This is a genomic window from Maribacter stanieri (assembly GCF_900112245.1).
GTDB lineage: Bacteria > Bacteroidota > Bacteroidia > Flavobacteriales > Flavobacteriaceae > Maribacter > Maribacter stanieri.
Genome location: NZ_FOYX01000004.1, coordinates 115344 through 214883 on the forward strand (window position 1 = coordinate 115344; position 99540 = coordinate 214883).

General features: G+C 35.3%; 97 protein-coding genes and 1 tRNA gene (1 of these 98 cut by a window edge). 44 read left to right on the plus strand and 54 right to left on the minus strand.

Features of this window, described 5'->3' with window-relative positions; genetic code table 11:
* The 9 genes from BM296_RS17460 to BM296_RS17500 all read left to right on the plus strand — a co-directional run.
* Window positions 1-1236 carry the 3' portion of a DUF3858 domain-containing protein gene (locus tag BM296_RS17460; protein ID WP_091905111.1) on the plus strand. The gene continues 741 nt to the left of window position 1, outside the view, so the window shows 1236 of its 1977 coding nt (coding positions 742-1977); its start codon lies beyond the left edge, outside the window; its stop codon occupies window positions 1234-1236.
* An 8-nt stretch (window positions 1237-1244) separates the two neighbouring features.
* The gene (locus BM296_RS17465) at window positions 1245-1571 is read left to right on the plus strand and encodes a nucleotide pyrophosphohydrolase (protein WP_027068033.1); all 327 of its coding nucleotides are present in this window, start codon (window positions 1245-1247) and stop codon (window positions 1569-1571) included.
* A 37-nt stretch (window positions 1572-1608) separates the two neighbouring features.
* Entirely contained in the window at window positions 1609-2838 is a 1230-nt protein-coding gene (locus tag BM296_RS17470; protein WP_091905114.1) for a 3-phosphoshikimate 1-carboxyvinyltransferase, read from the plus strand.
* A 79-nt stretch (window positions 2839-2917) separates the two neighbouring features.
* The gene (gene queA, locus BM296_RS17475; protein WP_027068031.1) at window positions 2918-3967 is read left to right on the plus strand and encodes a tRNA preQ1(34) S-adenosylmethionine ribosyltransferase-isomerase QueA; all 1050 of its coding nucleotides are present in this window, start codon (window positions 2918-2920) and stop codon (window positions 3965-3967) included.
* A gap of 104 nt (window positions 3968-4071) precedes the next feature.
* Window positions 4072-5115, plus strand: a complete 1044-nt coding sequence (gene rlmN, locus BM296_RS17480; RefSeq protein ID WP_091905118.1) for a dual-specificity RNA methyltransferase RlmN — start codon at window positions 4072-4074, stop codon at window positions 5113-5115.
* A 420-nt stretch (window positions 5116-5535) separates the two neighbouring features.
* Window positions 5536-6513 (plus strand): polyprenyl synthetase family protein, encoded by a 978-nt coding sequence (locus BM296_RS17485; protein WP_091905121.1) that lies wholly within the window; start codon window positions 5536-5538, stop codon window positions 6511-6513.
* A gap of 133 nt (window positions 6514-6646) precedes the next feature.
* Entirely contained in the window at window positions 6647-7207 is a 561-nt protein-coding gene (locus BM296_RS17490; RefSeq protein ID WP_091905124.1) for an RNA polymerase sigma factor, read from the plus strand.
* Window positions 7197-7949 (plus strand): hypothetical protein, encoded by a 753-nt coding sequence (locus tag BM296_RS17495; protein ID WP_091905127.1) that lies wholly within the window; start codon window positions 7197-7199, stop codon window positions 7947-7949. Before BM296_RS17490 ends, BM296_RS17495 begins: the two co-directional genes overlap by 11 nt.
* Window positions 7950-8039: 90 nt before the next feature.
* A complete protein-coding gene (locus BM296_RS17500) occupies window positions 8040-9122 on the plus strand; it encodes a hypothetical protein (protein WP_091905130.1) in 1083 nt (360 codons plus the stop codon).
* Between the two features lie 61 nt (window positions 9123-9183).
* Here the strand turns inward: BM296_RS17500 and BM296_RS17505 are convergent, their stop codons facing one another.
* Window positions 9184-9435 carry a zinc-ribbon domain-containing protein gene (locus BM296_RS17505; RefSeq protein WP_091905133.1) on the minus strand — a complete coding sequence of 84 codons (252 nt, stop codon included), beginning with the start codon at window positions 9433-9435 and terminating at the stop codon, window positions 9184-9186.
* A 70-nt stretch (window positions 9436-9505) separates the two neighbouring features.
* Here BM296_RS17505 and dnaG point away from each other — a divergent pair, with 70 nt between their 5' ends.
* Complete coding sequence (gene dnaG, locus BM296_RS17510) at window positions 9506-11497, plus strand: DNA primase (protein WP_091905136.1); 1992 nt, start codon at window positions 9506-9508, stop codon at window positions 11495-11497.
* Between the two features lie 75 nt (window positions 11498-11572).
* Here dnaG and BM296_RS17515 read toward each other — a convergent pair whose 3' ends face one another.
* Together BM296_RS17515 and nadE are read right to left on the minus strand one after the other, a co-directional pair.
* A complete protein-coding gene (locus BM296_RS17515; protein WP_027068024.1) occupies window positions 11573-12202 on the minus strand; it encodes a response regulator in 630 nt (209 codons plus the stop codon).
* A 164-nt stretch (window positions 12203-12366) separates the two neighbouring features.
* Window positions 12367-13155, minus strand: a complete 789-nt coding sequence (nadE, locus tag BM296_RS17520; RefSeq protein WP_027068023.1) for an NAD(+) synthase — start codon at window positions 13153-13155, stop codon at window positions 12367-12369.
* A 70-nt stretch (window positions 13156-13225) separates the two neighbouring features.
* Between nadE and gldB the strand changes: the two genes are divergently transcribed.
* Window positions 13226-14203: a gliding motility lipoprotein GldB gene (gene gldB, locus BM296_RS17525; RefSeq protein WP_091905138.1), complete on the plus strand. Its 978-nt coding sequence runs from the start codon at window positions 13226-13228 to the stop codon at window positions 14201-14203.
* Window position 14204: 1 nt separating this feature from the next.
* Window positions 14205-14540: a gliding motility protein GldC gene (gene gldC, locus BM296_RS17530; RefSeq protein ID WP_027068021.1), complete on the plus strand. Its 336-nt coding sequence runs from the start codon at window positions 14205-14207 to the stop codon at window positions 14538-14540.
* Window position 14541: 1 nt separating this feature from the next.
* Here the strand turns inward: gldC and BM296_RS17535 are convergent, their stop codons facing one another.
* From BM296_RS17535 to BM296_RS17625, 19 genes are all read right to left on the minus strand, one after another.
* Window positions 14542-15201, minus strand: a complete 660-nt coding sequence (locus BM296_RS17535) for a hypothetical protein (protein WP_091905141.1) — start codon at window positions 15199-15201, stop codon at window positions 14542-14544.
* A gap of 282 nt (window positions 15202-15483) precedes the next feature.
* Window positions 15484-16068 carry a hypothetical protein gene (locus BM296_RS17540; RefSeq protein ID WP_091905144.1) on the minus strand — a complete coding sequence of 195 codons (585 nt, stop codon included), beginning with the start codon at window positions 16066-16068 and terminating at the stop codon, window positions 15484-15486.
* Window positions 16069-16155: 87 nt separating this feature from the next.
* Window positions 16156-16791, minus strand: coding sequence for a transglutaminase-like domain-containing protein (locus BM296_RS17545; RefSeq protein ID WP_091905146.1), 636 nt, complete (start codon window positions 16789-16791; stop codon window positions 16156-16158).
* Between the two features lie 231 nt (window positions 16792-17022).
* Window positions 17023-17427: a group III truncated hemoglobin gene (locus BM296_RS17550; RefSeq protein ID WP_027068017.1), complete on the minus strand. Its 405-nt coding sequence runs from the start codon at window positions 17425-17427 to the stop codon at window positions 17023-17025.
* A 3-nt stretch (window positions 17428-17430) separates the two neighbouring features.
* On the minus strand, window positions 17431-17781 hold the full coding sequence (locus tag BM296_RS17555) for a cupin domain-containing protein (protein WP_091905148.1): 351 nt from the start codon (window positions 17779-17781) through the stop codon (window positions 17431-17433).
* 100 nt (window positions 17782-17881) lie between these two features.
* Entirely contained in the window at window positions 17882-18265 is a 384-nt protein-coding gene (locus BM296_RS17560) for a DoxX family protein (protein ID WP_091905151.1), read from the minus strand.
* 99 nt (window positions 18266-18364) lie between these two features.
* Window positions 18365-18868, minus strand: a complete 504-nt coding sequence (locus BM296_RS17565) for a YegJ family protein (RefSeq protein WP_091905154.1) — start codon at window positions 18866-18868, stop codon at window positions 18365-18367.
* A 164-nt stretch (window positions 18869-19032) separates the two neighbouring features.
* On the minus strand, window positions 19033-19761 hold the full coding sequence (locus BM296_RS17570; protein WP_091905156.1) for a zinc-dependent peptidase: 729 nt from the start codon (window positions 19759-19761) through the stop codon (window positions 19033-19035).
* Between the two features lie 58 nt (window positions 19762-19819).
* The gene (locus BM296_RS17575; protein WP_091905158.1) at window positions 19820-20308 is read right to left on the minus strand and encodes a P-loop nucleotide/nucleoside kinase family protein; all 489 of its coding nucleotides are present in this window, start codon (window positions 20306-20308) and stop codon (window positions 19820-19822) included.
* A gap of 8 nt (window positions 20309-20316) precedes the next feature.
* Complete coding sequence (locus BM296_RS17580; RefSeq protein ID WP_091905160.1) at window positions 20317-20622, minus strand: hypothetical protein; 306 nt, start codon at window positions 20620-20622, stop codon at window positions 20317-20319.
* Window positions 20604-20828 (minus strand): hypothetical protein, encoded by a 225-nt coding sequence (locus BM296_RS17585; RefSeq protein WP_091905162.1) that lies wholly within the window; start codon window positions 20826-20828, stop codon window positions 20604-20606. The genes BM296_RS17580 and BM296_RS17585 overlap by 19 nt, the downstream gene beginning before the upstream one ends.
* A gap of 20 nt (window positions 20829-20848) precedes the next feature.
* The gene (locus tag BM296_RS17590) at window positions 20849-22033 is read right to left on the minus strand and encodes an SGBP N-terminal domain-containing protein (protein WP_143099100.1); all 1185 of its coding nucleotides are present in this window, start codon (window positions 22031-22033) and stop codon (window positions 20849-20851) included.
* A gap of 97 nt (window positions 22034-22130) precedes the next feature.
* Window positions 22131-22985 (minus strand): DUF5694 domain-containing protein, encoded by an 855-nt coding sequence (locus tag BM296_RS17595; protein WP_091905166.1) that lies wholly within the window; start codon window positions 22983-22985, stop codon window positions 22131-22133.
* A 52-nt stretch (window positions 22986-23037) separates the two neighbouring features.
* Complete coding sequence (locus BM296_RS17600; RefSeq protein WP_091905168.1) at window positions 23038-23790, minus strand: CPBP family intramembrane glutamic endopeptidase; 753 nt, start codon at window positions 23788-23790, stop codon at window positions 23038-23040.
* Window positions 23791-23860: 70 nt separating this feature from the next.
* Window positions 23861-24451, minus strand: coding sequence for a hypothetical protein (locus tag BM296_RS17605; protein ID WP_091905170.1), 591 nt, complete (start codon window positions 24449-24451; stop codon window positions 23861-23863).
* 41 nt (window positions 24452-24492) lie between these two features.
* Complete coding sequence (locus BM296_RS17610) at window positions 24493-24951, minus strand: DUF2750 domain-containing protein (RefSeq protein WP_091905172.1); 459 nt, start codon at window positions 24949-24951, stop codon at window positions 24493-24495.
* Window positions 24952-25031: 80 nt separating this feature from the next.
* Window positions 25032-25325: a hypothetical protein gene (locus tag BM296_RS17615; RefSeq protein WP_091905175.1), complete on the minus strand. Its 294-nt coding sequence runs from the start codon at window positions 25323-25325 to the stop codon at window positions 25032-25034.
* A gap of 280 nt (window positions 25326-25605) precedes the next feature.
* On the minus strand, window positions 25606-26772 hold the full coding sequence (locus BM296_RS17620) for a UvrD-helicase domain-containing protein (protein ID WP_091905178.1): 1167 nt from the start codon (window positions 26770-26772) through the stop codon (window positions 25606-25608).
* A complete protein-coding gene (locus BM296_RS17625) occupies window positions 26762-28420 on the minus strand; it encodes an ATP-dependent nuclease (RefSeq protein ID WP_091905303.1) in 1659 nt (552 codons plus the stop codon). Before BM296_RS17625 ends, BM296_RS17620 begins: the two co-directional genes overlap by 11 nt.
* Before the next feature lie 262 nt (window positions 28421-28682).
* On the opposite strand from BM296_RS17625, the gene BM296_RS17630 reads away from it, so the two are divergent.
* Window positions 28683-29054, plus strand: coding sequence for a GTPase (locus tag BM296_RS17630; RefSeq protein WP_091905181.1), 372 nt, complete (start codon window positions 28683-28685; stop codon window positions 29052-29054).
* A gap of 1582 nt (window positions 29055-30636) precedes the next feature.
* Here the strand turns inward: BM296_RS17630 and yihA are convergent.
* Together yihA and BM296_RS17640 are read right to left on the minus strand one after the other, a co-directional pair.
* A complete protein-coding gene (gene yihA / locus BM296_RS17635) occupies window positions 30637-31254 on the minus strand; it encodes a ribosome biogenesis GTP-binding protein YihA/YsxC (RefSeq protein ID WP_091905184.1) in 618 nt (205 codons plus the stop codon).
* Between the two features lie 11 nt (window positions 31255-31265).
* Window positions 31266-32030 (minus strand): alpha/beta fold hydrolase, encoded by a 765-nt coding sequence (locus BM296_RS17640; RefSeq protein ID WP_027068003.1) that lies wholly within the window; start codon window positions 32028-32030, stop codon window positions 31266-31268.
* Between the two features lie 203 nt (window positions 32031-32233).
* On the opposite strand from BM296_RS17640, the gene BM296_RS17645 reads away from it, so the two are divergent.
* The 15 genes from BM296_RS17645 (at window position 32234) to BM296_RS17715 (ending at window position 48325) form a co-directional block, all read left to right on the plus strand.
* Window positions 32234-32767, plus strand: a complete 534-nt coding sequence (locus BM296_RS17645) for a division/cell wall cluster transcriptional repressor MraZ (protein ID WP_262493295.1) — start codon at window positions 32234-32236, stop codon at window positions 32765-32767.
* The gene (gene rsmH, locus BM296_RS17650) at window positions 32757-33659 is read left to right on the plus strand and encodes a 16S rRNA (cytosine(1402)-N(4))-methyltransferase RsmH (RefSeq protein WP_091905187.1); all 903 of its coding nucleotides are present in this window, start codon (window positions 32757-32759) and stop codon (window positions 33657-33659) included. Before BM296_RS17645 ends, rsmH begins: the two co-directional genes overlap by 11 nt.
* On the plus strand, window positions 33646-33987 hold the full coding sequence (locus BM296_RS17655) for an FtsL-like putative cell division protein (protein ID WP_394365313.1): 342 nt from the start codon (window positions 33646-33648) through the stop codon (window positions 33985-33987). Before rsmH ends, BM296_RS17655 begins: the two co-directional genes overlap by 14 nt.
* Window positions 33987-35993: a PASTA domain-containing penicillin-binding protein gene (locus BM296_RS17660; protein WP_091905190.1), complete on the plus strand. Its 2007-nt coding sequence runs from the start codon at window positions 33987-33989 to the stop codon at window positions 35991-35993. Before BM296_RS17655 ends, BM296_RS17660 begins: the two co-directional genes overlap by 1 nt.
* A complete protein-coding gene (locus tag BM296_RS17665; protein WP_091905193.1) occupies window positions 35990-37453 on the plus strand; it encodes a UDP-N-acetylmuramoyl-L-alanyl-D-glutamate--2,6-diaminopimelate ligase in 1464 nt (487 codons plus the stop codon). The genes BM296_RS17660 and BM296_RS17665 overlap by 4 nt, the downstream gene beginning before the upstream one ends.
* Window positions 37454-37483: 30 nt before the next feature.
* Complete coding sequence (mraY, locus tag BM296_RS17670) at window positions 37484-38704, plus strand: phospho-N-acetylmuramoyl-pentapeptide-transferase (RefSeq protein WP_027067997.1); 1221 nt, start codon at window positions 37484-37486, stop codon at window positions 38702-38704.
* A complete protein-coding gene (murD, locus tag BM296_RS17675) occupies window positions 38704-40038 on the plus strand; it encodes a UDP-N-acetylmuramoyl-L-alanine--D-glutamate ligase (RefSeq protein WP_027067996.1) in 1335 nt (444 codons plus the stop codon). The genes mraY and murD overlap by 1 nt, the downstream gene beginning before the upstream one ends.
* A gap of 1 nt (window position 40039) precedes the next feature.
* On the plus strand, window positions 40040-41242 hold the full coding sequence (locus BM296_RS17680; RefSeq protein WP_091905197.1) for an FtsW/RodA/SpoVE family cell cycle protein: 1203 nt from the start codon (window positions 40040-40042) through the stop codon (window positions 41240-41242).
* A complete protein-coding gene (gene murG / locus BM296_RS17685) occupies window positions 41229-42317 on the plus strand; it encodes an undecaprenyldiphospho-muramoylpentapeptide beta-N-acetylglucosaminyltransferase (protein WP_091905200.1) in 1089 nt (362 codons plus the stop codon). Before BM296_RS17680 ends, murG begins: the two co-directional genes overlap by 14 nt.
* A 1-nt stretch (window position 42318) precedes the next feature.
* Window positions 42319-43674 (plus strand): UDP-N-acetylmuramate--L-alanine ligase, encoded by a 1356-nt coding sequence (gene murC / locus BM296_RS17690; protein WP_091905203.1) that lies wholly within the window; start codon window positions 42319-42321, stop codon window positions 43672-43674.
* The gene (locus tag BM296_RS17695; RefSeq protein WP_091905206.1) at window positions 43664-44383 is read left to right on the plus strand and encodes a cell division protein FtsQ/DivIB; all 720 of its coding nucleotides are present in this window, start codon (window positions 43664-43666) and stop codon (window positions 44381-44383) included. The genes murC and BM296_RS17695 overlap by 11 nt, the downstream gene beginning before the upstream one ends.
* A 6-nt stretch (window positions 44384-44389) precedes the next feature.
* Window positions 44390-45727: a cell division protein FtsA gene (ftsA, locus tag BM296_RS17700; RefSeq protein WP_027067991.1), complete on the plus strand. Its 1338-nt coding sequence runs from the start codon at window positions 44390-44392 to the stop codon at window positions 45725-45727.
* Between the two features lie 41 nt (window positions 45728-45768).
* A complete protein-coding gene (gene ftsZ / locus BM296_RS17705; protein WP_027067990.1) occupies window positions 45769-47676 on the plus strand; it encodes a cell division protein FtsZ in 1908 nt (635 codons plus the stop codon).
* An 88-nt stretch (window positions 47677-47764) separates the two neighbouring features.
* Window positions 47765-48208, plus strand: a complete 444-nt coding sequence (locus BM296_RS17710; protein WP_027067989.1) for a GatB/YqeY domain-containing protein — start codon at window positions 47765-47767, stop codon at window positions 48206-48208.
* Window positions 48209-48251: 43 nt separating this feature from the next.
* Window positions 48252-48325, plus strand: a tRNA-Arg gene (locus BM296_RS17715).
* Window positions 48326-48547: 222 nt separating this feature from the next.
* Here the strand turns inward: BM296_RS17715 and BM296_RS17720 are convergent.
* The 8 genes from BM296_RS17720 to BM296_RS17755 all read right to left on the minus strand — a co-directional run bounded on the left by BM296_RS17720 (window position 48548) and on the right by BM296_RS17755 (window position 60091).
* Window positions 48548-49525, minus strand: coding sequence for a YpdA family putative bacillithiol disulfide reductase (locus BM296_RS17720; RefSeq protein ID WP_027067988.1), 978 nt, complete (start codon window positions 49523-49525; stop codon window positions 48548-48550).
* On the minus strand, window positions 49522-50172 hold the full coding sequence (rpe, locus tag BM296_RS17725) for a ribulose-phosphate 3-epimerase (protein ID WP_091905209.1): 651 nt from the start codon (window positions 50170-50172) through the stop codon (window positions 49522-49524). The genes BM296_RS17720 and rpe overlap by 4 nt, the downstream gene beginning before the upstream one ends.
* Before the next feature lie 83 nt (window positions 50173-50255).
* On the minus strand, window positions 50256-53372 hold the full coding sequence (locus BM296_RS17730; protein ID WP_091905212.1) for a WD40/YVTN/BNR-like repeat-containing protein: 3117 nt from the start codon (window positions 53370-53372) through the stop codon (window positions 50256-50258).
* 222 nt (window positions 53373-53594) lie between these two features.
* Window positions 53595-56228 (minus strand): c-type cytochrome, encoded by a 2634-nt coding sequence (locus BM296_RS17735; RefSeq protein ID WP_091905215.1) that lies wholly within the window; start codon window positions 56226-56228, stop codon window positions 53595-53597.
* Between the two features lie 50 nt (window positions 56229-56278).
* The gene (locus BM296_RS17740) at window positions 56279-56731 is read right to left on the minus strand and encodes a tRNA (cytidine(34)-2'-O)-methyltransferase (protein WP_091905218.1); all 453 of its coding nucleotides are present in this window, start codon (window positions 56729-56731) and stop codon (window positions 56279-56281) included.
* Entirely contained in the window at window positions 56731-56955 is a 225-nt protein-coding gene (locus BM296_RS17745) for a VF530 family protein (RefSeq protein ID WP_091905222.1), read from the minus strand. The genes BM296_RS17740 and BM296_RS17745 overlap by 1 nt, the downstream gene beginning before the upstream one ends.
* 30 nt (window positions 56956-56985) lie before the next feature.
* Window positions 56986-58968, minus strand: coding sequence for a type I pullulanase (gene pulA, locus BM296_RS17750; RefSeq protein WP_091905224.1), 1983 nt, complete (start codon window positions 58966-58968; stop codon window positions 56986-56988).
* Between the two features lie 259 nt (window positions 58969-59227).
* Window positions 59228-60091 carry a sigma-70 family RNA polymerase sigma factor gene (locus BM296_RS17755; protein ID WP_027067982.1) on the minus strand — a complete coding sequence of 288 codons (864 nt, stop codon included), beginning with the start codon at window positions 60089-60091 and terminating at the stop codon, window positions 59228-59230.
* Between the two features lie 371 nt (window positions 60092-60462).
* Between BM296_RS17755 and BM296_RS19485 the strand changes: the two genes are divergently transcribed.
* Entirely contained in the window at window positions 60463-60627 is a 165-nt protein-coding gene (locus BM296_RS19485; protein WP_177214975.1) for a hypothetical protein, read from the plus strand.
* Window positions 60587-60901: a hypothetical protein gene (locus BM296_RS17760; protein ID WP_091905227.1), complete on the plus strand. Its 315-nt coding sequence runs from the start codon at window positions 60587-60589 to the stop codon at window positions 60899-60901. The genes BM296_RS19485 and BM296_RS17760 overlap by 41 nt, the downstream gene beginning before the upstream one ends.
* 76 nt (window positions 60902-60977) lie before the next feature.
* On the opposite strand, the gene BM296_RS17765 is transcribed toward BM296_RS17760, so the two are convergent.
* The 5 genes from BM296_RS17765 to tamL form a co-directional block, all read right to left on the minus strand.
* The gene (locus BM296_RS17765) at window positions 60978-63188 is read right to left on the minus strand and encodes a polyribonucleotide nucleotidyltransferase (RefSeq protein WP_091905230.1); all 2211 of its coding nucleotides are present in this window, start codon (window positions 63186-63188) and stop codon (window positions 60978-60980) included.
* 220 nt (window positions 63189-63408) lie between these two features.
* Window positions 63409-63678: a 30S ribosomal protein S15 gene (rpsO, locus tag BM296_RS17770; RefSeq protein ID WP_027067979.1), complete on the minus strand. Its 270-nt coding sequence runs from the start codon at window positions 63676-63678 to the stop codon at window positions 63409-63411.
* Between the two features lie 107 nt (window positions 63679-63785).
* Entirely contained in the window at window positions 63786-64655 is an 870-nt protein-coding gene (gene accD / locus BM296_RS17775; protein ID WP_036147529.1) for an acetyl-CoA carboxylase, carboxyltransferase subunit beta, read from the minus strand.
* A 31-nt stretch (window positions 64656-64686) separates the two neighbouring features.
* On the minus strand, window positions 64687-65754 hold the full coding sequence (fbaA, locus tag BM296_RS17780; RefSeq protein WP_027067977.1) for a class II fructose-bisphosphate aldolase: 1068 nt from the start codon (window positions 65752-65754) through the stop codon (window positions 64687-64689).
* Window positions 65755-65816: 62 nt separating this feature from the next.
* The gene (gene tamL, locus BM296_RS17785; RefSeq protein ID WP_245787049.1) at window positions 65817-68381 is read right to left on the minus strand and encodes a translocation and assembly module lipoprotein TamL; all 2565 of its coding nucleotides are present in this window, start codon (window positions 68379-68381) and stop codon (window positions 65817-65819) included.
* Window positions 68382-68435: 54 nt separating this feature from the next.
* Here tamL and BM296_RS17790 point away from each other — a divergent pair, with 54 nt between their 5' ends.
* Window positions 68436-69155, plus strand: a complete 720-nt coding sequence (locus BM296_RS17790) for a TrmH family RNA methyltransferase (RefSeq protein ID WP_091905238.1) — start codon at window positions 68436-68438, stop codon at window positions 69153-69155.
* Window positions 69156-69258: 103 nt separating this feature from the next.
* On the opposite strand, the gene porT is transcribed toward BM296_RS17790, so the two are convergent.
* Window positions 69259-69951: a type IX secretion/gliding motility protein PorT/SprT gene (porT, locus tag BM296_RS17795; RefSeq protein ID WP_027067974.1), complete on the minus strand. Its 693-nt coding sequence runs from the start codon at window positions 69949-69951 to the stop codon at window positions 69259-69261.
* A 54-nt stretch (window positions 69952-70005) separates the two neighbouring features.
* Complete coding sequence (ubiE, locus tag BM296_RS17800) at window positions 70006-70743, minus strand: bifunctional demethylmenaquinone methyltransferase/2-methoxy-6-polyprenyl-1,4-benzoquinol methylase UbiE (RefSeq protein ID WP_091905241.1); 738 nt, start codon at window positions 70741-70743, stop codon at window positions 70006-70008.
* A 230-nt stretch (window positions 70744-70973) separates the two neighbouring features.
* Between ubiE and trkA the strand changes: the two genes are divergently transcribed.
* Both trkA and BM296_RS17810 read left to right on the plus strand, forming a co-directional pair.
* Complete coding sequence (gene trkA, locus BM296_RS17805) at window positions 70974-72323, plus strand: Trk system potassium transporter TrkA (RefSeq protein ID WP_027067972.1); 1350 nt, start codon at window positions 70974-70976, stop codon at window positions 72321-72323.
* A 1-nt stretch (window position 72324) separates the two neighbouring features.
* Entirely contained in the window at window positions 72325-73818 is a 1494-nt protein-coding gene (locus BM296_RS17810) for a TrkH family potassium uptake protein (RefSeq protein ID WP_027067971.1), read from the plus strand.
* An 81-nt stretch (window positions 73819-73899) separates the two neighbouring features.
* Here the strand turns inward: BM296_RS17810 and BM296_RS17815 are convergent, their stop codons facing one another.
* Both BM296_RS17815 and BM296_RS17820 read right to left on the minus strand, forming a co-directional pair.
* Window positions 73900-75090, minus strand: coding sequence for a pyridoxal phosphate-dependent aminotransferase (locus BM296_RS17815; RefSeq protein ID WP_091905244.1), 1191 nt, complete (start codon window positions 75088-75090; stop codon window positions 73900-73902).
* A gap of 15 nt (window positions 75091-75105) precedes the next feature.
* Window positions 75106-76206 (minus strand): fatty acid desaturase family protein, encoded by a 1101-nt coding sequence (locus BM296_RS17820; RefSeq protein ID WP_027067969.1) that lies wholly within the window; start codon window positions 76204-76206, stop codon window positions 75106-75108.
* A gap of 121 nt (window positions 76207-76327) precedes the next feature.
* Between BM296_RS17820 and rsmG the strand changes: the two genes are divergently transcribed.
* The gene (rsmG, locus tag BM296_RS17825; protein WP_091905247.1) at window positions 76328-76963 is read left to right on the plus strand and encodes a 16S rRNA (guanine(527)-N(7))-methyltransferase RsmG; all 636 of its coding nucleotides are present in this window, start codon (window positions 76328-76330) and stop codon (window positions 76961-76963) included.
* A gap of 316 nt (window positions 76964-77279) precedes the next feature.
* Here rsmG and BM296_RS17830 read toward each other — a convergent pair whose 3' ends face one another.
* The 5 genes from BM296_RS17830 to BM296_RS17850 form a co-directional block, all read right to left on the minus strand.
* Window positions 77280-77792: a DinB family protein gene (locus BM296_RS17830; protein ID WP_027067967.1), complete on the minus strand. Its 513-nt coding sequence runs from the start codon at window positions 77790-77792 to the stop codon at window positions 77280-77282.
* A gap of 111 nt (window positions 77793-77903) precedes the next feature.
* Window positions 77904-79532 carry an L-glutamate gamma-semialdehyde dehydrogenase gene (pruA, locus tag BM296_RS17835; protein ID WP_091905250.1) on the minus strand — a complete coding sequence of 543 codons (1629 nt, stop codon included), beginning with the start codon at window positions 79530-79532 and terminating at the stop codon, window positions 77904-77906.
* Between the two features lie 81 nt (window positions 79533-79613).
* Entirely contained in the window at window positions 79614-80000 is a 387-nt protein-coding gene (apaG, locus tag BM296_RS17840; protein ID WP_027067965.1) for a Co2+/Mg2+ efflux facilitator ApaG/CorD, read from the minus strand.
* A gap of 5 nt (window positions 80001-80005) precedes the next feature.
* Entirely contained in the window at window positions 80006-81130 is a 1125-nt protein-coding gene (locus BM296_RS17845) for a DUF3667 domain-containing protein (protein WP_091905253.1), read from the minus strand.
* A gap of 27 nt (window positions 81131-81157) precedes the next feature.
* Entirely contained in the window at window positions 81158-82399 is a 1242-nt protein-coding gene (locus BM296_RS17850) for a type IX secretion system plug protein (protein WP_091905255.1), read from the minus strand.
* A 153-nt stretch (window positions 82400-82552) separates the two neighbouring features.
* Between BM296_RS17850 and BM296_RS17855 the strand changes: the two genes are divergently transcribed.
* The 8 genes from BM296_RS17855 (at window position 82553) to BM296_RS17890 (ending at window position 90134) form a co-directional block, all read left to right on the plus strand.
* Window positions 82553-83902, plus strand: a complete 1350-nt coding sequence (locus tag BM296_RS17855; RefSeq protein ID WP_091905259.1) for a Na(+)-translocating NADH-quinone reductase subunit A — start codon at window positions 82553-82555, stop codon at window positions 83900-83902.
* 3 nt (window positions 83903-83905) lie between these two features.
* Window positions 83906-85186 (plus strand): NADH:ubiquinone reductase (Na(+)-transporting) subunit B, encoded by a 1281-nt coding sequence (locus tag BM296_RS17860; RefSeq protein ID WP_091905262.1) that lies wholly within the window; start codon window positions 83906-83908, stop codon window positions 85184-85186.
* A gap of 2 nt (window positions 85187-85188) precedes the next feature.
* The gene (locus BM296_RS17865) at window positions 85189-85941 is read left to right on the plus strand and encodes a Na(+)-translocating NADH-quinone reductase subunit C (protein ID WP_091905264.1); all 753 of its coding nucleotides are present in this window, start codon (window positions 85189-85191) and stop codon (window positions 85939-85941) included.
* A gap of 1 nt (window position 85942) precedes the next feature.
* Complete coding sequence (locus tag BM296_RS17870) at window positions 85943-86590, plus strand: NADH:ubiquinone reductase (Na(+)-transporting) subunit D (RefSeq protein ID WP_091905267.1); 648 nt, start codon at window positions 85943-85945, stop codon at window positions 86588-86590.
* Window positions 86591-86611: 21 nt separating this feature from the next.
* The gene (nqrE, locus tag BM296_RS17875) at window positions 86612-87376 is read left to right on the plus strand and encodes an NADH:ubiquinone reductase (Na(+)-transporting) subunit E (RefSeq protein WP_091905270.1); all 765 of its coding nucleotides are present in this window, start codon (window positions 86612-86614) and stop codon (window positions 87374-87376) included.
* A 2-nt stretch (window positions 87377-87378) separates the two neighbouring features.
* Window positions 87379-88686 (plus strand): NADH:ubiquinone reductase (Na(+)-transporting) subunit F, encoded by a 1308-nt coding sequence (gene nqrF / locus BM296_RS17880; protein WP_091905271.1) that lies wholly within the window; start codon window positions 87379-87381, stop codon window positions 88684-88686.
* 75 nt (window positions 88687-88761) lie between these two features.
* Window positions 88762-89124, plus strand: a complete 363-nt coding sequence (locus BM296_RS17885; RefSeq protein ID WP_091905274.1) for a DUF8840 domain-containing protein — start codon at window positions 88762-88764, stop codon at window positions 89122-89124.
* Window positions 89121-90134 carry an FAD:protein FMN transferase gene (locus tag BM296_RS17890; RefSeq protein ID WP_091905277.1) on the plus strand — a complete coding sequence of 338 codons (1014 nt, stop codon included), beginning with the start codon at window positions 89121-89123 and terminating at the stop codon, window positions 90132-90134. The genes BM296_RS17885 and BM296_RS17890 overlap by 4 nt, the downstream gene beginning before the upstream one ends.
* Here the strand turns inward: BM296_RS17890 and BM296_RS17895 are convergent, their stop codons facing one another.
* From BM296_RS17895 to gpmI, 3 genes are read right to left on the minus strand one after another with little or no spacing between them, the layout of a single operon-like run.
* Entirely contained in the window at window positions 90135-90899 is a 765-nt protein-coding gene (locus BM296_RS17895) for a class I SAM-dependent methyltransferase (RefSeq protein ID WP_091905279.1), read from the minus strand.
* 9 nt (window positions 90900-90908) lie between these two features.
* A complete protein-coding gene (gene map, locus BM296_RS17900; RefSeq protein ID WP_027067953.1) occupies window positions 90909-91727 on the minus strand; it encodes a type I methionyl aminopeptidase in 819 nt (272 codons plus the stop codon).
* 28 nt (window positions 91728-91755) lie between these two features.
* Window positions 91756-93273 carry a 2,3-bisphosphoglycerate-independent phosphoglycerate mutase gene (gene gpmI, locus BM296_RS17905; RefSeq protein ID WP_027067952.1) on the minus strand — a complete coding sequence of 506 codons (1518 nt, stop codon included), beginning with the start codon at window positions 93271-93273 and terminating at the stop codon, window positions 91756-91758.
* 224 nt (window positions 93274-93497) lie between these two features.
* Here gpmI and BM296_RS17910 point away from each other — a divergent pair, with 224 nt between their 5' ends.
* Both BM296_RS17910 and BM296_RS17915 read left to right on the plus strand, forming a co-directional pair.
* Window positions 93498-93890, plus strand: a complete 393-nt coding sequence (locus BM296_RS17910; RefSeq protein WP_091905282.1) for an ankyrin repeat domain-containing protein — start codon at window positions 93498-93500, stop codon at window positions 93888-93890.
* A 198-nt stretch (window positions 93891-94088) separates the two neighbouring features.
* The gene (locus tag BM296_RS17915) at window positions 94089-94475 is read left to right on the plus strand and encodes an ankyrin repeat domain-containing protein (RefSeq protein ID WP_027067950.1); all 387 of its coding nucleotides are present in this window, start codon (window positions 94089-94091) and stop codon (window positions 94473-94475) included.
* Between the two features lie 108 nt (window positions 94476-94583).
* On the opposite strand, the gene BM296_RS19490 is transcribed toward BM296_RS17915, so the two are convergent.
* From BM296_RS19490 to BM296_RS19495, 5 genes are all read right to left on the minus strand, one after another.
* Entirely contained in the window at window positions 94584-94751 is a 168-nt protein-coding gene (locus tag BM296_RS19490) for a DUF6747 family protein (protein WP_177214976.1), read from the minus strand.
* 136 nt (window positions 94752-94887) lie between these two features.
* Window positions 94888-95658: a M48 family metalloprotease gene (locus BM296_RS17920; protein ID WP_027067949.1), complete on the minus strand. Its 771-nt coding sequence runs from the start codon at window positions 95656-95658 to the stop codon at window positions 94888-94890.
* A 39-nt stretch (window positions 95659-95697) separates the two neighbouring features.
* Complete coding sequence (locus tag BM296_RS17925; protein WP_027067948.1) at window positions 95698-96432, minus strand: M15 family metallopeptidase; 735 nt, start codon at window positions 96430-96432, stop codon at window positions 95698-95700.
* 124 nt (window positions 96433-96556) lie between these two features.
* Window positions 96557-97738: a T9SS type B sorting domain-containing protein gene (locus BM296_RS17930; protein ID WP_091905285.1), complete on the minus strand. Its 1182-nt coding sequence runs from the start codon at window positions 97736-97738 to the stop codon at window positions 96557-96559.
* 14 nt (window positions 97739-97752) lie between these two features.
* On the minus strand, window positions 97753-99540 hold a 1788-nt coding region (locus tag BM296_RS19495), incomplete at its 5' end, for a hypothetical protein (protein WP_218157900.1).

Consider the following 99540-nt stretch of genomic DNA (forward strand, 5'->3'; position numbering starts at 1 on the left):
AATTACAGATCTAGAATTGAGTTTGAACTTTCTGAGTATAAAAGTTTTTATGGAGGCACAGATAAATATACGAAAACATGGAAAGCAGTAGATAGGGAATTTAAAACAGATGGAGATTTAGGTGTTCAGCTTAAAAAGAAAAATTTTTTTTCAAAAAGTGTTGATCCGGGTCTTTTGACTCAAGGTGATGATTTGACCAAGGCAAAGAATATTTATGAGTTTGTCAAAAATCATTTTATATGGAATGAAGAGTATGGGGTATGGAATGACAATAAAGTGAAAAATGCTTTTGATCAGAAAAAAGGTAGTGCCGCTGAAATTAATATCTCATTGATCAATTTACTAAATGCTGCGGGTTTAAATGTTAATATGATGTTATTGGCAACAAGAAACAAGGGTCTACCTAAGAAAACTCATCCGGTAATGAGTGATTTCAATTATCTAATAGCAAAAGTAGATATTGGTGAAAAAGCCTACTTATTAGACGCAACTAATAAATATATGCCTTTTGGAATGTTACCTTATCATAGCTTAAATTATTATGGTCGTGTAATGGATTTTGATAATGATAGTTATTGGTTTGATATTGTACCAGAAAAGTCAAATGCCATCATGTTGCGTGCTCAAATGACAATCGATGCAAGCGAAAAAAAATTAACTGGAGTATTTGACCTTATAAATACAGGATATAAAAAAGTTGCTCAAGATGAAGTGTTGTCAACAACAAAAGAAGATAGTTATATTGAAAGATTAGAAGAAGAAATTTCAGATGATTTTCATATTATGTCTCATGAAAAAAAACTCAAATATTCTGATGAAAAGAAGTTGACAGAAAGATTCAATTTTGAAATGGAAAATTTGTTTCAAGAGGATAATATTTACTTAAATCCATTTGTGCTTAAATTTTTTGATAACAATCCGTTTACAGCTTCAGAAAGAACTTATCCGATTGATTTTGGTTATCCAATGAGATATCAGTACGTTTTAAATGTTAAAATACCGGATGGGTATAATGTAAAGTCGATACCTGAAAATAAGAACTTTTCCTTACCAGATAATGGTGGCGTATTAAAACTAAATGTATCTGATAATAACAGTGGTGCCCTTAATTTATTTTTTACTTTTGATTTGAATTCTGCACATTATAATAATGGTTATTATGAGGGGTTGAAACAACTTTTTAGTGAAGCTGTAAAAAGTCAGAGTCAATCTTTAATTGTTTTTGAAAAAATTTAAAGTACAATATGAACATTGAAAACGCACAACTAGAAGTAGATAATTGGATTAAGAAACATGGTGTTCGCTATTTTAATGAGCTGACCAATATGGCGCAGCTAACAGAAGAGGTAGGAGAGGTAGCGAGAATTATAGCCAGACGTTACGGTGAGCAGAGTGAAAAAGAGTCAGATAAGAATAAAGATTTAGGCGAGGAGTTGGCAGATGTAATGTTCGTTGTACTATGTTTGGCAAATCAGACGGGTATCGATTTGCAACAAGCTTTTGATAAAAAGTTAGATTTGAAAACAAAGCGTGATCATGATCGTCATCACAACAATAAAAAGTTGAAATAGGCGTATATTTGTCGCTTGATTTTTAAAACGACACGCATTGAAACTTCACCTAACCGGCCCAGCAAACAATCAGCTAAACAATACAATTACTATAACAGGTTCTAAAAGTGAATCTAACCGTAGTCTGTTATTGGCTGCATTATTTCCAGATATTAAAATTGAGAATATTTCAAACTCTGACGATGCCCAGGTTATGGCAAAAGGGTTGAAGATTTCAGATGGTACGGTAGACATTCACCATGCAGGTACGGCTATGCGTTTCTTAACAGGGTACTTTTCTTCACAAGAAGGAAAAGAAGTAATTTTAACCGGGTCTAAAAGAATGACCGAAAGACCTATTAAAATTCTTGTTGATGCTTTAAAATCACTAGGAGCAGAAATCTCTTATGTACAAGAAGATGGTTATCCTCCAATAAAAATAAAAGGACAAAAAATAGTTAAAGATAAAGTGAGCTTGCCTGCAAATGTGAGTAGTCAGTACATTTCTTCACTACTGTTAATTGCCCCAAGTTTAGAAAACGGACTAGAATTAGAGTTGGTCGGTAAGATTACTTCGGTACCTTATATTAAAATGACGCTAGCGTTATTGGAAGAAATTGGTGTAGAAACTTCTTTTGAAGGAAATATAATTAAAGTTTCTGCTAAGGATAAAGTTGCGCCTACAACCTTGGTAGTAGAATCTGATTGGAGTTCGGCATCTTACTTTTATGGTATTTGTGCACTTGCCGCTCCTGGAACAGAAATTACCTTATCTGCGTATAAGCAGAAGAGTCTTCAGGGAGATAGTGTCTTGGCAGATATTTATACTTCATTTGGAGTAGAAACTACTTTTGGTGAGAATAAGATTACTTTGAGAAAGACCGATAAGAAAGTATTGGCAGAAAATGAATTTGATTTGGCGAATGCTCCGGACATAGCACAAACAATAGCGGTAACTTGCTTTGGGTTAGGTGTGGGTTGTCATTTAATTGGGTTGCATACGTTGAAAATTAAAGAAACTGATCGTCTAGAAGCGTTACACACAGAACTTTCTAAACTGGGAGCTGATATTTCTGTAACGGATAAAACACTTACCATAATTCCTTCTAAAACCATTATTCCAGAGGTAGCTATTGATACATATAATGATCACAGAATGGCTATGGCTTTTGCTCCTTTAGCAATGAAAACGACCATGTTTGTAAACGATGCAGAAGTGGTTTCTAAGTCGTATCCAGATTTCTGGAATGATCTAAAACAATTAGATTTCAGTTTAAAAGAATTATAATTAGGGATTTACTTGACAAGGCCTATCTGCAGATTGTATATTTGCAGCCGCAATTTGCTACATTAAATATAACAGCTACATGAAATTATCAAATTTTAATTTTGAGCTTCCAAAAGAATTATTGGCGGAGCATCCTTCTGAAAATAGAGATGAGTCTAAGTTAATGGTCATCCACAGAGATACCGGAAAGATTGAGCACAAGATGTTCAAAGACATGATTGACTATTTTGATGAAGGTGATGTTATGGTTCTTAACAATACCAAAGTTTTCCCTGCTCGTTTATACGGTAACAAGGAAAAAACTGGTGCGCGTATTGAAGTTTTTCTTTTGCGTGAATTGAATGAAGAACAACGTCTTTGGGATGTTCTTGTAGATCCAGCACGTAAAATACGTATTGGTAACAAGCTATATTTTGGTGATGATGAAACATTGGTTGCAGAAGTTATTGATAATACAACCTCTAGAGGTAGAACATTACGTTTCTTGTATGATGGAGCTTATTTAGATTTCAGAAGAAAACTAAGAGAATTAGGAGAGACTCCATTGCCTAAGTATATTAAGAGAGAAGTTGAGCCAGAAGATGAAGGGCGTTACCAAACTATTTATGCAAAGCATGAAGGTGCGGTTGCTGCTCCAACAGCAGGTCTTCACTTTTCTAAGCACTTATTAAAGCGTTTAGAAATTAAAGGTGTTGATTTTGCAGAATTAACTTTGCACGTTGGGTTAGGTACTTTTAATCCTGTAGAAGTTGAAGATTTATCTAAGCATAAAATGGATAGCGAAGAGCTATTTATTGATGAAAAAGCAACTGATATCGTAAACAACGCTAAGTTAGAAAAGCGTCGTATATGTGCGGTTGGTACTACTGCAATGAGAGGATTGGAAAGTGCAGTTTCATCTAAGCATACATTAAATACATATGAAGGTTGGACAAACAAGTTCATTTTCCCTCCTTATGATTTTAGTATCGCTAATGCAATGATCACTAATTTCCACTTACCTAAATCTACATTATTGATGATGGTATCTGCATTTATGGGTCATGATTTAATGAACAAAGCATATAAAGAAGCAATATTGGAAAACTATAAGTTCTATTCTTATGGTGATGCCATGTTGATTATATAAGTTAAGAATACCTCCTTTTTTTAAAAGGAAAAATTGAAAATCCCGCTTTATCTGCAAATTGAGAAAGCGGGATTTTTATAATTAGTAATACCTACCTTTAAGTAATGGAAGAAATAAAGAAAAAAGATATCCGGGCATTAACGCGTGAGCAGCTTAGGGACTTTTTTGTTTCTAATGGAGACAAAGCTTTTAGAGGTAATCAAGTGTATGAATGGTTGTGGCAGAAAGCTACCTATTCTTTTGATGTGATGACCAATCTGTCTAAAGAAACTAGGGAAATGCTAGAAGCTAATTTCGTTATCAACCATATTAAGGTAGATCTAATGCAACGCAGTAGTGACGGTACCATTAAGAATGCCGTACGCTTGCATGACGATTTAATTGTAGAGTCGGTATTGATACCTACAAAGTCAAGAACAACAGCTTGTGTATCTAGTCAGGTTGGGTGTAGCTTAGACTGTAGGTTCTGTGCAACCTCTCGTTTAAAGCGCATGCGTAATTTGAATCCCGATGAAATTTATGATCAAGTAGTTGCTATAGACAATGAAAGCCGATTGTATTTTGAAAGACCATTGAGCAATATTGTTTTTATGGGTATGGGAGAGCCTTTGATGAACTATAACAATGTTCTAAAGGCAATTGATAAGATTACTTCTCCAGACGGTTTAGGGATGTCTCCAAAGCGAATTACCGTATCTACTTCAGGTGTACCTAAGTTGATTAAAAAAATGGCAGATGATGAAGTCAAGTTTAAGTTGGCGGTTTCATTACATTCTGCAATAGATGAGATACGTACGTCCATTATGCCTTTTAATGCAAAGTTTACTTTGAGCGATTTAAGAGAGTCGCTAGTGTATTGGTATGAAAAAACAAAAAGTAGAATTACCTACGAATATGTAGTGTGGGACGGTATAAACGATAGTCAAAAAGATGTAGACGCCTTGGTAGAATTCTGCCGCTTTGCACCATCTAAAGTAAATCTAATAGAATATAATCCTATTGATGATGGCGAGTTTAAACAAGCATCTAATGCAGCTATTGATCGTTACGTAAATACTTTGGAGAAAAATAATATTGTTGTAACCGTTCGTCGTTCTAGAGGAAAGGATATTGATGCCGCTTGTGGTCAGTTAGCGAATAAAAGTTAGAAGTACAAAGTAGTAAGTACGAGATACAAAGTGAAAAGTACTAAGTATTGAGTACAAAGTATTGAGTACGAAGTCTAAAGTTAGAAGAGAGAAAATAGAGTATAGAAAATAGACTTGTTAGAAGATAAATTATTTAGCAAAGCTAAGCTTTAGAAATGGAAGGTATTAAGTAATACGAATTACTAGAGCAATTGCTAATATAATATCTTATTACTTAATACGAAAAACTCGAAGCGTTATAGCCAAAAGCCAAAAGCCAAAAGCATTCTTGAATTTGAGCTTGATTTTTGAGTTTGAACTTAAATTTCATTTTTACAGCAACTATCAGCCATCAACCATCAACCAAGTAATCAATATCTCCTCTCCGAGTACTGTTAACTGCTAGCTTTTACCTAATTTTAGCGTTCTAATTAAGAGCAACTGAAAATAGTAGCGCAAATAAAGGAACCTGTCTATCAGGAAATGGAGAAGTTTGAATCTAAGTTTAGAGATTCAATGACTTCTAAGGTTGCACTACTCAACAGAATAACCCATTACATCGTTAATCGCAAAGGGAAGCAGATGCGTCCTATGTTTGTGTTTCTTACTGCAAAATTGCTGAATAATGGTGAGGTAAATGAGCGTACATATCGTGGTGCCTCGGTAATAGAGCTTATACATACCGCAACCTTGGTTCATGACGATGTGGTCGATGAAAGTAATAAACGTAGAGGATTCTTCTCTATTAATGCCCTTTGGAAAAATAAGATAGCTGTTTTAGTGGGCGATTATTTGCTCTCTAAAGGACTATTGTTATCTATTGATAATGGCGATTTCGATTTGCTTAAAATAATCTCTGTAGCCGTTCGTGAAATGAGCGAGGGAGAATTATTGCAAATAGAAAAAGCAAGGCGTTTAGATATTACCGAAGAGGTGTACTACGAAATTATAAGACAGAAAACTGCAACTCTTATAGCAGCATGCTGTTCATTAGGTGCATGTTCGGTAAAACCAGATAGTACAGATGTAGAAACATTCAGGAAGTTTGGTGAACTCTGTGGTATGGCATTTCAAATAAAAGATGACCTTTTTGATTACGGTGGTCAAAAAATAGGAAAGCCAACAGGTATAGATATTAAGGAGCAGAAAATGACGTTGCCGTTAATATACGCTTTAAACCACTGTGCCAAGAAAGAGAAAAGTTGGGCTATCAATTCTATTAAAAACCACAACAAAGATAAAAAACGCGTAAAACAAGTTATTGCCTTTGTAAAAGAAAAGGGCGGACTCGATTATGCAGTTGGTCAAATGCTTCAATATAGGGATGAGGCTTTAGAACTACTAAGTACCTATCCAGAATCTGACTATAAAGCTGCTCTGGAATTGATGGTAAATTACGTGGTAGATCGTAAAAAATAATTTAATCTAAAAATATTTAATTTTAAAGTACTGTAAAACAGTTATATATAGATAAATTTTAAAATTTATTTATTTTCAGGCAACTATTATTAAAAGATCTGCGTCTAGTATAATAGAAGACCAAACCAATATTTTGAAAATTATACCTTTTTATAAAAACGAAAACCAGCTCATTAAAAGAGCAATATCGGGAAGCCGAGATGCGCAAGAGCGTTTATATAAAAAGCATGCTCCAAAAATGCTAAGTGTCTGTAGACAATATATAAAAGACATTCATTTTGCCGAGGATGTAATGGTGCAAGGATTTCTGAAAATGTTCAATAAACTGGACACTTTTAAATTTGAAGGTAGTTTTGAAGGTTGGTTAAGAAGAATAATGATTAGGGAAAGTATCTCTTATCTAAGAAAGCAACAATTTGTTGTTTATGATGATGAGGTGTACGAAAAAAATCAGTCTGAAGAAATTTCGCAGAGTACAGATTTAGACACCGAACATATTCAGCTGTTAATAGATGCTTTACCGCAAGGATATAAAATGGTCTTTGTACTGTATACTGTAGAAGGGTACAAGCATAAAGAAATAGCAGAAATGCTTTCTATTACCGAGAGCACTTCAAAAACACAATTATTAAAAGCCCGAAAATTGCTACAAAATCAATTAAGGCAACAAAATATTATAGGGTATGGGAACTGATAAATTTGAGAAACATATAAAAGCCCAGTTCAAGGAAAGAGAAATTCAACCTTCAGAAAATGCTTGGGAAAAATTATCATCAGAATTAAATACTGATGACAGAAAAAAGAAACCTGTGTACTTATGGATGGGTATAGCTGCTAGTGTTATTGTTTTAATAGGAGTTACAATGTTCTTTTTTAACAGTGGAGATAAGGTTAACGGAACACAGTTTAAAGTTGTTGAAACCGATAGTAAAGAAGTATTGAAAGAGAATATACATACGGAAGAAGTACCGTTTGTAGAGAAAGAACAAGAAACTTTAGCTACAACTAGTGATTTAGAGAAAATTAATAACGTAGTAGAAAAGAAGCAAGAACCAATAAAAGAAATAGAGGTCGTCAATACTACAAATGAAATTGAAATTGCATCTGTAGAACATATTGAGTCTGAAAAAATAGAGGATAAATTAGAAATTTCAGATGATATTATAAATACAAAAGTGGCAGGCATAGTTGCACAATTAAATGAGTTAGAACAGTATAGTGCTGTAACCGATGCGGAGGTAGACTCGTTATTGAAACGTGCACAAGATGAAATTTTAAGAGAGAAGATATTTAATACAGATAAATCTGTCGATGCAATGGCTTTGTTGACAGAGGTTGAGGGCGAGCTTGATCAATCCTTCCGAGACCAAATATTTAATTCATTAAAAGCCAGTTTTATCAAGGTGCGTACTGCCGTTGCAGACCGCAATAATTAATCAAACACAAATCGTTTTATTCTTTATCTCTATAAAATCACATAGGGACAGGGAGCGGAGTTTTATTCATCAACAAAAATCAAAATCGAAATGAGAACAATTACAATGTATTTAGTAGGGCTGGTTACACTTTTTATGGTGCAAAATATGACTGCTCAAGAAGACTTGGAAAAGAAAATAGGAATATTAAAGGAGCAGAAATTAAATGTGACTTCTCAAGAAAAGGAAGCATTAAAATTTGAAATAGAAGAAATAGCCAAACAATTAAAGAATGGTGAAATTTCAGAGGATGAAGCCAATTCATTGAAAATGAAAGCTGCCGAGAAAAGAGCGTTGAATATTGAAGAAAGATTAGCTATAATCAATAATAAAATTTCTTTATTGGAAAGGAATAATGGAGAGGTAAAAGAATTGGATACCTTGAATTATAAGTTTGCTTTTCAAATAGGGTTTGGTGATGATGACGGGGAGGATTCAAAACTTTTTGGAATTAGAATTAATGATAATCCAAAAAGAATAGAGCCAAAATATGATAGAAGAACATATTCAGATTTTATAATGGCCGTTGGGTTGAACAATGTAATTACCGAAGGGCAATCTTTAAACGATTCTCCATATAAAATTGGTGGGAGTAGATTTTTTGAAATGGGATGGCAATGGCGTACTAGAGTTTTTAAGAACTCAAATTTTTTACGATTCAATTATGGGTTCTCTTTTCAATTTAACGGATTAAAGGCAAAGGATAATCAATACTTGGTTTCCCTTGAGAACGGACAATCAGAGCTTCAAGAATTTGATTATGAGTTAGATAAATCAAAATTTAGAATGGATAACCTGGTGTTTCCTATGCATTTCGAATTTGGTCCGTCTAAATTGAAGACAACCGATAAAACCATGCGTTATTCTTTAAAAAATCAATTTAGAGTTGGACTAGGTGGTTACGGAGGTTTTAATATAGGTACGCGTCAGAAGTTGAAATATGAAATTGACGGTGATAATGTTAAAGACAAATTAAAGCGTAGCTACAACACCAACGATCTAATATATGGGTTGAGTGCGTATGCAGGTGTTGATGGTGTTCTATTATATGTGAAGTACGATTTAAACCCGATATTTAAGAACGCTGCGGTGGATCAAAGAAATGTATCCCTAGGTCTTCGTTTCGATTTATAGTATAAAAATATTCATCAATCAATTTAGCTGTGGTGCCGTGTGTAAAAACCGGTTACTACAGCTATTTTTTGGTTTTAGACAATTCAAGTTTCATTTCATCGGTAAACTCATTTTCATAGTATCCGCGTTTGCAATGGCTGCATTCAACTGTAGTGTTGCTTGAAATTTTAAATAATTTAATCCAAAATATATGGAAATAATTTTTCTGTGTAACTGCTGTTAGTGTTCCTCTTTGTTGGCAATAAGTGCAAGTAGAATTAAAAAGGGTTATGGTTTCTGGTTTACCCGGTCTGGTGCCAAAGAATAGAATCATAATTAGTACTTTTGATGTTCTAAATTACGTAAAATTGTTTCTTTTTTAGAGGAACTACTCCTAGTCAATTATGATTTCAAAAATTACCATAGATAAAGTTTATGAAACTGCTCGTTTAGAGGAGGTTATTGGTGATTTTGTACAATTAAAGAAATCGGGTACAAACTTTAAAGGGCTTAGTCCGTTTACAGATGAACGCTCGCCTAGTTTTATGGTTTCCCCTGTAAAACAAATATGGAAAGATTTTAGTAGTGGAAAAGGTGGTAACGTAGTTGCTTTCTTAATGGAGCATGAGCATTTTACCTATCCTGAGGCTATTAAGTATTTGGCTAAGAAATACAATATTGAAATTGAAGAGACTGAGCAATCTAACGAGCAGAAAGAGCAAGCTAGTGAGCGAGAGAGCATGTACTTGGTTTCAGAGTTCGCCCAAACCCATTTTAAAGAAATGCTATGGGAATCTGAGTTGGGTAAAGCAATTGGACTCAGTTATTTCAAGGAACGTGGTTTTACAGATGAGACTATAAAGAAATTTGAGCTAGGGTACTGTTTGGATCAGTGGGACGGTTTTACTACCGCAGCTCTAGATAAAGGTTATAAATTAGAATACCTTCAAAAAACAGGATTGACCATAGTTAAGGAGGATCCTAACAACCCAAATGGGTCAAGAAAATTTGACCGATTTAAAGGTAGGGTCATGTTTCCAATACATTCCTTAAGTGGACGTGTATTAGGTTTTGGTGGCCGTATTTTAACAAATGATAAAAAAGCGGCGAAGTATTTAAATTCGCCCGAGAGTGATATTTACCATAAAAGTAAGGTGCTGTATGGTATTTACCATGCTAAACAATCTATCGCTAAAGAAGATAATTGTTATTTGGTAGAAGGGTATACAGATGTCATACAGTTTGCACAACGTGGTATAGATAACGTAGTATCTTCTAGTGGTACTGCTTTGACACCAGAGCAGATTAGGTTAATTAATAGGCTTACTAAAAATATTACGGTATTATTTGATGGAGATGCGGCAGGTCTGCGTGCATCGCTTCGTGGTATCGATTTAATCTTGGAACAAGGTATGAACGTTCGTATCTGTACTTTTCCGGAAGGTGAAGATCCAGATAGCTTTTCCAAGAACAATGAACTAGAAGAGGTGTTGTCTTATTTAGGGGATAATTCAAAAGATTTTATCCAGTTCAAGGCATCACTTTTAGTAAAAGAAGCAGACAACGATCCTATAAAAAGGGCAGATACGGTTAGGGATATTGTTAATAGTATATCTAAGATTCCCGATCGTATAAAGAAAGAAATCTACATTCAAGAATGCGCCCAGATCATGAATATATCTGAAGCGGTATTGTTTAATACCCTGGCGCAGATAGAGAAGAAAGAAGAGAAGGACGTAAAGAGCCAACCTAAAGAAGAGCAGAAAGCTTTTGATGTAGTTCGTGGTAAAGATGTAGATGAGCAAAAGCAAGAGAAAGTTGATGTACAATATGTTTTAGAGCGAAAGATTATAGAATCGCTTATGTTGTATGGCAACCACAAAGAAGAATTTGAAGATTTGGTCTTGAAGGAGAATGAGTCTGGCGACCTAGTCTTAGAGCCAGAGTCCTCTGAGATTAAGGTATATGAGAAAATATTTTTGGACCTTCAAGAAGATGAAATAGAATTGGCCAATGAAGATTTTCGTAAAATGTACGCCAAGTTAATTGAAGCTTTAAATGAGACGGAAGAGTTTTCAATTACCACATTTGTAAATGGATTGGAGCAGGAAATGGCAAATCAGATTTCGTCCATTTTAATGGAAGAAGAGCGCTATGCTTTACATAACTGGGAGCGTAAAGAAATTTTTCCAAAGAAAAAAGAATTGGGAGTGGCTCAGTTGGTCAGCGAAACAATTTTAACCTTGCGTTGTTTCTTAATTAAGAAGAGAATGTCAACATTGCAAAGTACTACAGAAGGAACGGAAAAAGATAATAGGGAGGCGCTAGAGGAAATTATGAACTACATTCAGTTGAACAAATTACTAAATCAGAAATTGAATAGAGTATTGTCTTAGTATCTAAAAATACTGTAAATAAAAAAAGACCCGCTAAAAGCAGGTCTTTTTTTATTCTATTCCAGTTGTAGGAATTTAGTACAATTCTAAGGCTTTTGCCTGTTGTAATAAATCTACCATATTGTCTACATTTAATTTTTTCATTAAACGAGCTTTGTAGGTACTAACTGTTTTTTCGTTTAGGTTTAATCCTAAAGCAACTTCTTTATTTCGTTTACCACTAGCTAAAAGTTTCAACACTTCTATTTCTCTAGTAGATAGTTTTCTAAAGAACCTTCTTGGTTTTTTAGTTCCTTCATCAAAAGCAAGACGTTGTGCAAGTTCGTTTGTAATGAACATGCTACCTTCACTTACTTTGGTAACTGCTGCAGTAATATATTCTACACCAGATGATTTTGATAAATACCCAAAAGCACCAGCTCTAATGGCGCTAAGAGCGTAAACATCTTCAGATTGACCGCTGTACATAAGGACTTTTACGTCCGCGTAATCTTTTTTGATTTTACGTAATGCTGCTATTCCATTAATATCTGGAATATCCATTTCTAGCATGACTACATCGGGGGTTGTGTCTTTAAGTTTTTCAAAAAGTTCTTCGGTAGTAGCTACCTCATCGATCAATTCAAATCCCTCAGCGGCTTCTAGAACCTTTCGTACTCCCATTCTTATGATAGGGTGGTTATCCGCTATTAAAACTTTGATCATTAATATTTTTTTATATAGATTTTAGAACCTATTTTGTCTGAAAAGACTACATGCAATGTAAGGCTTAAAATTCTAAATTAGAAGTCAAAGTTGCATTTTTTTATTAGTAACGTATAATTTCGAACTTTATTTTCGTTTTAATACCCTGATTCTTAGTTGAGTTGTTATTTTAACTCTTTTGGTATCTCACAAACAGGTATAGGCATCATTTTATGTTGGTTCATTGTATTTAATCGTGTAAATATAGTAAATACTTCCTTTTTTCTTCCCTCAAAATCATCCGTTGATTTGCCTTCGTCTTTCATCGTCATCGCCCATTCTAGCTCAGGATAAGAAGCGCCAATTTGGTCCTCGTCAGTTCTGTCATCACCCCAAAGTCCGTCTGTAGGTGCTGCACCGATAATCTCTTCGTTAATGCCTAAAACCTTTGCAATGGCGTAAACTTCGGTTTTCATTAAATCTGCTATCGGGCTTAAGTCTACTCCGCCATCACCATATTTAGTATAGAAACCAACACCAAAATCTTCCACTTTGTTACCGGTACCTGCTACAAGATAGCGCTCAAGTGCTGCAAAATAGTAAAGACTCGTCATACGTAACCTAGCTCTAGTATTTGCCAAAGACATAAATCTATCTTCCTCATTCTCAACAGGAGGTAGTGTTGCTACCAAACTATCAAATACGGGAGTAAGGTTTACTGGTTGTCTTTTTACAGTAGAAAAATTCTTTTGTAACCAATCAATATGTCTAGATGCTCTGTCAGATTGGTTTTCGGCTTGGTGAATAGGCATTTCCAAACAAAGTAGGTCTAAACCTGTCTTTGCACATAGGGTAGAAGTAACCGCAGAGTCAATTCCTCCAGATACACCAATAACAAAACCCTTCTGTTTTGCATTAGTAGCATAATCCTTTAACCAATTAACAATGTGCTCAATTACCTTTTCCGTTTGCATACCACTCTAATTATTTAGTAAAATCAATTAACTTTGCCCTAAAAATAAGTTGAACACCGTGAATAATAAAATGTATTGTAAAATACTTGCTAAGGTCAAACCTATTTTTATACTATTATCAGTTTTTTTCATTCTTTCTAGCTGTAATGATAGTGATAAGGTAGCTGAAGAGATAGCCGCTATACCTATGGACCTGAAAATTTCTCGATTTGATCGTGAATTTGCAACTTCGGGTGAAGAAGGTCTGCCGGCATTGCGTAAAATGTATCCGTATTTATTTCCTGCGCCAGATAGTGTTTGGATAGCGAAGATGGAAGATTCTCTACAAATAGAATTGTTTCAAGAAGTTGGTAACTCCTTTCGCAGTTTTGAAGACGAAGAAGAAGGTCTGGTACAATTATTTAAGCATATAAAATATTACTTTCCTGAGTATGCTGTGCCAAAGGTAATTACGGTAACCAATGATGTAGATTATAATAACAGGATTATAATGACCGATAGTCTTTTGTTTATTAGCCTAGATAATTATTTGGGTTCTGAGCATAAGTATTATGGAGGTTTTCAGCGCTACATAGCCGAATCTTTAGATCGTAATTATTTAGTTAGTGATGTAGCTAGCTCGTTTGCTAAGCAAGTGGTACCAAGACCAAGAGATCGTACATTTTTAGCCCGTATGATTTATTTTGGTAAAGAATTATACCTGAAGGATAAACTGATGCCACAGGCAGAAGATCGTAAGAAAATAGGATACTCTCAAGAGGATATTGATTGGGCTATTGCCAATGAAGAGCCAATGTGGAGAAATTTTATTGAGAATGAATATTTATACGATACCGATAATAAATTGAATCAGCGATTTTTAGATCCTGCACCATTTTCTAAATTTGGGTTGGAGTTGGATAATGAATCTCCTGGTAGATTGGGTCGTTATATAGGCTGGCAAATAGTGCGTGCTTTTATGGAGAATAATGATGTAAGCATGAAACAGTTAATGACGATGCCTGCAGATGATATTTTTAAGAAATCAAATTACAAACCAAGAATTTAAAATGGCAGATTTACATACTTCAGAAATTACGTTGCGCGTAGGATTAGATGAAAATAGAATTCCTGAAACATTAAACTGGTCTGCTCAAGACGGCGGAATTGAAAACGAGGAAGCTAAGGCAATGTTATTATCTGTTTGGGATAGCAAGAATCAAGAATCTTTAAAGATCGACTTGTGGACAAAAGATATGCCTGTAGATGAGATGAAAACATTTTTTCATCAAACATTGGTTTCTTTGTCAGAGACTTTTTTAAAGGCGACACAAGACGAGAAAATGACCGCTACCATGAAAGATTTCTGTGACTACTTTGCAGAGAACTTGAACCTAAAAGAATAGGTTAAGCAGTTTTTAGTTTCTTTTTACCTTTTACTTTTTTAATCCAGTAGATGATATAGACGGTACCAATAACCGACGGAATCATCCATGCCCAAAGGGTATCGTACTTCATTCCGGCAACTATAAATGCTGTAACGGATGCTATGAGTGCGCCTAACATTCTGCTAAGGTGGTTAATAAGCCAAAGCTTTCTGTTTTTTAGGGTATTCTTAAATAATTTGTAATCCCCATACGGTAGAAAAAGACCTATTAAGCCGAAGAAAAGAAAAAGTATAGCGTGCGAATAACCGTTTAGTAATCCGGTGATGCCGAAGCCTATCATTAGCAGTGCACTTATTACCATTGTACCAGAGACAAGTTTATCTATTAAATTGGCTTCTGTTTTTTTGACTGATTTAAATGTTAACGCTCTGTTACCTGCTAAGATCATGTAAATGGTAAATATGCCCACGAGAAATAAAAAGGTGTTCCTGTGGTTTGGTAAACGTGCTATTACCAAGGAAATGGCAGAGCTAATGATCATAGACCACGTAAACCATTTGCCTAAACGTTTATGATTTAATTTTCCTTTTCTAACGATGATACTTCCAATACCGGTAATAAGCCCTATGCCACCAAAAAAGGCATGTATGTAAATGAAGATTTCAATTATGTTTTCCATGGTTGGTTGGTTTTTTGTTACTCAAAGATGAGGTAAATGCCAACAACAAGGTAACTATAGTAACTCAATTGTAAGTTTAGTGTGCTGAGTTGAGAGGTTTTAAGAACAATGTATTAACTAATGAGTATTAAGAAAAAAGTATTAGGTTTCAGATACAAAGTTAGAAGTGTGACAAAAAGGTTATTTCGAGGAGTGTTTTTCTGCCAGCAAATCTAGTAGTTAGTGATATAATATTATTGTAAATGACATTCCGTTTTTTAACTTTTGCTAAAAGCTAACGTACTACCGGTTTTTCTTTGGCTTGCAGGACTGACAGAAATCTAAAAGGTTGTTTATTTCTAGAATAACTCTGTCGTGTTCTTTTTGTAACATTTCGGCATCTTTTCCAAAATCGGTCGCTTTAAATACCTGTGCGCTAACCGTATTCATTTCTTCTTGTAGCTCGTTAAAAATGGGCTGAAATAAACTGGAATCGCTAAAAGCTCCCTTTTCCTCATATATTTTCTTGCGTATTTTTCTAGCATAAAGCTCCACCAAATCAAAATCGTACCTGCCAAATTGAAGTAACTGATTTGCAGTAACAGAATCTGGAGCGATCAATACCGCTAAATTCTTTTGAAAAATAGCTTTAACCTTGCTATTGAAGTTTTTGGTGAACATAAACGAGACCGAGTTCATATTAAAACTGAAATCGATTTTTGAGCCTGAATATATAGAGTAGGAGGTAAGTGCAGCATTAATCTCTGACTCTGGAGATTGGTAGTCGCTTAATTGCAGCTCATAGTCTGGGTTCCATTCTATCGGTTCTTGAGCAACTACAAATGTGGATGATAATGCTACTACTAAAATTAAAAGATAGTTTTTCACGTAAATCAGATTTTGGACCGAATGTACTATAAAAAGTAATTCGCTAATTGCCGAAAAACGGGTTAAGGTATTAAAGTTTGTTAAAATCTATAATAGAAACTCCGTTTGCTTAGAATCTGCATTAAATATATTTGGGTAGTGTTCACGGGCATTTTTAACCATAAAAGCTATGGGTAAGTCTTCAAAATGACCATAGTCTTCCAAGTACTCCATAAACTGGGTACCTTCTTCATTAAAAGGTTGTAGTACAGCATCATTTTCTCCATCAAAATCTAAAGGAGCAACGTTAAGCATAGCGCATAAAGATGCATTAAACGTTGGAGAAATTTTAAGCCATTTATCGTTTAGAAAAACATCTACCATGCCATGAGGTGTAAGTTCGTTAGAACCGAATTTTTCTATTAATCGTTCTACGCCAATGTGGTTTTTAACTTTCGCCAAATGAATTCTAGCAGGTATGTCTAAGGCACGAAGGCTGGCAATTAACACAATAGATTTGTCTATACAATGCCCATTAGTACGTTTGGCAATTTCGCTGGCACGGTATTTTTCTTTGTTAAGGCTTAGGTTATATGGGTTGTATCTCCAGGTGTCCCTTACTTTTAAATATAGCTGTTTGGCTATTTCCTTCTTAGAAAGCGTGGTATTTCTGAACTCAGAAATAAAAACTTCGATTTCGTCACTTTCATAATCGTAAAAATAGGTAGGTGATAGATAATCCATTAGGTAGAGTATATGGGGATTTACTGTAATCTGTTCAATTAAATACGTTAGACTAAGGTAGTAAAATTTTGTGCGCTGAGCGAAAAGCGCAGCACGCCAAACACTAAATACATAGTACTATTTTATGGAATACTAATTCTGCCAACTGAACACTGAATACTGATACTGAACACTGATACTGTCTACTGATACTGAATACTGGTACTGAATACTGGTACCGCCTACTGAAAACTACTCACCTTTAAATTCCTCCGGTCTATTCTGCCAAATATGAATATACTGTCCGGTAGACATTCTACGAGCCATGTCTTTTGCATTATTGGCTAATTCGCCCTCAAAAAGCTCATCAATAGTTTCAAACCAAAGCTGTAGCCATTGTGCAAAATGGTTTTGAGAAATGGTATGCTTTAGGTTTTTATCAACGTTTACGTGTGCCTTAGACGGACTCCCTCTAAACGTACGAACACCAAAGAGGTTAGACTCCCAAAAGTCGGTAAGCTTGCTTAAATGCGCAGGCCACTGTTCGTCAGTAATGTGTCCGTTGAAAATAGGGCCTAACATTTCATTCTTCCTTATTTTATCGTAAAAGGTATGCACCAATACGCTAACATCTTCTCTATTTGTAATTTGGGTCATGGTCTATTTTTCAGAATCAGCAACTACTTTTTCTACCCGTTCAGCAGCATCTTGTTTAGAAAGGGTAAGACGCACAATACTATCGGATAGTGCTAAAAGGTCATGCGGTACATTGGCATCTAAAGTAATGATATCTCCTTGTTTTAGTTTGTGCAAAGTACCTTGAACTCCAAAATCTATAGTCCCTTGAACTATATGGACTATGATAGGGAAAGGAGCTCTGTGCTCTTTCATTTGTTGTCCTTCCTTTAATAAAATACGAATCTCTTTAGAGAACGATGTTTCTAAAAGAACCTTAGTGACAATTTTGTGGTCGTTAAATTCTAGATTTTCAGTGAAAGATATTTTTTGCATTGTAGTTTTTTACAAAAATAGTAATGAATACAGGCTAGAAATATGACACTTCTCATACTACACCGACAAAGGTGGTTGTCCAATCAAAAAGGCATTAATTTTATAGCAACGCACGTAGCTTTTTATTTCTGATTAAAACACTTACCCAAACAAGAATTCCGAAAATAACTGGAAAAATCGTTAAGGTCATATGGTCTTTATGAATTACATGAGTTGCTACTGCGCCACCTAACCATGCGGTTACAAGCAAAGCGCCAATAAACATGGTTTTGGGCATGGCATACAGTACCGTAGATACCAATAAAATTATGCCCAAGTACATGACATAATCTGAAGGATATCCCATTTCTACAGCTCCTTTAACTGCCGTTTCAGTCTGTAAAACATTATTTACAGCACCCATTAAAAGCATGATAATAACAAAGCCTTGTAGAATATAAGAGGTCCACAAGAGACTTTTTGGTGTTTTTTTTACAGTTTCCATATCATATAGGTTGATTTGATTATCAACTATAATATACGTCTTATTTCGTTAAAATACAGCTATTTATACTGTCGTGAATTGTAAAAAAATTATAAGTGGCTATTTAAAAATCAATCCGTTTTCAGCATCAAACGCAGCTTGTTCTTCAGGAGATAATGCATCACGAATGGCACGTATGGTATAACCGCCAACAACTTTACCCTCGTCATAATACATCCAATCACTAATACTGGCTCGGTTTATTTTAATAGTGTCTCCTAATTGAACTTTATCGGTATACACAGGTTCATTGGCAATAATGCCCATAAAATCTGAATCTACTAATTGAATATCTCGTACCCAAATATGTTCTGCGCCATCGTTTGCAGCAAATTTTTGTTTGATGGTGAAAAACTCGTAACTAGTATTCTTACTGGTAAGTGCAATTTTAAACTCTTCAATAGAATTTTTGGCATCTACCATCGCCTGGTTCATTTTAGCATTGTCATCTTCAACATTATAAACATCTGGCTCACCAGAGCGTTCCGTTTTATTGGTTGAGGTTTCTTTACAAGAAATTAATATGATTAGGAAAGAAGCGATGAAAATGAATGACTTTTTCATAAGGTAGCTGTTGGTTTTATTTAGGTGAATCAAGTACTACGAAACACAACGCATTATTTCTTCTATTGTTTTACACAATAATCGAGATTTTAATACTCCTAGGATCCCAAAGAAATTATTCGATTGTTCTCTTTCGTTTGAGTTGTGGACTTGCCAGAAGTAGTTTACTTCGGATTTTTACCATTTCGAGGATCTTGTTTTAGCACTTTGGCGGTTGTACGGTAAAATGTAGGTGCGTACGAATAAAACTCGTGAGGTTGCTCAAAAAAGGTTTCTAGCGTAGTGGCAAATAGCTCCATTAAGTTGGTGCCGCCATAATTCCTGAATATTTTATACTTGCCCTCTCTAATAAGCGGCAGTTTTTTAGTCGCTATATCTTTCCATTGGTTAAGGTCGTTCTGGTTGATGTTTTTAGAAAGTCGCGATCTTTTGGTATTCTCTATAATTAAGCAATGCGCAAACTCATGAATGGCAATATTTAAACCGTCATTGGTAATAATAAAACCCTTTTCTACGGCAGGCCACGAAAGATTGACCCTTTTAGTAACCGTATTTACATCACCATTAAAAAAAACATCTCTGCTGGCATATTTGTAAGAAGTAGGCGTAACAAAGATGGTATTGAAAATACGCAGTACATCTTGTTTTAGACCAAATGTAATTTGAACAAAAGCACTAGAAATTACCAATTTCATTTCTAAGGTCAGTTCAAAACCTTCTTTAGAATCAAAATCTGTAGTGTTCAGGAAAAGTAATGTTCTAACGACAAAAGTTTTTTTGTGCTTTTCAGATAAAGCTTCGTAGTACGTATTCCATCTACTTAATACAATATGGCATTCTTGTTTGCTACTTCTCTTAAGAAAAAGGTTGACAAAAGTGTGTTTTGCGTTCAAATGGTTGGTTTGGTTGTGCTTATGTTATTATCGTGTAATAAGAACGGCAAAGCTAGTATTATTCGGTGATAGTAACACTACCAATAAGTTCATTTTCGCTAGGTATTTCAAACCAATTTTCCATAAAGTCGAAATTTTCTTGAGATACATCAAACTCATAAGTAGCTCCTTTTTTGGTATTGCGCTGTTGTACTCTTTGCCAACGCGTTTCTTTAGGGATATTCAAAAAATGAAGCTGTATTTTGTAACCGTGTGTGGTGGCAAATTGCCTGAATTTTTCTCGGTGCTCATATTTTGATAATCCAAGGTCTAGAATAGCATCGGTGTTAGATTGTTCTAGTTGTGCTACGATGTTAAGGATCATGGTTTCGGCTCTTTCTATACGCTCTAAAAACCATGCTAAACCATCAGTCTCTTTCTTATCTGGCATGAACAAGGTATTGTTCCAAGTATCAATAGAAAAAAGCACTCCATTAGTCTTGCTTTTTAATTGGTTTGCATAGGTAGTTTTACCTGATCCTGTGTTGCCGACTATGAGGTGTAGCATTGGTTTTTTTAATTTATTCTAAAATTCTCTTCAATCAAATCAAAATCCGGTTTGTTGACTAAGTTATCTTCTATTACCTGTTGTTTTAAAAGGGCAAAGGTTTTATCGCCTTTATGAAAGAAATGAATAACACCTTCATGTTCAAGTCTTAAAATGCTAGCGGTAAACTGTATAGAGGTCGTGTCAATATCGTTATAGTGATCTTTGCCAGAATCGGTAAAATCTAAATTAGAATTTTTATATATAATATTATTGACCAATTCATCTTGATAAATCAATATCCATTCATTCAAATCTATTTCACCGTTAGCCATGTCATTGTTATAAAACCACTAGAATCAAAACCGTCTTTTTCAATAGATAAATAGCCTTGATCATCCTTATTTTCTTGTTCGGTTATTTCCCATTCTTTTGGAGTAGTAAATGAGATGCCGTCTCTTTCAAAATTTAGGATTTTACTTTCTCCGCAAGCGTATAACAATAGAAATAGCGATGATTTAAAAAATAATGATGTTTTCATAGTTTAAAGCAAGAGTTTTACTATTGATTATAAATTTGACTTACATAAATAGCCGCATCTTCCGCAGACTCAAAAAGTCTTACTTCTAAATCTCTGAATTTACAAGTAGTGCCATCATAAGGATCTCCATTTCTAAGACCTTGTGCAATTTTAAAATACGTGCCGGTTACATTAGGTAGTAATTTATGTGCGCCAGATACTACTTCCCATTCATTTGCCCCGACACTATGTATCATACCTTGCATATAAATCCAATCATCTGGAGAAAAATCACCAATTTGATTTGCCCATAAATAGGAGTGTCTAGTAATAGAATCTTCAATTACTTTTTCTGTAGTTAAATTTCCAATAAATAAAACATATTTATCACTATAATCTCTAGGGAAATTGATGGTCTGATTAATATGAGGTGAAAAATCACCATCGTTGGCAGTTACATAGAAAATATTTCCATATTCAGAATTCGTTTCAACTCCTGTATTTGGGGAGAAAGTCCATCCAGATCCATTATTATCTCCATTCGGGTTGGTCAAAAGATTTTCGGTATATGCACTTACAGTATATTCCAAAACATCTCCATTTTCTGCAGTAATGCTAAAGGTTGTTGTACTGCTCAAATCTATCACGCTATCAGATTCAGGTTCGGAAATTGCCATGTCAGGTACGGTAAAAGAAACTTTTACCGCCGATAAATCTAATGTGTTGGGTACTTCAAACAAAATTGATTTAGATTCTTCATCTATAAAACCTCTAATAGATTGCGAGAGTTCATTTTCTATGGTTAAATCTATAATGTTATTCTCGTCGCTGGGTGCTATGATGGTAACTTCATATTCCTTAGTGCTGCCATCTTCTGCTGTAATAGTAAAAATAACACCTTCTTCATAATTCTGAACCGAAGAAGGGTTTGGAGAAATAGTAGCATTTTCAGGAACAATTACGTTAGGTAAAATACTAGTTAAATCTGTGCCAAACGGTAAGATTAGAAGTATGCTATTGTTTAGAGTGTCAATTTCAGCTTTGTATTCTACATCATTTAATACTACCAAAAAAGACATAATAGAATTTTCTGTATTTAAAATAACTTCAGGTTCGCTGGGTGCTTTTTCCTCTTCTACGGTATCTTCTAATTCACATGACATAAAGCCTAGAAATAGGGAAGTACATAATGTTATAAGGTAAATATTTTTGAGGGTCAATTTCATATTGGTAGTTTTGTAAATTGGTATTTATTTACAACGTATTTGAAAAGTGTTTGTTGTATGCATAAAGCATTGAAAAGGCTATTAGTATTAGTTAATATTACTTCAAATACTCAAACGTATCTACCATGTCATACTTAGCATCTCTGCGCATAAATTCTCTAAGAAAAGCGGTGTGGCTTCCGCCGGAAATAATAAAAACTCTCTCTGTAGAATCTAGTTTAAGTCTATTTAGGTTAGAGTAGATTCTCAGATTTCTCTGATAATACTTTGCGGCTTCATCAGCACCTTCAAAACCATTTTCAGTACCAACATAAGTGAGCATATCAGCATTTGCAGTGATAAGTAAATCCAGTATTTTAGGATGATTCATTCGAGCTAATTTCTCGTATAATGATATACCTTCCTCAAAAATATTTTGACCAGGAACGGACTCAAACGGATTCTTCATAAATGCGTTGTAGGTAACAGAATCAATTGCATTTGTAATTTCTGAACCAATGGCATAGTTATATTCCATTTTATGATCAACACCATAAATACGTTTTACACCCGCTAATCTTCCCAATTCAAAAGCAAGAAGTTCAACTTCATTTGGTTCTTCAAAATTAGTCTCTGGCGCCTCTAAATAAGTAGCGTAGTTCTTTTGTAAAGTCTCGTTGTATTCAGGTACGGTTTCTACGATAATGACAGTAGGTTTAAACGCAGATAGCATTTTAGCTATTTGGTGGATAGAGTCTTTATTTTTCTCATTGTTTTCATCAAAATCCATGGTGTGGGCATCGCTGGTATACCCCATGTGGAACGTAGCAAAGTTCAATACTTTTATGCTAGAACTTTCTGGTGTTATTGGCGTGGCTTCGGTGCTTGTTTCTTCTGCTTCTTTAGGAGTCTCTGCGCAAGAAATAAAGAATGATACGATTAGTAGGCCTGCTATAATTTTTAAGTTTTTCATTTTTGGTTGTTTAAGTTGGTGGTCGGTGGTTTGTAATTGCTTAATATCTATTTCAATTACCGGATAATGGGTAGAAGATACAATAAGTCATTCCTAAATTGAAAGCGGCATGGCATATTATTGCTCCTAGAATAGAGCCAGAACATTTTCTGCATACGTAAAATAGAATACTTACGGCAAACATACTCAATACCCATATTAGCGATGGTAGAAGTAGAAACTCCCATTGTTGGTTATGGAAAACAAGTCCGAAATGTGAAATATGAACTAGGGCAAATGCAGCACTATCAATTATAGAAGCTTTGGTGTTACCTACGGAATTGGCAAAACTAGAATGTACAATACCTCTAAAAAATAGCTCCTCTCCAATAGGGCTAAATGACATACTAATGAAAGCGGAAATACCAAACATAATGAGTTTGCTCTGCTCATTCATTTCTTGTGGAATGTTATAAGACTTGGCAATGTATTGATACCAATTCTGGTAGGTATTGCCATAAAGTGTATCTCCTAAGAAGTACAATAAAATACTAAAAGCGATACCGATACCCAAAGCAAAAAATAGCCAGCGATAATTGGTTGGTTTTTGTATTCCTATTTTTCTTCTGCCGTATTTACTTAAGAATAGAAATGGTAAAATAGCCATGACAAGCATTAGTATGCCTACAAATTGCATATTGGCAATTTCATTGCCATGTAAGACTAAAATAAAACGTGGAATACAGATAAGAAGAATTAAAAAGAGTCCAAATTTCCAATCGAAATTGAAAATTTTACTCCATAAAGGTTTTAATTCTTTCTCCATTACTTATGTTTAATATCAGTACTATAGAGGAGTTTATGATAAAAGTTTAATTTTTTACAATTCCTCTTTTTTAAATTTCATCTCTATGCTTTTCAGCATATTTACGATATAAATCTGGCATTGGTCCGTCTGGATAATTTATGAATAAACTATTTAATGTCATCATAAATCGATCAGAGTTTTCTGTGGGATTATCGAAAAAAGAACTACCATCTTTTGGAAGTATTGTAACTACAAGTTTTATGCTTTCTGCAGATTTAACTGCACCTATTTCAGTTAATGATATAATTACTTGTTCTCTCTGGTCAGGGAACCATTCTTCTAAAAAAGTCAGTATAGTTTCTGATTGACCTGCATTTTCTAAATGCATACACAAAAATAAATTCCATTGAATTTGATTCAGCGAATCTGGATTCTTTTCATGTCTATTTACAAGGATTTGATGCAATGCTATGGAAAAATCTGAATTGTCTTTTAATAAGAATAGGCTTTCGATATCCTCTTCACTTACAATTCCATTTAGATTTTTATGTTCAGAAATAACATCTTTTTCGCTATCGGCTTTAGGGTTGTCCTTGCAACTTTGTAATGTGAATACAGATATAGCCGTGATAATAGATAAAATTACGAACCCGTCTTTTTTCCAATTTTTGAATTTCATAGAATTTATCTATTGCAATTTATAAAGTATGATTTATTATACTACCCATTTGCAACTTTCGCCTGTTCTTCTAAGTCCGCTATACCGTCAAATTTTTGAAGAGATATACTCTTTTTGGTCGTTTTAATTTCAGTTACTAAATCAAGAATTAAATCTAACGGTTTTGCCTCATAGCCGAACATATTTTGGTCAAACTCGATACCAGCTAGTATACCGTCATTTTCCATGCCTACGCCCCAATTTTCTATAAAGTCTGTTAATGATATTTCAGTAAGTTGGTAGTTTGCCCAATGATTTATGGAGCAAGATTTCGCCCTGCCACTTTCTGCCCAAAAACAAAGTACACCAACAGGTCTGTCATTTTCATCATCATACTGCACAGAGGCTGAGGTTGCAAAACCTTCATGGTTTTGAAGCGCATAAACAATGTCTGTTTCGCAAACTGTTTTTATAAATTTTTGGTATCGATTTGTAATGATATCGGAGCCTTGTTGTTCCATGTTTTGTGATTATATAAATATCAATATTTGGTGAACCTTATTTAAGTTATAGGCTACGGATAAAATAATATAAGTAGAATTTATTGTTCCTCTGTTAACCCGTTGCATATTTTTTGGAGCTCTTCTTGTAAATCGCCTGTGTCAAATAAAACAAAAGCATCATACTCTAAGGTAACTTCAGCACTTTTTTTATTATATTTAATGGACAAATTTTTAGGCATATCTTCACCGCTAATAGTAATAATTGTACCAGACTTTTTTAGTTTGATAATTTCTTTATCTTTTTCGGTAATCTGAAAACCGTATTCAGTTAAAAAGGAAATAGATTTTTCAATATCCAAAGTTTGACTAATTATTTTTGTTTTTCCTTTCATGAATTTTTAGTTTTTTGCTTTTTAAAAATTTTACAACGGCTCGAATATGGGGCGTTTGGCATTTCAAAGCTCCAACTTTTCAAACCGCTATATATTTTATTAATTGTACTCATTTCAAATTTATCACTAACCGCCAAATGACCTATATTTATTGTTGTGCGGTCGTACTTTTTCTTCAATCAGGTTCGGCAGGACATACTTTTTTGTAATTTTTGGTTGAAGCGTTGGCTCGTGCGAATTGCAAATGTGTATGGCTTGTGTGTTGGATTATTTATATTTATCATTTCCATTTCTCAACACCATTAATTTCTTCATTGTCTGAATAATTATAAACTATTGCAACACTATATTTAGCACGAGTTAACGCAACATAAAATCGAGCTTTAGTTCCGTCTTTTAATTCGGCATCGTTGCTTTTTATCCATTTTTTAATATCACTAGTAGGATAAATAATTACACGATTAATAGTTTTACCTTTTACCTCTCCAAAGTTGCAGACATCATAAGCTATATCAACTTTAGTGGCCTTACTATATCTTAATTGTGTCGAATTAAACGTTTCTAAATATTCTGCCACATCATTTTCCCGCACAACAAAAATTCCATCGTGCGTTGTAGTCTTCCTACAATTAACACATTCACAAGGTTCTATTTTTTCAAAATCAGGGTATAACCTTGATGAATAATCGCATATCTTTTGATTATTACGATGTGATTTTTTTAGACTACTTTCATCAGTCGTACAACCAATTCGTTTACCTAATTCAGAGTTAACAAATTCTTTTATTTTTCCATTCTTATATTTAGGATATTTGCGATAATGATTTGTAGCATATGTCACTTGTCTTGGGTCACCAACTAGGGTAATATTTATATTTGATTTAAACAGCATTTTAATAATTTCGAAGTCAAATCCAGCTAAATCTTGAACTTCATCGATATATATCGTTGAATAGATTTTAGATAACCTTGTAAAAATCTTCCCTTTAGTTTTTTCATTACAGCCAATAACAAATTTTGATATTTTATCTGAAAAAATTCTCCAATTAGATGTGAAATAGAATTCTTTAAAGTCTTTCTCACCATAATACTGCCTTCCTCCACCTCGTATGAACAATGGACGACCTCTTTCGTCAAATTTGGGTGCGGATTTCTCATTACTTAAGAGCATTCCTTTTATGTCATTTTCAAAAAGCATATCATTCATAGAACCTTGATATGGTTTTACGCCGTGTTGCATTAAAAATGAAAACCAGGTCTGAATTGTAATATTTGCTGGTATAGATTTCCGTTCTCTTAGTATTTTGCTTCTTATTTCCTTTTCGTTCTCAATTGTGTAGGTTGTTATAAGCACTTTCTCACTTTTGTCAATATTTAATGCTTCTTTGATAATTAAAGTCGTTTTACCAGAACCAGCAGCAGCTATGATTAGTTTGTTATTCGTCATCGCACCATTTTATTACTTTTTCAAGGTAACGAGGATACTTAATCTCTTCAGCTGTTTCAAATAATTTTAATGCTGTATCCGTCTTATGACTAACCATATATTTTACAATGCTTTTTTCAGAATTATACCTGCTCTTTTTAATACCTAAAGCTTTTCTAAGAATATCTAGTTGCTTTTTATTAGCATCAACTATTTGTGGCTCTAACGTGTTTAATTCCTCCCTCTCATCAGCAAAAATTTTGATACTTTCAACACCTTCATAATCTTCATATTTATCAATAATCTTTTCTTTGAATTTTCTATCATTATCAGTGACTATAGCTACTGGATGCTTAATGATTTTAGCAATATCAAGAAATCTTTTAAAAGCTAAACTCCGAACAGAAATTACATCAATTCTATTTTCAATAGGTAAGCATCCATCGTGCATATCCATATATGCTTTCTGTACGACTAGTTCGTCAGAATCACCTTCTACGAGTATTGCTTTTTTACAAAGTATAAATCTGAGTGTATCATAACCAGATAATTTCTTAAAATAGTTCTGAGTGTCTGATGGCAATTCGTTTATATATGTTTTCTTTCTTCCAACTTTAGATTTACTTAATAATATTAAATTCTCAAGCCCTAATTTGTTAGCAACAAAACTACTATGAGTCGAAATTATTATTTGTTTGTTTTTACAGTTATTAGTAACTGATTTTATAAACTCATTTAATTTTGAATGTGTTAAATGATTTTCTGGTTCTTCTAGTAGTATTAAATCAGCTTTTTCACTTTTCTTATGTGATAGTGACAGGTTTGTTTTAATTATACATTGTTCACCTTTCCCTATTTGGTGAAATGGAACATTATCTAAATATGTCATCAATGTGGTTTCCCACGCATTTTGAGTAGATAAATCAACGGATATTTCAATGTTTTTATTTGTTGAAATATGAGAGTTCTTTTTTACTTGTTTATTTATGGCTTCAATAGATGGGTTGCTCATAAAACTCTCTTTAACCTGCCTAAAAGCTTGAGATACGCCTGCTTTTTCTTTTAGGTTAAGATTGTTTTTAATAATACGAGAGATATAAACATCTGACCCGTTTTTGTACCTTTGATTAGAAGAGTCAATCAATACGGACTTTATAGGAATACTCCTTGTTGTTATGGACGAATCTCTAGCAAAGGACTTCCAAGTAATCTTATAAAATTCAATTGGCAAAGTTTGCAGTTCATTTTTCTCAGCAAGCAATGCTTCATATTCATCATTAAAGCTTTCGTCATATTCGACTTTAAAAGATACACCAACAGCTTCAGTTTTCATACTGTTATTGTCTCCTTGCAGTTTTGCATAATCTGAAGTTGTATGACCATCAAAAAACAATTCGATATGTATACAAGGTAATTCAGGGTTTTTACCATTCTTTAGATTTGATAAGAAGCTTTCTACAACTTCATTATTGAACAGATATTGAGATAATTCATTTCGCAAATAATGACCTTTCAACACACCTGACAAAGCCAAATGTATAGCTTCAAGGATTGTTGATTTTCCTGTTTCATTATTTCCAACTATAATATTTACGCCTTGTGAAAAATCAATTTTAAAAGAACCTTTGTAGCATTTGAAATTCTTAATGTGGGCTGTTTTTAAGTTCATATTTCTACACATTTTAGATTCATTGTTCTGAGTTTAGCGTTGGCTAAAAAATAGCTCTTTTGGTCTTTCAGGGTTTGCATGTGTGTCGGCAAAAACCAAATGTGCTATTTGTGCGTGGGCTCTAGTTTTGGAGGTTAAAGCTTACCTCGCTAAAATAACATTTAAGAATAAACCTACAATTTCCAATTCACACTACATTACGGGAAACCATAACTGGTCAAGTTTCATGTATGGTTTGGGTGTTTTTTACGACAGATAGCGTATGTCAAAGAAAATTCTATTTATCTATAATGCCAATAGCGATGCTGGTAGCAAAATGCTAGATTTCGCTCATAAAATCATTAATCCGGCTACTTATAACTGTGCACTGTGCTCGCTAACTTTTGGTTCGTTTACAGAAAACAAGCAGTGGAAAGCGTTTAGGGAGAGTTTGCAAGCGAAAGGCTTTGAACTAGAATTCTTCCATAAAGACGAGTTTCAAGAAAAGTACAAAAGTAAGTTTGGGCACAAGTTTACTTTTCCTATTATACTGGTAGAAACAGAGCATGATTTAGAAGTGTTGGTTTCTTCCGAGAAAATGAATACTTTGGAGACGGTGGAGGAGCTTGTTAGTTCAGTTGGTAGTATTCAGTAACAGTTTTCAGATTTAGTTGTTGGTTTTCTCGGTCGCTGAGCGTAGCCGAAGTGAATTATGTTCCAAACAAGCAGATAGCCGCGCTATGCTCGCTATGACGGTTAATTCAGGAACGTCATTGCGAGAAGCTTTTCGCGACGTGGCAATCTGTTGAATATGTGTTCTGTATTTGGTTGATAGTTGTTCGTTGTCGGTTGTTGGTTTTGCTCGGTCGCTGAGCGTAGCCGAAGTGATTTGTGATCGAAACAAGCAGATAGCCGCGCTATGCTCGCTATGACGGTTAATTCAGAAACGTCATTGCGAGAAGCTTTTTGCGACGTGGCAATCTGTTGAATTTGTGTTCTGTATTTGGTTGATAGTTGTTGGTTGTCGGTTGTTGGTCTTATTCGGTCGCTGAGCGTAGCCGAAGTGATTTGTGATCGAAACAAGCAGATAGCCGCGCTATGCTCGCTATGACGGTTAATTCAGAAACGTCATTGCGAGAAGCTTTTTGCGACGTGGCAATCTGTTGAATTTGTGTTCTGTATTTGGTTGATAGTTGTTGGTTGTCGGTTGTTGGTCTTATTCGGTCGCTGAGCGTAGCCGAAGTGATTTGTGTTCCAAACAAGCAGATAGCCTCGCTATGCTCGCTATGACGGTTAATTCAGGAACGTCTTTGCGAGAAGCTTTTCGCGACGTGGCAATCTGTTGAAAATGTGTTCTGTATTTGGTTGATAGTTGATCGTTGTTGGTTTTGCTCGGTCGCTGAGCGTAGCCGAAATGACAATGCGTTTACGAGATGTTTTTCGTGTTCCAAACAAACAGATAGCCGCGCTTTGCTCGCTATGACGGTTAATTCAGGAACGTCATTGCGAGAAGCTTTTCGCGACGTAGCAATCTGTTGAATGTGTGTTTTGTATTTGGTTGATAGTTGTTCGTTGTTGGTTTTGCTCGGTCGCTGAGCGTAGCCGAATTGATTTGTGATCGAAACAAGCAGATAGCCGCGCTATGCTCGCTATGACGGTTAATTCAGGAACGTCTTTGCGAGAAGCTTTTCGCGACGTGGCAATCTGTTGAATGTGTGTTTTGTATTTGGTTTTGGTTGATAGTTGTTGGTTGTCGGTTGTCGGTTGTCGGTCTTACTCGGTCGGTAAGTGTAACTGAAGTGATTTGTGTTCCAAACAAGCAGATAGCCGCGCTATGCTCGCTATGACGTTGACGAGAGAATGCAAAGTGTTCAGTGTACAGTAACAGTTTTCAGTTGTTTTCGTTAGTAAGTAACATTGTCAGTTCGAGTGAATTTTCGAAGTATGAGAAAATTTGTATCGAGAACAGGTATGGAACACGCGACGGTTCTCGATACAAATTTTTCACCTCCGCTATGCTTCAGTAAAAAATCCACTCGAACTAACATTTCGTTTTTGAAGAGTAAAAAGTACAGCGTATTAAGTACAAAGTACAAAGTACAAGGTAAGAGGTACAAAGTATTAAGTAAAGAGTATTAGGTCATGAATAGCGAAAGGTAAAAAGTGAGAATTACTAAGAACTAACACAAAACGCGCAGCGTTCAAAAATCGAACAACCAACAACGAACAACCAACAACTATTTTTTAGTTGCCTCGAAAAATTTCTCGTTAATAGCGTCTATATAGGCTAGTACTTCATCGCGACCGCTACGGTGGCTAGAGCTGGTAATAAAATGTGGTGGTGTTTCTTCCCACATATCCTCTAAAAGTTGGTCCAAGTATTTTTGAACTTGACGCTCAACTGCCTTAGGCTTTAATTTATCTGCCTTTGTGAAGATAATGGCAAAGGGTACTCCGTTTTCGCCCATCCATTGCATAAACTCCATATCTATAGGTTGCGGATCGTGGCGTACATCTACTAGTACAAAAGAACAAACCAGTTGCTCTCGCTGTAAAAAGTAGTTGGTAATATATTTTTGAAAGGTCTTTTTATCTCTTTTAGAAACACGGGCATAACCATAACCAGGTAAATCTACCAAAAACCAATTCTCATTGATTTTAAAGTGGTTGATAAGCTGTGTTTTACCGGGTCTACCGGAAATTTTAGCCAAGCTTTTACGCTCGGTCAACATATTTATCAAAGAAGACTTACCTACATTAGAACGACCAATAAAGGCATATTCGGGTAAGGGTTCTTTTGGGCATTTGGCAACATCAGAATTGCTCATTACAAAGTCGGCCGACTTTATTTTCATCCGTAGGGTATTTAGAAATTGTTTTTCGTCAACCAATCATCAAGAATGGTATTGAATTCATCTGGGTGCTCCATCATAGGTGCATGTCCGCATTTATCCAGCCAAAATAAATCTGAATTAGGTAAAAGCTCATCGAACAGTTCTGCAACATCTGGCGGAGTAACGCTATCATTTTTTCCCCAAATAATACACGTAGGGGTTTTCATTTTTGGTAAATCTTGTGCCATGTTATGGCGTATGGCGCTTTTTGCAATTGCCAAGGTCTTTACCAATTTTACACGATCGTTAACCGTAGCAAAAACTTCATCTACTATTTCTTTGGTAGCAACTTCTGGGTCATAGAAAACATCTTGTGCTTTCTTTTTAATAAACTCATAATCACCACGTTTGGGGTAACCGTCGCCCATAGCACTTTCATAAAGTCCAGAGCTACCGGTAATTACCAAGGCCTTTACTTTTGCCGGGTATAATTTGGTATGTAAAAGACCAATATGGCCACCTAAAGAGTTGCCTAGAAGTATAACATCGTCTAGCTCTTTGTAATCTATAAATTTCTTAAGGTATTTGGCAAAGTTCTTAACCGTTGTTTTCAACATCGGCATAGAGTACAAGGGCAATTCAGGAATAAGTACTTTATAACCTTTGGGAGGGAAATAGTCAGATACTCCTTGAAAATTACTTAGTCCGCCCATTAGTCCGTGAAGAATAATTATGGGTTTGCCTTCGCCTTTCTCTATATACTTAAATCCTCCTTCGTTGATCAAATCGTTTTCCATGCGCACTACTCATCAGTAATTGTCCAAATATAGGTAATTACAGAGAATAGCAAACAACTCTTTTCGATAAGGTGAGTACTTGAAACTTTAAGATTTGATTTTTTAGAGAATTACGGGGCGAGTGGGAAAATTATCCCATAAAAACCGATGAAGTGCAAAAACGTGCTCAAAAGTGGGGTAATTTATTAACAAAGTGGTTTTTAGTGGTAAAATGTGGTAATAATATTTATATATTTGAGTTATATAAACTAAACACATCCAATTTGGACATTTATTTCTTTGGGACATTTAACTGCAAAGCTGATGCTAAGGGGCGTATTATGCTCCCGGTTGCGCTGCGCAATCAAGTGGCTCCGATTCTAAAAGATGGGTTTTTTATAAAAAAATCATATTTGAGCGAGTGCTTGGAGTTATATCCGGCATATGAGTGGCACAGAGTGATGGCAGAATTGAATGAAAAGAGCAGGTTTGATGAAGAAAACCTACAATTTATAAGAATGTACACGGCAGGTTTGCGTCAAGTTGAAGTTGATGCTACCGGAAGATTGTTGATACCAAAGGATATTATTTCGTTAGCGGGTATTTCTAAAGAAGTGGTAATTGCACCAATAGGTAAGCGATTAGAGATTTGGGATAAGAAAGCATACGATGAATCTATAAGTGCAACAAAAGAAGAGAAGGTGAAGTTGGCAAAGCGTGTAATGTTAGGTGAAAAACCAAGTGGAGATGTATCATAACCCAGTATTACTGAAAGAATCGGTTGACGGTTTAGACATCAAAGAAGGTGGAATTTATGTAGATGTGACATTTGGTGGTGGCGGTCACTCTAAAGAGATATTAAAAAGGTTGGGTGCAGAAGGCAAATTGTTTGCTTTTGATCAAGACGAAGATGCGCAAGCAAATACGTTAGGTGATCCAAGATTTACGTTGATAGCGGAAAATTTTAGATACATCTCTCAATTTTTAAAGTTCTATGGCATTCGTAAGGTTGATGGAATATTAGCTGATTTTGGCGTTTCATCGCATCAGTTCGATCAAGCGGAAAGAGGATTCTCTACCCGTTTTGATGCAGATTTAGATATGCGAATGAGCAAGCGTAATACGCTATCTGCTTTTGAAGTAGTCAATAAGTACACGTATGATGATTTGCGTAAGGTATTGTTCGAGTACGGAGATATAAGAAATGCGAACGCTATGGCAAAAGTAATTATTGCCAGTAGGGAAGTAGAGCAGATACAAACTACAGATGCGCTAAAAGTAGCGTTGAAGCAGTTTTTGCCAGAGCACAGGCAGCATAAGATTTTGGCACAGATATACCAAGCGATTCGTATAGAGGTGAATCAAGAGATAGAAGTGATCAAAGAGTTTTTGGAGCAAGTGCCAGAATTATTGAATGATAACGGTAGGCTAAGTGTAATTAGTTACCACTCTTTAGAAGACAGGCTTGTAAAAAGATTTATAAGAGCAGGACAGTTTGAAGGAGAGCCAGAAAAGGATTTTTACGGAAATATAGATGTACCGTTAAAAAAGGTTGGCGGATTGATAGTGCCAGCTAGAGAAGAAATAAAATTGAATAACAGAGCACGTAGTGCGAAATTGAGGATAGCAGAGCGAAATGGCAAAAAATAAAGTGAAAACGGGTGTTTTGGACCTTTTGAAGGGTAAATTTTTGGTGAGCGGTGACGCCCCTAAAAATTGGCTGTTCATTATTTTCATTTCTTTTTTGGCGACTGTAATGATCAGTAGCTCTCATAGTGCCGACCAAAAAGTACACCGTATCGCTTTATTAAATGAAGAGGTAAAAGAATTGCGTAATGAGTTCGTAGATATGCGATCAGATGTGCAGCAGTTAAAATTAGAGTCGAGCATTACAGGTAAAATTTCCGAAAAAGGACTTTTTCCGTCAGAAACTCCCCCGCAGAAAATTAAAGTGAAATCTTTAAATGTTGAGGAATAATGGCGACAACAGATAAAAGCATACTAAAAAGGCTCTACGTTGTAGCAGGATTCATGGTACTCTTTGCTGGTGCAGTGTTATTTAAGCTGGTCTCCATACAAATCGTTGACGGTGAAAAATACCAGGCAATGGCAGATACGCGTACAGAGCGTATGTTCACTATTGAGCCAAATAGAGGTAACCTATATTCAGATGACGGTAGCCTTTTAGCAACTTCAGTTTCTAAATACACGGTGCATTTTGATGCCGTTACCGTAAGTAATGAAGATTTCAAGGAAAATGTAAAACCACTTTCAGATGCCTTGGCAAAAGAATTTGGGAAAACATCTTCTCACTATCAACAGATTTTAAGAAAGGCAAGAGAGAATAAAAATAGATATGCATTAATAGTTCGTAATCTAGATTATTCAGAATACATGGCGGTGAAGAAATTTCCGCTGTTCAATAAAGGAGCGTTCAAAGGCGGTTTGATCATTGAGCAACATGTAAAGAGAGAGCATCCGTTAGGTAAAATTGCAGAACGTAGTGTTGGGTACGAGCGTAAAGATGAAAACGGATATTATACCCGTGTGGGTATGGAAGGTGCTTTTGGCGAATACCTAAGAGGGATATCTGGAAAGCGTTTAAAGCAAAAAATAGCAAAAGGGCAGTGGAAACCTATTGGTAACGATAATATCATAGAGCCAAAAGATGGTTATGATGTGTATTCTACTATTGATATTAATATACAAGATATAGCACACCATGCATTATTGGGTCAGTTAGAGAAATACCAAGCAGACCACGGAACGGTAATCGTAATGGAGGTGAAAACCGGAGAGGTAAAAGCAATATCGAATTTGGGTCAAACCACTGACGGAAAATATTACGAGCGTTTAAACTACGCTATTGGCGAGTCTCACGAGCCAGGTTCTACTTTTAAGTTAATGAATTTGGTAGCGGCTTTAGAAGACAAAATAATAGATACCAGTACCGTAATTGATACTGAAAACGGTAGATGGAAAATATATAAGCACTGGGTAAAGGATACCAAGCGTGGCGGACACGGTAAAATATCAATGTCCAAAGCATTTGAAGTATCATCTAATGTTGCCTTTGCAAAAATGATAAACAATGGGTACAAGAACGACCCAGAGAAATATGTGAACAGACTAATGAGTATGGGTGTTCATAAAGAATTAGGACTTCCGGTTGTGGGTGAAGGTAAACCTGTATTGCGTTACCCAGGTGACAAAGGTTGGTCTGGACTTTCATTGGCGCAAATGGCTTATGGTTATGAGGTTTCTATGACTTCGCTACAGACTTTGGCTTTTTATAATGCCATTGCAAATGATGGGGAAATGGTAAAACCAAGACTTTTAAAAGAAGTTAAGGAGTGGAACAAGTCTATAGAGAAGTTCGATAAAAAAGTATTGAATCCTGCAATATGCTCGCAGTCTACAGTAAAGAAGGTACAGCAGATATTAAAGAATGTAGTAGAAAAAGATCACGGTACAGGCCACGGTATGTATTCAAAGAACTTTTCTATGGCAGGAAAAACGGGAACAACACAGACCAATTATGTGTCTAAGGATAAATCTAAGTACGAGTACATTTCTTCGTTTGCAGGTTATTTTCCGGCAGATGCTCCAAAGTACTCTTGTATTGTGGTAATCCACAAGCCAGACAAAAGTGTAGGTTATTACGGTGCAGATGTATCTGGTCCGGTATTTAAATCTGTAGCACAAAAAGTATACGCTACCTCTCCATTAACAAGTGAAGTTGATGTTAGAGATGTATTGATCGCTAAAAACGAAGATTCTCATAAAGGATATTACAAGGCAGCACAACAGAAATATTCAGAAGTACCTAATGTAAAAGGTATGTGTGGTATGGATGCAGTTGCTATTTTGGAGAATTTAGGAATAGAAGTAATAGTAAAAGGAAATGGAAAGGTTAAAAACCAATCCATCAACAAAGGCACGGATTTAAAGTCTGTGAAAAAAATAGTATTAGAATTAATATGATGCCATTAAAAGACATATTGTATGGAGTGCGTATTGCTGCTGTTAGCGGTACTACTTCTTGTGATATAGCGTCTGTTCGTTTTGACTCTCGTGAGGTTCAAAAAGGAGATGCCTTCGTTGCTATAAAAGGTACGTTGACAGATGGTCATAAATATATAGATGCAGTAGTTGCGGCTGGTGCAAGAGCTATTGTTTGCGAGCAATTGCCGGCAAACATGGTAGATGAGGTTACGTATGTAGAGGTAGAAAGCGGCAATCAAGCATTAGCGTTGATGGCGTCTAACTACTATGGTACACCATCAAAGAATTTAAAATTGGTTGGGGTTACGGGTACAAATGGTAAAACGACCGTATCTAGTTTGTTGTATCAGTTATTTAAAAAAGCAGGATTTAAAGTTGGGTTATTATCCACCATTAAAATCATGGTCGATGATACTGAATTTGCTACAAAACATACCACACCAGATGCATTGGTGATCAATAAGCATTTGAAATTGATGAACGATGCCGGTGTAGAGTATTGCTTTATGGAAGTAAGCTCTCATGGTATTCACCAAAAAAGAACAGAAGGTCTGGTATTTGAAGGAGCGATTTTTACGAATCTTTCTCATGATCACCTAGACTACCATAAAACATTTGCAGAGTACCGCGATACCAAGAAAATATTATTCGATCAATTGCCTAAAAAGGCATTTGCACTAACGAATATAGACGATAAGAACGGTTTGGTCATGTTGCAGAATACCAAGGCTAGAAAAGCAACATACGCCTTAAAAAACTATGCGGATTACAGAGCACAGATTTTAGAGAATCAGTTCGATGGTCAATTATTGAAAATTAATGACAATGAGCTTTGGAGCAGGTTAATAGGTCATTTCAATGCCTATAATATGCTGGCAATTTATGCTACTGCAGATTTATTAGGATTGGAGCATTTAGAGACCCTTCGTTTAATAAGCGAGCTGGAGAATGTAGATGGAAGGTTCCAATATTACATATCGAAAAATAAAATTACGGCAATAGTTGATTATGCCCATACGCCGGACGCCCTAAAGAATGTGCTTGAGACAATCAACACGTTGAGAACTGGAAATGAAAACGTCATCACCGTTGTGGGGTGTGGTGGCGATAGAGACAGATCAAAGCGTCCGGTAATGGGTAATATCGCATCAGAGATGAGCAACAAGATTATTTTCACCTCTGACAATCCACGTACCGAATCCCCAACTGAGATAATTGCGGAAATAGAGGCAGGCGTAGAGCCACAGAACGTAAAGAAAATATTGTCTATTGAAAATAGAGAGCAAGCCATTAAAACGGCATGCCAACTAGCAAATGATAACGATATCATATTAATAGCCGGTAAAGGTCATGAGACCTACCAAGAAAGCAATGGCGTTCGTATAGATTTCGATGATTTTAAAATAGTAAAAGAGCTTTTAACAAGCTTAGATAAATAACCAAGGCTTAGTAGCAAGAATACAGAATATATGTTAACCTACCTGTTCGAATATTTAGAAAAACAATACCAGTTGCCTGGAGCTTCGCTGTTTCAGTTTAGCACATTCCGTGCGGCAATGGCTATTTTGTTTTCGCTAATGATAGCAACTGTTTACGGTAAGCGTGTTATTCTTTTTCTACAAAAGCAGCAAGTAGGTGAAACTATTCGTGATCTAGGTTTAGACGGTCAAAAGCAAAAGGCAGGTACGCCAACTATGGGTGGTGTTATCATTATAATGGCAACATTAATACCGGTGTTACTTTTTGCTCGATTAGAAAATATTTACATCATCCTATTGATATTCACCATGTTGTGGATGGGGGCTATTGGTTTTTTGGATGATTACATCAAAGTGTTTAAAAAGAACAAAGAAGGCTTAAAAGGTAGGTTTAAGGTATTAGGTCAGGTAGTATTAGGGCTTATCGTAGGTGCCGTGCTTTATTTTCACCCAGAGGTGACCATGCGTGATCACGATAAAACGATAATTACACAAGCGTATACGGTAGAGCAGGTAAAAGGAGCGGAAATTAAATCGACCATGACAACGGTTCCTTTCTTTAAAAACAATGAGTTTGATTATGAGAGCTTAATAGCATGGGCAGGAGATGATGCAAAAGATTATGCGTGGTTAATGTTCATTCCAATTATCATTCTAATTGTAACTGCAGTATCTAACGGAGCAAATTTAACTGATGGTATAGATGGGCTTGCGGCAGGTACATCGGCAATAATAGTATTTACGCTGGGCATATTCGCCCTGGTGTCTGGTAACATCATATTCTCCGATTACTTGGATATTATGTACATACCGCGAGTAGGAGAATTATTAATATTCATAACTGCTTTTGTAGGGGCGTTGATAGGGTTTTTATGGTACAATGCTTTCCCAGCACAAGTATTTATGGGAGATACAGGAAGTTTGACCATAGGTGGAGTTATTGCTGTAATTGCGATAATAGTGCGTAAAGAATTATTGATACCAGTGTTATGCGGAATCTTCTTTGCGGAGTCACTTTCGGTAATGATGCAAGTAGGGTATTTCAAATACACGAAGAAAAAATTTGGAGAGGGCAGACGTATATTTTTAATGTCGCCACTACATCACCATTATCAGAAAATGGGGTACCACGAGAGTAAGATCGTAACCAGATTTTGGATTGTGGGAATACTATTGGCCATTGTAACTATAGTGACTTTAAAAATTAGATAATGGCACTGTTAGTAGTTCTAGGCGGAGGAGAAAGTGGAGTAGGAACAGCCATTTTAGGATTAAAAAAAGGATACGATGTATTTGTGTCCGATAAAGGAAAAATTAAAGAGAAGTACAAAAACGTTCTTGAACATTTTGGAATTGATTGGGAAGAAGAACAGCATTCAGAAGACCGCATACTAAAAGCCAATTTAGTAATGAAGAGTCCGGGTATACCAGATAAAGTAGCCTTGGTGAAGCAGTTGGTAGCGAAAGGCATTCCTGTAATATCAGAGATAGAATTTGCATCTAAATACACCGATGCAAAAATTATTGGTATCACGGGAAGCAATGGAAAAACAACGACTACCATGCTAACGAACCACATTTTGGCGAACGCCGGATTAAAAGTGGGAATGGCAGGAAACATTGGTGATAGTTATGCAAAAATGGTTGCAGAGAATGATTTTGAGTATTACGTGCTTGAGATCAGTAGTTTTCAACTAGACGGTATTGTAGATTTTAAACCGCACATAGCGGTGATTACGAATATTACGCCAGATCATTTAGATCGGTATGAGTATGAGTTTGAAAATTATATCGCTTCAAAATTTAGAATAGCGGAAAACCAAGACGAAAACGATTATTTGATATATGATGCAGATGATACCGTTTTGGTAGAATGGTTGAACAAAAACCCGGTCAAGTCAAAATTGATGCCCTTTTCACTGAACAAACAATTTGAACAAGGTGCATTCATAGAACAAAACGAGATAATAATAAAAACAACAACAGACACTATTAGCATGATTAAAGACACTTTGGCCTTAGAAGGTCAGCACAATGTAAAGAACACGATGGCAGCTTCCACAATTGCAAAATTGATAGGAATCCGAAAGGAGACGATTAGAGCTTGTGTTTCTAATTTTCAAGGGGCTCCCCACCGTTTGGAGAAGGTGTTGAAAATACATCATGTAGAATATATCAATGATTCTAAGGCAACGAATGTAAACGCTGCTTATTATGCATTAGATAGCATGAAATCACCTACAGTATGGATCGTAGGCGGTGTAGATAAAGGAAATGAGTACATGGAGTTAATGCCATTGGTACGTGAGAAGGTAAAAGCAATTATTTGCTTGGGCGAGGATAATGAAAAGATAAAGCATGTATTTGGTAATGCGGTAGATCTATTGGTTGAAACATATGCAATGGAAGAAGCTGTGAAAGTAGCTTATAAAATTGCAGAACGTGGAGATACGGTTTTGTTGTCGCCAGCATGTGCAAGTTTCGATTTGTTTAAGAACTATGAAGATCGTGGAGATCAATTTAAGAACTGTGTAAAGAACCTATAAGGTGTTGAATATATTCCAAAATATAAAAGGAGATAAAGCTATTTGGGCCATTGCGGCGCTCTTGGCCTTATTTTCATTTTTACCTGTCTACAGCGCCAGTAGTAATTTGGTGTATGTGGTAGGTAACGGTACACCTGTAGGGCATTTGGTAAAACATGCCATCTTGTTGTTTTTAGGATTTGGAATTATTTATGGAGTACATAAAATACCTACGCACTTTTTTAAAGGGTTGTCTATGATAGCCCTGCCAATAGTACTGGTATTACTCATATTCGTATTGGCGCAAGGTACATCTGGTGGTGGTACCAATGATAGTCGTTGGATTCGTATTCCTTTAGTAGGTTTCGGTTTTCAGCCATCTAACTTGGCGGCAGTTGTTTTAATGATTTATGTGGCACGGTATTTCTCTAAAGTAAGAGAGATTAAAATAACCTTTAAAGAAAGCATATTGCCATTGTGGCTTCCGGTTTTCTTAGTGGTAGCCCTTATTTTACCGGCGAACTTTTCTACGGCGGCTATTGTATTTTCAATGGTCATGGTGCTTTGTTTCTTAGGAGGATATCCTATGAAATACTTGTTGGGAATTGTTGGAACGGGAATTCTATTTCTGTCCATATTTATACTAACGGCAAAAGCTTTTCCAGATTTATTCCCAAATAGGGTAGATACTTGGATGAGCCGTATAGATAGCTTTTCCAACCCAGACGATACGGAAGGAACCTACCAAATCGAAAAAGCTAAAATTGCAATAGCTACTGGTGGTATAATGGGTAAAGGTGCAGGTAAGAGTGTGCAAAAGAACTTTTTGCCACAGAGTTCATCAGATTTTATCTATGCAATAATAGTGGAGGAATATGGCTTAATTGGCGGATTTGTGTTGATGCTATTTTACCTATTTCTATTGTTCAGGATTGTGGTAGTAGCCAATGGTTGTACTTCAATTTTTAGCAAACTGCTGGTGCTAGGCGTAGGGTTGCCGATTGTGTTTCAGGCGTTGATAAATATGGCGGTAGCTGTAGAACTGTTTCCGGTAACTGGACAGAATTTACCACTGGTAAGTAGTGGAGGTACATCTAGTTGGATGACCTGTTTGGCAATAGGTATCATTTTAAGTGCAAGTAATAAAAGTATAGTACAAGAGAGTGCTTCTGATAGTGATATAGATGAGACGAACCCTTTAGAAATTTTAAGTGGGCAGTTATAAGTTTATTCTATCGGGAGGTGGTACTGGCGGACATATTTATCCGGCGATAGCCATAGCAAATGAATTGAAAAGAAGATATCCTGATGCGGAATTTTTGTTCGTGGGCGCTAAGGATAGAATGGAGATGGAAAAGGTACCCCAAGCAGGGTACAAAATAGAAGGATTGTGGATTACGGGGATTCAGCGAAAATTGACCCTTAAAAATCTACTATTTCCTATAAAATTGATAAGTAGTTTAATGAAAGCAAACAGCATCGTATCTAAGTTTAAACCACACGCCGTAATTGGTACAGGTGGTTTTGCTAGCGGTCCATTGTTAAAAATGGCCACCGTTAAAGGGGTGCCATGTTTGTTGCAAGAGCAGAATTCTTTTGCAGGAATTACCAATAAACTATTAAAGGATAAAGTGGAAAAAATCTGTGTGGCCTATGAGGGTATGGAGAAGTTTTTCCCTAAGGATAAAATTGTGTTGACGGGCAACCCGGTACGCTCAGATTTGGTAGAACTAAAGGCTACTAAAAGTGAAGCCTTGGCTTATTTTGATTTAGATGCCAATAAGAAAACATTATTGGTGTTAGGTGGTAGTTTAGGTGCTAGACGCATTAACCAATTAGTGGCAGATCATTTAGCATATTTTGAAGAACAAGGGTTGCAAGTAATCTGGCAATGTGGAAAAGGGTATTACGAAACCTATAAATCTCATGAGTCAGCAACTATAAAAGTGCATGCTTTTTTGAATACGATGGATAAAGCCTATGTAGCGGCAGATTTCATTATTTCAAGAGCAGGAGCAGGTGCGGTATCAGAATTATGTTTGGTGGGTAAACCAACATTCTTTATTCCGTCGCCAGTAGTAGCAGAAGATCATCAAACAATGAATGCATTATCGTTAGTTGGGCATGATGCGGCTATTATGATCAGAGAGAAAGAATTGGATGAGCAGTTTAAGACAGTATTTGAATCGGTTGTTAAATCGCCTGAAAAACAAATAGCATTATCAAAGAATATAAAAGCATTGGCATTACCGAATGCCACTGCGGATATCTGCGATGAAATAGAAAAAATTTTAAAGTAAAATGAATTTAACGCAAATACATAAGGTGTATTTTATTGGCATAGGAGGCATTGGTATGTCTGCTTTGGCGCGTTATTTTGCTTTCATAAATAAGGCGGTAGGCGGGTATGATAAAACCGAAAGTCCGCTTACACAAGAGTTAGCGAATTCAGGTATTGATATTCATTATACAGATGACATAAACGCTGTGTCAGATGAGTTTAAGAAAGATATAGAGCATACGTTGGTGGTGTATACGCCGGCAGTTTCTTCTAATCATTCGGAATACCAGTATTTTTTAAACAATGGATTTACAATTAAGAAAAGATCAGAAGTTCTTGGTTTAATTACAAAGGATTCTTTTTGCTTGGCAGTTGCAGGTACACATGGTAAAACGACGACATCAAGTATTCTAGCGCATTTATTAAAAGAAACAGGAGTTAAAATGACAGCCTTTTTAGGTGGTATTTCTGAGGATTTTAATAGTAATTTCTTGTTAGAAGGTACGGAGTACTCAGTGGTAGAAGCAGATGAGTTTGATCGTTCATTTATGCAGTTGACACCAAATGTAGCCTGTGTTACTTCAATGGATGCGGATCACTTGGATATTTATGGAGATGCTGAGGAATTAGAAAGAACATTTGTTGATTTTACAAAACGATTAAAACCGGGCGGAAAATTATTTGTCCGTAATGGTTTGCCTTTAGAAGGGTTGACCTATGGTATTGAAGACGATTCGGATTATTGCATCCGAAATATAAAAATAGAACGTGGCACCTACATATTCGATTTGGAGACCCCTGACCTCAAACTAGAAGGGGTTGAATTTAACAAACCTGGAAGACATAATTTGTTGAACGGTTTAGTGGCTTTCGCAATGGCGATGCAAGCAGGTTCCCCACCGCATCGCCTTGCAGAGGCATTAGCAACTTTTAAAGGTGTGCAAAGGCGTTTTTCATATCGAATTAAGAGTGAAGATTTCATTTTTATAGATGATTACGCACATCACCCTACGGAAATCAATGCTGTTTTTGAAGCAATTTCAGAAATGCATCCGAACAAAAAAGTATTGGCAATTTTTCAACCACACCTATTTTCTAGAACACGGGATTTTGCAGATGCATTTGCAAAAAGCCTTTCTCAATTCGAAAATGTGCTGTTGTTGGATATCTATCCGGCTAGAGAAGAACCACTTAAAGGAATAGATTCTAAATGGTTGTTGGGTAAGATAAAAAGTAGTAATAAAAAATTAATTTCAAAGGAGCAAATCATATCTGAGATTAAAAGTCAGAATCCAGAAGTTTTAATAACAATGGGTGCTGGAGATATAGGTTTAGAAGTTGTGAAAATAAAAAAAGAAATGTCGTATGCAGGTTAATTGGAATTTTATAAAGTTATCGGCTTTAGTTCTGGTAATCATGGGGTTATATGCTTTTTCTAATGAGCGTAATAGTGCTAAGCATGTTGCGGGAATGAAGGTAGAATTCGTTGGGGATCAAAATTTGTACCTCACTGAAGGGACGGTTAATAAATTGTTAATACAAAATTATGGTAGTCTCGAAAATGTGCCTAAAGAAAATATAGTTTTGAATACTGTAGAAAAGGCCCTTGAGGCCAATGAAATGGTGAAAAGTGCCGAAGTCTATCTAACAATAGATGGTGAGCTTACGTCGAAAATAGTCCAACGGAAACCAATAGGACGCATAGAAGGGGAAAATAAGTTCTATTTGGATGATGAAGGAAAGAGGATGCCTTTTTCTAATAATCATTCAGCAAGAGTTCCCATTATCACTGGTACTATCAGTGGTAAAAGCCTTGAGGATGTCTATGTGATATTGGAACACGTGAATAAGGACGATTTTTTTCGTGAATCGGTAATCGGTATTCATATAAAAGGAGAAAGTGAATATCAATTACGATTAAGGCTTAACAATTTTGTTGTGAACATAGGCGGTATTGAAGATTTGGAAGCTAAGTTCAGCAATTTTAAGGCGTTTTATGCCAAAGCGAACAAGGATCAAACCTTGGAAGATTACGCGGAAGTAAGTTTAGAATTCAATAACCAGGTGGTGTGCACTAAAATATAATAGAAAATGGAACAAACTAAATATTCAGTCGGTTTAGACATAGGAACAACGAAAATCGTTGCCATAATCGGAAAGCAAAACGAATATGGTAAGATTGAGATTTTGGGTATCGGTAAGTCCAAAAGTTTAGGTGTACACAGAGGTGTGGTAAATAATATTACACAAACCATAAAATCTATTCAACAGGCGGTTGAGGAGGCAGAAGCAAATTCTGGTCTTAAAATCGGTTCTGTTGTAGTTGGTATAGCAGGTCAGCATATAAGAAGTCTTCAACATAGCGATTACATTACCAGAAAAGATTCTGAGGAAGTAATTGGCGAGGAAGATGTGGATCTTTTATGTAATCAAGTGCACAAATTGATTATGCTACCAGGTGAAGAGATTATACATGTTTTACCACAAGAATACAAAGTTGACGGACAAGCTGAAATCCGTGAGCCTGTTGGTATGTATGGTGGTAGGCTAGAAGCTAACTTTCATGTTGTAGTTGGTCAAGTAGTATCTATAAAGAATGTTGGTCGTTGTATTAAAAGTGCAGGACTGGATTTAGGGAATATTACACTAGAGCCATTAGCATCATCTGACGCAGTATTGAGTCAAGAAGAAAAAGAAGCAGGTGTAGCATTGATCGATATAGGAGGTGGTACTACTGATTTAGCCATTTTTAAAGATGGAATTATAAGACATACAGCTGTAATACCTTTTGGTGGTGGAGTAATCACAGAAGATATTAAAGAAGGTTGTTCTATTATAGAAAAGCAAGCAGAGTTGTTAAAAACTAGGTTTGGTTCTGCATGGCCAGGAGAAAATAGAGACAATGAAATTGTTTCTATACCAGGTTTACGTGGTAGAGAGCCAAAAGAAATATCTCTTAAGAACCTTTCAAAAATAATTCATGCACGTGTTGTTGAAATTATTGAGCAAGTATATGTAGAGATCAAGAACTACGGTCACGAAGAGCAAAAGAAGAAACTAATTGCAGGTATTGTGTTGACAGGCGGCGGTAGCCAACTAAAACATTTAAAGCAATTGGTAGAATATATAACAGGGATGGATACTCGTATTGGGTACCCTAACGAACACCTAGCAGGAGATTCTGATGAAGAAGTTGCTAGTCCACTATACGCAACGGCAGTTGGTCTTTTAATGAACGCCATTAAAAATCAAGAGAAATTGAAGTTGACGCAAGAGGAAATTTTAGAAGAGCAAGAGCAGGAAGAAGAATTAATGTATGCGGAAAATGATACGAAAGTAGTAGCACGCCCCGATATACATAAAGAACGAAAATCTGTTTTTGATAAGTGGTCTGAAAAATTGAAAGAATTTTTAGATAACGCAGAGTAAGAAGCATAGTATAAGAATACATAACCAGTAATAATTAGAATATGAGTAAGAACAGCGAATTTGATAATATCTCCTTTGATCTACCAAAGAATCAAAGCAACGTTATAAAAGTCATTGGTGTAGGTGGTGGTGGTAGTAATGCCATAAATCACATGTTCCAAGCAGGTATTAATGGGGTTGATTTTGTAATCTGTAATACAGATTCTCAAGCTTTGGACAATAGTCCTGTGCCAAACAAAATACAACTAGGCATGTCATTAACAGAAGGTTTGGGTGCTGGTGCCAACCCTGAAGTTGGTGAACAGGCTGCCATGGAAAGCATGGAAGAGATTAAAGGTATGTTGGATACAACTACCAAAATGATCTTTATTACTGCTGGTATGGGCGGGGGAACAGGAACTGGTGCTGCTCCCGTAATTGCCAAGTTTGCAAAAGAATTAGATGTTCTTACTGTAGGTATCGTTACTATGCCATTTCAATTCGAAGGTAAAATGCGAGTTGAACAAGCACAACGAGGTATTGAAAAATTACGTAAAAATGTCGACTCGCTGATCGTCATTAATAACAATAAATTAAGAGAGGTTTACGGAAACCTTGGTTTTAAAGCTGGTTTCTCTAAAGCTGATGAAGTGTTGGCAACCGCTGCAAGAGGTATTGCAGAAGTTATTACACATCACTATACACAAAACATAGATTTACGTGATGCTAAAACGGTACTGTCTAACAGTGGTACTGCTATAATGGGTTCTGCTATTTCATCTGGTTCGGCAAGAGCAAATGAGGCTATCATGAAAGCGTTGGATTCTCCGTTATTGAACGATAACAAAATTCAAGGTGCTAAAAACGTATTGTTATTAATCGTTTCTGGTGCTCAAGAAATTACTATTGATGAAATAGGAGAAATCAATGATCATATCCAAATAGAAGCAGGTTACGGTGCTAACATTATTATGGGTGTTGGTGAAGATGAAAGCTTAGGAGAAGCTATTGCTGTAACGGTTATTGCAACTGGGTTCAATATTGAGCAACAAGATGATATCGTAAATACCGAATCAAAAAAAATTATTCATACTTTGGAAGAAGGGCAACGTGCAGAGGCAATGTTGTTATCTAACACTAAAACGGTCCATACGTTAGAAATGGATGATGAGGAAGAGGAGGTAAAAGAAGTCAAACCCGTAAAAAAGTATGAGTTCGTTGAGGAAGAAGATTTCGATTTAATACCTACAACGAACTACATTAAGAATTTCAATGTTTTTTACGAGGAAGTATTAGCTGAAAATGTTTCTGAAGATGATTTTGTAATAGTAGATAAGCCAACAACTTTAAGAGATATTGAGGTAGTAGAGCCAGAAGTATTACGAGTACAAGAAGAGGAAAGATTTACATCTAATTTCGATTCATCAAGAGATGAAGAGGAAAAAGAAAACGTAATCATGTTCGATTTACATGACGAAGTAAAGGATTTAGATGTAAACGATAGTATAGAGATAGTACCTGTACTTGAGTATAACAAGAATGGTGAAAAAAGATATAGTCTTGATGATTACATGCAGTTAGAAAGTAAACTAACCGGTGCTAAATCTAAAGCAGAGGAGTTTGAGCCTAAAGTTATTGAAGATGAATTAGTCTTCGAGAAAAAGACAGTAGCTCCAAAAAGAGAGTCGTACCCAGAGGAACAATTAGATCCAATGGAAACTCCTATCGAAGAGTTGTTAAGAGAAAGAGCGGATGAGCGTAGAAGAAAATTGAAAGACTTCAATTATAAATTCAAAAATAACGCGCCAACTAGTTACGATGAAAAGAAACCTGCTTACCAAAGACAGGGTGTTAATTTGAACGATAATCCAAGAGAGAAGAAAATTTCTAGAACCTCTTTAAGTGGTGATAGTAGCGACGATATTCAATTGCGTTCTAACAACTCTTTTTTACATGATAATGTAGACTAGTAGTAGGCTCACAATAATTTATAAACCCGAAAACTAACTTAGTTTTCGGGTTTTATTTTTTATCTTCGCTGATCAAAATATACAAGCAATGGGTTTACAGCAAAGAGTAATGGAGCAGTTGAAATTAGCTATGAAAGCAAAGGATTCAGTAGCACTAGAATCGCTTAGAGCTATTAAATCTGCGCTATTGGTAGCAAGTACTAGTGGAGGTGGAGAAATCACTGAAGATGACGAAATACAGATAGTACAGAAATTAGTAAAACAAAGAAAAGATAGCGCTGCTATTTTTATAGAGCAAGGAAGACAAGATCTTGCTGATCCAGAAATGGCTCAAATCGCTGTTATAGAACAATTTTTACCAGAACAACTTACTGAAGAAGAAGTAGAGAAAGTAGTGGTACAAACTATAGATTCTATCGGTGCTTCAGGGATGAAGGATATGGGTAAAGTTATGGGAATTGTTTCAAAAGAATTAGCAGGTCAAGCTGATGGTAAATTGATTTCTACAATTGTAAAAAAGAAATTGACATAAGTTAAAAGTGTCAGGATAAGTTTTAGTTTTAATAACTAGAAATGGCCTCGTGGCGCAACTGAATAGCGCATCAGATTTCGGCTCTGAGGGTTGGGGGTTTGAATCCCTCCGGGGTCACAATTTAATAAAAACCTAATCAACAGTAATATAGTTGGTTAGGTTTTTTTAGTATTTCTAAATGTTATGTGTTGGTGCAATAAACGGTATGTTAAAGTATACTGATCATGTAAGTTTTGATAACTTTAAATGGCTGATTGCGTTTATTCGTAAAAACTATTATAATCTTCTAAATAAATTAAAAAAGAACTAATTGGTTAATCCTCTTCAATAAAAAATAAATTATGAGGTAACCGTATTAGAAATAATATCTGATACAATCATTTTAGCATGTATTCTTGAGTTTTCTATGAACCATTTATGTGTTTCCATTCCGCCACAAATTACACCAGCTAAATACAAACCATCAATATTGGTTTCCATAGTATCCGGGTTATATTCAGGTAGTTTTTTAGCATCATTACTAATGTTGACACCTAATTTCTCCAAGAAGTTAAAGTTGGGTTTATAACCTGTTAATGCCAGTACAAAATCGTTTTCAATTTCTACAACGTCATTTTCTGTATTCAAAGAAATACTATTCTCAGTAATCGATTTAACCGTGGTGTTGTAATAAGCCTTTATGCTACCTTCTTCAATACGATTTACAATGTCTGGTCTAACCCAATATTTTACACGTTGCCCCACTTCAGAGCCTCTGATAATTAAAGATACGTCAGCTCCTTTTCGCCAACATTCAAGTGCTGCGTCAATTGCAGAATTACTTGCGCCTATAACGGCAACTTTTTGACCTGAATAATAATGAGGGTTATCATAGTAATGAACAACCTTTTCTAAATCCTCACCAGGTACGTTAAGTAAATTAGGTAAATCGTAAAAACCGGTGGCAATTACAACTTGTTTAGAAATGTAGGTGTTCTTTTCAGAGACAACAGTAAATGTACCCTCATTCTTCTGAACGTTTTCTACTTTTTCAAATAGCTTAATATTTAGTTTGTTAGAGGTTACTATACGTCTGTAATATTCTAATGCCTCGTCTCTTTTTGGCTTTGCTTCTTTACTAATAAATGGAATTTCATCAATTTCTAGCTTCTCAGATGAAGAGAAAAATTGCATATTAGACGGATAATGAAAAAGTGAATTTACAATAGGTCCTTTCTCTAATATTACATAAGTAAGACCATTTTTCTTAGCTTCTAATCCGCATGCAATACCTATTGGTCCACCACCAACTATAACGATATCAAGTTCAGTTTTCATCCCTTTAATTCTTTTATAGTTTTAACTGGATCAGCACTTTTAAATACAAAGCTTCCGGCAACTAAAATATCTGCGCCAGCATCCACTAACTTTTGAGAATTGGCAGTAGTTACTCCGCCATCAATTTCAATTAGGGCAGTAGATTTTTTTCTGTTGATTAAAGCCTTGGTAGCTCTTATTTTATCATAGGTGTTTTCAATGAATGATTGTCCGCCAAAACCAGGGTTTACGCTCATTATTAAAACCACATCAATGTCTTGAATAATATCTTCTAAAAGCATAATATTGGTGTGTGGGTTTAGTGCAACACCTGCTTTCATTCCTAAAGCTTTTATAGCCTGTATAGTTCTATGTAAATGTGTACAAGCTTCATAATGAACAGTTAATATATGAGCTCCAAGATTAGCGAATTCTTCTAGATAACGGTCAGGGTCCACAATCATTAAGTGCACGTCTAAAGGCTTGGTAGCACTCTTTTTAATAGCTTTTACCACAGGCATGCCATAAGAAATATTAGGAACGAAGACTCCGTCCATGATATCGATATGGTGATACTCCGCTTCGCTTGCATTTACCATTTCTACATCTCGCTGTAAATTTCCAAAATCAGCTGCTAATAGTGATGGTGCTATACTTGGCTTTTTCATTTTATAAAACGATTATTATTCAGTACAAAAATACGGATTTGTAATTCGATGTGCTGTTGTTTTTCTTTTTGCTTTTACCTCATTTAGTCAATTGTAGTACCACCGTTTTTAGATAAAATAGGGTTTATTTTAGATTTGTATTTTCCTAGTATGCTATACAATTTGTTTAATTCTACGTCTAACTCTGCGGAAAGTTCTTCAAAAACTTTGTAAGCTCCATTTGTTGGTTTTGCTTCACCAGATTCAACACTACGTCTTAGTGATGCTAATCTATTATTTAGTTTTATAGGAAAATTTAAAGGGTCTTGCCCTGATTGATTTTTAACTTGATACAGTGCCTCTTCTACCTCTGATAATTCATTTAAAAATGGAGTTACCGAATTATTGAAATCATTTGAATCTATGTTGTCTTTATTAGCCATTAAAGCCTTTTTTATCTCTCGAATTTTAATGACTGCTTCGTTGGCGGCAGAAGTTTTAGCCATTATTTTGTTTGATAAAGTAAATTGTTCATCTAAATCTTCTTTGGTAATTCCCTTTAAGTTTGGATCCATTTCAATATTAAAAGCATATACTTTCTCATAATCACCAGATTTCATTTTTACCTTGTAAGTACCTAACGGTGCTTTTGGACCACGAGCTGGTCTTGCGCTCCAAATAATCATTCCTTCAAAAGTGGTAGCTCCCGGGTATCTCATATCCCAAGTGAAATTATTAATTCCTTTGGCAGTGGTAGGTTTAGATGAGCCGCCTTTTAACCAATATGGGAGATTGGGGTCTACTTCGTACTTTGGTTTGCTACCCGTAAAAGTGTCTATTAGATTATCTTTTGCGTCATAAATTTCAAAAGTTATCGTGTCTTTCTGCTCTTTTAAATAATATTGAATAGAAGCATCGGTTAAACCTCTTAAGGCATTTGTAGGTTTAAAAAGTACGGCTTCTTGTTTCTCCATTTCTGGGGTAAATTGTCTTAAAGGTTGAATATCATCAAGTATCCAGAATCCTCTACCGTGCGTACCAAGAACAACATCGTTATCTTTTATAACTAAATCTCTAACAGGTGTATCTGGAAGTTTTAGTTGAAGGCTTTGCCATAATTCCCCATCGTTCATAGAAAAATAGACACCATGTTCTGTAGCTAGAAATAGTAAACCTTCACGAACAGGATCTTCACGAACTGCTCTTGCAAAATGACCATCTTCAATACCGGATATTATTTTTGTCCAGGTTTTACCATAATCATGCGTTTTAAATACATAAGGTTGTCTGTCATCAACTTGATATCTATTTGCCGCTACGTATAAAGTACCAGGGTTGTGTAGCGATTCATCAATAATACTTACCCTAGAAAATTTAGGTAACTCTTTAGGGGTAATGTCTGCCCAGTTTTTACCACCATCTCTTGTGATATGTATTTTACCATCATCAGAACCTGCCCAAATAGTATTAATATCATGGTTTGATGGAGCCAACGCAAAAACGGTAGCATAAATTTCTGGTCCGTTCATATCCATGGTGATAATGCCACCTGTTTTACCCAAGGTTGATGGATCGGCATACGTTAAATCTGGACTTATCTTTTCCCAAGATTGTCCATCATCGGTTGTTTTCCAAATATGTTGAGAGCACGTATACATTACATTTGAATCTTGTGGCGCAAACATAATAGGGAATGTCCATTGCCAGCGCTCAGGTAATGCGCTTGCAGGTTCACCAGAGAAAAACCTAGGGTATACTTGAATATCTCTAGATTGACCGTTACTTCTGTCGTATCGTGTTAACAGCGCACCTTGGCTGCCTGCATAGAAAATATCTAGATTTTCAGGATGCTGGGTGATCCAACCACTTTCTCCGCCACCAACGGCATACGCCCAGCCATCTCCTTGACCTCTAGCCTGCATATGACCCCAACCATCACTAGGTACTGCAATGGTACTATTGTCTTGTTGTGCACCCGCTACGTGATAAGGAACATCATTAGTTGTCATCACATGATACAGTTGTGTGGTAGTGTAATCTTCTTCTGTCCAAGACTTACCGCCATTAATACTTACAACACCACCCCCATCATTGGAAGAAATCATACGATCTGGATTATTAGGGTCTATCCATAAATCATGATTGTCGCCATGTGGCACCTTAATTTTAGTGTCAAAAGTTTTTCCGCCATCAGTAGATTTCCAAAAATCTACATTAAGTCCGTAAACTGTTTCTTTATCAATTGGATCGGCATAAATTCTAGAATAGTAAAAAGCACGTTGTCTTAATTTACGCTCGTCATTAGTACGTTCCCAAGTTTTACCCGCATCGTCTGAACGAAAAACCCCGCCTTCGTTTGCTTCTACAACAGCCCAAACACGGTTAGAATCTGCAGGTGAAACTGTAACTCCTATTTTTCCTAACGGTCCTTCTGGCATACCTGGGTTCTTGGATAAATCTGTCCAAGTTTCTCCGCCATCTGTAGATTTCCAAAGTTTGCAATCTGGTCCGCCGCCCCACATTTTCCATGCTTTTCTTTGAACTTGCCAAGTACTCGCATATAAAACCTGTGGGTTGTTTCTATCTATGATTAAATCTACTGCACCTGCTTTATCACTTACAAACAATGTTTTTTTCCAATTTTTACCACCATCTGTACTTTTAAAAACACCGCGTTCTTCATTGTCTCCATAAGGGTGACCTAATGCAGCAACGTAAACAATATCTGGATTTGTTGGGTGAATTCTTATTCTTGAAACGGCTTGGGTTTCTTCAAGTCCTAAATGACTCCAGGTTTTACCGGCATCAGTAGATTTGTAAACTCCGTCCCCTTGAGTAATGCTACCTCGTAATTGTACTTCGCCCATACCAATATAGACAATGTCAGGATTCGTTTCTGCTACAGCAACTGCGCCTACAGAAGAACTGGTAATCTGTCCGTCGGTAACAGCTTCCCATTCATTACCGCCATCGGTAGTTTTCCAGAGTCCGCCACCAGTTGCACCAAAATAATACTCATTAGGTCTGCTGGGACTACCTGCCGACCCTAAAGAACGACCGCCACGTACAGGTCCAATATTTCGCCATTCCAAGTTTTCATAGAAAGCTTTGTCAAGCGTTGCGTTGTCAACTTTATTTTTAGATGATTTTTTTTGAGCAAATGAAATGCTACAAAATGATAAGAAAAGAAAAATAAAAGCGTGTAAAAATTTTGAGTTCATCAGGTTGTTGTTTGGTAGGTGATTAGAAAAATATCAGTTTGAAATTAATAATTTAATCTGCCAATTGTAAATGATTAGACAATTTTAACTGCTGGATTTTAGGTTTAATATCATACTGGTAATTAGAGGTAAAGTAGGTAGTGATTATCCTAATATTAGATTCTAAATTTGAAGAATTAATAAAACCAAATCTCAACTTTTTTTGAGATTTGGTTTAGATATTTAATTTTCTTCACCCGTATAAAATTTATGATTTTCATCTCCACCAGAAATGATATAGGCAAATAGATCGGCTACTTCTTGTTCGTTCAATCTATTTAATAATCCCGGTGGCATTGGTGATATTGGGGAGAGTTCTTTTTTAGTGATAGTGTTTTTAGCAATACTTACCGTATAGCTTTCATTAAAGGGATTTGGCATTATTACAATACTATCGCCAGCTTCAGATTTAATACGACCTGCTATTTTTTCATCTTTGCCTAAATGAAACAGGGTATTGGCATATTGGTCAGATATTTCATCGCTAGGGCTGTAAATAGCAAACATTAAATCATATGTGCTAAATTTTGTGTGAGCCTGGGTTAAATCTGGTCCTGCGGCACCACCTTCTCCACGAATTCTATGGCATAATGTACATGTTGCCGAAGCAAAAGCTCTTTTTCCGGCCTTTACGTTGCCTTGGTAATTATCTAGACCGCGCCAAACGACATCTCCCATATTCTCGCCATTATAGTTTTTACCCGGACCGAAAGGTTGGGGTAAATCTGCAATTGAGCTGGATGGGGAATAGACACCGGAGATTTCTTGAAAACACTCTCTTTTATCTTCAGGTACATTTAATATGGCCCGCTGTCTAACATTTTCCATATATGCTTTAAAGCTCATGCCTCCTTTAGAACCAAGAACATCAAAATACCAAGAAAAATAGCGTTTTCTTAAATCTTCGTTCCAGCCTTTTTTAGCATTACTAAGCAACATTCCATAATAGATAGCCTCACTAGGTGGCATTTTTGCGATAACTTCTCTAATTAGTGGACCGTATTCCTCGCTACGAAGCGTTGCTTCTTCAGAAAGCATTTCTACACCTTTTGTGACTGTTTTTTGTTTTGTGTGATATTCAAGACGTTCAACTAATTTTTCTATTATACCATTTGCTTCTAGAAATAATAAAATTTGAGATAACTCTTTGCTTACCGCGCCTTTGGAACTAGCGAATAAGGGATTTAAAGCATTGATTATTTTTTGGCTTTGTCGGTTATCCGGTTTTCCCATTCTAATAAAATTTAGGGAGTAGGCTCTTAGAAGGTCTACTTGTAAATTTTCGTCTAGCGATTTAATGGGAATACTTAGAAGTTTGTTTAAGATTAAGGGCTGTAAATCACTTTTTCCTTGATGAATTAAAGCTATACTGCTCTCGATAATTTTTTGACTGTCTGTTTCTTTTTTGTAACTATTTAACCAAGAATCTATAGGTTGGTGTTCTAGAGCTATTCGTGAAGCATATCTTATAAATCTATCCGGATTGTTTAAATGATTCCAACCCAATTCAGTTCCCGATGTAGAAATTTTTGTATGATATTCTTCTAGTTGCTTACGAAGATTTCGTTCTTCGCTAATCAATGATTTTTCTTGACTTCGTGCGGTATTCTCTGTTCCTGTATATCGTAATCTATATAAATGGGAATCAAGTCTGCGACCGCCTGTGGCAAAGTAAATGTTGCCATCGTTACCTGCAATCATATCGGTCAAGGGTAGGGGAGTTCCTGACAGGAATTCTTCCCGCTTGGCTTCGTAAGAACTACCTTTTGGTTGCAGTTCTATAAAGTAAACGGTGCCAAAACTCCAGTCCATAGCAAGTAACCCATTTTGGTATTTTTCAGGAAGATTTAAATTTGTTGTTGATAATACGGCTGTGGGAGAGCCTTGCTCTAAATTGTGTACAGCGGGTAGATTATCTGGATAATATGCAGGCCATTTTCCAGAACCCGTTCTCCAGCCAAATTCACTGCCACTGGTAACATGGCAAATTCTTGTAGGTCTGTACCATGGCATTCCAATGTCCCATTCCATATCGGCATCATAAGCAAAAAGTTCACCATCAGTATTGAAAGCCATATCAAAGGGGTTTCTAAATCCTGCGGAAATTAATTCGAAAGACGAACCATCGGGATTGAATTTTGATATCCATCCGCCAGGCGCTTTTACATCGTTAGCATGGCCTCTAGCATCTAAATACGGAGTAAATAAATTGCCTTCACCCCAATTGGTGGGGATTCTACTATTTTCTTTTACTCTTTCGGGAATTAGAGTGTGATTACCCGCGATGAAGTAAATTTCTTTGCCATTTGGAGATAACGCAAAACTATGCGGACCATGTTCGCCGCTACCTTCTAAGCGAAGTAACATTTTGGCAGCGTCTAATTTTCCGTCATTATTAGTGTCGGTAATTCTATATATTCCGCTGCCTTTCTCTTGATCATCTGGTATGTCATCATCCCAATTCTTATTAACGGCAACATACAAGCTGTTAAATGCCCATAGTAAACCATGGGCCTCACCAATTTCAATGTCTATAGGAGTTACATCTTTCTGTGAGAGAACAGCTCCTATTTCAGGAACTTTAAATTGATAAAGTTTGCCATATTGGTCACATGCATACATGGTATTACCATTACCTTGTGCCAAAGCTACCCAAGAGCCTTGTTCAGCATTACTAGGGTGGTAAATTTCTTCTAGCTCAAAATCTGCGGGCGTATTAAATGCAATGGAAGTTTCTGTGGTTTCTTCCTTTTTCTGATTGCAAGAACTTAAAATTAAGAAAAGAGATAAAATGAAAGAGTGGTTGATTGTTTTCATTGGTTCTTTGTATTGGTCTCTTAAAGATACAAAGTAACCTAAAGCAAAAATCAGTCTAATTGGCGCAATCCCTCATAAACGGAAATAGCTACGGCATTAGCTAAGTTTAAACTGCGAATATGTTTGCTGTAAAGTGGAATTTTCACGGCATTATCCTCATTTTCAGTTAAGATAGATTTAGGTAAGCCAACAGATTCTTTTCCAAAAACTAAAAACATATCGTTGGTGTATTCAATTTCCCAATGGTTTTTGGTAGCTGTAGCAGAAAAGAAAATCATTTTTTTGTCTTGATGCTGCTCAAAGAAAGCATCGACATTATCATACATGATTACGTTAAGGTGTTGCCAGTAATCTAGACCAGCACGTTTAAGACGTTTATCACTTAGCTCAAATCCAAATGGTTTTACCAAATGTAACGTGGATCCTGTAGCGAGTGCCAATCTGCCAATATTACCTGTATTATTAGGTATTTCTGGCTCTATGAGTACTATATTTAAGCTCATTATTTTTTAAAGGATTGTAAGTATAAATGTTCCACTTTTTCTCTTGCCCATGGTGTTCTGCGTAAAAATTTGAGGCTTGATTTTATAGACGGATTACTTTTAAAACAATTAATATTGATTTGACCAGCTAAATCTTCCCAAGAATATTTCTCTGTTAGTTCTTCAAGCATGGTGGCTAACTTTATACCATGAAGTGGATTATTTGGTTGTGAATCTGAACTCATGACTAATTATTTATTTAACAGTAAAAACGGTTATTTTTGAAAAGCAACATACATTGAAAGTGCGGGTACATCAATAGTATTCTTTATTGATTTTGAGCCCTGAAGGTCAAAGGTACTACCAGAAATGGCTTTTTGCCAAGTACCATCAATTTTATAATTAATGTTTTTATTGTGCGCATTGTAAATAACCAAAATATTCTTCCAAGTATCACCATTTGCATGCTCTTCTAAAATGAAGGAGACAAGGCTGTCATTTGCTTTTTGAAATTTTATATGCTTTTGTATATCAAGGGCATTGTGCATGGTAAATGCCGAATGTGCTTTTCGTAATTGAATAAGGTTTTTATAATACTTAAAAACCTCTTTATTGTCATTTTTCCAATTCCAGTTTATTTGATTAATACTATCCGGAAGGTTATAAGAATTATGCGCTCCGTTTTTTGTACGCAACATTTCTACACCAGCATGTAGAAATGGAGTTCCTTGAGATGTTAATACTATAGCATTAGCCAATTTGTCCATAGCAATTAATTCACTTAAAGCTGCATCTGGTCTTGAAATTTTTAATTTATCGAAAAGTGTGTGATTATCGTGACAAGAAACATAATTTATAGATTGCCAAGGTTCTAAGGTCCAGGGAGCATCTGAATAGTTGACGTTACTATAGTTAATTTGTGAATGTTGAATAGCACCAACAATTCCAAATTTAATAGACGCTTCCGTATTCTTTGCGCCACTTACAAAACCCAAACTCTCATCTTCAAAAACAGAACCTTTAAGTCCGTCACGAAGGTCATCATTGAAAGCTGCAAATTGTGGAAGCTGTTGTACGTGTTTTTTTAACGCTCGTTTTTTTTCTGGTAGAGGTGATTCTTTTGCTGTCCACCCTTCGCCATATAGCAATGCATCAGGATTAATTTTTAAAACAGCGTTAGAAATTTTATTCATAGTTTCTATATCATGAATTCCCATGAGGTCAAATCTAAAGCCGTCGATATGATATTCCTTAGTCCAATATGTGACAGATTCAATAATGAATTTTCGCATCATAGCTCTCTCTGATGCAGTTTCATTACCACAAGCAGCAGCATCTGCGTATGAACCATCTTCCCAATGGCGATAATAATAACCAGGTACTTCTTGGTTAAAATTAGACTCTTCTGTTTTACCGGTATGATTATATGCAACATCCATAATTACACCAATACCATTATCGTGAAAAGTCTTCACCATTTGTTTGAATTCCTTTATTCGAACTTCAGCATTAAACGGATCGCTTGAAAAAGAACCTTCAGGTACATTATAATTTTGAGGGTCATAGCCCCAATTAAATTGTGGGGAATCTAAATTACTTTCGTCAATAGAATAATGGTCAAAAGTGGGTAAAAGATGCACATGTGTAATACCTAATTCCTTAATGTGGTCAATACCAGTTGCTATATTATTTGGACCTAAAGTTCCTGTTTCTACTAAACCTAAATAGGTGCCTGGCATTGTAGATCCAGATTGAGGATGAATTGTCATGTCACGAATATGTAATTCATAAATAACAGCTTCATTTTGGCGCTTTAAAACAGGCGATTTGTCTTGTTTCCATCCAACAGGGTTGGTTGTCTTCATATTTAAAACCATAGCTCTATTGCCATTTACGCCAACAGCTTTAGCATAAATACCAGGTGTTTCTTTTAGCCATTTATTCTCGGTTTTAATTTGATAGGTGTAATAGATGCCGTTTAAGTCTTCTCTAACTTCCTTTTCCCAAACACCTAAATCTTTATAGGTGAGATTAAATGTAGAAAATGCCTTTGAGTCATCACCTGTTTTAAATAATCTTAAAACAATTTCTTCAGCATTTGGTGACCATAATTTAAATAAGGTAGATGCTGTGGTATACTGTATCCAAAGACTTTCTTCTACAGGTGTAGGGTACAAATTAAAATCTGTAATTGTCTTTTGATTATTGCAAGAATTAAACAAAGTGAGAATCGTTAGTATTAGTAAAAGATGTTTCATTAAAACAGTGATGTATGCTCTAAGATAGGGAAAGATTATACTATATAAATATCTAATGGTGGAGGTATGAAGAACTTAAAGATATTAGAAACATTTATAAATGAAAAAACTCCGGTAATCAGCCGGAGTTTATTCATCAATCAAAAAACGAACAGTCATGATAAACTGTTGTTACCGTTAAAATTACAACTAATATGCCAATATTGCCAATTTAAGGAATATTTAACGTGTAATTTTTATAGCTTAAACGCTAAGGTTTTTAACCCAAATACGTTTTTAATATCTTACTTCTAGAAGTATGCTTTAATCTTCTGATCGCTTTTTCTTTAATTTGACGAACTCTTTCTCTTGTAAGATCAAAAGTTTCACCAATTTCCTCTAAAGTCATAGAATGTTGACCTGCAAGACCAAAATACAAACGAATAACATCTGCCTCACGCGGTGTCAATGTTTCTAAAGCACGCTCAATTTCTGTACGAAGTGACTCATGTAATAACTCTCTGTCCGGATTTGGAGATTCGCCACTACGAAGTACATCATAAAGGTTAGAATCTTCACCGTCAATAAGAGGCGCATCCATAGATACGTGTCTACCTGAGTTTTTCAATGATTGTTTAACGTCTTCAACAGTCATATCCAATTCTTTTGCAATTTCTTCAGGAGAAGGCATTCTTTCATGCGCTTGCTCAAGGAAAGCAAAAGTTTTGTTGATTTTGTTGATAGAACCAATTTTGTTCAATGGCAAACGAACGATACGAGATTGTTCTGCCAAAGCTTGTAATATAGATTGACGGATCCACCATACGGCGTAGGAGATAAATTTAAATCCCCGCGTTTCGTCAAAACGCTGTGCAGCTTTGATAAGACCAAGGTTTCCCTCGTTAATCAAATCCGGTAAAGTAAGTCCTTGGTTTTGGTACTGCTTTGCAACTGACACCACGAATCTGAGGTTGGCTTTGGTAAGTTTTTCAAGAGCGATCTGGTCGCCTGCCTTGATACGTTGTGCCAACTCTACTTCTTCATCAGCGGTAATCAAGTCTACTTTTCCAATTTCTTGTAAGTACTTGTCCAAAGATGCGGTCTCCCTATTGGTAACCTGTTTTGTAATCTTAAGCTGTCTCATTAAAATAAATTAAGTTCAGTTTGCATAGACTGCATATACTTATACGTAAAAAACTTCCGAATGTTACAATTGAGTGTAAAAAACTTCATTTTTCTGTTGAAATGCACAAAATAAAGCTCTAACATATTTGTCGGTGCTTGTATTTTAAACTTACATGGCTATTGATGTCTTCATAATTTTGAGTTGCAATCAGGTCTGTTTTTAAAACATACATGTATTATTATATCATTAGGTCTAAGTTTTTTACATAGAATGAGCTGTTCTTGAAATTTTAGAATTGCTAGGTTGATTGTCTCTCTATATACATCTTGTTAAGGAAAAAATTTTTATTCCTTAGTGGAATAATTTTTTTGTTGCTTCTTTTATTTGGGATGACACAAGAATACTTATTAAAAGCATCTACCTATAATGAGTTGGATGATTCAATAGGGTGGATGGGGAACTCAAAGAGTAATTTTCCTAAACATCGTTTGCAGAAAAATCTATTCTTAAATTTTGGACAAGACCATAGCGGTGGACTCAAAGATTGGTCTTAACGTTTATAAGCCCTTTTATAAAATTGATTGGCAATTGAACGAAGGGTATATTCAATTTGTTTATGGTAAAGAAATAATAGTATTAGGTGAGATGGACTCTTATTATCAAATAAAAAAACATGTTTTTAGTCGAATAGGCTTGAAATATTATTTTATGGATATGGATAGCAGCTCAAAGCATAATACTTATATCGGAGTCTTTATCGATGCCAATTTAAGGCAAGCTAACTTTAGTGAACTTACAGTAGGGTATGTACACAAATTTGATTTTTGAAAATAGTTTGTACTCAATTTCAAGCAAAAAAAAACTCGTTTAATTAAAAACGAGTTTTTTAGTTATTTAAGAAAAATTAATCTCTTCTTGGTTTTCTATCACGATCGTTTCCACGACGGTCATCTCTACGCTTATCATCGCGTGGTGGTCTTTCAACAAAACCTTCTGGTTTTGGTAAAAGCGCTTTACGAGAAACTTTCTCTTTACGAGTACGTTTGTCTAACCCGAAGTATTTTACATCAAAAACGTCACCCATATTAACAACATCGGTTACATTTTCTGTACGTTCCCATGCTAATTCACTAACGTGTAATAACACTTCGTTTCCTGGTGCATCCATATATTCAACAACAGCTCCAAAATCTAACATTTTGATCACTTTTACTTCGTATACGCTACCAACCTCTGGCTTAAATAATAAAGAATCTATTTTTGCCATAACAGCATCAATACCTTTACTACCTACACCTAATATTTCAACAATACCTTCTTCTGTAACAGGATCTTCGTTAATAACGATAGTTGTTTCAGTTTCTTTTTGCATTTCTTGAATCACTTTTCCTCCAGGTCCAATTAAAGCACCAATAAACTCGTTAGGAATACGTCTAGTTACCATTGTAGGTGCGTGATCCTTAACAACTGAGTTTGGAGTAGAAATAGTTTCAGTGATTTTACCCAAAATATGCAAACGACCATCTCTTGCTTGTTTTAGTGCATTTACTAAAATTTCGTAAGACAATCCTTTTACTTTAATGTCCATTTGACATGCAGTAATACCTTCTGAAGTACCAGTAACTTTAAAGTCCATATCACCTAAGTGATCTTCATCGCCTAAAATATCAGAAAGAACAGCATATTTACCAGTTTCAGCATCAGAAATTAAACCCATGGCAATACCAGAAACAGGTCTTGTCATTTGAACACCTGCATCCATTAATGCCATTGTACCGGCACAAACAGTTGCCATAGAAGAAGAACCGTTGGATTCTAATACTTCAGATACTACACGAACAGTGTAAGGGCAATCTGCAGGAATCATTCCTTTTAAACCACGTTGCGCTAAGTTACCATGACCAACTTCTCTACGAGATGTTCCTCTTAACGGTCTAGCTTCACCTGTACAAAAAGGAGGGAAGTTATAATGTAAATAGAAATTTTCTTCGCCTTCGTAAGATGGCATATCTATTTTGTTAGCATCTCTAGAAGTACCTAAAGTTACTGTTGCCAATGCTTGAGTTTCACCTCTAGTAAAAATTGCAGAACCATGTGTTGATGGTAAGTAATCTACCTCACACCAAATTGGTCTAATTTCATCAGTCTTACGACCATCTAAACGCAAACCTTCATCTAAAGTTAAAGTTCTAATTGCAGCTTTTTCGGCTTTAGCATAATACTTAGAAACTAAATCACCGTAATCAGCCAATTCTTCTTCAGAGAAACTTGCTTTAATATCTTCTTTAATTTCAGAAAATGCAGTACTTCTTTCTTTTTTAGAAGAACCTGCTTTGGCAATAGCATATACTTTATCATATGCCATGTCATGAATTTTCTTAGCTAAATCTAAATCTTCTCTTTCTTCAGCATATTCACGTACTTCTTTCTTGCCGAAAGCTTCAGCCAATTTTACTTGGGCAGCACATTGTACTTTTATAGCTTCATGTGCAAATTTAATTGCTTCAGCCATTTCCTCTTCAGAAATTTCATCCATCTCACCTTCTACCATCATTACAGAATCAGCAGATGCACCAATCATCATATCGATGTCAGATTCTGCTAATTGAGCTCTAGTAGGGTTAATAATGAATTCACCATTTACACGACCAACTCTAGCTTCAGAGATAGGACATTCAAATGGGAAATCTGATAATTGTATAGCAGCAGAAGCGGCTAAACCAGCCATAGCTTCTGGCATAACATCATCATCATGAGACATTAACTGAATCATAACTTGTGTTTCTGCGTGGTAATCTTTTGGGAATAACGGACGTAAAACACGATCCACTAAACGCATAGTTAATACTTCACCGTCACTTGGTCTTGCTTCTCTTTTAAAGAAACCACCTGGGTAACGACCTGCAGCTGCAAATTTTTCACGGTAATCTACCGTAAGTGGAAGAAAGTCCACATCACTTTGTTTGTAATTGGAAACTACTGTACATAATAACATACATTTTCCTGATTGAACAACAACAGAGCCGTGAGCCTGTTTTGCCAATTTTCCTGTTTCGATAGAAATTTCTCTACCGTCACCAAGGTCTATGACCTCTTTAAATACTTTTGGAATCATAAAATTCGATTAAAACCTGCGTATTGCAGATTTGTTAAACAATGGTCTTTCCGACTAAAATTTCTCTGGTCGGAGTTGTTGTGTTGTGTTGTGTTGTGTTGACCAATGAAAAACCGTGTGTAGCTTTTTGTTCGCCTTTGCCAAAGTGTTTGGCTTAATCTCCCAAGGCATGGAGTAATTAAAAAAAAGGGGATAGTTAACTATCCCCTTTTTTGCAATATTATTTTCTAATACCAAGCTCTTTAATTAGCTCTCTGTATTTTACAATATCATTTTTAATCATGTAATCAAGAAGACTTCTTCTTTTACCTACAAGTTTCACAAGTGAACGCTCAGTGTTGTAATCTTTATGGTTTTTTTTCAAGTGACCAGTCAAGTGGTTGATTCTGTGTGTAAATAAGGCAATTTGCCCTTCTGTAGAACCAGTGTTTTCTGCTTTACCACCGTGTTTCTTGAAAATTTCTGCTTTTACTTCTTTTGTAAGATACATTCCAATATTATTTTAAATGATTTTTATGTATTATGATTGATTTTCAATCAGGGCGCAAAGATACTCTTTTTTTAATATAAGAAACTATATCGAATCAAGAAATAAATTTAGGCTTCTTTAGATCTCACAGGGTTGTTCTGAATTAGGTCAATATATAGGTTAACCTTTTTCTTTAAATCTCTTCTGTGAGAAATAAAATCTAAAAAGCCATGCTCCAATAAAAACTCTGAAGATTGAAAACCTTCAGGTAATTCTTTACCGGTAGTATCTTTAACTATACGAGGACCTGCAAAGCCGATTAAAGCGCCTGGTTCGGCAATATTAATATCGCCTAACATAGCATATGATGCCGTTGTACCACCTGTTGTAGGATCTGTACATAATGAAATGTATGGTAAACCAGCATCAGATAATTGAGCCAATTTAGCAGATGTTTTAGCTAATTGCATTAATGAAAGCGCAGCCTCCATCATACGTGCCCCACCAGATTTAGAAATCATCATAAATGGTGTTTTCTTTTTGATGGCGTGGTCAATACCACGAGCAATCTTTTCACCTACAACACTACCCATAGAACCGCCAATGAATTTAAAATCCATACAGCAGATAACGATATCTTTACCAAAGGACTTTCCGTATCCTGTTCTTACAGCATCTTTAAGTCCGGTTTTTTTCTGTGCAGCTTTTAAACGCTCGCTATATTTCTTGGTATCCTCAAATTTTAAAGGGTCTTTAGAAGTAAGCTTTTCATCAAGTTCAGTAAACTTATTGTTATCGAACAGGATTTCAAAGTATTCTTTACTACCGATCCTTACATGATAATCATCTTCTGGGCTTACATAAAAGTTTTTTGCAAGATCATCAGACTCGACAATTTTACCTGTGGGCGATTTGTACCACAAGCCTTTTGGAGTGTCTTTTTTTTCCTCGGTAGAGGTTTGTATCCCTTTTTCTTTTCTTTTAAACCAAGCCGTCATATCATCCATTTATTGGTTAATCTAAAGTTTATTAAAGCGTATTAACGTTATTTAAATCTTCAAACGCTTTTTTCAAACGCTCAATAAAAGCAGTTTCACCTTTTCTTAACCAAACTCTTGGGTCATAATATTTCTTGTTAGGCTCATCTGATCCTTTAGGATTTCCAATTTGTGCCTGCAAGTAATCTTTATTATCCTGTACGTAGTCACGAACACCTGCTAAAAATGCATATTGTAAATCAGTATCAATGTTCATTTTAATAACACCGTAGCTGATACCTTCTCTAATTTCTTCTACTGTTGATCCAGAACCACCATGGAATACAAAATCGATATGGTTATGCTCAACCCCGTATTTCTTAGAAATGTATTCTTGAGAATTCTTAAGGATTTTCGGAGTTAATTTTACGTTACCTGGCTTATATACACCATGAACATTACCAAATGCAGCGGCAATTGTAAACTTAGGGCTAACTTTAGAAAGCTCTTCGTAAGCATATGCTACTTCTTCTGGTTGTGTATATAATTTAGAATCATCTACATCAGAATTATCAACACCATCTTCTTCACCACCTGTAATACCTAATTCGATTTCTAAAGTCATGTTCATTTTGCTCATGCGCTCTAGGTAACCTTTACAGATTTCAATGTTCTCTTCTAAAGGCTCTTCAGAAAGATCGATCATATGTGAACTGAACAATGATTTACCAGTTTCAGCGAAATGTTTTTCACTAGCATCTAGAAGACCGTCGATCCAAGGCAATAATTTTTTTGCACAATGATCTGTATGTAGAATAACTGTAGCACCATAAGCTTCTGCTAATTGGTGAACATGTTTTGCACCTGCAACTGCACCTAAAATAGCTGCTTTTTGCCCATCATTAGAAAGACCTTTACCAGCATTAAACTGAGCTCCACCATTAGAAAATTGAATGATAACAGGAGCATTTAAGCTTGCTGCTGTCTCTAGAACACCATTAATAGTATCTGAACCAATAACGTTTACCGCAGGTAATGCAAATCCTTTTTCTTTTGCGTAGTTGAAAATTGCTTGAACTTCGTCTCCGGTTGCAACTCCCGGTTTGATATTGTGAGCCATAATTATGTAGTTGTTTGTTTCTAAAAAAAAAATGAAAAACAAAAGTAATAAAACAATTATATTTAAAAGGGATAGTTGATGCCTATTTGCAATACAGAATTCGCAAAATTATAATCTCTAAACCAACGTTTAGACTGAATTTCAGCAGGGTTGTAGGTTTTAAAGCCTAAATCTAACCTAAAAAGAAAGTAGGTAAAATCGTATCGCAGCCCAACACCGGTACCAAGAGCAATATCCTTTAAAGATCCCAATCCGTCAAAAGTAGCGTCAGGGTCTTCTACATTATCTAGAACGTTCCAAATGTTACCGGCATCGGCAAAAATTGCTCCGTTAATGTCACCAACAACAGGAAATCTATATTCTAAGTTTAAAGCTAATTTTAAATTTGCTTCATTAAAATCATTTACTGCAGATACACTACCAGGACCTAGTGAGTAAGGGAACCATGCGCGGTTATCGTTTGAGCCACCACCAAAATAACTTCGTACAAAAGGAATGTTGTCAGAATTTCCGTAAGGTATAGCAATACCGAAAAAAGCTCGTGCAGCTAATACATTTGAACGTGATAAGTCCCAATATTTAACATACTCAAATTCATTTTTAATGTACTGTGAAAATGGAACACCAAAAACTAAAAGTTGGTCATTGTCATTTTTATTAAAGGGTATAAATGATGAAAATGCAGATAAAACATTTCCAGCGCCTTCAATCTTCCAGCGAAATTGATAAAATGAATTATCGATGATTCCTGTTCTATTCGTTTTATTGAACGTGTAGTTTGTTGCGAAAATTAAATTGTTTTCAGTAAGTCTAATTCTTCTTTCTTCAATTGAACTAACATCATCAAAATCGCTGGTAGTAGAAGCTACTTCATTATCTAAAATAGCACTTGTGAATCCTTTTGTGCCTGATGGAATTATTAAATTAAGTTCAGTGTCGCTATCTCCTGTTTCAAAATAATCGGCTAATTCTGGGTATAAATCAGCGTCCTCATATGTGTCAGCAATATCATCTAAAAGTTCATATGTGTTTGTATAGACATTATAGAACCTGTTACTGTTTACGTTTCTTACAAATTGGATATTCAATAATTCAACATCGTGATTTACAAAGTCGCTAGGTGTCCAGCTGTAACCTAAAACAGTGTTGAAGGTCTGCTTGTCTAGACCAATATTATTTTGAAAATTGGTTCCAATAGCAATTCTGGTTTTCGGTAGGGTATAATTAGGTATTATTCTAGACGTATTAATGAATGGAAACCAAATTCTTGGGAAATCTAAAGTTACATCTCCACCAAATTCTGAGAAATAGTTGGCTTCAAAAGTATTGCTGCTCAAAAGACCATAAGATCCATTTGCCGAAATGCTTAAGTTTTCTGCTCCTTTAAAAATGTTTCTTATAAGTAGGGTAGTGCCTAGACCAACACCTAATCTACGTAAGTTAGAACGACTAACTTCAAAATCAGTCCCAAGCGAATATTTGGTTTTTGGGGCTAAATAAATATTGGTATTTACCTGGTTACCTAGGGAGTCCGCTTTAAAAATAATGTTTGGATACTTAAAAACATTAAGTGCGTTTAACTGTCTAGAAGTTCTAATTTTATCTACATCTCTATAAATACTATCCTTTTTAAAAAAGATGGCATTTGCCAAAGTTTTTGGTTTAATGTCAAAATTCTTAGAGTAATGAATGGTATAATCTTGATAATCTAGTGTGTAAAGAGAATCTTGGGTGCTTGTAGATAGGTAGTCTGTATAGATATTGATTTTATTAATTTTTTCAACTTTATAAGCAGATGTCGTTACTTCGTTTTCACCTCTAGTTTTTAAATCACCAATATTAAGGGTGATATTCATTTTTTGGTCATCTGCAGATCTAGTGGTATCCCTTAATATATCGAAAGTAATGGAGCTTTCTTGAAAATTTCTAATACCACTATTTCTAAAAATACCTGTTAGTCGTTCTCTTTCGCTGTTAAAGTTAGATAAGTCGAATTGCTGGCCTTCTCTTATTAGTGAGTTTGCAGAATTTAAAAAATAAAGCGAGTCGATTGCGGTTGATGAAATATTGTTGCCAAGAGAATCTATCATATAAGGGTCTCCTAGTGCTATATGATAATTTACTTTTGCTTTCTTATGTTTAGTACTGTCAATAAGGTATGTGGTAGAGTTGGTGAAAAAACCCTTACTCTGATAATAGGCACTTAATTTCGCTAAAGTTAAACGTGTTTTTGTAGTATCAAGAATAGTAGGTTCTTCTCCAATATCTTTAAGCCAGTTGCTAAGACCTTTTACCATAAAAGACTCCCCTAAACGCTCTACTTGTTTAGCGGAAAGTAATTTTGTAAGTCTCTTTTTTCTGTTTTCTTTCTTATAAAGCCATTCATTAAAAGAGGAATCCGGATTTTCTTTGGCTAGGTTGTATAGGTTAAGCCTTAATGGATACCCTAATACGGTAGAATTGGATTTTTGATAGATAAGACTTTCTAATTCTTCGTTGTTTACTTTTATAGAATCGGCGTAAATGGAGTTCTTGATCACCAAATATTCATCGTCCTCAACTTTTTTAAGCGAGTTACAGGATAGCAAGACTATTGCCAGTAGTGATAATAAGCTTAATTTAGCCATGTTGTTTTTGGAGCAAAGTGCCATCCTCATATAAATCAAAAATACATTATTTGAATGGTTGTCAAAAGTGAATTGAAACTTATCAAAAGTCTACAGCAAAAAAAGTGCCGAAATGAGCATGGACTTTTTGTTGTTGAAGGTAAAAAGACCGTGGAGGAAGTATTGAATTCCAACATGGAAATTTATAAATTATTTACTGTTGATTCTAATGAATTGGAAACTGGTGACGTACCGTTCTATTCAATATCAAATAAGGAATTATCACAAATAAGTAGCCTTAAAAATCCTAATGGATATCTTGGGGTTTTTCATATTCCTAAACCAACAGATCAAATTCTTTCAGATTGGATTTTAGTATTGGATGGCGTACAGGATCCAGGTAATTTGGGTACCATAATTAGATTGTGTGACTGGTTTGGAATTAAAGATATTATTTGCTCAACGGATACTGTTGATTGTTATAATCCTAAAGTACTACAAGCAACTATGGGTTCAATTACCAGAGTAAATGTTCAATATAAGGATCTTGATGCTTTTTTAAATTCAACAGAATTGCCGGTGTATGGAACATTTATGGATGGTGTAAGCGTAAATAATACAAAACTGCCGAAAAAAGGAATAATGATTATGGGTAATGAGGGTAAGGGTATTTCAGATGCAATTGCTAAATTATGTACAGATAGGTTGGCTATTCCACAATTTGGCGAAGCAACTACAGAAAGCTTAAACGTAGCTTCTGCAACTGCAATTTTACTACATGAAATTAGAAAGTAGTTAGGTGTTGGTAATCGAATAATTTATTTTTTGCTAATTGCTAATTGCTAATTGCTAATTGCTAATTGCTAATTGCTAATTGCTAATTGCTAATTGCTAATTGCTATTCAAAAGTAAAATTGATGAAAAGACCACGAGTTTTTAAAGATTCAATATTTCCGGTCCAAGGACTATTTGGGTCTTGATCTGGTACTAGTTCATCGGTTAAGGCAAAAACACCTCGTATGGATGGAGTGAATTTAAAGTATTCTAAATAAAAATCTATGCCAAAACCTAGTTCGTAATTATAAACCCATTTTTTCATTCTAAAAGTACCAGAGCTGTTATCATCTAGACTTTCTTCATTACTACCTAGATTTAAACTACGTGAGCCACCAGCTAATAAAAATGGTTTAAAATTCCCGAATCTTCGTGTACTTGCTTTAAGTAGAACAGGAAAATTTATATAAGTAGATTTAACTTCTCGAATAGCATCACGTTCATCATCAAAGCCAGGAAAGCCCATTAATCTTGATCCGTAATGTAGACCTGGTTCAAAGCGCAGGTCTAAAAATTCGTTAAGTCGCAGTTCGCCAATCAATCCAACATTAAATCCAAAACTTTTGCTAACCAAGACATCTTGTGCATTTTCCTTGTATTCAATTTTGAAATCATACTGATTTAAACCTAAGAAATAACCCCAGTTAATGAGTTTCTTATCCTCGTTCTGTTTGTTCAATATGGGACTTTCGTTGAATTGAGCACTCAATATATTCGTTATCAACAACGTTAGGCTTATAAAAAACCACTTCTTCATATATGCTGGTTTACGATTGTAAAACGTCAAATATATATTGTGAGTATACTAAAATTAAATATTAGCCTTTTTCGCAACATAAATTGATGCAACCCCAAATGTTTGAGGTTTATTCGTTACATCTATAAACCCAATTTCCCGTAAAATATTGTTGAAGTTTTCGCCATGAGGAAAAACGGATGCGGATTCGCTTAGATAGCCATATGCAGAATCATCTTTTGAAAAAAGTTTACCTATTAAAGGGAGGATATTTTTTGTGTAAAACTTATATCCTTGTTTGTACGGTGTTTTAGTAGGTACTGAAGTTTCTAAGATAACTAATGAACCATTAGGTTTTAAAACACGAAGTATTTCAGCCATTCCCGTTGTAAGAGTTTCAAAATTACGTACTCCAAAAGAAACGGTAACGGCATCAAAAGAATTATCTGCAAAAACAAGGTTTTCACTATCGCCTACGACCATTTCAATAGTATTGTCTAGATTTTTGTCCGTAACTTTTTCTTTGCCGACAGACAGCATCCCTGGTGAAATATCAAGACCTATAATTTTCTTAGCACCGGTACTAACCAATGCAATAGCTAAGTCTCCTGTGCCCGTAGCTATATCTAAAATAGACTCAGGCTGTTCTTTTTTTAATATTTCAACCACTTTTTTACGCCATTTAATATCTATACCAAAAGAAATAACACGGTTTAAGCCGTCATAATTTTTAGAAATAGTATCGAACATTTTTGTAACCTGTTCTTTTTTTCCTAGATCAGAATTTTTATAGGGCGTAACTTTTTGGGGCATTTTATAGCTATTTTTTTGGCAAATATACAATATAGCTATTGCTTAATTCCTTTTTAACCACTTAGCTTGGTATAAGAAGGCTTAAAGAATTGAAAATAAAGAATAAACTAATTTAATTATGTAATTTTGTGCCTTAATAAATGCTATGTTTTTTCAAGCCTACTTTTAAGTATCTTTAATATTTAAGAGAAGAAAATTGGTACTTGATTGGTAGCGCTCTAATAAAATAAATGAAGATTATAATTGCTGGTGCTGGGGAGGTAGGCTTTCATTTAGCTAAGTTGCTTTCTTATGAATCACAGGATATTACTTTAATCGATTCTAAAAAAGAAAGTCTTGCTTACGCGGACAATCATTTAGATATACGAGTTTTAAAAGGTGATGCAACTTCTATTGCGGTATTAAATGATGCCCAGGTAAAAGATTCAGATTTGGTTATTGCGGTAACTTCTTCTGAAACAACAAACTTAACGCTGTGCATGTTGGCAAAGCAGTTGGGGTGTAAGCGTACTATTGCTAGAATATCAAATACCGAATTTATAAAGAACAAAGAATTACTGAAATTCTCAGAATTAGGTATAGATGAGTTAATATCACCAGAAGCATTAGCGGCGACGGAAATTCAAATGTTATTGAATAAGTCTGCTTTTAATGATACATATGAGTTTGAGGAAGGTGAGCTGATTATGGTAGGTGTTTCTTTACTAAAGTCTGCACCGTTTGTAGGTAAGATGGTAAAAGAAGCCGCAAAGATTTTTCCTGAGCTACACTTTATGCCAATTGCACTTCAGCGAACAGGAACTCAATATACGGTAATACCTCGTGGAGATACTGTTTTTAAAGAAGGTGATCAGGTTTATTTTATAACAGTGAAAAAGGGTGTTGATGAACTCTACAAACTTACTGGTAAGAAAAAAGCCGAAATCAAAAATGTAATGATTCTTGGCGGTAGTAAAGTAGGGTATAAAACTGCAAGAGATCTTTGTGCCAATAAATTCAATGTAAAGCTCATTGAGAAGAATAAAGAAAAAGCTTTTGACTTAGCAGATGAATTGCCAAATGCTTTGGTAATTAATGGCGATGGTAGAAATGTTGAATTGCTAGATGAAGAAAGTTTAGAATCTATGGATGCGTTTATAGCGGTAACCGGAAATTCAGAAACTAATATTATGTCATGTTTAGTGGCGAAATCCAAGTATATTAAAAAGACAATTGCCTTGGTAGAGAATATGGATTATTTTCAACTTTCTCACTCCATTGGTATTGATACTTTGATAAATAAAAAACTTTTAGCTGCCAATAATATCTTTAGACATATTCGTAAAGGGGAAGTGGTAGCTCTAATGCGTTTAAACAATTTAAATGCTGAGATATTAGAATTTATAGTAAAAAGGAATTCTAAAGTAACGGGAGCAATCATACGAGAATTAGACTTTCCTAAAGCGGCCACTATTGGTGGGGTTGTCAGAGGCGGTGTAGGTCATATTGCCCTTGGTGGATTTAGAATACAAGAAGGAGATAGGGTAGTAGTTTGTTGTTTGCCTTCAGAGATTCCAAAAATTGAACGAATGTTCCTTTAAGATGCGGCTTAACTTAAGAATCATATTTCATTTAATGGGGCTTCTGCTACTTTGTAACGGAGGCTTTATGCTTTTAGCGGCTGTTGTTAGTGGTGTTTACCAAGATGGCGCTACTTTAAGTATAATGTTGGCATCTATCACCACTATGTTTGTAGGGGTTTTTATGATGTATTATACCAGGGGTCATAAAAAAGAGGTTAAACAGAAAGAGGGTTATATCATAGTAACTTTCGGTTGGATCGTGATGTCCATTTCTGGTATGCTGCCATATCTATTTTCAGGAGCGATACCAACGGTTACAAATGCTTTTTTTGAAACCATATCGGGTTATACAACAACTGGAGCTTCTATTATGGATGATATTGAAGCTATGCCGGAGGGTATTTTGTTTTGGCGAAGCTTAACCCATTGGATTGGGGGAATGGGTATAATTGTATTGGCAATTGCCATATTACCATTGTTGGGAATTGGAGGTATGCAGTTGTTTTCTGCAGAAGCCCCAGGGCCTACGGGAGATAAATTGCACCCCAGAATTACAGATACGGCAAAACGTCTTTGGTTAATTTACTTTGGGTATACCGTGGCTGAAACAATCTTGTTGCAAATTGCAGGTATGTCTTTCTTTGATGCTATAAACCACGCTATGGCAACCCTATCTACAGGAGGTTTTTCTACTAAAAATGCGAGCGTTGCTTATTGGAACGATCAACCAATGATTCAGTATATCATCATTTTCTTTATGTTTTTAGCTGGTAGTAATTTCGTTTTAAGCTATTTCGCGTTTAAAGGAAAGGTACAGAAAGTATTTAAGGATGAAGAGTTTAGATATTATGCAGGTTTCGTTGTTGTATTTACCATTATAGTTGCTTTAGGTGTCTATTATAAGGCCAATATAACAGAGTTGACTCCTGGTTATCCTATGGTATTGGGTAAGGCGGAAAGCGCATTCAGACATTCATTGTTTCAGATTATTTCGGTAATAACTACAACAGGTTTTGTTAGTGCAGATTTTACACAGTGGACTCCCTTTTTAACCGTCTTTTTCTTTGGACTATTCTTTTTAGGTGGCTCTGCTGGTTCAACAGCTGGTGGTATAAAGGTAATGCGTCACTTATTGATTATTAAGAATGGAGTGTTGGAGTTTAAGCGAACGTTGCATACAAATGCCATAATTCCGGTACGTTATAACAATAAAACAGTAAAGGAGAAAATCGTTTATAACATCATTGGTTTCTTCGTGTTGTATATGTTGTTATTTATTATTGGGGCACTGGTCCTTGGTTTTCTCGGTTTGGATTTTGAATCGGCTATTGGTGGTGCAGCATCTTCTTTGGGTAACGTTGGTCCGGCATTAGGAAGTTTAAATCCTGTAAGTAATTTTAATAGTTTGCCAGATTTGGCAAAGTGGTGGTGTGGATTTTTAATGCTGGCCGGTAGGTTAGAACTCTTTACGGTATTGATATTATTGACACCATATTTTTGGAAACGAACATAAGCCGAATGATAACTTTCATTTATAAAATAAAAAAGTCCCTTCAAACGAAGGGACTTTTTTAATATGATTAAGTGCTGAGGTTTATTTCAGCGCCTCTTTTATTCTTGAAATAGCTTCTTTAATTTCCTTAACCGATGCGGCGTAAGAAATACGTATACAATTACCATTACCAAAAGCATCACCGGTTACGGTAGCAACATTGGCAGCTTCTAAGATATACATAGAAAAGTCTGAAGCATTATTAATTTTTGTACCGTTCAAAGTTTTACCGAAATATGCGGTAACATCTGGGTATACATAAAATGCACCTTCAGGTTCGTTACATTTAAACCCTTCAATCTCATTTAATAAACCTAAAATAAGCTTACGTCTTTCTTTAAATTCATCAACCATATATTTGATACGATCTGGAGATTCTTCTAAAGCAGTAATAACGGCTCGTTGAGCAATACAATTCGCACCACTCGTTACTTGACCTTGTAATTTATTAGTTGCACGCGCTATGTAAGCTGGTGCGCCAATGTAACCTATACGCCACCCGGTCATAGCAAATGCTTTTGCAACACCGTTTACGGTAACTGTACGATCAAACATATCTTCAAATTCAGCCATAGAAGCATGCTTCGTTACGCCGTAATTAATATGCTCGTAAATTTCATCACTCACTACAATAATTTGAGGGTGATTTTTTAGAACGTCGGCAAGAGCACGTAACTCTTCTTTACTGTAAATTGATCCACTAGGGTTGCATGGCGAACTATACCATAGCATTCTAGTTTTAGGTGTAATGGCAGCTTCTAATTGTTGGGGAGTCATTTTAAAATCATCCTCTAATTTAGTAGGCACTTCTACTGGTACGCCATCTGCTAGTTTAACTATGTCACTATAACTTACCCAGTAAGGACAAGGTAAAATAACTTCATCACCTGGGTTTAATATTACTTGGGCAACGTTGTATAAAGATTGTTTTGCTCCAGTTGAAACAACAATTTGTGCAGGCTCATAACTTAAATTGTTATCTCTCTTGAATTTAGTGATTATAGCCTTTTTAAGGTCTACATAACCATCTACAGGAGTGTATGCATTGTAATCGTCTTTTATAGCCTGAATTGCAGCCTCCTTAATGTAATCTGGAGTATTAAAATCAGGTTCGCCTAAGCTTAAACCTATAATATCTTTTCCTTGTGCTCTTAATTCACGGGCCTTAGCGGCCATTTCCAAAGTAGCTGACGGTGTAACACTGTTTATTCTGTCCGAAAGTTGATTGCTCATGGGTGCTATTGATTTCTAGTATTGTAATGTAGGCTCTTTGCCTAATTCTTTTAAATGTTTAAAGTGCGAAATTATAGCTTTTCTAGTAGTTTTATACTCGTGATATGGTAAATTAAATTCCTGTGCTGTTTGTTTCACAATTTTAGAAATATTTGTGTAATGTACATGGCTAATGTTAGGAAATATATGATGCTCCACTTGGTGATTTAATCCACCAGTAAACCAGTTTACGATTTTATTTTTTGTACCAAAATTAACGGTAGTAAAAAGTTGGTGAATAGCCCAAGTATTTTTCATTGTTCCAGATTCATCTGGTAAAGGTGTGTCTGCGTCATCAACAATATGTGCTAGTTGAAAAACAACACTTAATATTACGCCAGCTACATAATGCATTAAAAAGAATCCGATTAAAATTTTCCACCAAGCAATATCTAAAATTAACATTGGTAGTACGATCCAAATAGTAATATATAATAACTTGGTAACGATAAGTGTACTCCAGTTCAATCTCGCGCTAGGTAATTTACCGTAAGATAATTTACGTTTCATGTAGCGATACATTTGTTGAAAATCTGTAGTAATTGCCCAATTAAAAGTTAGCAACCCATAAAGAAGTACGGAGTAGAAATGTTGAAACCTATGGTGTTTTTTCCATTCTGCATGTTTAGAGAAACGTAAAATTCTACCTGCTTCCATATCCTCATCATGTTCATGTATGTTAGTGTATGTATGGTGTAGTACATTGTGCTGTACTTGCCAATTGTAAACGTTACCAGCAAGAATGTATATACTGCTTCCCATTAGTTTGTTTACCCATTTTTTGTTAGAATAAGCCCCGTGGTTACCATCGTGCATAACGTTCATACCAACACCGGCCATACCGATACCCATAACAATGGTTAATAATACATTTGCCCAATTAGGCAGACCTAAAGTTAAAATCAAAAAATAAGGAGCAAGAAAAAGAGCGAACATAACCACTGTCTTAAGGTGTAGTTTCCAATTTCCTGTCTTTTTTAATTTATTGGTTTTAAAGTAATCGTTAACTCTGCTATTTAAAGTTTTAAAAAACTTTGCAGAATCTGTTCTTGGAAAGCGAATGCTATTTTGTTCCATAATTCGGTAATCTTTTACTTAATATGATGTAATTGAATGTATAATAGTTTGATAGCTTAATTAAAAGCTAAATCTTTGCAATAGTGAATATACTAATAATATCTACTTTACAAATATACGGATGACAGCTGAAATCATATTTGAAAATTTTCCCAATTTATCTGAAGATCAGAAACAAAACTTCATAAAATTAGAGGAACTATATAAAGATTGGAACCAAAAGATTAATGTAGTTTCAAGAAAAGATATAGATGAGCTTTATTTAAGACACGTTTTACACTCGCTTGGAATAGCTAAATTCATAGCGTTTAAAGATGGTTCAACTGTGCTTGATGTAGGTACGGGTGGTGGTTTTCCAGGAATTCCTTTAGCTATTTTTTTTCCTGAAGTACACTTTACTTTAGTTGATTCCATCGGTAAAAAAATAAAAGTAGTTAATGAAGTTGTAGAGGGGTTGGGAATCACTAACGTAACCACTATTAATGCAAGAGTTGAAGAAATACCAGGACAGTTCGATTTTATCGTAAGTAGGGCAGTGGCTGCTATGCCTACATTCGTGCACTGGATTAAGGGTAAAATCAAAAAGGAGTCAGCACATTCCATAAGAAATGGAATACTTTATCTAAAAGGTGGAGATTTAAAAGATGAATTGAAAGACTATAGAACAGCGGAAATCTTTGAGTTGACCGATTACTTTAAAGAGGACTTTTTTGAAACAAAGAAAATGGTCTACCTACCCTTGAAATACAAAGGCTAGAGAAATCTCCTAATTAAGTTGAATTTAGATGCTAAATGCTTGGTAATAAGCTCTTCTGTATTTCTGTACAAATAGTTTAATAGAATTCCAGGTTAACATATAAAAACTGCTTAATTGAGTACTTGTTTTTGAATTTTTCATAAGAAGTTGATTTTGAATGAACTATGAATTTCGGAAATTCTTTATTAGTTTACAATTTATTAACGTTAAATTTACATTGATATTGTTTGTAACATCGGCTCTTATTTTGAAATAATAAAAAAACGCCCAATAACTGCTTAATAGTTATTGGGCGTTTTTAATATGAATTCGGTTTTTATTTACTCCATGGTGGTACAACACCGTTTGTTCTTGCGTAGGCAATAAGTTGACCTTTATGTTCGCCGTTATGTTCCATAATGGCTAATAAACCACCTAGTTTATTAGATTTCATAAACCCGAAATCGACTTCTTCGTTTAAACTACCATCTTCTACTTTGGTAATGTTTTCAAGTACAAAATCGTTAGATTTTTTAAGAGCGGCAATGATGTTTTCTTTTCCTGTGATTTTACCCAAATTCATTACATCTACATCTTCAGGTGGCGCAAAGCCTAGTTTAGAGGCAAGAAAATAATTTCCGCCTGCTACATGCAAAAGAGCTTCGCCAACAGAACTGATGCCTTCAGCAGGTCTCCAGTCATATTTGTCCTCTGGGAATGCTTCGGCAAGTTGTATTACTTGGGCTTGATTACCTGTTAAAACTGCTTTAATTGTGTTTTGTGTTAATTCTTCTTGTGCATAAGAAAAACATCCAACAAATAAGAATGTAATTACTAGTAACTTTTTCATAGTTAAGGTTTTAAGTTGAGTGAAAATCAAAATTTATTAGAGTAATGTACTATAATTATTGAGTACAGTCAATAAAAAAGGCCGAATATGAATTCGGCCTTCTTAAATGTTTTATCCTAAAAATGGATACCTGTAATCAACTGGAGTAACAAATGTCTCCTTAATTAATCTTGGAGATACCCAGCGTAAAAGGTTTTGTGCGGAACCAGCTTTGTCATTTGTTCCAGAAGCTCTTGCTCCGCCAAATGGTTGTTGTCCAACAACAGCGCCAGTAGGTTTGTCATTGATATAGAAATTACCTGCGCAATTTTGCAGGGCTTTAGTAGCTTCATCAATAGCGTATCTATCTTGTGAAAGAACAGCACCTGTAAGTGCGTATTCAGACGTGCCATCAATTAATTTTAATGTTTCGCTCCATTCTTTGTCATCATAAACATAAATAGTTACAACAGGACCGAATAATTCAGTTTCCATAGTTGTGTATTTAGGGTCTGTAGTTAAGATAACTGTAGGTTCAATGAAATAACCTTTAGACTTGTCAAAAGAACCACCTGCGTAAACTTCTGCATTCTTGTCTTCTTTTGCTTGGGTGATGTATTTTGCCAATTTATCAAAAGAACCTTCGTGAATTACGGCGGTTATAAAATTGCTCATATCCTCAGGAGAACCTGGTTTGTTAAATGATGCAATATCAGCTTTAACATATTCTAAAATCTCTTTTGAAGTAGATTTCGGTAAATATACTCTTGATGCAGCACTGCATTTTTGACCTTGAAATTCAAATGCCCCTCTAGAAATAGCTGTGGCCACTTGTTTTGGGTTAGCCGTTGGGTGTGCAAGAATAAAATCTTTACCGCCAGTTTCACCAACAATTTTTGGATAGGTTTTGTAGGTATGAATGTTATTTCCTATTTGTTTCCAAAGTTCTTTGAATACGTGCGTAGAACCTGTAAAATGTATACCAGCAAAATCAGGGCTAGCCAATACCGTTTCGGTAATCATTACTGGGTCACCATAAACAACATTAATAACTCCGTCAGGTAAACCAGCTTCTTTAAAGATATCTACGATTACTTTTGCAGAGAATATTTGACTATCACTAGGTTTCCATACAACTACATTACCCATCATGGCGGCACTTGCAGGTAGGTTACCTGCAATAGCGGTAAAGTTGAATGGGGTAATTGCGTAAACAAAACCTTCTAATGGTCTATATTCGACTCTGTTCCATATTCCTTCTGCAGAATCTGGTTGTTGCTCATAAATTTGAGACATATATTCTACGTTAAAACGTAAAAAGTCAATCAATTCACACGCAGCATCTATTTCTGCCTGGTGAATATTTTTAGATTGCGCAATCATGGTCGCTGCGTTAATTTTTGCTCGGTAAGGGCCTGCAATTAACTCTGCCGCTTTAAGGAAAATAGCCGCTCGTTGTTCCCAAGTTAGGTTGGCCCAAGCATCTCTTGAAGTTAAACAGTTATCTATTGCAGACTGCACATGCTTTTTCTCCGCGGTATGATAAGTACCTACAATATGCTTGTGGTCGTGCGGTGGTGACATAGGCTTAGTATTGCCTGTACGTACCTCTTCTGATCCAATGTACATTGGTACATCAACCGTATCGTTGAAATATGCTTTGTATTGTTCCAAAACCGCTTCCCTCTCTGGAGATCCAGGAGCGTAGCTTTTAATTGGTTCGTTAAATGCTGTAGGAACTTGAAAAAATCCTTTACCCATTGTCAAAATTTTTAAATTAAAAAGTTGACCAAAGGTACTAAAAGGGTGTTGGACTAAAAACTATAAAAAAGGTAAAAGGATTTAGTTTAGGGCAAAAGGTGCACTAAATTTAAAAGTAGGAATGTAGACCCTGAATTTTTCGGCGTTATTTATGATTACCATATTATAATGACCTTTCATAGCACCTATAGGTGATGTTAGAAGACAGCCAGAATTATAGGTGTGAGAATCCCCAGGTTGAATTACAGGTTTTGTGCCTATAACACCTTCACCATCTAAGGTTTCCATATCATTTAAAGAATCATATATTTTCCAATGACGAGAGGTTAACTGAACAGCATCTTTACTTTGATTCTCAATGGTAATAGTATACCCAAATGCATAATGCATTTTGTAATTTTTAAAGAACGTGCCTTCAAAAGTTGTCTGAACCGATATTTTAATGCCTTTAGTGACCTGTGTTATCATCATATTTAATATGTAAATACGCTTGCAGCGATTAATATTGTTATCGCAATACCCCCTAAGATAAAAAATATTGTATTTAGGAGAAAATACTTTATAACAGTTTTAACTCTTCCTTGCTGATAGAAATTTCGCATTGCTTTATAAAGGTAGATTGCGAATATTAAAATAAATAATCCTTCACTACCAATATTGAACAAAGCGTTAATCAAATTGCTAACAATGAGCAAGATAAATAATAATGATTGATTGTGGAAACTAAAGATTAAATGATCGGTATAAGTATATTTTTTTCTGATATAGACCATCCAAATGAAGAAAGAAAAGAACGGAAGAAAGAAAAATGTGGTAATTGGAAGTTTTGAGATCAGAGAATTTAAAAATGAACCCGGTCTTCTTTCAATATCCGATAAACTATTAGCTAAGTTAAATGCCATTTCATTTTCCTTTGCTTTCGGTAAATTGAATTTAGTGACGCCCTGTTCAAAATAATTTATGGTATCGTGTTTTATAACGGTGCTAAAAAATTGAATTTTTTCAGCGAATCTTTCGGCTATTCCGCCTGAATCTATTTTTTGGAAATATAATTCTGGGTTAGATAATAGGGTAGAATCTCTTTGGCTTATTCCATTGGTAATAAACCTTTTAATTTTTAGGGAATCTAATTGGGCAAGAGCTATTTGTTTTTCTTGCTCGCTGTCAAATTCAAGCTTATTCAATTCTGTGTCAAGATTAAAAATAGGGCTATTGTTTCCTGAGCCAAATTTATTGAAAGATTCAAATTCACTATTGAAACTTATTATTAAAAAGTAAATTATGGCTAGACTTAATAGAAAACGAAAGGGGTTGGTGTATGAAAGTCGTTTGCCAGAGATATATTCATTGGTAATTTTACCTGGTCTTAAGAGCAGGGCGGCAAGTGTACGCCATAACTTAGAATCGTAAGAAAGGTAATTGGCGAGAAATTCTTCAAAAAAATCAACTAAAGTGAGTTTTTTGGTGCTGTTGGCTTGCGAGCAATTGGGGCAGTATTTATCACTTAATTCTAATGGGTGCCCACAATTAAGGCAATTTACGCCTCTATATCGCAGTTTAAATCTTCCTGATGGTTGAATAGTTGGTTTGTTTTCCATGAATCAATGAAAAACGCGAATATACAGCTAGTTGGTGATATTTCTAGAGTTGGCAGAGCCAATACCTATTATACTATCGTACATGTCTCCAAAATTTCTGTAATATACCAGTACCAAATAGTTGTTTTCGGTAAAATGAAAATTTCCGTCTACCTCGTTCAGCTTAGTTTTTTCTCCACTTTTTAAAGCGTATTTATAATTGTAGAAACCTTGTTTCATTTTTAATGTAGCTTCTAGCATACCGGTTTTTTCATTGTACACCATCTTATTTTCATCGGTAAGAGCGTAGTTGTTGAATTTGCCAAAAATGTAAACATCGTCAAGAGCTATAAACTCGGTATATGGAAGACTAAAATAAACATTGGTGTATTCCGCTTCTCTAGAAGCGTTATCTCCTTGTAGAGTTCTTATGACAAAATCACCGTTAATATCAGGAAAATAGGTGTAGGCTTTGTCATTTCTAAATCCGTCGGAAAATAAATAATGATTATAAAGGTCGGTAAGGTCTATACTTGAGATCTGTGAACTTGGCGCTCTTAGGTCGCTTGTGTCAAAAAGCAAATATTCGTTACCACCATAAAAAGCCGTTTCTTGATCGTATTTATAAACTAGTTCGCTACCCATAGTGTACTGCGGTGCTATATTGGTAATGGCAGTACCCCAATAATGATTTTGCAGTATGGCGACTTTTACTTCCTTTTTGGGGTTAATCAACCTTAATGATCCGGAGGTGATGCTAAATTGAACCACCTGCTTTTCATTGATAAAATTAAAGTCCCTAGAACGTTTTACTGAAGTAGAAACGGAAACAATGTCTTTGTAAACTACAAACCTTCTTGAAAACTGTAGATCATCATCACTATTGTAAATTTCTAAAAGGTAGTTGCCACTAACTTTTAACCTAACATTATCATTAGGTATGGTTAGTTGGTAATTAGAGTAGGATTGTAATGTGCTGTAACTATTCTCGTAATCTGTAATTCGTTGGTTGTCTACACCATCTAGATATTGTGATTTTAATAATGTAGAGGGGGTCCAATCATAATCGCAATGAACAACCTTATAGTAATAGTCTTGCTCATTGGCCAAAAGGTCATCGAATTCTAGATAAATAGGTTCCCCGATTTTAATAACAGGAAATTGGTCTTCTGTAGGTCCTTTAAAGATGATGGACTTTATGTTATTTGGTGGATTTACTTCTACTTGAACCTGGGCAACTAAATTTTGCAAAAATAATAGACAAATAAAATGTTTGAAGAAAATGCGCATTGTACCCCGTATTTTTTAAGTAAAGGTAAACAAAAACGATGCCTAAAAAATATAGCTCGTTCTAATGTCTAAATTATGGGACAATAATTATGAAAACGAAGTTTTTGTACTTAAATTTGCTCAAATTTTGATAACCTAAAGGTCTATACGCACATGTCAAAAGACATTCGAATTAAAAAAGGGCTTAACATTAATCTTGTGGGCGCCGCAGAACAGACTACTTCTAAAGCTGTTTTAAGTAATGTTTATGCTATACAATTAAGTGATTTTCACGGAATTACTCCTAAAATGATCGTAAAGCAAGGCGCCGAAGTGAAAGCGGGAGAGCCTTTGTTCTATAACAAAAACATGGAAAGCATGCTTTTTGTTTCTCCAGTAAGTGGTGAGCTTATTGAGATTGAAAGAGGGGATAGAAGACGTATTTTGACTTTAAAGATATTAGCAGATAAAACACAAGAGGCATTTTCAGGTGCAGCTTTAGATGTAGAGAAGGCGTCTAAGGAAGAGCTGAAGGCAACTTTGCTAAAAAGTGGCTGTTGGCCATTTATTAAGCAAAGACCTTATGATGTAGTGGCTAATCCTGATACAACTCCTAAGTCTATATTTATCTCTGGTTATTCAAGCGGGCCGTTACAGGCAGATTTGAATTACGTATTACAGGGTAAAGAAAAAGAATTGCAAACGGCAATTACTGCATTGGGCAAATTAACGCCAGGAAAGGTTCATGTTTCTGTTGGTTCAGCAAGTTCACCTCTTTCTTCTATGAAAGGTATTGAGTTACATAACGTTTCAGGTCCTCATCCAGCAGGTTTGGTAGGAACTCAAATAAATAAAATAGATCCTATAAATAAGGGTGAATTAGTTTGGACGGTAACTCCTCAAGATTTAATTATCATAGGTGAGTATTTGATGACAGGAAAATTCAATGCCGAGCGTGTTATTGCTCTTGCGGGGTCTTCTGTTAAAGCGCCTAAATACTACACTACGAAAATAGGGGCTGAGATTTCTACCTTTTTATATGCTAGTGGAGTAAATGAAGAAAACTTTAGGGTTATAAACGGTGATGTTCTTACAGGTTCTAAAAGTAAGCCAGATGGTTTCTTAGGTTTCTATAATAATACGGTTACGGTTATTCCAGAAGGAGATGATTATGAATTGTTTGGTTGGAATAAACCGGTTTTCGATAAAATCTCTGCTACTAGAGCGTTAACGTTCTCTTGGATGCAGCCTAATAAAAAATATGATTTAGATACCAATACTAACGGAGAGCATAGAGCTTTCGTAGTAACGGGACAATATGAAAAAGTTTTTCCGATGGATATTTTTCCAATGCAACTTTTAAAAGCTTGTATGGTAAAAGATTTGGATGAAATGGAGCAATTAGGTTTGTATGAAGTAGCTCCAGAAGATTTTTCGTTAACTGAGTTTATATGTATTTCTAAACAACCGCACCAGAAGATTATTCGCGAGGGGTTAGATTTATTGCAAAAAGAAATAGGATAAGAAATGAGTTTAAAAAGTAAATTACACGAACTTAAACTAAAGTATCAGGGTAAGAAAATGGCTCCTGCCTTTAATGCCTTTCATACTTTTTTGTTTTCTCCAGATGAAACCACACATGCAGGTGGTACACATGTAAAATCTGCGGATGATTTAAAACGTACCATGAATACGGTAATAATGGCACTGATGCCAGTGTTAATATTCTCTATGTTCAATGCGGGTTATCAGCATTTTTCTGCTATAAATGGTTTTCCGGCAGATTTTTCTTTAATGAACGATTTCCTTACATGGGATAACTTTTGGATCGGTATTATTAAGGTATTGCCATTAGTTGTTGTTTCTTACGGGGTTGGTCTTATAGTAGAATTTATTTTTGCTGTTATAAAAGGTCACGAAGTAGAAGAAGGATATTTGGTTACCGGTATGTTGGTGCCATTAATAGTTCCTATTGATACACCATTATGGATGTTGGCGGTAGCTGTAGTATTCGGTGTTGTTATCGGTAAAGAAGTTTTTGGAGGAACGGGAATGAATATCCTTAATCCTGCATTAACAATTAGAGCCTTTTTGTTCTTTGCTTATCCAACTTGGATGAGTGGTGATAAAGTATGGGTTTATGGTGCACGTGAGCGTTCAGAAGAAATTTTGGCAGGTGCGAATGTAGATGCAATTTCAGGTGAAACAATATTAGGTTACTTGGCACAGAACAAAGGTGCTGAAATGACTTATTCAGTTTCAGATATGTTCTTTGGTTTTATTCCGGGTTCATTAGGTGAAACTTCTGCTTTTCTAATTCTATTGGGAGGTTTGTTTTTGATTTTTACAAAGATTGCTAGCTGGAGAATAATGTTGAGTGCTGTTATCGGTTCATTGGTAATGGGCTTAATATTCAATCAAGTAGTTGATTTTGGATGGGTTGGCGAATCAAGTAAGTTTTACGGATTGATGAGTTTCGATTTCTGGAAACATTTAATCGTAGGTGGTCTTGCTTTTGGTATTGTATATATGGCAACAGATCCGGTTACAGGTTCTCAGACAAATAAGGGTAAATGGTACTATGGTTTCTTTATAGGTTTTATATCTGTAATGATACGTGTATTTAACCCTGCGTATCCAGAAGGTGTTTTCTTGGCTATCCTTTTGATGAATGTATTTGCACCAACAATTGATCATTATGTTGTAAGGGGTAATATTAAGAGAAGAATGAACAGATTAAAAAATGCCACTATCTATCCAAAAGATTCAGATGGTAAGGCAGAAGAACTTAAAGCTGAAACAGTTTAATTATGGCTAATAAAACAGATAGTAACGTTTATACAGTAGTATTTGCTGCTGTTATGGTTGTGGTAGTTGGTTCAATACTAGCATTCTTGGCCTCAGCATTGCGTCCTAATATTAAGGAGAACGAACGTTTTGAAAAACAACAAAACATTCTTTACGCAATGGGTGTTAATGAAAATGGCGATGATGCCGGTAGTGTAAATTTTATTCCTACAGATGTAGTAGAAGATGAGTTTGCAAGTTATATTAAAGAACAATTGGTAATTCAAGGTGACAAGATTACCGAGGATAATGAGGCTTATTTAATTGATTTAAAAAAGCAACTAGCTAATATCAAAAAAGGTGAAGATTACAAATTACCAGTTTTTATAGGAGAAAAAGATGGTAAGAAGTTTTATATCATTCCTATGTATGGTAAAGGACTATGGGATGCCATTTGGGGTTTCATTGCTTTAGACGATACAATGACGGTTCAAGGTGTGTATTTTGACCATAAAGGGGAAACACCTGGTTTAGGTGCCAACATTAAAATGCGTTATTTTATGGACGATTTTAAAGGGGAGACTATTTTAAATGGTACACAATACGCAGGTATAGATGTAGCAAAGGGTAACAATGATCCTTTAAATAATACTAAAGATGATAATGAAGTAGATGCCTTAGCGGGAGCTACGATTACAGGTAACGGTGTTTCTGCTATGATAAGAGAAACTGTTAAATTATATAAACCTTATTTAGAAACAATTAGAGCAAAGTAATATGGCACTACTATCAAAAAAAGATACAAATCTTATTACGGATCCGTTAGCCGATAACAACCCTATTACCATTCAGGTTTTAGGTATTTGTTCTGCGTTAGCTATTACGGCAGAATTAAAGGCATCATTGGTGATGGCAATATCTGTAATGTTCGTTTTAGGTGCGGGTAACGTGGTAATCTCATTAATGAGAAACATCATCCCTTCAAAAATTAGAATTATTGTTCAGCTTATCGTTGTGGCAACGTTGGTAATTATTGTAGATCAAGTGCTTAAAGCTTACGCTTACGAATTAAGTAAGACCCTAGCAGTATTCGTTGGTCTAATTATTACTAACTGTATAATAATGGGTCGTTTTGAAGCATTTGCTTTGGCGAACGGACCATGGCGTTCATTTTTGGACGGAATTGGAAACTCTTTAGGTTATGGGGTTATTTTGGTTATCGTAGGGTTCTTTAGAGAACTTTTAGGTTCAGGTACACTTTTTGGATATCCGGTTTTGGGTGATCCAATTATGAAAACTGGTTTATATGCTACGGGATATGAAAATAATGGTTTTATGATTATACCGCCAGCAGCATTAATAGTTGTAGGTATTATAATTTGGGTGCAACGCTCAAGAAACCCAGCACTTGTAGAAGAGAATTAACAAGACATTTAAGTAGAAATTATGTTAGAACATGTAGAATTATTTTTTAAGTCCATCTTTATCGATAACATGGTATTTGCCGTGTTCTTGGGGATGTGTTCTTATTTAGCGGTATCCAAAAAAGTGGCTACTGCAGTTGGTTTAGGTGCTGCTGTTATATTCGTATTGGCGGTTACTGTACCAATGAATTGGTTGTTAGATAAATATTTATTGCAAGACGGTGCCTTAGTTTGGTTAGGTCCAGAGTATGCCGATTACAACCTTAGCTTTTTATCATTTATTCTATTTATTGCGACCATTGCTACAATGGTACAATTGGTAGAGATTGTAGTTGAGAAATTCTCACCTTCTTTATATAACTCATTGGGTATATTCTTACCGTTGATTGCGGTTAACTGTGCAATTCTTGGTGGTTCTTTATTCATGCAAGCTAGAGAAATTGAAACATTAGGTTTAGCATTCAATTATGGTGTTAGTTCTGGTATTGGCTGGTTCTTGGCAATTTTAGCAATTGCTGCTATACGTGAGAAAATTAGATATAGTAATGTTCCTGCTCCCTTAAGAGGTTTGGGTATTACATTTATTATTACTGGTTTAATGGGTATTGGCTTTCAAAGTTTTGGAGGTATGTTAACCGGTGGCGGTGATGATGCAGAAGAGGCTAACGAGCAAGTTAACCAAGTTTTACAACCAGAGGTAATAGCACCTTCAGAAGAAGAGATAGTAGTAGAAGAGAACAAAGAAATTGACGAAAAAGTTATTTCTTATAACGACGTAAATAAATAAACATGATTTTAGCTGCAAGTACTGGCGGAACTATAGTAATAACCGTTGTCGCATTTCTAATACTTTTAATGGTGTTAGTGGCATTACTTCTGTTTACTAAACAAAAACTTTCTCCATCTGGTCCTGTTACCATTACTATTAACGGAGAGAAGAAAATTGAAGTAGCTTCTGGTGGATCTTTGTTATCAACCTTAGGTAATCAAAAAGTATTTTTACCATCTGCCTGTGGTGGTGGTGGAACATGCATTCAATGTGAGTGTCATGTACTTTCTGGTGGAGGCGAAGCTTTACCTACCGAAACACCACACTTTTCTAAGAAAGAATTGAACCATGGTGCACGTTTAGCTTGTCAGGTTAAAGTGAAGCAAGACATGGAAATCACCATTCCAGAAGAGGTATTTGGTATTAAAAAATGGCCTGCGAAAGTTGTTCGTAATTATAACGTAGCATCTTTTATTAAAGAATTTGTAGTTGAAATTCCAGAAGATATGGGCTACAAAGCAGGTGGTTATATTCAAATTGAGATTCCTGAGTGCGAAGTAAAATATGCAGATATTGATATAACAGCGCACCCAGAAGAGCATGAAACTCCTGATAAATTTCAAGCAGAGTGGGATAAGTTCAACCTTTGGCCTTTGGTAATGAAGAATCCAGAAACGGTTGAAAGAGCATATTCAATGGCATCTTTTCCTGCAGAAGGTAGAGAAATTATGTTGAATGTACGTATTGCTACTCCGCCATGGGATCGATCAAAGAATGGATGGATGGATGTGAACCCAGGTGTGGCTTCATCTTATATTTTTAATTTGAAACCAGGTGACGATTGTACTATTTCTGGACCTTACGGTGAATTCTTCATAAATGAGTCAGATTCTGAAATGTTATATGTAGGTGGTGGTGCAGGTATGGCGCCAATGCGTTCTCATTTATATCACCTATTCAAAACATTAAAGACTAAAAGAAAAGTTACTTATTGGTACGGTGGTCGTTCTAAAAGAGAATTATTCTATTTAGATCATTTTTACAAATTGGAAGAAGAGTTCCCGAATTTCAAATTTTACTTAGCATTATCTGAACCACAAGAAGAAGATAATTGGAAGGTAAAAGAAAATATTGATGCACCAGGAGATGGTTTCGTAGGTTTTATACATAATTGTGTTATAGATAACTACTTAAGTCTTCATGAGTCTCCAGAAGATATTGAATTATATTTTTGTGGACCGCCGTTGATGAACAAAGCAGTTCAGAAAATGGGTGAAGATTTCGGTATCCCTGATGAACATATACGTTTTGATGACTTTGGTGGATAAACTTAAAGTCTTAGAATTGATAAAAAAACTAACCGATATGTAATGTATCGGTTTTTTTATAAAAAGTATTTTAATATGCATGTATTAACAGAACAAGAACTTCATAACTTGGCAATGAATATTGTTGGGAAGAAATTAGAAGATGAAGGCTTTGAATTTCTAGCCGTTAACAGTGAATTACGTAAAAATCCGCAATTTGTTTGTACAAAGGATAAGAAGATGCGTTTTGTTGTGGTAAAGGCAATTGAATACCCTGGTGATCCCAAGGATTTGGATTTCTTCATGTCCGATCTTAAGAAAATGAAAGAACACGCAGAAAAATTTGAGGCTACAACTTTTTATGCAGGTGTTGGTTTGGTAAATGCTACAGATCATAATTTACCTGTGTATTTAGATGAGGAATATATTGTTGATTATGATGGTTTAGTTGAGATATGAAGAAATATTTTTTAGTAGTTATTGTTGTTTTAGGATTGTTTCAATCATGTAAGCAAAGTAACAGTGTTGGTGTTCGGAATGAAAATATGGGGGGTGCTTTAGGAACATCTTATAGTATTATTTCAATTACATCGGATAAAATTGATTTACAAAAAGAAATTGATTCTGTATTTGCAGTAATTAATCACTCTCTATCTACCTATATTCCTGAATCGGATATTTCTAGAATCAATAAGGGAGATAGTACTGTTGTTGTCGATGAAATGTTCAGGGAAGTTTTCAATCTCTCAAAGGAGATCAATAAGGAGACAAATGGCTTTTTTGATCCTACTGTAGGTACACTTGTAAATGCATGGGGATTTGGACCAGAACGCCAAATATCTATGGATAGCCTTAAGATAGATAGTCTGTTGAATTTTGTTGGTTTGGATAAAATTCTAATTGATGATACCAATCGTATAATTAAAACAAATCCGAATATTTATTTAGATTTCAATGCCATTGCAAAAGGATATTCTATAGATAGGCTTGCGGCAATGCTTGATGCCAAGGGTATTAATAACTATTTAATTGAAGTAGGTGGTGAATTGGTAGCTAAAGGGAAAAATACTATTAAAGATAAATCTTGGGTTGTTGGTATTGATGATCCAGAGATGCAAGTAAAAAGAGCTACTAAAATATTGATTAATTTAAATGATAGGGCATTAGCCTCTTCTGGCAATTATCGTAAGTTTAGAGTTGATGAGACTACGGGAAAAAAGTATGTGCACACTGTAAATCCTAAGACGGGATATACACAGATTTCTAATACATTAGCTGTAACCATATTGGCAGATGATTGTGCAACTGCAGATGCTTATGCAACTGCATTTATGGCTATGGATTTAAGTGATGCTTTTAAGTTGATCAATGAGAATAAAAGGTTAGAAGCCTATATTATTTATGTAGATGAAAAGGGTGAGACACAAGAATTTTTAACCAAAGGATTTAAAGAGTTTGTAGTTGAATAACTATTTCTTTACTAAGGGAATTATCTCGCCATTTGCTAAGCGATATCTATTAATTTCTTCTTGACTCATTAGTTTGGTGAAATTTATTTCTTCTACTTTAAAACCTATATCTCTTAATTTGTTAAAATAGTCTCTGCCGTAAATTCTAACATGATCATATTGACCAAATATTTTAGCACGTTCAATTTTGTCCGTAATGGTATTGTCCTCAAAAGTTTCTTCTCTATTTAAATCTTGGGGAATTTGAAAGATACCCCAGCCACCAGGTTTTAAAATTCTATATAATTCAGACATGGCTTTTGTATCATCAGGGATGTGCTCTAATACATGATTGCAAAGAATAACATCGAACATGTCATCTTCAAAAGGAAGGTTGCAGATATCTGCCTTAACGTCTGCTAGAGGCGAATTTAAATCTGTCGTAACATAATTTAGGTTTTTGAGTTTTCTAAACCTTTTGTAAAACGCTTGTTCTGGTGCAAAATGTAATACATGTAATGGAGCGGTGAAAAAATTAGTCTCCTCTTTTAGAAATAGCCATAATAAACGATGGCGTTCTAAAGAAAGCGTAGAGGGAGAAAGCACATTATCGCGCGGGTTCTCATACCCGTAGGGTAAAAAACTGCGAAAAGTATTGCCGTCTATAGGATCTTGATAAGTATCACCTTTATAATAAGCTTTAAAAAAAGGTTTTACTAAATAGCTAAGCGATATTAATACAGGCCTTGGGATAAGGTTTAGAAAAAATTTAAAAATTTTCTTCATTTGTATTTACTAAGCTTTAATAGTAGAAGCAGTAAATTCATCTTCTTCGTCGCTCACAATACCTAAAGCTTCGTAAATATATTTGAAAGTTGATAATAGTTGTGGTTTACCGTTAACAATGGCAACATCATGTTCAAAGTGAGCACTTGGTTTACCATCAGCAGTAAGAATTGTCCAACCGTCTTTAAGTTGCTTAATATTTTTTGTACCCATATTGGTCATAGGTTCTATAGCAACAGTCATTCCTTCAGCAAATTTTTTACCTCTACCGCGTCTACCATAATTAGGCATTTCTGGACCCTCGTGCATTTTTCTACCTAAACCATGACCTACTAATTCGCGTACTACACCATAACCATGGTCTTCTGTGAATTTCTGAATAGCATAACCAACATCTCCAACTCGGTTTCCTACCTTAAATTCACGTATACCAACATACAAAGACTTTTTAGTGACCTCTAATAACTTTTTAATTTCAGGGGAAACTTCTCCTACTTCAAAAGTATAAGCGTGATCGCCGTAAAAATCATTTTTTAATGCCCCACAATCTATAGAGATGATATCTCCCTCAACTAAAGGGGTGTTATTTGGAATACCATGAACTACCTGAGCGTTAGGACTCATACATAACGAGTTTGGGAAATCATATAATCCCAAAAATCCAGGTACCGCACCGTGATCTCGTATAAAAGTTTCAGCCAAAGTGTCTAAGTGTAGTGTTGTAACACCCGGTTTTACCTCTGAAGCAATCATTCCTAAGGTTTTAGAAACAATTAGCGCACTCTCTCGCATTAATTCAATCTCTTCGGCTGTCTTTAATTTTATCATACTAATATACTTTCTGTTGTGCCCAAATTTATACCAATGAATTCTGGGTCATAAATTTAGATTTTTCAATACCCATTAATTTTAAAATAGTGGGTGCTATATCTCCTAAGACACCATCTTTTATTTGGTGTATATCTTTATCTACTAATATTAGCGGAACTGGGTTGGTGGTATGCGCTGTATTTGGGCTACCATCTTCATTTACCATTGTTTCGCAGTTACCATGATCTGCAATAACAATTACTGAGTAATCTTTTTCAATGGCTGCAGTAATTACATCGTTAGCACATTTATCAACTGTTTCGCAAGCTTTTATAGCAGCTTCCATTACACCTGTATGACCAACCATATCAGGATTTGCAAAGTTCAAGCAAATAAAATCTACATCACCCTTTTTAATTTCTGGTATAATTTTATCCCTAATTTCATACGCACTCATTTCTGGTTGCAGATCATAAGTGGCAACTTTTGGTGATGGGCATAATATACGTGACTCACCTTCAAAAGGAACTTCTCTTCCGCCATTGAAAAAGAAAGTTACGTGAGGGTATTTTTCAGTTTCGGCAATTCGTATTTGCTTTTTGCCGGCATTAGATATGACCTCGCCTAAAGTTTCAATAATATTATCTTTATTGTAAACTACATGTACATTATTGTAAGATTCATCATAGTTGGTTAGCGTAACATAATATAAGTTAAGCTTATGCATATTTTGTTCATGCATATCTACTTGACTTAGTACTTGAGTTAGCTCTCTACCACGATCTGTTCTAAAATTGAAGAAGATTACGACGTCATCTTCTTTTACAGATGCAATTGGTGTACCATCTGTGCTGGTCATTACAATTGGTTTTATAAACTCATCGGTAATATCATTGTCGTAACTTTTTTGAATGGTTTTACCAATGTCAGTAGATTTTTCACCTACTGCATTTACAATGACATCATATGCTTCTTTAACGCGCTCCCATCGTTTATCACGATCCATAGCGTAATATCTACCAATTACAGTAGCTAACTTTGTGTTTTTATCTGCACCAAAGTGTACAATATCTTCTAAAAAACCTTTACCACTTTTTGGATCTACGTCTCTACCATCAGTAAAGGCATGTAAATACATGTTCTCTACACCAGATTCTTTACCAGCGGTAATTAATCCTTTAATATGATTGGTATGGCTATGCACCCCACCATCACTTAAAAGACCTAGAAAGTGAACATTCTTATTATTCTTTTTGGCGTATTCAAAAGCAGTTTTTAAAACAGGCTCAGAACTTAAGGTGTTTTCTTTAACCGCTTTGTTGATTTTTGCTAGATCTTGATAAACAATTCTACCAGCCCCTAAATTCATGTGTCCTACTTCGCTATTTCCCATCTGACCTTCAGGTAGGCCAACATTCATACCATCGGTAAGTAAGTTAGAATTAGCGTATTTAGTATATAAACTATCAATAAAAGGAGTGTTGGCTTTATCTACGGCAGATACAGCTGGATCAGGAGATTTACCCCAACCATCTAATATCATTAAGATTACTTTTTTGTTCATCTTTCAAAAGGTTTTAGGATAACAAAAATACTATGTTCTATTAAGTTAAGCTACTAGATTACATACCTTTTTTATATAGATAGTGTATCGCAACATATTTTCATGATGGGTGAAGATTTGTTTGTTAAAGTTTAGTTATAACAATGTTAAAGATTGAAACAATTTAGATTAGTTGGCGTCTTATAAGTGTACACTATTGTACTCATCAATTAAAATCAATCATCATGAAAAAAGTAATTCTTACATTATCAATGGTAGCTCTTACCATGGGGTCAACAGTAATGGCTTCTGAAACCGCAAATTCAACATTAACTTTTAATACAGAACTTGTTTCCAAGGTCGATATTAGTTCATTTTGTAAAGCAGTTATACAAGGAGATTTAGAGACCGTTGAACGTTTAATCGATTTAGGTGAAGACGTTAATCAAAAATCTTTGGGTATGACGCCGGCAATGTTTGCTGCCCGCTATAACAAAGCAAACATTTTAAAGGTGTTAATAGCTAGTGGTGCCGATTTGAATATGAAGAGTAGTCAAGGGTATACGGCTAAACGTTATGCAGAACTTTCAAATGCGGCAGAGGCTCTTGAATTAATTGAAATAGCAGTAGGAAGCTAAGTCCATTTTAAAATATTTCTACTTGTAGAAACTAAACCCTATGCCCCGATTTTTAAAGAAATTGAGGTATAGGTTTTTTTTAGTATTTTTTAATTGTTAAATATTTATTATTTCTTTCTTAATTACATGATATTAACATAATTATATATGTAAATTTATGTAATCAATAAAATTATTAATCAAAACAATATAAATATTATGAAAAAATCAATTTCAATTTTGTTATTCATTAGCGTGTTTACATTAACAGGAGTTTATGCAAATAATAGTAATCTCATCAATTTAAACGAATCAATATCTGTTTCGGTCAATGATGAAATTAGCTCATTGTGCAAGGCGGTAATGAAAGGGGATATTGACCAAGTTAGAAGTCTTATCGCTATAGGGGAAGAATTAAATGAAAAGTCTTTAGGACTTACACCTGCAATGTACGCTGCCAGATATAATAAGGCAGAAGTATTAAAAGTGTTATTGCTAAACGGGGCAAACCTTAATATTAAAAGTGATCAAGGGTATACAGCTAAAGAATATGCTAAAATGTCTAATGCAAAAGATGTGCTAAGTGTAATAAATGAAAATTCTTAGTATTTAAATTTTTAAATTAAAAAGGGCTCATTGAAATTTCAATGAGCCCTTTTTTAAATAATACATAATTCTACTCCAAATAGTGTTCAGGTAAAAGAGTAAAAGACGTTAAAAATCAAATCCGTTTGCAGCTCTTATGACAAAAGCATACAGTGCCATAAATATCATTAGGGCACAAAATACTGAGTAGACTTTTAAAATTGCAACCAATATTTCTGGTTTACAGTTTTCAAACGCCTGCACGTATAAATTCTTGAAATGTGTAATTGTTCCCATTATAGTGTTCTTCTATGATTAAATCATAGCTATAAAGGCAATTCATAAATGGCAAAATAAGCTTGGGACTTACTCAAATTTACAAAAATATAAATAGCAAGGTATGTGCTCTAGACAAAGTGCACAAAAAATCCGATTAACCCTGGTTTTTGTACTTGTCTATGGCTTCTTTAATTTTTTCTATTCTATTTTCTGGATCAGGGTGGGTACTTTGAAACTCAGGAGTACGATCAGGACCGCCTGCTGCTTTTAAAATTTCCATTACTTTAATCATTTCATAAGGATCGTAACCAGATTGTATCATGAACAATACGCCAAGCTCATCACTTTCCAATTCATCACCACGTCCATTTTTTAAAAGTGTGTTCTGACCAATACTACCTAAAATACTACCCATATCACCAGCGCCAACTGTTGCACCCATGGTTGCTGTCTGCCAAGTTTGACTATCTGCAATTCTTTCTGCAGAATGTCTACCAATAACATGACCAATTTCATGACCTAAAACTCCGGCCAATTGAGCTTCGTTTAGTTGAGAAAATAAAGCATAGGTTATAAAGCATTGTCCACCAGGTAATGCAAAAGCATTTATGGTCTGGTCATCTGCCAATAAATGAAAATCATACTGATATGGTGTTTCTCTAGCAATACTATTTTGAACTAACTTATTACCCACAGATTCAACAAAAGATTGTAAACGTTGATCAGGATAAAGACCACCATGTTGCTGCGCCATTTCTGGAGCACTTTGTAAGCCAATGGCAATTTCTTGATCAGAAGTCATAGTAATATGCTGGGATCTCCCTGTGTAAGGGTTCTCTTCAGTATTGCTGCATTTTTGTATAAATGCGAAGGCAACAATTGCCAAACCAATAAAAATTCTAATTTTCCAACTTCCTCTTCTCATGGTAATGTGTTATAGTACAGGCTCTAAAGTACAAAATGCTTATAATAGGTCACTATTAATATCTAAAACATTATTTTGAATGTAAGATTTTAAAAATCCCATTGTAAAATTATCTGCTCCGTAAAAATCTTCTCGAATAAGAATTGATGCGATATTCTTGCTTCTAAATTGCTCAAGCATTGGTATGGATAATGGTGCGTAGCTATAATGCCAAGGTTCATATTTAAACCCTCTTCTTTTAGGGTCATCTGTGTATACTAGGTAAAAACCGTAGGTTTCGGAATTTTCATCCATCCATTTTTTGAAGTCAACGTAAGGGCCTTCCCCTTCAAACTTATGAGGAACCAAAACATCACCCTCTACTTTTCTGTAACCATCAACCACATCAATATCGGTACCCCAATGATGTCTACTTGTACCTGGTATGGTAGAATATTCAATTATTTTATCAATAGCATCTGTAGGGTTCATGCCATCATCATCTGTATATTTTAAAAATTTGCGCTCAAAAATTGCTTCTTGCCTATCGTAATTTCTAAAGCTTGAAACTATTTTAAGGTCAATGCCATCTTTGTATGCTGCTTTTTTCATTTCAACAAAGGCATCATGAGCTTCTTTTCTAAGATTAATGTCTTTTCCATAAAGCTCAATATCCTCTTTTCCCATAAGTTCTAAAATGGAATATTCGGTATCTTCTTGAATAAAAAAAGTTGGGGCAATGGCTAGTGCCAAAGCAGCTGAACTGCTTCTGTTGATAAATGTTCTTCTCTGCATAACTCTATATTGGTGTTATTTAATACAAAAGATTTGCCAAACTTGATCAAAATGAAAAAACTTTTGAAATTGGTAAATCATGCAATGTAAAAGTAGTGAATCTTGAACTTAAAAGATTTTAGTATCAATTTTCTTCATAAGTAGTAAGGTATAAATACCCTTGATGTTTAATGTTTAAATCGTTCAAGGTTATTATGTAATAGTAAATACCAGAAGGTAAACCTATATTTTTAGCTATTACACCATTAACATTAGAAATACCATTAAACTCATTGTTATAATTCTTCAATGAGAATACCATTCTACCGTACCTATTAAATATTTGCAAGGCATTATTTGGAGAATTTTCTATACCCTCTATAATGAGATAATCATTTATACCATCACCATTAGGTGTCATATAATAATTATCTAAAGTAATATTATCTAAAGCTTCAAATATATCTGAATTGCCCCCAATGGTCAAAATTTCATAATCGTTAGGTATAAATTCTTCGGAAGTAATAGAACCATTACTAAAATCACCTTCAACATTGGTGTTACCCAGGCTAACCCAAACTTTATCAATTACGCTCCAACCAACAACTTTTAAATCAGAAATGAAGTCACCGAAAAAATTAGCATTACTGTCTTCGTCCCAGGTCAATGTCACTTTAGAAGGAACGCTACCTTCTAAATGCCAAAATTCATATTCACTTACAGATAAAAATTCGTTCTCTTTTAAACTGGTGTCGAAACTGGTGCCAACTATACTTGGGGTGTTAGGGTCTTCGAAATAGTATGCAGATTTGGCATAATCGTTAGAGCTAATGGATTCTATACTTAACGGACGTAATTTGCCATATTGGCCAATTGGAAATGTAAATTCAGTCTTTTTACTTATTGCAGCATAACCGTCTACCTTTGTATTATCACCTTCTCCAATATAAAAAGAGTCGTTTAAGAAGTTGATGTTTACTTCAGATGAAGCTCTAGAAGTAATTATATCTCCTGAAATTAGATTGGCATTATTTAAAACACCTACCGTATTGTCTACATAAAGGTCATTGTCTACGGCAACCTCAAAGTCATAGAAGACTGGGTTAGAGCCACCAGAAATTGTAAGCGCCTTATCCATAGAATAAAAACCTACTAAGCCTTTATTTTGATTAAATGCTCCATTGTTAATGACATCCATATGAAAACCAACAATACCCAAATTGTGAATTTGAATATTACCATAGTTATGCACAGCATCTTGAGCATTTGTTACCAAACAAATACCTGTCGTAATTAGTAGAAATAGATAAATAGAAATTTTTTTCATACTTAATTTAGATATTATTTTCTCCAAGCAATTTCTATAAGTGTTTCTGGATAATCAACACTTGTACCATTACAGTATGCCTGAATAAAATCACCTTCATTAATATCAACGTTAAGCGTATTGTTGTGGTTACCTTGAATACCGGTCATTGTTATTGATGCAATTACGGTAGTAGCATCATTTTTTCTGACTTCGAACGTCCATGTTTGATCAATGTCAGATTGAGCAGATATTGCGGTTATTGTTCCGTTTCTCACCATGCGCCAGCCATTTTGATTGGATAAAGCTCCATTAAATTGACGTAAATACTCGTTGCTTGTATTATTGCTGTTTCTACCCCAACCTACCATAGTTCTATCTATACTTAGCCATTTAGACCTCGTGCCGTCGTATATATAAAGAATTCCGTCATCATTAGAAACAAACATTTGTCCTCCGCTAGTACCAGTAGGAGTAGATGTACTTGGTTCAATTTTTAATGGAACACCTGTATCACTTTTAACATGTAAACTAGCATCCACCGTGCCTGAAGAGAAATCACCGATACCTACATTTTGTGAGTCATCAATTCTCATGGCTTCAGTTCCCGCAGTGGAGAAACCTAGTTCGTCTGTGTCTGCTCTATACATTCCTGTATTACCATCCTCATTAAAACGATAAGCCGGTGAACCTGCTGTGCCATTGGCATTAGCAAATGACGTAGCTCTTACTTGCCCATTAACTTGTAATTTATGGGTAGGAGAAGCAGTTCCTATCCCTAATCTATTATTGCTGTTGTCCCAAAATAATTGAGAGTTGTTCTCTGATGGCTTATTGTCTGCCCCTGCAAAGAATATAGAACCTGTAGTTCCTGTATGTGATAAGTCTGAAAGAGGAATATCTAAGTCCCCGTTAGAATCCGTTATTCTTAAGTAATCAGTACCAGCTACATCAACAGTAGAAAAGCCTGTGTTAGTTTCGTTGGTGATGCTACCATCAACTTCAGTGAAGTTATTTATAATACTATATGGTAATGCGCTAGAACCATCTCCTGTTATTGCAATTCCTGCACCTGCTATTATCTCCGTATGCGCTAAATCCGAGATTTGCGATTCGGTAATAGTTAATGCAGTTTCATGTTGGGTAACGTTGGACTCTTGCACCCGAGCATCAGCTAAGGCACCTGAAGTTAAATCCCCAGCATCAGTTGTATGTGCGCCTGTACTGTAATTGTTATTGGCAACAAAAGCATCCACTTCCGCTTCAGAAAGTTGCGTGTTTGTATCGACTGTATGTGCTAAATCAGAGATTTGCGATTCAGTGATAGTTAAAGCAGTTTGATGCTGAGTTATGTTTGATTCTTGAACACGAGCATCAGCTAAGACACCTATGGTTAAATCCGCCGCATCCGTTGTATGCGCGCCTGTACTATAATTGTTATTGGCAACAAAAGCATCTACTTCAGCTTCTGTTAAGTTCGTATCGACCGTATGCGCTAAATCAGAGATTTGCGATTCAGTGATGGTCAAGGCAGTTTCATGTTGTGTAACATTTGATTCTTGAACTCTTGCATCAGCTAATAAACCCGAAGTTAAATCCGCCGCATCCATTGTATGCGCACCTGTACTGTAATTGTTATTGGCAACAAAGGCATCCACCTCAGCTTCGGATAGTTGCGTATTGGTGTCTACTGTATGTGCTAAATCCGAGATTTGCGATTCAGTGATGGTCAAAGCAGTTTCATGTTGTGTAACATTTGATTCTTGTACACGAGCATCAGCTAAGACGCCAGAAGTTAAATCCGCCGCATCCGTTGTATGCGC

Excerpts from the sequence above, each read along its gene's own strand:
- murC (WP_091905203.1), top strand. The coding sequence starts at position 42,319 with ATGAATTTAACGCAAATACATAAGGTGTATTTTATTGGCATAGGAGGC.
- accD (WP_036147529.1), bottom strand. The coding sequence starts at position 64,655 with ATGACGGCTTGGTTTAAAAGAAAAGAAAAAGGGATACAAACCTCTACC.
- BM296_RS19485 (WP_177214975.1), top strand. The coding sequence starts at position 60,463 with ATGACACAAGAATACTTATTAAAAGCATCTACCTATAATGAGTTGGAT.
- BM296_RS17820 (WP_027067969.1), bottom strand. The coding sequence starts at position 76,206 with ATGGAACAAAATAGCATTCGCTTTCCAAGAACAGATTCTGCAAAGTTT.
- BM296_RS17865 (WP_091905264.1), top strand. The coding sequence starts at position 85,189 with ATGGCTAATAAAACAGATAGTAACGTTTATACAGTAGTATTTGCTGCT.
- BM296_RS17740 (WP_091905218.1), bottom strand. The coding sequence starts at position 56,731 with ATGAGCTTAAATATAGTACTCATAGAGCCAGAAATACCTAATAATACA.
- pruA (WP_091905250.1), bottom strand. The coding sequence starts at position 79,532 with ATGGGTAAAGGATTTTTTCAAGTTCCTACAGCATTTAACGAACCAATT.
- BM296_RS19490 (WP_177214976.1), bottom strand. The coding sequence starts at position 94,751 with ATGGGAACAATTACACATTTCAAGAATTTATACGTGCAGGCGTTTGAA.
- BM296_RS17915 (WP_027067950.1), top strand. The coding sequence starts at position 94,089 with ATGAAAAAATCAATTTCAATTTTGTTATTCATTAGCGTGTTTACATTA.
- murD (WP_027067996.1), top strand. The coding sequence starts at position 38,704 with ATGGCACTGTTAGTAGTTCTAGGCGGAGGAGAAAGTGGAGTAGGAACA.
- BM296_RS17855 (WP_091905259.1), top strand. The coding sequence starts at position 82,553 with ATGTCAAAAGACATTCGAATTAAAAAAGGGCTTAACATTAATCTTGTG.
- BM296_RS17550 (WP_027068017.1), bottom strand. The coding sequence starts at position 17,427 with ATGACCCAAATTACAAATAGAGAAGATGTTAGCGTATTGGTGCATACC.
- BM296_RS17555 (WP_091905148.1), bottom strand. The coding sequence starts at position 17,781 with ATGCAAAAAATATCTTTCACTGAAAATCTAGAATTTAACGACCACAAA.
- BM296_RS17920 (WP_027067949.1), bottom strand. The coding sequence starts at position 95,658 with ATGAGAAGAGGAAGTTGGAAAATTAGAATTTTTATTGGTTTGGCAATT.
- BM296_RS17515 (WP_027068024.1), bottom strand. The coding sequence starts at position 12,202 with ATGATCAAAGTTTTAATAGCGGATAACCACCCTATCATAAGAATGGGA.
- BM296_RS17465 (WP_027068033.1), top strand. The coding sequence starts at position 1,245 with ATGAACATTGAAAACGCACAACTAGAAGTAGATAATTGGATTAAGAAA.
- queA (WP_027068031.1), top strand. The coding sequence starts at position 2,918 with ATGAAATTATCAAATTTTAATTTTGAGCTTCCAAAAGAATTATTGGCG.
- BM296_RS17615 (WP_091905175.1), bottom strand. The coding sequence starts at position 25,325 with ATGAAAGGAAAAACAAAAATAATTAGTCAAACTTTGGATATTGAAAAA.
- BM296_RS17560 (WP_091905151.1), bottom strand. The coding sequence starts at position 18,265 with ATGGAAACTGTAAAAAAAACACCAAAAAGTCTCTTGTGGACCTCTTAT.
- nqrF (WP_091905271.1), top strand. The coding sequence starts at position 87,379 with ATGATTTTAGCTGCAAGTACTGGCGGAACTATAGTAATAACCGTTGTC.
- BM296_RS17860 (WP_091905262.1), top strand. The coding sequence starts at position 83,906 with ATGAGTTTAAAAAGTAAATTACACGAACTTAAACTAAAGTATCAGGGT.
- BM296_RS17810 (WP_027067971.1), top strand. The coding sequence starts at position 72,325 with ATGCGGCTTAACTTAAGAATCATATTTCATTTAATGGGGCTTCTGCTA.
- BM296_RS17885 (WP_091905274.1), top strand. The coding sequence starts at position 88,762 with ATGCATGTATTAACAGAACAAGAACTTCATAACTTGGCAATGAATATT.
- BM296_RS17720 (WP_027067988.1), bottom strand. The coding sequence starts at position 49,525 with ATGAAAACTGAACTTGATATCGTTATAGTTGGTGGTGGACCAATAGGT.
- BM296_RS17910 (WP_091905282.1), top strand. The coding sequence starts at position 93,498 with ATGAAAAAAGTAATTCTTACATTATCAATGGTAGCTCTTACCATGGGG.
- pulA (WP_091905224.1), bottom strand. The coding sequence starts at position 58,968 with ATGAAACATCTTTTACTAATACTAACGATTCTCACTTTGTTTAATTCT.
- BM296_RS17830 (WP_027067967.1), bottom strand. The coding sequence starts at position 77,792 with ATGAAAAAGTTACTAGTAATTACATTCTTATTTGTTGGATGTTTTTCT.
- BM296_RS17930 (WP_091905285.1), bottom strand. The coding sequence starts at position 97,738 with ATGAAAAAAATTTCTATTTATCTATTTCTACTAATTACGACAGGTATT.
- BM296_RS17850 (WP_091905255.1), bottom strand. The coding sequence starts at position 82,399 with ATGCGCATTTTCTTCAAACATTTTATTTGTCTATTATTTTTGCAAAAT.
- BM296_RS17600 (WP_091905168.1), bottom strand. The coding sequence starts at position 23,790 with ATGGAGAAAGAATTAAAACCTTTATGGAGTAAAATTTTCAATTTCGAT.
- BM296_RS17745 (WP_091905222.1), bottom strand. The coding sequence starts at position 56,955 with ATGAGTTCAGATTCACAACCAAATAATCCACTTCATGGTATAAAGTTA.
- BM296_RS17505 (WP_091905133.1), bottom strand. The coding sequence starts at position 9,435 with ATGATTCTATTCTTTGGCACCAGACCGGGTAAACCAGAAACCATAACC.
- BM296_RS17545 (WP_091905146.1), bottom strand. The coding sequence starts at position 16,791 with ATGGATTATCTATCACCTACCTATTTTTACGATTATGAAAGTGACGAA.
- BM296_RS17890 (WP_091905277.1), top strand. The coding sequence starts at position 89,121 with ATGAAGAAATATTTTTTAGTAGTTATTGTTGTTTTAGGATTGTTTCAA.
- fbaA (WP_027067977.1), bottom strand. The coding sequence starts at position 65,754 with ATGGCTCACAATATCAAACCGGGAGTTGCAACCGGAGACGAAGTTCAA.
- BM296_RS17665 (WP_091905193.1), top strand. The coding sequence starts at position 35,990 with ATGATGCCATTAAAAGACATATTGTATGGAGTGCGTATTGCTGCTGTT.
- apaG (WP_027067965.1), bottom strand. The coding sequence starts at position 80,000 with ATGATAACACAGGTCACTAAAGGCATTAAAATATCGGTTCAGACAACT.
- ftsZ (WP_027067990.1), top strand. The coding sequence starts at position 45,769 with ATGAGTAAGAACAGCGAATTTGATAATATCTCCTTTGATCTACCAAAG.
- BM296_RS17925 (WP_027067948.1), bottom strand. The coding sequence starts at position 96,432 with ATGCAGAGAAGAACATTTATCAACAGAAGCAGTTCAGCTGCTTTGGCA.
- rsmH (WP_091905187.1), top strand. The coding sequence starts at position 32,757 with ATGTATCATAACCCAGTATTACTGAAAGAATCGGTTGACGGTTTAGAC.
- BM296_RS17590 (WP_143099100.1), bottom strand. The coding sequence starts at position 22,033 with ATGAAATTGACCCTCAAAAATATTTACCTTATAACATTATGTACTTCC.
- ubiE (WP_091905241.1), bottom strand. The coding sequence starts at position 70,743 with ATGCCCCAAAAAGTTACGCCCTATAAAAATTCTGATCTAGGAAAAAAA.
- ftsA (WP_027067991.1), top strand. The coding sequence starts at position 44,390 with ATGGAACAAACTAAATATTCAGTCGGTTTAGACATAGGAACAACGAAA.
- gpmI (WP_027067952.1), bottom strand. The coding sequence starts at position 93,273 with ATGAACAAAAAAGTAATCTTAATGATATTAGATGGTTGGGGTAAATCT.
- rpe (WP_091905209.1), bottom strand. The coding sequence starts at position 50,172 with ATGAAAAAGCCAAGTATAGCACCATCACTATTAGCAGCTGATTTTGGA.
- BM296_RS17735 (WP_091905215.1), bottom strand. The coding sequence starts at position 56,228 with ATGAAAACAATCAACCACTCTTTCATTTTATCTCTTTTCTTAATTTTA.
- dnaG (WP_091905136.1), top strand. The coding sequence starts at position 9,506 with ATGATTTCAAAAATTACCATAGATAAAGTTTATGAAACTGCTCGTTTA.
- nqrE (WP_091905270.1), top strand. The coding sequence starts at position 86,612 with ATGTTAGAACATGTAGAATTATTTTTTAAGTCCATCTTTATCGATAAC.
- BM296_RS17660 (WP_091905190.1), top strand. The coding sequence starts at position 33,987 with ATGGCGACAACAGATAAAAGCATACTAAAAAGGCTCTACGTTGTAGCA.
- gldB (WP_091905138.1), top strand. The coding sequence starts at position 13,226 with ATGTATTGTAAAATACTTGCTAAGGTCAAACCTATTTTTATACTATTA.
- BM296_RS17790 (WP_091905238.1), top strand. The coding sequence starts at position 68,436 with ATGGTTGTCAAAAGTGAATTGAAACTTATCAAAAGTCTACAGCAAAAA.
- BM296_RS17640 (WP_027068003.1), bottom strand. The coding sequence starts at position 32,030 with ATGGAAAACGATTTGATCAACGAAGGAGGATTTAAGTATATAGAGAAA.
- nadE (WP_027068023.1), bottom strand. The coding sequence starts at position 13,155 with ATGCAAACGGAAAAGGTAATTGAGCACATTGTTAATTGGTTAAAGGAT.
- BM296_RS17610 (WP_091905172.1), bottom strand. The coding sequence starts at position 24,951 with ATGGAACAACAAGGCTCCGATATCATTACAAATCGATACCAAAAATTT.
- tamL (WP_245787049.1), bottom strand. The coding sequence starts at position 68,381 with ATGGCTAAATTAAGCTTATTATCACTACTGGCAATAGTCTTGCTATCC.
- rpsO (WP_027067979.1), bottom strand. The coding sequence starts at position 63,678 with ATGTATCTTACAAAAGAAGTAAAAGCAGAAATTTTCAAGAAACACGGT.
- porT (WP_027067974.1), bottom strand. The coding sequence starts at position 69,951 with ATGAAGAAGTGGTTTTTTATAAGCCTAACGTTGTTGATAACGAATATA.
- BM296_RS17765 (WP_091905230.1), bottom strand. The coding sequence starts at position 63,188 with ATGATTCCAAAAGTATTTAAAGAGGTCATAGACCTTGGTGACGGTAGA.
- rsmG (WP_091905247.1), top strand. The coding sequence starts at position 76,328 with ATGACAGCTGAAATCATATTTGAAAATTTTCCCAATTTATCTGAAGAT.
- BM296_RS17655 (WP_394365313.1), top strand. The coding sequence starts at position 33,646 with ATGGCAAAAAATAAAGTGAAAACGGGTGTTTTGGACCTTTTGAAGGGT.
- trkA (WP_027067972.1), top strand. The coding sequence starts at position 70,974 with ATGAAGATTATAATTGCTGGTGCTGGGGAGGTAGGCTTTCATTTAGCT.
- rlmN (WP_091905118.1), top strand. The coding sequence starts at position 4,072 with ATGGAAGAAATAAAGAAAAAAGATATCCGGGCATTAACGCGTGAGCAG.
- BM296_RS17495 (WP_091905127.1), top strand. The coding sequence starts at position 7,197 with ATGGGAACTGATAAATTTGAGAAACATATAAAAGCCCAGTTCAAGGAA.
- BM296_RS17870 (WP_091905267.1), top strand. The coding sequence starts at position 85,943 with ATGGCACTACTATCAAAAAAAGATACAAATCTTATTACGGATCCGTTA.
- yihA (WP_091905184.1), bottom strand. The coding sequence starts at position 31,254 with ATGAAAATAAAGTCGGCCGACTTTGTAATGAGCAATTCTGATGTTGCC.
- BM296_RS17605 (WP_091905170.1), bottom strand. The coding sequence starts at position 24,451 with ATGAAATTCAAAAATTGGAAAAAAGACGGGTTCGTAATTTTATCTATT.
- BM296_RS17815 (WP_091905244.1), bottom strand. The coding sequence starts at position 75,090 with ATGAGCAATCAACTTTCGGACAGAATAAACAGTGTTACACCGTCAGCT.
- BM296_RS17620 (WP_091905178.1), bottom strand. The coding sequence starts at position 26,772 with ATGACGAATAACAAACTAATCATAGCTGCTGCTGGTTCTGGTAAAACG.
- mraY (WP_027067997.1), top strand. The coding sequence starts at position 37,484 with ATGTTAACCTACCTGTTCGAATATTTAGAAAAACAATACCAGTTGCCT.
- BM296_RS17575 (WP_091905158.1), bottom strand. The coding sequence starts at position 20,308 with ATGCTACACCTCATAGTCGGCAACACAGGATCAGGTAAAACTACCTAT.
- map (WP_027067953.1), bottom strand. The coding sequence starts at position 91,727 with ATGATAAAATTAAAGACAGCCGAAGAGATTGAATTAATGCGAGAGAGT.
- BM296_RS17845 (WP_091905253.1), bottom strand. The coding sequence starts at position 81,130 with ATGGAAAACAAACCAACTATTCAACCATCAGGAAGATTTAAACTGCGA.
- BM296_RS17565 (WP_091905154.1), bottom strand. The coding sequence starts at position 18,868 with ATGAAAAAGTCATTCATTTTCATCGCTTCTTTCCTAATCATATTAATT.
- BM296_RS17710 (WP_027067989.1), top strand. The coding sequence starts at position 47,765 with ATGGGTTTACAGCAAAGAGTAATGGAGCAGTTGAAATTAGCTATGAAA.
- BM296_RS17755 (WP_027067982.1), bottom strand. The coding sequence starts at position 60,091 with ATGAGACAGCTTAAGATTACAAAACAGGTTACCAATAGGGAGACCGCA.
- BM296_RS17595 (WP_091905166.1), bottom strand. The coding sequence starts at position 22,985 with ATGAAAAACTTAAAAATTATAGCAGGCCTACTAATCGTATCATTCTTT.
- BM296_RS17625 (WP_091905303.1), bottom strand. The coding sequence starts at position 28,420 with ATGAACTTAAAAACAGCCCACATTAAGAATTTCAAATGCTACAAAGGT.
- BM296_RS17500 (WP_091905130.1), top strand. The coding sequence starts at position 8,040 with ATGAGAACAATTACAATGTATTTAGTAGGGCTGGTTACACTTTTTATG.
- BM296_RS17585 (WP_091905162.1), bottom strand. The coding sequence starts at position 20,828 with ATGAAAACATCATTATTTTTTAAATCATCGCTATTTCTATTGTTATAC.
- BM296_RS17895 (WP_091905279.1), bottom strand. The coding sequence starts at position 90,899 with ATGAAGAAAATTTTTAAATTTTTTCTAAACCTTATCCCAAGGCCTGTA.
- BM296_RS17580 (WP_091905160.1), bottom strand. The coding sequence starts at position 20,622 with ATGGCTAACGGTGAAATAGATTTGAATGAATGGATATTGATTTATCAA.
- BM296_RS17695 (WP_091905206.1), top strand. The coding sequence starts at position 43,664 with ATGCAGGTTAATTGGAATTTTATAAAGTTATCGGCTTTAGTTCTGGTA.
- BM296_RS17535 (WP_091905141.1), bottom strand. The coding sequence starts at position 15,201 with ATGGAAAACATAATTGAAATCTTCATTTACATACATGCCTTTTTTGGT.
- BM296_RS17730 (WP_091905212.1), bottom strand. The coding sequence starts at position 53,372 with ATGAACTCAAAATTTTTACACGCTTTTATTTTTCTTTTCTTATCATTT.
- BM296_RS17630 (WP_091905181.1), top strand. The coding sequence starts at position 28,683 with ATGTCAAAGAAAATTCTATTTATCTATAATGCCAATAGCGATGCTGGT.
- gldC (WP_027068021.1), top strand. The coding sequence starts at position 14,205 with ATGGCAGATTTACATACTTCAGAAATTACGTTGCGCGTAGGATTAGAT.